The sequence below is a fragment of the Sphingomonas quercus genome, assembly GCF_018863195.1.
In the GTDB taxonomy this organism is placed as follows: domain Bacteria; phylum Pseudomonadota; class Alphaproteobacteria; order Sphingomonadales; family Sphingomonadaceae; genus Solisphingomonas; species Solisphingomonas quercus.
The window spans coordinates 1-115343 of sequence record NZ_JAHKRT010000006.1; the positions used below are offsets into that span (position 1 = coordinate 1).

A 115343-nucleotide genomic window follows, 5' to 3' on the forward strand; every position below is an offset into this window, starting at 1 on the left:
TGGGTGGTCGCAGCGGGATAAACGCCCCGCCACAGGGTCTTGGACGAACTCATTTTCCGGAAACCTCCGTTGAAAGCACAGATCGTATACGGTATATCAGACCGCGTGCAAACCGAAAATCTCGCCCAACCCAACCCAAATGCGCTCATTCCGGGCGCTGTCATAGTCGGCGGCGGGGTCGTCGGCCTGGCGATCGCCTGCCGGCTTCAATTGCGCGGCATCGCGACCATGCTGGTCGATCCAGACGACGCGCCGCGCGGCGCGTCATGGGGCAATGCCGGCCATATCGCCGTCGAGCAGGTCGAGCCGCTCGCCTCACGGGCGACGGTGCGCTCCATGCCGCGCCGGCTGTTCTGGCGCGGCGGCGCGCTTGGCCTGCCATGGCGGGACGCGGCGGCATGGCTGCCCTTCTCGCTGCGGCTGCTCGGCGCCACCCGGCCGGCGCGATTCGCCGCCGGGCGGGCCGCGCTCGCCGCGATCCTCGGCCAGGCGATGCCGGCATGGCGACGGCTGCTCGACGAGACCGGCGCGCGCGAGCTGCTGATCGAGGATGGCCATTTCGTCGTCTGGGAAAGCGCCGCGAGCGCAGCGGCAAGCAAGGCGCGCTGGCAGGCGGCGGACATCGGCACGGCGGCGATCCGCGACGCTACCGCGGACGAGCTGGCCAAGATCAACGCGCTGGTCATGCGCCCCGTGGCCGGCGCCATCCGTTTCATCGGCAGCGGCCAGATCGCCGATCTCGGCCTGCTCGCCGAGCGGCTGGCGGCGGCGTTCTCGGCCGCCGGCGGCATCCGGCGCACGGCACGGGTGGCGCGGCTGGAGCAGGCCGGCGGACGCGCCGTTGCGGTGCTGGAGGACGGCGCACGGCTGAGCGCGGATGCGCTGATCATCGCCGGCGGTGCGCGATCGGGCGCATTGATGCGGCCGCTCGGTCATGCAGTGCCGATCATCGCCGAGCGCGGCTATCATATCCAGTCGGCCGATACCGAGTGGCCAGCCGATATGCCCCCCATGGTGTTCGAGGATCGCTCGCTGATCGTCACCCGCTTCCGCTCCGGCCTGCGCGCGGCGAGCTTCGTCGAGTTCGGCCGCGCCGACAGCCCGCCCGATCCGCGCAAATGGGCGCGGCTGCGCGCCCATGTCGCCGCGCTTGGCCTCTCGTTCGGCCTGCCCGGTATCGAGTGGATGGGTGCCCGCCCGACCCTGCCCGACTATCTGCCGGCGATCGGGCGGAGCAGGCGCGCCGGGAATCTCTATTACGCCTTCGGCCACCAGCATCTCGGCCTGACGCTGGCCGCCGCCACCGCCGAGGCGGTCGCCGCGGTCGTCGGCGGCGAGGCGCCGCCATTCGACCTCGCCCCCTTCACGCTCGATCGCTTCGGAGCCTGAACCATGACCAGCGGCATAGGCGGATCGACCGCCGGGCAGGAACTCGACGCCATCACGCCCTGGGCCGACGTCGCCCCGCCGATCGGGCGAGAGGAGCGCGAGCATCGCCTGGAGAAGGCCCGCCGCCTGATGCACGACGCCGGCGCCGACGCGCTGCTGATCGGCGCCGGCGCGTCGCTGCGCTATTTCGCCGGCGTGCCATGGGGTGCGAGCGAGCGTCTGGTGGCGATGTTGCTGCCGCGAGCCGGCCGGCCGATCCTGATCGCGCCGGTGTTCGAGCGAGGGACATTGGAGGCCGATCTGCTGATCGACGCCGAGCTGCGGCTATGGGAGGAGGATGAATGTCCGTCCGCGCTGGTTGCCGCCGCGCTGCGCGAGACCGGCGCCACGACGCTGGCGATCGATCCGGCGATGGCCTTCCTGTTCGTCGCGCGGCTGCGCGCCGTGGCACCATCGCTCGATCTCGTCGAGGGCAGCGCCGTCGTCGATGCCTGCCGCATGTACAAGTCGGCGGCGGAGCTGGCGCTGCTCCAACAGGCCAAGTCGATGACCCTCGAGGTGCATCGCCGCGCCGCGCGCATCCTCCGCCGCGGTATCCGCGCCAGCGAGGTTGCGCGTTTCCTCGATCAGGCGCACCGCGCGATCGGGGCGCCGGCCGGCAACAGCTTCGTCATCGTCCAGTTCGGCCGGGCGAGCGCCTTCCCGCACGGGTTGCCCGGCGACGCCCAGCTAGACGAGGGAGATGTCGTCCTGATCGACGTGGGCTGCGTCATCCACGGCTATCATTCCGATATCACCCGCACCTACATATTCGGCGAAGCGGACGCCGAGCAGCGCCGCATATGGTCGCTGGAGCAGGAGGCGCAGGCCGCGGCCTTCGCCGCCGCGCGACCCGGCGTCCCGTGCGAGGCGGTGGACTATGCCGCGCGCGCCGTGCTTGAGAAGGCCGGTCTCGGGCCGGACTACCGCCTGCCCGGTCTGCCGCATCGCACCGGGCACGGCATCGGCCTGTCCATCCACGAACCGGCCTATCTGGTGCGCGGCGACCGCACCGCGCTGGCGCCGGGAATGTGCTTCTCCAACGAGCCGATGATCGTCATTCCCGATCGCTTCGGCGTGCGGCTGGAAGACCATTTCTACATGACCGAGGACGGCCCGCGCTGGTTCACCCAGCCGTCCCCGGCCATCGACCGGCCGTTCGGATAGGATCAGTCCAGCAAGCGCTGCAGGTCCGCATAGAGCGCATGCGGCACGCGGACGCCATCGGCGATGCTGCGCGCGCGCGCGGCGAAGCGGCGCTCCGACGGCAGGCGCGCGCCCTGGCTGGTGATGTTGTCGAACAGCGCTTCGGCGCGCGCGATGTGGCTCGCCGCCTCAGCGCCGAGGAATCCGGCGGGGTCGATGGCCAGGATCAGCTCTCCGCCGATCGGAGAGGAACCCGCGCCGGCGTCGAGCGCGATCGATTCGGCGCTGGTAAGGTCGCCGATCAGCGGCCCGGCGATCAGTTCGATCATTGCCGACAGGGCCGAGCCCTTATGGCCGCCGAACGTCAGCATCGCGCCGGCCAGCGCGGCAGCGGCGTCGGTGGTCGGCTGGCCGTCCGCGTCCAGCCCCCAGCCATATGGAATCGGCTTGCCGGCGCGGCGGTGCAGCTCGATTTCGCCCCGCGCCACGGCGCTGGTCGCGAAATCGAACACGAAACTGCCTTCCGGGCGTGGCCAGCCGAAGGCGATCGGATTGGTGCCGAACACCGGCCGCGTGCCACCGGCAGGGGCCACCCAGGCATGGCTGGGCGTACAGGCGAGCGTGACGAGGCCATGCGCCGTGACCGCCTCCACCTCGGGCCACAAAGCGGCGAAATGGACGCAATGGTTGAGGCCCATCGCGGCGATGCCGTTGCGCCGTGCCTTTTCGACCAGCACCGGCAGGCCGCGCTCGAATGCGAGCTGGGCGAAGCCGCCACCAGCATCGACGCGCACCAGCGCCGGGGCGACATCGTCGACAACCGGCACCGCATCGGCCACGACCCCGCCGGAGCGAAGGGTGTTGACGCAGACGAGCAGGCGATAGACGCCGTGGCTGGCGCACTCGTCACGCTCCCCGGCGACGATGGTCCGGGCCACCGCCTCGACATGATCGGCGGCGAGGCCATGTTTGCTCAATATGGCGCGAGACAGGCTGGCCACCTCGTCGAGGCTCAGTGCCACGCTCTCATGATCGTTCACAAACACTCCGCAACAGGTCGATTAAGGCGCTATCGTATACGTTATATACTCTGACCGCCAGCAGAACGGGTCTGCCGGGCGCAAGGATCAATTCTCGCCCTCGCCCTCGCCATCTGCCTCGGCTTCGCTGGCGCTGTTGCCCTCGCTCGCTTCATCCTTGTCGGCGGGCGGCACCGTCAAGCTCAGCGGCGGCATATGCTGACTGGTGAGCAGTCTGTTGAAGGCGGGAACGTCCTTCGCGTTCAGCGCGGCGAAATGGTCGACGCTTGCCCTGAGATCCTTCTCGATCAGCGCGACGAGGTTGACAGCCGTGTCGGTCGGCTTCTGCTCGGCGGCGCCGGCAACGTCCAGGACATTGCCGTTGAGGCCGGCATAGGTCCACATCAGGTTGAAATAGACCTTGTAGGCAGACAGGTAATATTTGTCGTCGCTGGGCGCCATGTCCTTGTTGAGCAACTCATATTCCACGGACTGGAGTCTCGCATCGAACGCCGCAGCGGCCTTGCTCAGCCGGGCGTTGCCGGCGATTTTGGGCTGCATGTCCTCGATCTGACGACGCATCCATTCGATCGAATTGATGACGTCGCTTGCCTGCCTGACGTCGTCGCGCAGGCGCAGCTGCAACTTCGTCGTCTCCGCCAGTTCGGCGACGCTGCCCGGGCTGTTCGGATCGGGCATGATCTCGATCGACGCCGTCCGGGTTTGGCTGTTTGCCGTCAGGCGCACCTGATAGAGGCCGGGCGGCACCAGCGGGCCGGATTGACGAGCGGGCAGGCCCCACTGGGTCACTGTGCGGTATTCGTGGTTGTTCTTGAAGCGCGGCTCATCCCACAAATGCGGATTCTCCGGCGGCAGGGTGCGCAGCAAGGCGGTGCTGAGTGAATCGTAGCGCAGATTCCACATGATCCGGTTGAGCCCGGCCTTGCCCGGGTGGGTCAGGGTGCGGATGATGCTGCCGTCCTGGCCGAGGATCTCGACACGGACGGGCTCGGCGGGGGACTTTTTCAGCATGAAATCGACATAGGCCGCCTGGCCGCGCGGCAGGCGATAGGTCGGCCGCGGATCGAACAGCCGCACGTCGGGCGTCGCCCTGCCGGCGGCGAGATCGGCCGACATCTGCTCCAGCGGGCTGATGTCGGGGAGGATGTAGAAGCCGCGCCCCCAGGTCGACACGACGAGATCGTGGAAGCGCGGCTGCACCACCGTCCAGGTGACGGGCGATGGCGGCAAGCCGTCCTTCAGCCGCACCCAATTGTCGCCCGCATCGAGCGAGTAATAAAGGCCGGCGCCGGTTCCCGCGAACAGCAGGCCTCTGGCATTGGGATCTTCCGCGACGTTGCGGACATAGGCGAGTTCGCCGCGCGGGAGGGTAGCGTCGATCCGCGTCCAGCTCTTTCCGAAGTCGCGGGTGCGATAGATATAGGGATCGCGATTGTCGTTGATGTGGAAATCCACCGCGACATAGGCGGTGCCGGCATCGAAGCTCGACGGTTCGATGCTGGCGATCGTGCCCCAGGCGGGCATGCCGGCGATGTTCTTCGTGACGTCCGTCCACCGGCCGCCGCCGTCCAGCGTATACCAGAGCTTGCCGTCATTGGTGCCGGCCCAGATCAGCCCCTTCTGCTTGCGGGACGGGGCGATGGCATAGACGACCTCGCCATAGAACTGGCCGAGATTGTCCCCGACCAGCCCCCCCGACGAACCGAGGCGGCGGGGATCCTGCGTCGAAAGATCCGGGCTGATGATCTTCCAGCTCTGGCCTTCGTTGCTGGTCTGGAAGATCATCTGGCAGCCATAATAGACCGTCTTGGGATCGAAGGGGTCGATGGCGAGCGGCGCCGTCCAGTGACAGCGATATTTGCTGTCGCCGGGCGCCGCGCTCAGCGTGTGCAGCCACGGCGCCACTGAGCGGGCGAGCCTCGTCCTGGCATCCCAGCGCGTTACCTCGTTGCCGTAGCAAGTGGCCCAGACCACGTCGGGATTGCCGGGCTCGGGCACGGTCCAGCCGGATTCGCAGCCGCCCATGCCATGCTCCCAGCCCGCCGCGTTGCCGAGGCCCCAGGACGTGCTGCCGAAAGGCACGCTCGGCCCGCGCATCGTGCTGTTGTCCTGCATGTTGCCGTAGAAATTATAGGGGATGCGATCATCGACGGCGACATGATAGATTTGGCCGATCGGCAGGCTCGTCTTGCGCCAGCCGTCGCCGCCGACGGTGGTGATGTCGACGCCACCATCATAGGTTATGGCGAAATGGTTCGGATCCTTGGGGTCCAGCCAGATGTCGTGATTGTCCCCGCCCCAGTTGCGCACCTCGAACGTCTTTCCGCCGTCGGTGGAAAGGTGATAATTGCTACTGGCGACATAGACCTTGTTCTCGTCCCCCGGCGACACCGCGATCTTGATGTAATAGCCGGCCCGCCCGGCCAGCGTGCGATCCCAGCTCGACACCTGCCATTTCGCGCCGCCATCGTCGGAGCGCCACACAGAACCTTGGCCCGGCGCCTGGATCAGCGCGTAGATACGCTTGGAGTTGCCTGGTGCGATCGCCACGTCGATCTTGCCGACCGGCGATTTCGGCATGCCGTGGCCGACCACGCGCTGCCAGTTCCTGCCGCCGTCGTGAGTGATGAAAACGCCGCTGCCCAGACCGCCGCTGTCCATGCCCCATGTATGCATCACCACCTGCCAGGTCCCGGCGATGAGCGTGTTGGGATCACTGGCATCCATGGATAGGCCCGAGCAGCCCGTGTCGGCATCGACGAACAGCGAGCGCGTCCAGTTGCGGCCGCCGTCCGTGGTGTGGAACACGCCGCGCTCCTGCTGCGGGCCGGTCATGCGTCCGCCCGCGCACACCCAGAGCTCGTCCGGATTGGTCGGGCTCGCGATCATCGTGGCGATGCGGCCGCTGCCCTTGAGCCCGACATGCGTCCACGTCTTGCCGGCATCGGTGGAACGATAAATGCCGTCGCCCATGACATCCATGTCGCGGATCGCCCACGCCTCGCCCGTGCCCGCCCACACGACGTCCGGATTGACCGGGGATACGGCCAGCGCACCGATGGCGGCCACCGGCTGATCGTCGAAGACAGGAACCCAGCGATTGCCGCCGTCGGTGGTCTTCCAGATGCCGCCGGATGCCGCGCCGGCATAATAGGTCGTCTTGTTACCCGGAATGCCGGCGACCGATGCGACGCGGTTGCCCTGCGCAGGGCCGGCGAAACGGAACGCGAAGACATTGGGATCGCCGCGGCCGCGCTGCGCCGTCGCATTGCTCGCAGGCAGGAGCGCAAACAGCGCAGCGATTGCCAGAATGAGCCGACCGAAGGTTCGAAAATCGACCGATCTACGGTTGGCCTTCGCCGCGTTGGTGCGATGCTTGCCCATGTCCAGTTCCCGCGTCCCTGACCCTTGGCCACGCACGAGGCTAGAATCCCCTTGGAGGCCTTGCCGTATTACGTATACGGTATATGAAATGTCGCCAAGACTCTATCTTGGGTGGCCGGGCCTGAGGGCCGGCGCGTCGAAAAGGGCCGGACTTATGAGCGCAAACCTGTCCCTGAGGCGTCCGCAGGCTCGCGCATCATGGGCCGTCCTGCCGCTGGCGATGGGGGCGCTGATTTCGTCCGCCTGCGCCCGTCCGCAAGCGGAGACGGCCGACGCGCGCCTGAAGGCGCTGTACGACGCGGAATGGAACTGGCGGCAGAAAGAGCTGGCCCGCGGCGAGGACGAAGAGGACGGCAGCCCGTCCCTGCCTCATGTCGACCCCGCCAGCCAGAAGCGGCGGGCCGATTATTGGGCGAATGCGCTCGACAAGCTGGCCGACATCCCGGTCGATCAACTTTCCCCCGAAGAAAAGATCAACGCGGCGGTCTTCCGGGCCGCGCTCGAAGGCTTCGTCTCCGAGTATAAGTTCAAGGAGTATGAAAACCCCTTCGGTTTCTGGACGTGGATGGCGCCGCGCCGCGGCTTCGGCAACGCGCAGGCCTATCGCAACTATTCCAGCCGTCTGCGCGACATGCCGCGCTTCATTGACGAGCAGATCGCCAATATGCGCGCCGGCCTTGCCCGCGGCTTCACCAATCCGCAGGTGTCGCTGGGCGAGCGTTACAAGCCGATCGAGCCCCTGGCCGCGCCGGACATCGAGGCCAACCCGCTGTTCGGCCCGTTCAAGATGATGCCGGACGGCCTCACCGCGGGCCAGCGCGAGGCGCTGCTCGCCGAGGGCAAGGCGGCCGCCGCGATCGCGGCGCCGGCCTTCGCCAGGCTCCTCGCCTTCGTCCGCGACGATTATATCCCGCACGCCCGCAAGACCACGGCCGGAGAGGCACTGCCCGATGGCAAGGCCTTCTATCTCGCCAAGGTGCGGCAATATACGACGCTGGAGCTGACCCCGGATCAGATCCACCAGATCGGCCTCAAGGAAGTCGCCCGCATCGACGCGGATATGCAGGCGACGATGAAGCAGGCCGGCTGGAAAGGCGACTTCCAGGGCTTTCTCCATTTCCTCAAGACCGATCCGCAGTTCACGGCGAAGACGCCTTACGAACTGATCGCGAAGTCCGCCTATGTCGCCAACAAGATCAACGGCGAGCTGAAATATACGGTCGGCATGCTGCCGCGCTATCGCTTCACGATCCGGCCGACCCCCGCGAACATCGCGCCCTTCGCCACCGGCGGCAATGGCGGCCTCGAAAGCTGCCTGATGAACACCTATGACCTGCCGGCCCGCCCGCTCTACACCATCCCGCCGCTGACCGCGCACGAATGCGTGCCGGGCCACAGCTTCCAGGCGGCGCTGGCGCTGGAGGGGCCTGACCGGCCGGCGATCCGCAAATCCACCTATTTCTCCGGCTATGGCGAAGGCTGGGCGCTCTACATGGAGTGGCTCGGCACCAAATGGGGAATCTACGAAACGCCCTATGACGAGTTCGGCCGCGAAACCTATGAAATGTGGCGGGCCGCACGCCTCGTCGTCGATACCGGGCTGCACCATATGGGTTGGACGCGCGATCAGGCGCTCGACTATATGAAGAGCCACACGGCGCTCTCGGACCATGAGGTGACGATCGAGGTCGATCGCTATCTCAACGATCCCGGCCAGGCGCTGGCCTACACGCTCGGCGAGATGCTCATCCGCCGCAAGCGCGCCGAGGCGGAGACGAAGCTCGGCACCGCGTTCGATCAGCGCTGGTTCCACGATGTCATCCTCGGCCTCGGCGCAGTGCCGCTGCCAACGCTGGAACAGGTGCTCGATCGCTGGATCGCCGGCGGCGGCAAGGATCCCTATGCCGGCAAGACCGGCTTCAAGCTTCCCTGACCTGGAGATCCGACGTTGAGCATCACCAAGCGCCTGCGCCTGCTCCCGCTGCTGCTTGCCGCCACCGCGGCCGCCGCCGCCTCACCCTCGCTCGCCCAGCCCGGCGGCGCCGATGCCCGGCTGCGCGCGCTCTACGAGAAGGAATGGGCGTGGCGGCAGCAGGAGCTTGCCCGCGCCACCGGCGACGACGGATTCAGCGCCAGTGGCGATCATCTGCCGCGCGTCGACGCCGCCAGCCAGGAGGCCCGGCTGGCTTATTGGCGAGCCGTCCTCGTCGAGCTCGACAAGGTCCCCGTCGACCAGCTCAGCCATGAGGAAGCGATCAACGCGGCGGTGTTCCGCACGAGTATCGAGGCGTTCGTCGCGCAGGGCAAATATCGCGCCTGGGAGATGCCGTTCACCGCGGACAGCAATTTCTGGTCCGGCCTGAGCTCGCGCGCGCCGTTCCGCACCGCCGAGCTCTACCGACGCTATCTCGGGCGGATGCGCGACGTGCCGCGCTATTTCGACGAGCAGATCGTCAACATGCGCGCCGGGCTGAAGCGCGGCTTCAGCGTGCCGCGCGCGACCCTGGAAGGGCGCGACGCCTCGATCGCCGCCTATACCGATCCGGACGTGGCGAAGAACCCTTTCTACGCCGCCTTTCGGGATATGCCGAACTCGGTCCCGCCGGCCGAACGCGAGCGGATGCAGGCCGAGGCGCGGGAGCTGATCTCGAAACAGATCATCCCGGCCTATGCCAAGTTGCTGACCTTCTTCCGCCAGGACTATCTGGCGCAGACCCGCAAGACCACCGCCGCCGAGGATATGCCGGACGGCAAGGCTTATTATCAGGCGCAGATCAAGGAATATACCACCACCGATCTCACCGCCGAGCAGATCCACCAGATCGGCCTCAAGGAAGTCGAGCGGATCGACGCTGACATGCACAAGACGATGGCAGCGGCCGGATTCAAGGGCACGATCGGCCAGTTCATCGAGTTTCTGCGCACCGATCCGCAGTTCATCGCCCGCACGCCGGACGAACTGATGGGCTATTCGGCCTATGTCTCGAAACGCGCGGACGGCAAGCTGAAAGACGAGCTCGGCCTCCTGCCGCGCTACCGCTTCGCGATCAACCCGGTCCCCGACGCGATCGCGCCCTTCTACACCGCCGGGCGCGGCGGGCTCGATGCGTGCCTGATGAACACTTACGACCTCAAGTCGCGGCCGCTCTACAATATCCCGGCACTGACGCTTCACGAATGCAACCCGGGCCACAGCCTGCAGGCGGCGCTCGCCCGCGAGGCACCGGCCCGGCCGGACTTTCGCCGCAGCACCTATTTCTCCGGCTATGGCGAAGGCTGGGGGCTGTACACCGAATGGCTCGGCATCGAGATGGGGATCTATCGCACGCCCTATGAGGAATTCGGCCGCGAAACCTACGAGATGTGGCGCGCGGTGCGCCTCGTCATCGACACCGGCATGCATCATTATGGTTGGAGCCGGCAGAAGGCGATCGATTATCTCGCCGGCCATACCGCACTTTCCCGCCACGAGGTCGAGACCGAGGTGGACCGCTACATCAGCTGGCCGGGCCAGGCGCTGGCCTACAAGCTGGGCGAGCTGACCATCCGGCGGGAGCGCGCCAAGGCCGAGCAGGCGCTCGGCCCGAAATTCGACCGGCGCTGGTTCCACGATACGCTGCTCGCGCTCGGATCGGTGCCGCTGACGGTGCTGGAACGCGAGCTCGACGCATGGATCGCCGCCGGCGGTCCCAACCCCAATGCCGACAAGGTTGACGCGAACTGATGAAAAGGGAGGCTATCACCATGCGCAAAAGCCAGCTTGTTGTTGCCGCGACGGTTCTCGCCGTCTTCGCCCCACCGCTCGCCGCGCAGCGCCAGGGCGACGCCGCCCGCGAGCAGGGCGCCGCCGATCGGGAGCAGGACAAGGCGGCGAGGCCCGCCGACCCCGATGTCGCGCTGGCCAGCGCCACCGAGGACGCGCAGCCCAGGCGCGGCAGCGTCACCGTCGCCGGCAAGCTCATCAACTACACCGTCACCCCCGGCACGCTCACCATCCGCAACGACAATGGCGAGGCGGTGGCGAGCATGTTCTACGTCGCCTATGTCGCTGATCGCCCCGCCGGCGCGGCCGAGCGCCCGGTGACCTTCACCTATAATGGCGGCCCGGGCTCATCCTCGATGTGGCTGCACATGGGCTCGATCGGCCCGGTGCATGTCGAGACGCCGGACCCCGCCGCCACCGCCCCGGCGCCGTTCCGCATCACCAGCAATCCCCACACCATGCTGGACAAGACGGACATCGTGTTCCTCGACGCGATCGGCACCGGCCTGTCGCGCCCGATCGGCAAGTCCAAAGGCCCGGAATTCTACGGCGTGGATCAGGATATCGACGCCTTCGCGCGCGGCGTTCAGCGCTATCTGACGATCAACGATCGCTGGAACAGCCCGAAATTCCTGTTCGGCGAAAGCTATGGCACGCTGCGTTCCGCCGGTCTCGCCTATGCGCTGCAACAGCGCGGGGTACAGGTGAACGGGGTGACCTTGCTCTCGTCGATCCTCAACTACGGCGTGCGCCAGCCCGGCTACGACCAGATCAACCTCACCTTTCTGCCGAGCTACGCGGCAACTGCCTGGTACCACAACAGGCTGCCGAACCGCCCGCCCGCGCTGGAGCCGTTTCTGACCGAGGTGCGGCAATGGGCGATCGGCCCCTATGCGACCGCTCTGGCCAAGGGCTCCGACCTGCCGGACGCCGAACGCAATGCCATCGCCCAGCAGATGAGCGCCTATACCGGCCTTTCCGTGAAATATCTGCTCGACGCCGATTTGCGCGTCGACCTGTCGCGGTTCCGCAAGGAGCTGCTGCGTGACCAGCGCCGCACAGTCGGGCGGCTCGATTCCCGCTTCATCGGCATAGATGTCGACGCAGCGGGCGAGGGGCCGGAATATGACACCACCGATACCTCGATCAGCGGCCCCTATATCGGCGCGCTCAACAAATATCTGTTCGGCACCCTCGGCTACAAGACCAAGCTCAGCTACCGGCCCAATTATTATAGCGGCATCAGCGGCCAATGGGACCAGCGCCATCGCGGGCCGGGCGGCCGCGCTGGCGGCGGCAACATGGCGCTGGCCGACACCGCCCTGGATCTGTCCGCCGCGATGCGGCAGAACCCGCATCTGAAAGTCCTGTCGCTGAACGGTTATTACGACATGGCGACGCCGTTCTTCGGGGCGGAATATGACCTGAAGCATATGCAGATCGATCCGACGCTACAGAAAAACGTGACCTTCCATTATTATGAGTCCGGTCACATGGTTTACATCAATCCGGCCGTGACCGCGCAATTCAAGAAGGACCTGGACGCCTTCTACGATTCCGCCGTTCATCCCTGAACCGCATCGCGCGTCTCCGCCGCCATCTCCGCACTGCGGGCGGCGGCGGCGGCGAGGGTGTCGGCGATCAGGCGGGTGAGCGCATCCTGCTCGTCGAGCACGCGCAGGCCCGCCAGCGTTACCCCGCCCGGGCTGGCGACGCGGGCCGCCATCTCCGCGGGATCGGCGTCTGCCGCGCGGAGCATCGCACCGGCGCCGGCCATCGTCTCGGCGATGAGCCGCAAGGCCTGGGCGCGGGGCAGGCCCTGCGCCTCGCCGGCCCGGGCCACCGCGTCGGCGAAGCGGAACAGGAAGGCCGGTCCGCAGCCGGACACCGACGTCGCCGCATCGCACAGCGCTTCCCGCGCCAGCCACTCGACCGGCCCGAGCGGCGCGCACAATGTTTCGGCGAGCGATACGTGGGAAGGGCTCAGCCCCTCGCCGGCCAGCGCCGTGATGCCGTGGCCGATGGCGGCCGGCAGATTGGGCACGGCGCGGACGATCGCCCCGGCCCGCGGAAACACCCGCCGCAGCGTGGCGATCTCGGCCGAGGCGAGCACGGACAGCAGCAAGGTCTGCGGCGCCGCCAGCGCCGAAATCGCGCCGGCGACCTCGGCCAGCTTTTGCGGCTTGACGGCAAGGATCAGGGCCGCGGGCACGTCCATCGCGGCCTCCGGCTCCGCCACTCGCCGCACGCCATCGGGCAGCGCCGGCAGAGAGGGATCGATCACCGTGATCCGCTCCGCCGCGATGCCCTGACGCAGCCAGCCGGACAACATCGCGCCGCCCATATTGCCACAGCCGACGAGGACGATGTTGGGATGGGACATGAGGCGGTCCTGCGTTAGGTCAATACTGCGGTGAAATTGGCGAAGTTGCCAATTGTGACTGCCGATTTCTGCGCCAGCCCTGGGTTGTTTGAACTAGGGTCCGGGCATGAGAGGCAGCATGTCCGGGGCAGTCCTGCAAGGAAAGAGGTTTGGGCGGGCGTCGTACAAGGCGGCTCGACAGCCTGGCCGCCACCAATGTCTGCGCCGGTGAGTGGCGCGGCCGCCGATCAGGCCTGTGCCGTGCCTGTCGAAGGGCCCGGGGTGACGGGGCCTCCGACTATTGACCGCCGCACTGCGCCGGCAGGCTGATCGGGGCGGCGCCCTTCACCGCCCAGGCACCACCGATATTATAGGCGCGGCCCTGCTTGAGCCCGGCCAGCGTGCGGCAGCCGATCGACGCGGCGAACGCCTCGATCGGCACGTTCCGCGTCTGGGCAACCTGGGTATAGCCCTGGCGGCGCTTGATGTTGATCGCATCAACCTTCGCCTTGAGGCCGCCGGCCGGCGGGCGCGCGAAGCCGAGATAGCCGTCCGCCTGCTCGCCGACCGAGCCGGCGTTGAGCGCGGCCTCGACCTCGTCGTCCATCTGGGCGACGGCCGGCGCGGCCATGGCGAAGGCGGCAAGGGCGGCGATCAGGAAGGGGCGGCGCATCTTCATTTGGGGAACAGGTCCGGATTGTTGGCGATGAAGTCCTCGGCGTCCTTCTTGAGGCTGACGACGACCTCCTGCTTCACATTGATGTTCAGGTTGATCTCGATCGGCTTGTCGGGCGCCTTGACCGTCACGCAAGCGGCGAGCAGCAGGCCGAGGCACGGAAAAAGCCGACTTGTCATCGCCGCGACGCTCGCACTCCGGTTCCTGATCGTCAAGCATGGGCCGTTCATCGCACAGCCTCGCTTGCCGGGGTCTGAACGGCGGGCTCGGCCTGATTGAGGAGCAGCCGCGGGTCCATATAAGCACGCGCCGAGCCCACCAGCCCGCGGAACGGCGCGCGAATGCGGATGTTGAAGCGGAACGGCAGGTTGCGGATCAGGCGGGTGACCAAGCTCTGCTCGGGCGTCGCCTCGCGGATGCCGGTGAAGCGCACCTGGCTGATCATCTCCCCGTCCAGCCGCCCGTCGAAGGCGATGTCGAGCGAGGAATAGCGGATCGCCTTCAGCGCATCGAAGGCGAGCTTGCCCATCGTGCCGATATCCGCGCTGCTCAGCTCGCCGACATAGGCGAGCGTGCCGCCACCCTTGCGCGCGGCGAGGAAGCCGCCGTCGATACGGCCGCCCTGCCGGTCGAAGATCATCGGCAGCGTGCCGTCGAAGGTGCCGGTGGCGGCGATGTTCGGGAATTCGAGCTGCTGGACGAAGGCGGCGGCGTCCAGCCCGTCGACGCGGAAGGTGAGCCGGCGCTCGGCATCCTCGGCGAAATCGAGCATGGTCGGATCGAGCCGCAGCACGCCCGCCGCGAACGGCCAGCGGGCGTCCTCGACCTGTACGCGCTCGGCGCCGAGCAGCTGGTAGTGGACGACGCCATTGGCGACGGCGACGCCGGGGTTGATCTCTGCAATGGTCGCCTCCTGATGGGGCGCGGTGACGAGGCCGAGCAGGTCGGTGAAGCGCACCTCCCCCCTGATGCCGGTGACGGGGCCGAAGGCGGCGGCGAGATCCAGCGCATCGGTGGCGAAGCTGCCGCTGCTGGTGACGCCGTCGGCGGTCCAGTCGATCCGGCCGCGGCCGGAAACGGTGCCGGCGACGTTGGCGACGACGCCGAGGGTGAGCGGGGTCAGCGCCTCGGGCTGGAGGCGCTTCGGGGCGAACGGGATGCCCGGCACGTCGATCAGGGCGTGGCCGGTGGTGGTGGCCAGCCTGTGCGCCACCGTCACCGTGGCAACGGCGGTGTGGCTGGTCGGCTCGGTAAGGGTGGCGGTGGCGTCGATGCGGCCGTCTGCGAAGCGCAGGCGCATGCCGTCACCGGCGAGGGGGTTGAAGCGCGGCGACGGCGCGGCGTCGCGGAGGCGGAATCCACCGTCGAGGTCGAGACCGCCAGCCGCGAAGCGCCAGTGCCCGGCACCGTCCGAGAGCAGCAGAGGCACCTTGGCGATGGCGCCGGCCGCGCCGGAGAAGTCGCCGCCGGCGCCGCCACCGGAGAGGCGGCCGGCGAGGTGATCGACGGCGAGGCGCGTCTCGCCCAGCGTCACGGCCAGCCCGGCCGCATCGAGCGCGTCGCCGGTGAGGCGCAGGCGGGTGGCGTCCAGCGTCATCGGCTGGCCGGCGTCGCTGCGGCCGGCGAGACGGAGCGGCCCGGACGCCATGTCGATGCGCAGCGCGCCATTGGCGGCGCGGGCGAGGATCGGCTGGCCGCAGAGCCGCGCCCGGGTGTCTGCAAAGGTGAAGCCGGCGAGCCGCAAGCGCCGGAACGCGACGGGCTGGCAACCGCGGCCGATGACAAGGGCGCCGCTCGCGCTGGCTTCGCCCGTCACCGGCAGGCGGAGGCCCTGCACGAAGCCGCCGCCGAGCGGGCCGTCGATCAGCGCGATCGCGTCGAACCGTGTGTCGCGGCCATCCCATGCGACCCGGAAGGACGGCACGGCGAAGGCGGCCTCGCCGGCGCGATAGCGGGCGACCCGGCCGGTGGCGGAGAGCGGCGCGCCGGCCGCGGTCTGGTGGAGAGCGAGGGTGAGCGACGGCAGGCCGCCGCCTTCCGCCACGACATCGCCATCGGCGCGCCACCGCTCCGGGCTCCAGTCCAGCCCGCCACGCGGCGTCGCGGTGACGCGCGCGCCGTCCGGGCCGGCGACGGTGGCCCGCTTGAGGCGCAGCGTGACGGCCTCGCCGAGGATCGCGGCGTTGAACTCGGCATCGAGCGTGGCGCCGCGGAGCAGCCGGGCGGCGGCGGCGGCGGCCTGCCGGCCGGGGGCCGCCAGCGGGGTGTCGGCGGCAAGGCTGGCGGATCGCGCCACGGCAAGGGCGGCCTCGGGAAGGGCGAAATGGGCGGCGGCAAGACTGATCCGCGCGGTCAGCGCGCCGAACGTGCCGGCGGCGGCAAGGACGCCATGCGCGCCGCCGAAGCGCGCCGGGCCGGCGGCGCCGTCGAAGCCGTCAAGAACGGCGCGCAGCGCGATGCGGTTGAGCGTGGGGCTGCTGCTGGCGTCGATGGCGGCGGTGCCCGGGCCGAGCGTGACGTGCGGGCAGACCGTGCGCGCAATCGCCACCGGCCCGGTGGCACGCGGCGCGCCGGCGGCGGTGACGAGGCGCAGGTCCGCCGCGGCGCCGCTCAGCGCGCAGCTCGCCAGCCGCAGCGCACCGGCCGTCACTCGGGCATGGCCGGCGAAGCTCCGCGCGGCATTGCCGCTGCCGTCCAGGGCGACCTCGATCGCGCCATTCGGCGTGGCCAGCGCCAGTCGCGCGTCGCGCACGGCGACGTCGAGGTCGGGCAGCAGAGTCTTGCCGGTCGTCGAGCTGGGCAGCAGCCGGTCCAGCGCGCCGAGATGCAGGCCGCCGCGATCGACGGTGGCGCGGAGCCGCACCCCTTCTGCCGCGACATGGGCGACGAACGGGCCGTCGGCGCCATAGCCGAGCCGCAGGTCGATGCGCCGCGCGATCAGGTCAGGGCGGGCGGGATCGCCGATGCGGACATCCTCCATCCGCTCCGCGAACGGCCCGATGCGGGTGATCCGGTAGGAGGCGGGCACCTCCGCCTCCCGCAGCGTGCGATCGACCAGCGCCGTGGCGATGCGCAGCCGGAGCGCCCAGCCGAGGCCCAGTGCCACGACCAGGGCGAGCGCGCCGAGCTTGAGGATGACGGCGATGGAGCGACGCATGGACGGCTGCATAGCTCAGCCTGCCGGCAGCGCTCCCATCAAATGCGTATCGTCACGCCGCGGGCGCGCGCCGGAGCGCGCCTTTCAGCCAATCGCCCCGGCGCATAGCCATCCCGATCAGGCCGAAGCCGAGCAGCATCGTCGCCCAGCTCGCCGGCTCGGGCACGGCCTGGACCCCGGTGAGATCGAATTTGGCGACCATGTCGCGATAGCCGGCCTCCTGCACCGCAGCGGTCGGGTGAACGCCGTCGAACGAGAAGAAACCGGCGCAGCCGGTGTCCTGTGCGCCGGCCGCGACACAGCTGACATCCGCGCGCAACGGCGGCAGGCCGAAGGCGGCCGGATCGGTCAGCACGCGCCGATTGAAGTCGCTGAGGCTGTAGACGAACAGGTCGGTGTCGGCATCGAGCTTCAACGTGGCGAGCGCCGCGTTCAGATAGCCATTGGCCTCGATGGTCAGCGGGTCCCCGGCCAGCGGAAAGTCGGTCATCAGGATGTTGCGCACGCCGAGATCGTTCAGCGCCTGCACGCGCGCGACATATTGCTCGGCGGCGGCGCGAAGATAGCTGCTGATATCCGGATAGGAGCCGATCGCGCCGACCTCGCCGAACACCCCCTCCGCGCCGAACACGTCGTTGCCGCCGAGATTGAGGATATAGAGGCCGTTCTCGTCGATGCCGCGCCCCGATGCGCTGAAGGCAGCGAGCTGCGCCTGCAGATCCGGGATAGTATCGCCCGTGTCGACAATGCGTGCGCCGCCGAAGGCGAAGTTCCCACCGCCCGTCAGCGAAGGCGCGGTCGGCGTTCCGAACAAATCGAGCGAAAGCAAGTCCGGATAATCATAGCCGTTGGTGAAGCGATGCTGAAAATATCCGAGTGCCGGATCGGGTCTTGTGCCGCCATTTGCGATGTAAAGATTGCCGGCGTCGACAAGACTGTCTCCAAACACCGTGATCGAAGTATAAGTTGGCGTGTCGCGATCTGCCCAGGCCGGAGTTGCCGTGAGCACGCCGAGCGCACCGATCGCGAATAGCCATTTCTTGTCCAATTGATCGCCTCCCTGTTTGCCCGGTTCGTCCGGATCGGGGGCTAAACTCTTGAGGCGCCAGTTGAGTGCCACGCGGGCGCGCGCGTTGTGCCGATCGGCCCGGCTGTGCGTTGAGCAGCCATGGCGGACACGATCGAAACGCTGCAACGGAAGATGGAGGAGGCAGCGCGCGCGCTCGACTTCGAGGAAGCGCGGCGATGCCGTGACAGGATCAACCTGATGCGCGGCGGCGCCACGCCGGCGCAGGCGGAACAGGCCGATCTTGCCGGGCTGGAGCGCCAGCAGCCGGGAGCGATGGGCCTCGGCACCAGCCAGCAGCGGATGACGCCGCCGCCCGGGTGGCGACCGCCGCCCAAGCCCGATCCGATGACCACCGGCCGGGGTCGCCCACGCAAATCATGACCGCCCCCGGCGGAACGGCGCCCCTCCCGCTGGCTTTCGCTCACCTCATGCTGAAATGGTCGGGGAGAGAGGATTCGAACGAAAACAGGGCCGCTTTGGCAATCTGCACGAAGCATTGAATTTCGCCGGTGCGGGATGCGGTTGCGCACGGCGCTTGGCGAGCACCCCAGGCGGGGCGCAAGGCGTCCACCGTGAATGGCAGGGCGGGCATGCCGCCATTGTTCACTCCTCTCTCTCCTCTGGACGTCTGGCGCCGGGCAGCCGATCGGCGCATGCTCCCTCGAGATCCGGCAGGGAGTCGCCCAAGACCTGTCTTGACCCTGCCGGGTCGCCCGTGTCTTTGGCCCGCCGCTCGCTACCTGCCTCACCGGCGCCCCGAGCGACCCATTTTTCCGTTAATTATCCTGGAGTCATGTTCCAGCAATTTGGCTGGGCGCATTGGTCTTTGTGGCACGACGGGCCTGGCCCTTCCGGAACAAGCACGTCGAGCCGCTCCCTCCGTCCTAAACATTGCTGCTGGGACGGAGGGGGCTCCTCGCGCCGCAGTCGCCGTTTCGCTGCGGGTGGCGCAGCGGCTCCTGCGGCGATCCTCCCTGCCGGTTCCGCGAGAAGGCCGGGGGCCCGGTTGCAGGCCATTCCCGCCGATGGTCGGGCATGCCCTATGATGCGTCGACAGTCGCCGACTCAACGCCCGATATTCGGGTTTCGCGGACGTCGCCGATAAGACGATCACCTATCGGATCGCAGACAGTGCTCGCGGCGTGGACGAGAGCCGGGTTGGGAGGGCAGGCCATCAGACCGTGCTGCACGCCGCGTGATCGCTCGATCCTAGTCTCTGCTCTCGCGGAGGTGCTGCAATTGGGCCTGGCGCGCTGCGCAGAGAATTCGCTTCGCTACCTCCCTCGCCTCAGCCGGCCGCAGGAACAGGGTGAGGCCTCCGGAGCCATCAATCAGAACCATTCCGTCCGTTGATTCAATGCGTTCTGGTGCCCACGCTACAGGTATCATGCGCTGCCTCCCGTTGAACCGGATATGGACAACGCATGAGGTGGCAGGGAGGGTGGATGTAATTGCTAAGAGCAGGCATTTTTCCCCGCGCGGGCGTGATCGGGGCGTGGCAATCACCGTCAGCAAGGCCTCCGATGAGACGCGACGGTGCCCCTTAACTCGGCCTTGAGCGCGGAGGAGAGGACCGGATCGGAAGGCCGAGGTTGTTAGCGCGGTTGCGAACCGCCTCGCGGGTGCGCCCTAATCGAGGCGCAATGTCTTCGACAAACAAACCTGCGTCGATAAGCTCTCGCAATTGATTATCATCATCATCGTTCCATGGCCGTCGATGAGCACGTGGTGTAATAAGAAGACGGTTCTCCATGTTCCTCCCCATGCTTACTTGTTTCGTAAGCTAAGGGTCGAATGAAGCTAAATCTGTGTGCATAACAACCGCGTTTCATGGTTAACGCCGCACCAGGCGTTAGCGGATACATGAGCGTCCCGATTTAGGACGATGCTATGCGAATAGCCCCGGCTGCACCTTCCGCGTCGGAGACACGGACCCACGCACGGCCATGAACTCGGCGGGACATGGCCGTTGCATGGCGGCTCGTGACGAGCAGGGTGATCGTGGAGCCAAGGAGCGCATGGTTCACTCCGGCTTCTCTGCCAGAGTCGTTAGCCCTGCCTGCCGCGGCGGGTCGAGCATCGTCGCGAAATGGGCTTAAGTGTCTCGGGCTCGAGAGCTGCCTTGTTGCGGGCTCGGTTGCAGATGGCGGCCGCTGATGGGGATTCGGGCCTTGCGAGCCCCCGCGCCAGCTTCTGTGGTGGCTCCGGCCCATGTCCATTCTGGGCAATAACCCGTGGAAATCAATGGTCGGGGAGAGAGGATTCGAACCTCCGGCCCCTGCCTCCCGAAGACAGTGCTCTACCAGGCTGAGCTACTCCCCGACGGAGCGCCGACCCTTGATGCCCCCTGGGAAGGGGCGGGCCGGCAGAGCCAAGTGGGGGAGCCTATAGGGGGCATGTTTCGATTCCTCAAGCGCCAACCCGCATATTCCTGTGGACAGCCGTCGGTCAGTGGAAATTCCGGCTTTTCTGGCGGAGCGCTCCGCCGCCCGGGGCAGGCAGCGGCACGCCGGGCGCGTCCATCTGGCCCACCGCGCGCAGCAGGTGGGTATAATCGACCACCTCCTCGACGACGATGTGGATGACCAGCCCCTCGCGCTGCACCAGCCCGCGAATCCCCACCATCGCCGAGGCCAGCACGGTGACGCGCTGCGCTTCGAAGCGATCCTTCCACAGAATGCCGTTGGCGATGCCGGTCTCATCCTCGATCGTCAGGAACACGACGCCCTTGCCCGATCCCGGCCGCTGGCGGACCAGGATGACGCCCGCCACCTCCACCCGCCGGCCGGCCGGAACCTGCGCGAGATCGCGGCAGCGCAGGATGCCGCGCCGAGCCAGTTCCGGGCGCAGATAGTGGAGCGGGTGGGCGCGGAGCGACAATTGCGTGGCGCGATAATCCTCGACCACCTCGCGGCCGGCCGGCATCGGCGCGAGCGCCACGGCGGGCTCGACGCTCTCGGCGCGCATCGCGCCTTCCCGGGCATCGGCCGCGGCGAACAGCGGCAGCGGCTGGGCGCCCAGCCCGCGCACCCGCCACAGCGCCTGACGCCGATCCAGCCCGAAGCAGCGGAAGGCGTCCGCCTCGGCCAGCCGCTCCAGCGCCATCGTCGACACGGCCGCCCGGCGCCACACATCCTCGATTCCGCTGAACGGGCGCAACGCCTCGATCCTCTCGGCCTGCCTTGCGTCGAGCCCGCGCACCAGCCGCAGGCCGAGGCGCACGGGCAGCCTCTCCCCCTCCCCGCCCGCGCCCTCGATTCGGCAATCCCAGCCGCTTTCGTTGATGCAGACCGCGCGGATGGCGACGCCGTGATCGCGCGCGTCGCGGACGATCTGGGCAGGCGCGTAAAAGCCCATCGGCTGGGCGTTGAGCAGCGCGCAGCAGAAGATGTCCGGGTGATGATGCTTCATCCAGCAGGAGGCATAGGCGATCTTGGCGAAGCTGGCGGCGTGGCTCTCCGGGAAGCCATAGGATCCGAAGCCCTCGATCTGGCGAAAGGTGCGCTCGGCGAAATCGCGGGCATAGCCATTGTCGATCATGCCCTGAATCATCTTCGTCTCGAGCTTGCTGACGCCGCCGGTGGCCTTGAAGGTGGCCATGGAGCGGCGCAGCTCGTCGGCCTCGGCGGCCGTGAAGCCGGCACCGATGATCGCCACCTTCATCGCCTGTTCCTGAAAGAGCGGCACGCCATAGGTCTTGCCGAGCACGTCCTTCAGCTCTTCGCTCGGATAATCCGCCTTCTCCAGCCCCTGCCGCCGCTTGAGATAGGGATGGACCATATCCCCCTGGATCGGGCCGGGGCGGACGATCGCGATCTGAATGACGAGATCGTAGAACTCCTTCGGTTTGAGCCGGGGCAGCATCGACATCTGCGCCCGGCTCTCGATCTGGAAGGTGCCGAGCGTGTCGGCCTTCTGGATCATCGCGTAGACGCCCGGATCATCATCCTGCAGCACCGGCGCGGCGAGACCGATGCGCTGCCCCTTGTGCGCCGCGAGCAGATCGAAGGCGCGCCGCATGCAGCCGAGCATGCCAAGGCCCAGCACATCCACCTTCATGAACTTGAGCAGCGCGATATCGTCCTTGTCCCATTCGATGACGCGCCGGTCGGCCATGGCGGCAGGCGCGATGGGAACGAGATCGTCGAGCCGCTCCTGCGTCAACACGAAGCCGCCGGGATGCTGGGAGAGATGGCGAGGGCAATCGCGAAGCTGGCCGGCAAGCTCCAGCGCGAGCGCGAGGCGCGGTTCGCTGGCGTCGAGACGGATGCGCGCGGCGTGCTTTTCCTCGACTCCTTCCATGGAGGTGCCCCAGATCTGGCCCGAGAGGCCGGCGATGACATCCTCCGACAGGCCGAGCGCCTTGCCGACATCGCGCATCGCGCCGCGGGTGCGATAGCGGGTGACGACGGCGGTCAGCGCCGCGCGCTCATGGCCATAGGTGTCGTAGACCCACTGGATCACCTCCTCGCGCCGCTCATGCTCGAAATCGACGTCGATGTCGGGCGGCTCGTCGCGCGCGTCGGAGATGAAGCGCTCGAAGAGGAGCTTGTGCTTGATCGGGTCGATCGAGGTGATGCCGAGCACGAAGCAGATCAGCGAATTGGCCGCCGACCCGCGCCCCTGACAGAGGATGCCCTTGCCGCGCGCGAAGCGGACGATGGCGTTGACGGTGAGGAAATAGGGCGCATAGCCATAGGCGCTGACCAGCTTCAGCTCATGCGCGATCTGTTCGCGATAGCGGGCGGGCGCGCCATCCGGCCATGTCTCGGCCATGGCGCTGGCGATGCGCGCTTCCAGCGTCGCCTGCGCGCTCATCCCCGGCGTCGATTCCTCGGGATATTGATATTGGAGATCCTCCATGCGGAAGGCGCAGCGGGCGACGACATCCCCGCTCGCGGCGAGCGCGTCCGGCCAGCGGCGGAACAGTCGGGCCATCTCGGCTGCGGATTTCATGTGCCGGTCGGCGAAGCGCTCGCGGCGGAAGCCGAGCGTGTCGATGGTGGTGTTCTCGCGGATCGCGGCCATCACCTCCTGCAGCATCCGGCGATCGGGCGTCGCATAAAGCACGTCGCCGGTGGCGAGCGGAGTGAGGCCGCCCGCCCGCGCCATGTCGTCCAGCATCTCCAGCCGGGCGATGTCGCCGGGGCGGCGGCGATAGCTGAGCGCGAGATGGGCGCGATCGCCGAACAGATCGCGGGTGCGTCCGATCAGGGACTGATCCGGCCGATCGGGGATGAGAGCGGCGACCAGCCCCCCGGCATGATCGGCGAGCATGTCCCAGTCGATGCGGCAGGGCGGCTTGCCTTCCTTGCCGTCCTCCGGCCGGCGCGCCTTGCCGAGGGTGAGCAGGCGCATCAGGCGGGACCAGCCGGCGCGATCCTCCGGCCAGACGAGCAGGGACGTGCCGCAGACGAGGTCCAGCCGGCAGCCGGGCACCAGCCGGACGCCGGTCTGCCGCGCCGCATCCCAGGCGCGGACCATGCCGGCCACCGAATTGCGATCGGTGATGCCGAGCGCGGGGATGCCGAGAAGCGCGGCGGTGGCGAACAGCTCCCTGGGATCGGAGGCGCCGCGCAGGAAGCTGAAATGCGTGGCGACCTGAAGCTCGGCGTAGCTCATCCGAACAGGCCGTGCATATGCCAGCTCATGTCGCCGGTGCGCGTGTCGACGCCGTCGCCGCGGCGGAAGATCCAGAAACGATGGCCGGCCTCGTCCTCCACCTGGAAATAATCGCGCACCGCGTCCGCCTCGGCGGCGTTGCGCCACCATTCGCCATGGACGCGCTCCGGCCCGTCGCCGCGCACGACGCGATAAGCCTGCCCCCGCCAGCGGAAGCGGCGCGGCGGATGGTCCGGCAGTTCGGCCAGCACCTGATCGACCGGCTCGGCCGGGTCGAGCAGGCGCACCGGACGCGGCCAATCGTCCGGCCAGCATGGGGGATGGGCGAGCGGACGGTGGCGGCGTTGCGCGCGCTCCGGCAGCTCGCTCTCCATCATGCCCAGCCGATAGAGGCGGCGATCGCCGAGACGGGTCGCCAGCCGATCGACGAGCGTGGCGAGCGGCGGCACTGCCGGCTCGCCGGTGAGCGCGCCGGGCAGCGCCGTGGATGCCAGCGCATCGGCGCGGGTCGCGGTGAGCGCCATCGCCTCGATGCCGAAGCCCGGCGCGATCTCCTCCAGGCGCAGCCCGAGCAGGCGGCGGATATGGGCGGCATCGCGGCTCGGCCGGGCGAGGCCGATGGCGATGCGCTGCCGGTCATGATCAATGCGCACGCATTCGAGCAGCAGCGTGCGCGCGCCGAGGCCGCGTTCGGCAAGCGCGCCGATCATCGCCTCGACCAGACGTGCCGTGGCATCGGCGATGCCCTCTGCGGTCAGCACCGGCTCGGCGAAGCGATGCATGACGCGGGGCGCCTCGGCCGGCACCAGCGGGTCGATCGGATCGGGCATGGCCCCGCGCAGCCGGTCGAGCGCGGCCAGCGTGTCCCGGCCGAAGCGGCGGGCGAGCGGCGCGCGCGGCATCGCACCCAGCGCGCCGACGCTCTCCACGCCGAGCCGGGCGAGGCCGGCCACCGTCTCCGGCGGCAGGCGCAGGGCGGCGACCGGCAGCGCGGCGGTGGCCTGCTCGGCATCGCCCGGCGGACAGAGGATCAGGCGAGCGGCGCCAAAGGCGGCGAGCGCGCGGGCGGCGGCGGCAGTATCGGCGACGGCGATATGCGCGGCGAGGCCGAGGCGGCGGCACAGGTGCAGGATGCGGCGGCATAGCCGCTCCTCCCCGCCGAACAGATGGGCGCTGCCGGTGATGTCGAGCACGATCTCCCGGTCGCCGACGGGCGCCGCCAATGGCGTCCAGTGGCGCGCCGCGTGGGTCGCGAGGCGGGCGAGGTCGGCCATCTCGCCAGGCGGATCGGCAGGGCGCACGTCGAGACCGGGCACCATGGCGCGGGCCTGGGTCATCGCCATGCCGGGCGCGAGGCCGAGGGCGCGGGCGGCGGGACAGGCGGCGGCGAGCACGATCTTCTGGCCTTCCGCGCGAACGGTGACCAGCGGCGGCAGCCCCGGCGCGGGCCGCGCCGCGTCGCCCCGCGCCGGCACGCCCTCGTCCCGTGCCCAACGCGCGCCGGGGCGCCAGCCGCCGCCGCGCGCGACGGCGTGATTGGCCTCTATCCGGAGATAAGGGCCGGCCTCAGGCGGCGGCGCGGACGGCGCCGGCGACAATGGGCGAGACGCTGTCCGCCGGTCGAGCCGGCGCAGCCGGTCCGTCGCGAAATCCGGCAGGCAGAGCGAGGCGACCCTCGGCATCTGTTCCCTCCACGATCCATGAACAGGGCTCGCCGCCGCGCTGGCGCAGCAGATCGAGCTGCCAGCGCGCCCGGCCGATGCCGGCATCGCCGACCGGATCGGCGAGCCGCGCGGACGGCATGGCGCCCACCCGCCAGCGCGTCGTCGCTGCGGAGGGCTCGGCCAGCGCATCGCGGTCGCGCGCCCGGGGGCGACGCAGCAGCAGTGCGGTGACGCCGCGCTCCTCGGCGGCGAGTTGCAGCCGGCGGGTAGCGGTCATCCCGGCGAGGCGGACCTCGCCAACCACGGCGGCGAGCCCGCCATGGCGCAGCCCCTCCTCCATCACCGCCAGCACGGCGGCATCGTCCCCTGCCTCGGCGAGCAACAGCCGTTCCGGTGCCAGGCCGGCCTGCTGGAGGCCGGGCCCGTAAAGCTCCGCCCGCCCGAACGCCCACAACACCACCGCCCCCTCCCCCATTTCGCGGGCGCGGCGCGCGGCGATGCCGGCGAGGAACAGGGTGGCGGCGGCATCATCGGCGAGCGCGGCGCCGCCGCTTGCCTCATGCAGCGCGGCGGCGGCGAGCCCCCCGCCGACCAGCCGCGCGTCGATCGCGTCAGCCCCGAACGGCAGCACGGCCCCCGCCTCGCGCCCGGAGGCGGTGATCGCTCCGATCTCGGCACGGAGGGCCGCGATGCGGCGGGACTGAGCGGCAGACACGGACATGGGATCGACAGACGACTCGGAACAGGGATTTGTTCCTTATATGTTCCGTCTGATCAGCGGAGTCGAGAGGCGTGTGTCCAGCTTCTCGGCAGACCCTTCTCGACAAGCTCGAAGCGAACGGTTTCCCGCTTCACCCGTTCAGCGCCCCGCCTTCTTGCGGCGCGTTTCCCAGCCCTTCTTGGCGGCGGCTGAGCGATCGGCGGCGCTGCGACCGGACGAGGCGGCCCCGCCCTTGCGGCCGCCCTTGCGCGACGATTCGTGATTGTCCGCCTTGCCGCGGCCGGAGCCGGACTTGTTGCCGCCACCCGACTCCTTGTTCACGGTCGCCCAGGCGCGGCGCTCCGCTTCCTTGGGCGACACGCCGCGATCTTCATAGCCTTCCTCGATATGCTCGGCCTTGCGCTTCTGCTTGTCGGTATAGGCACCCTTGTCGCCGCGCGGCATAATCCACCTCCGTCACTCTGACGGGGCTGAAACGCGCGACGACCGTCACGCGCTCCAGTGAATGTCGACCGGCGTCTCGAACTCGGCGAGCACCCGGCCGATCGGCAGGCGGGACATCGGGCCATCGGCGATGGCACGTTCCAGCACCGCCTTCTTCTCCTCGCCCGAAAAGGTGATGAGCAGCGAGCGGGCGGTGGAGAGGGTGGCGCGGGTCAGCGTCAGCCGCGCCACCGGCGCCTCCCTGGGCAGCGGATCGGGCAACACGCCGACGACGTGCCGGCCGCGGGGCGCATCCAGCGCCGACTCATAGTCCGGGCCGGGGAAGATCGAGGCGGTATGCCCGTCCGCGCCGATGCCCAGCCAGGCGAGATCGAGCGGCCAATCCAGCTCCGCCAGCCGCGCATCGGCAGCACGGGCGGCGGCATGGCGATCATCGAGGCTGACGCCCTCGGCGAGCGGCACGATCGTCGCCCCGGTAGGCCCGAGCAGCTCGCGGATCATCGCCACATTGCTGAGCGGATCGCCGGCGGCGACCAGCCGATCGTCGGTTGGAATGAACGTGACCTTCGCCCAATCGAGCTTCTGTCTGGCCAATGCCTTGAAGATCGGCTGCGGCGTCTTGCCGCCGGGCACCGCGACCAGCGCGCGGCCATGCGCCTCGATCGCCTGACCGATCAGGAAGCCGATATCGCCGGAAACGGCCTCAGCCATCTCCTTCGGCGTTTCATAATCCCACCATTCGACTTCGTCTTCAGTCATGCCAGCTTACTCCGTCACGCTCCGTCAGGGCGATGGCGGCCGATGGCCCCCAGCTGCCCGCGCCATAGCTTCTGGGCGTCATGCCCGCCGCCGTCCAGCCGGCGCGGATGCGATCGATCCACTCCCACTGCGCTTCCACCTCGTCGCGACGCACGAACAGGGTGGGGTCTCCCTCGATGAGATCGAGCAGCAGCCGCTCATAGGCGATGCGCCGCCGCGCGCCGGCAAAGGCGTTGGTCAAGGACAGGTCCAGCGGCACCTCGCGCAGGCGGATGCCCTGCCGGTCGAGCCCCGGCTCCTTGGCCATGACGAGCAGGCGGATATTCTCCTCCGGCTGGAGGCGGATGACCAGCTTGTTGGGCTGGAGATGGGCGCCGCGCCCGCCGAAGATCGAGTGCGGCACCGTGCGGAACTGGATGAAGATCTCCGACTGGCGGCTGGGCAGGCGCTTGCCGGTGCGCAGGTAGAAGGGCACGCCGTGCCAGCGCCAATTGTCGACATGCGCCTTCAAGGCGACGAAGGTCTCGATGTCGGAGGGCTTGCCGAGTTCCTCCAGATAGCCGGGCACAACCTGGCCGGCGACGGCGCCGGCGGAATATTGGCCGATCACGCTTTCCTTCTCGATGTGGTCGGCATCGATCGGGCGGAGCGAGCGCAGCACCTTCACCTTCTCGTCGCGCACCGCCGAGGCGTCGAAATGCGACGGCGGCTCCATCGCCACCAGCGCGAGCAGCTGGAGCATATGGTTCTGCACCATGTCGCGCAGCGCCCCCGAGGTGTCGTAATAGCCGGCGCGCCCTTCCAGCCCGACCGTTTCCGAGACGGTGATCTGGACATGCTCGATGCCCTTGGCGTTCCACATCGGCTCGAACAGCGCATTGCCGAAGCGCAGCGCCAGCAGGTTCTGCACCGTCTCCTTGCCGAGATAATGGTCGATGCGGAAGGTGCGCTCCTCCGGGAAGGCGGCGGCGACGACGTCGTTGATCGCGCGGCTGGAGGAGAGATCGGTGCCGAGCGGCTTTTCGAGCGCCAGCCGCACGCCTTCGCCGGCAAGCCCGGCCGCCTTCAGCCCTTCCACCGTCGGCCCGAACAGCGACGGCGCGGTGGACAGGAAGATCGACAGGCCCTTGTCGATCCGCCCCGCCAGCGCCTGCCCGAGCCGGGCGAAATCCTCGGGGCGCGAGGCGTCGACCGAAATATAGTCGAGCCGCTCGAGGAAGCTCGCCAGCGTCGATTCCTCCAGCCGGTCGGCCGGCATGAAACGGCGCAGCGCCTCGCCGGCGGTGGCGCGGAACGCCGCGGTGTCGAGCTCGGAACGCGCCGTCGCGCAGATCCGGAAATCGGCCGGCAGCAGCCGGTCCGCGTGCAGGCCGTACAGCGACGGCAGCAGCATGCGGTGGGAAAGATCGCCGGTGGCGCCGAACAGCAGCAAGGTGGACAAAGTCTGGCTCCGTACCGAGGTCGGCTGAGCCCATGCCTCGGCCCGCACGTCGCGACAAGCCTTGGCGAAGGGCCGGGACCCACTACATCAGATCGAGGCGGCCGGGGATCAAGGAGGGGATCGTGACTGACAAGCCCAATATCGACGGGGACCAGGCCGACGAGGACGAGCCGTTCGACGTCCAGGCGGCACGCCATACGGCCTATATCCACGCGGTCGCGCAGATCGCGGCCACCGGCGCCTTCCAGGCGATCCGCGCGCTGCACCGGCGCGGGATGATGGATGCCGAAGACCTCGCCCCTCTCCACGAGACGGTCTCGCTGCTCCGCGACGCGCTCTGCCCGGCACTTCTCGACGCCGACCGCGAGATGTTCGAGGCATTGATCGCCGAAATACCACGCTAGCGCTGCCTAATTCCGCAGCGTCGGCAACATGCCGCTTCGCAACACCATGCGAACAATGCGTGTCGTCACATCTTTTCATGTCGCGGTCTTCGTCGTTGTCGCCTAGGCTGTCCGCGGGAGAGCAGAGGGGATAGCGGGAATCAGCAGCGGCGCACGCCATTCGATTAAGGTGCGCTTCACGCCTTGCTGTTAACCCCCTGATCAGCACGCAAGTTCATTCGAGCACGCCTTGAACGGTAGGATACGCCCTGTTCTCGCTCCGGTAGTCGCGCCGCTGCTCACGGCCGTGCTCTATTATGCCGCCGCGATGGCAACGCTGATGCTTACCGGCGGGGTGGACGGGGTGGCGGCGCTGTGGCCGGCCAATGCCGTGCTGATCACCGCGATCATCCGCCTGCCGCGCGAGCGGCGCATCCCCTATCTGCTGCTCTGCACGCTGGCGAGCGCCGCCGCCAACCACCAGGCACAGCTGCCGGCCACCGCGGTACTCGGCTTCACCGTCGCCAACATCGCCGAGGCCGCGCTGGCCGCCACCCTGTTCGACCGGCTGTGCCCGGCGCGCCATCTCGTCACCACGCTCCGCCACCTCGGCGCCTTCTCGATCGCGGCGGTGCTGTCCGCGGCCACCAGCGCGACGGTGGCGGCGGTGGCGGCGGCCACCGCCATTCGCGATCTCTCCGGCTTCTGGGTGTCGTGGTTCACCACCGACACGCTGGGCATGTTCATGATCGTGCCGCCGGGGCTGATGATCATCGCCCTCCTGCAGCGCGACCCCCAGGTGCGGGTGCGCCGTGGCCCGATCGAGGTGACGGCGGTGCTCGCCGCGGTGCTGGCGGTGAACCTCGTCGTCTTCGCGCTGCCGCCCTACCCGCTGACCTTCCTGCCGCTGGCGGCGTTGCTGCTCGCCACCGCGCGGCTCGGGCCGCTCGGCACCACCGTGTCGCTGCTCATCACCGCGGTGGTCGGCTCGCTGCTGACGGCCGCCGGCAAGGGCCCGCTGGCGCCGATCGCCGACACCGCCGAGGCGGTGCTGCTGTTCCAATTCTATCTGGTGATCCTGTTCGCCGCATCGCTGCCGATCGCCTCGCTGCTCGCCAGCCAGCGCGAGACGATCACCGAGACGGACCGGAGCGAGCGCTTCCATCGTTCGATCATTGATCGCACCCACGCCCTGTTCTTCGAGACGGACGCCGAGGGCCGCTGGACCTTCCTCAGCCCGGCCTGGACCGAGCTGACCGGCACGCCCGTCGCCGAGGCGATCGGCGCTTCGTTCGAGGCGATCATCCATCCGGACGACCATGCGAAGGGGCTCGGCTTGATCGAGCGGCTGCGCGCCACCGACGACGGCGAGGAGGCGATCGACGTGCGCTATCGCGCGGCCGACGGCAGCTGGCGCTGGGTGGCGGTGCGCGCTACCCGCCTCGCCGACAAGGCCGGCGCCTTCACCGGACTGTTCGGCACGCTGATCGACATCGACGATCGCGTCACCGCCGAGCAGGCGCGCAGCGAGAGCGAGCGGCTCTACCGGCTGCTCGCCGACAATTCCAACGACATGATCTTCCGCGTCGGGCTCGACGGGGTGCGCACCTATGCTTCGCCGGCCTGCCGCACCGTGCTCGGCTGGGAGCCGGAGGAGCTGATCGGCCGCCAGGCGCTCGACACCATCCACCCCGACGATCGCACCGTCACCCGCGCCGCCGCGTCCAGTCTGCTCGATGGCGTCGCGGCGCCGACCGCCATCTATCGCCAGCGCCGCCGCGACGGCGCCTATGTGTGGCTGGAGGCAACCTACCGGCTGGTCCGCGATCCCGAGACCGGCGCGCCCAAGGAGTTCGTGTCCACCGTTCGCGACATTTCCCGCCGGCAGGAGGCGGAGCTGGAGGCGGTCGAGACGGCGGCCCGGCTCAATGAGAATTACCGCCTGCTGATGATGACCGAGGCGATGGCCCATGTCGGCCACTGGCGGCTCGACAATGTCACCAAGGACCTGTTCTGGTCCGACGAGGTGTTCCGCATCTATGGGGTGCCGGCCGGCAGCCCGGTGTCGCTGGACATGGCTCAGGCCGCGCTTCATCCCGACGATCGCGAGACGATGCGCGGCCTGCTCGAGGCCGGCGCCGGTTATGTGCAGGCCGCCCGCATCATCCGCCCCGATGGCGAGGAGCGCCACATCGCCACCCAGGGCCAGCCGGACATCGCGCCCGACGGCACGGTGATCGGCATGTTCGGCGTCATCCAGGACATCACCGATCAGGCCAAGGCGGAGGCCAAGCTGCGCGAGAGCGAGGCCCAGTATCGCCTGCTCGCCGAACATGCCTCCGACATCATCTTCCGGCTCGATGCCGAGGGCCGCTATCTTTACGTCTCGCCGGCGACCGAGGCGCTGACCGGCTATGCGCCCGAGGAAATGATCGGACAGCGCCCGTCCGATTATGCCCATGCCGAGGACGTGCCCAAGGTCCGCGAGACGCTGAAATCGCTGCATCTGGCGGGTGGCGGACAGTGCGTCGTCTCCTATCGCCGCCGCCGCAAGGACGGCAGCTGGCAGTGGCTGGAGGCGAGCGCGCGGCTCGCCACCTCCGTCGACGGCGCGGCCGAGATCGTCGGCATCGCCCGCGATATTTCCGACCGCAAACGCTTCGAGGCGGAGCTGCTCAACGCGCGCGAGGCGGCCGAACGCGCCGCCCACGAAGCCCGCCAGATCGCCGCCACCGACGAGCTGACCGGGCTCGCCAGTCGCCGCATGTTCATGGGCCGGCTGGTCGGCGAGGTGACCGCCGCCGCCGCGACGGCGACGCCGCTGTCGGTGGCGCTGCTCGACGTCGATCATTTCAAGCTGGTCAATGATCGCTACGGCCATGCCGTCGGCGACCGCGTGCTGCGGGCGATCGCCGCCACCGCGACACGCGCGGTCCGCGGCCATGACGTGATCGGCCGCATCGGCGGCGAGGAATTCGCCATCCTCATGCCGCGCACCACCGCCGAGGCGGCGGCCCTGGTCGGCGAGCGGCTGCGCCTCGCCGTCGAGGCGAGCGGCGAGGAGCATCCCGAGCTGCCGCGCGTCACCGTCAGCATCGGCATCGCCAGCCTGGTCGACGGCAGCGACGCAGCGTCGCTGCTGGCCGCGGCCGACTATGCCCTCTATACCGCCAAGGCCGAGGGCCGGAATCTGCTCCGCCTCGCCTCCTGAGCCGGTGAATGAAAATGGCGTAATTCAGCCGATTTTCAAAAACGCTGTGCCAAAATGGGGCATGTGCGGAACTTGGCCTTCGCAATTGCGTTTCGCCCCCCGCCCTAAAATGGTTCAAAAGGGGCAAAATTTGTCCGGGGGGGATAATGAACGCTGGAAAACCGACGATTCTGCTTGTTGAAGATGAGGCTCTGCTGCGTGAGATCGTGACCTACGAACTCGTCGAGGCGGGCTTCGACGTGATCGAAGCCGCCGATGGCGAAGCGGCGATCCGCACACTCGACAGCGGCGCCGCCATCGACCTGCTGCTCACCGACATCCGCCTGCCCGGCAGCAAGGACGGGTGGAGCGTCGCCCGCCATGCGCGCACCACCCACCCCGGCCTGCCGGTGATCTATGCCACCGGCTACAGCGCCGAGATGGTCGATCTGGTGCCGGGCGGGCAGCTGATCCGCAAGCCGTTCCTGCCGGCGATGATGGTCCGCGCCGTGGAGGACATGGGGGTCTCGCCGGGCCGGCACTGACCGACGCGCCCCCCTGCACGAGCGGATTGCCCCGCGCCTGCCGCCGTTGCATCGTGGGGCACAGTCAAAAGGGGGAAAATCGCCGTCATGACCATCCGTCGCACGCTTGTCCTCGCCGCCTCCGCCGCTGCCATCTCCGCCGCTGCCATCTCCGCTGCGCTGGCCCAGCAGCCCCCGCATGACGGCCCGGCGCTGGAGCAGGCGTTCGACGCCGCGATCAGCTCCGAGGACCAGCTCGCCTGGTTGAAGACGATGTCGTCGGCGCCGAACCATGTCGGCTCTCCCCACGACAAGGCCAATGCCGAGTTCCTGCGCGATCGCTTCAAGGAATTCGGCTGGGACGTGCGGATCGAGACGTTCAACGTGCTTTATCCGACGCCGCTCTCCACCGTCGTCGAGATGATCACCCCGCAGCGCGTCAAGCTGGGCGGGCAGGAACCGCCGATCGCCGAGGATCCGACCTCGAACATGCCGGGCATGCTGCCGCCCTATGTCACCTATCAGGGTGACGGCGACGTCACCGCCGAGCTGATCTACGTCAATCGCGGCATGCCTGAGGATTATGAGGCGCTGGCCCGCCGCGGCATCAGCGTGAAGGGCAAGATCGTCATCGCCCGCTATGGCGGCGGCTGGCGCGGCCTGAAGCCGAAGCTGGCCCAGGATCATGGGGCGATCGGCTGCATCATCTATTCCGATCCCGCCGATGACGGCTATGCCCAGAACGACGTCTATCCCAAGGGCGGCGCCCGGCCGGCGGGCAGCGTGCAGCGCGGTTCCGTGCAGGACATGGCGATCTTCCCCGGCGATCCGCTGACCCCCGGCATCGGCGCCACCGCCAACGCCAAGCGGCTGACCCGCGCCACGGCGCCGACGATCCTCAAGATCCCGGCATTGCCGATGTCCTATGGCGACGCGCAGAAGCTGCTGGCGCGGCTCGGCGGGCCGGTTGGCCCCGAGGATTGGCGCGGGGCGCTGCCGATCACCTACCATATGGGCGGCGACGGGGCGGTGAAGGTGCATCTTGCCGTCAAGTCCGACTGGTCGCTCAAGCCGATCTACAACGTCATCGCCACGCTGAAGGGCGCCAGGGAGCCGGATCGCTGGATCATCCGCGGCAATCATCATGACGGCTGGGTGTTCGGCGCTGCCGACCCGCTGTCCGGCGACGTCGCCATGCTGTCCGAGGCCAAGGCGCTCGGCCAGCTCGCCAGGCAAGGCTGGCGGCCGGATCGCACCATCGTCTACGCCAGCTGGGACGCCGAGGAGCCGGCCCTGCTCGGTTCCACCGAATGGGCCGAGGAGCATGACGCCGAACTGAAGAAGAAGGCGATCATCTACATCAACACCGACGGCAATGGCCGCGGCTTTCTGGGCGCGGCCGGCACGCACAGCTATCAGCACCTCGTCAACGAGGTGTCGCGCGAGGTCATCGACCCGGAGACCGGCGCCACCGCCTATGAGCGCAACCGCGCGCGCATCCTCGCCGGCGCCTTCGACGGCGGGCGTCGCAGCGCCCCCGAGGCGATGGCGGCTGCCGAACGCCGCGGCGACCTGCCGATCGGTCCACTCGGCTCGGGATCGGACTATTCCGGCTTCCTCCAGCATCTCGGCATCGCCGCCCTCAATATCGGCTATGGCGGCGAGGATGAGAGCGGCGGCGTCTATCACTCGATCTACGACAGCTTCCACCACATGACGACGTTCGACGATCCGGGCCTCAAATATGGCGCGGCCTTGTCCAAGACGGTCGGCCGCATCGTCATCCGCCTGGCGCAGGCGGATACGCCGCCGGCCCGCTACGCCGATTTCGCCGACACCGTGTCGCGCTATCTGGCGGAACTGGTGAAGCTGCAGAATGATCGCCAGAGCGAGGACGACAAACGCGCCAAACTGACCGCCGAAGGCGCCTTCCGCCTGGTCAGCGATCCGCTCCGCCCGGTCGGGGCGCCGACGCCACAGGCGGCGACGCCGCATATCGAGCTTGCCGCGCTCGCCAACGCCGTCGACCGGCTGAAGGCGGCGGCGACCGCCTATGACGCCGCCTATGCCGCGCGCGGCAAGACGCTGGCGCCGGCGGCGCGGGCGAAGCTGAACGACACGCTCGCCGACATCGACCAGACCATGCTCGACGACAAGGGCCTGCCCGGCCGGCCGTGGTTCAAGAACATGATCTACGCGCCGGGCCGCTTCACCGGCTATGGCGCCAAGACCCTGCCCGGCGTCCGAGAGGCGATCGAGGAGCGCCGCTTCGACGACGCCAATGAATATGCCGGACGCACCGCGCGGGCGATCACAGCCTATGCCGTACGACTGGAGCAGGCGCGCGGGATCGTCGAAGGTCGGTGAGGAATGGCCGGCCCGCCGCCGCGCAGAGAGCGGCGGCGGCGGGCCGGCATGTTCACGTCAACGCCGGTGACGCGCCACGACGTCCGCCAGCGCAATGACTTGCCCGCCAGGGGATATCAGCGGCGAAAAGACGATCTTCTTGTTATTGCCGAAATAGCTTTGGACAATCCCGCTCTCGGCATCCCGGATATCATGCATTCACGGAAGGTGGCCACCAAGTCCCTGTAAATGGCGACCCCATAAGACCATTCATAAGGCCGGGACATAAAAAGAGAGTTTAGGCCAGCCCGTTGGTCATTGTGAGTTATATGTCCGCCGATATCCTTTATCGGCCCTGAAATACCTCGTTCGTCGTGATGCCATCTACTGTGTGGACGACGATCACGAAGGACGGGCCCTGGGACGATCCCCGCTAGCGTGAGGCGATCGTGCCTGGACGTCCTTTCCGCCGCGCTTCTGGCGGGCGAGCTTACCGCAGCATCCCCCGGTCTTCCAACTGTTGCGATCAGTTCGCAACGACTGCCGGCTAACACCTTGGTGTTATCTTCCTAGATCAAGGTCGGATGAATGTGTCCCTAAAGGCGTGCAATAAACTTGCCAGTGCGCACAAAGGAATCACATTTTTGGCTTGCGACCTAAATCGGGCTACGATAGTTTTCTCCTGCGACTAGTCGTGACGAATGCCCTGCCGTAGCGTTCATTGTCATTGAGATGACGCGCCCTGCCTAAGCAGCATTGGCGCAGTTAGTGAGTATTAACCACAGGGAAAAGCACAAGGCAGCCCGGTCGCGGGCGCACTTGTCGCACCCATATGACCAGGGGGCCACATCTATGAAACCTGTCGCGCAACTCTCGCGCATGGCGCTTGCCGTGGGCATGCTGGCGAGCGGCGCTGCCGCCGTCGCCCAGCAAGGCGCCGCCGCCGAACCACAGGCCGATATCATCGTCACCGGCACGCGCACCACCGGCATGCAGGCCGCCGACAGCCCGGCGCCGATCCAGATGCTGGGAAGCGACCTGCTGGCACGCAGCGCGCAGCCCGATCTGTCGCTGACACTGGCGCAGAACCTGCCGTCGGTGCAGGCGCAGTCCTTCGGCACCGACCTGCAGCAGGTCAACCTGACGTTTCGCCTGCGCGGCCTGAGCCCGAACCACACGCTGGTGCTGCTCAACGGCAAGCGCCGCCACGGCACCGCCAACGTATCGGTGGCGGGTGGCGTCTATGGCGGCGCGGCGGCCCCCGACATCAGCTTCGTCTCGTCCGCATCGATCGATCACGTCGAGGTGCTGCAGGATGGCGCCGCTGCCCAATATGGCACGGACGCCATCGCCGGCGTCATCAACATCATCCAGAAGAAGGCCGATCACGGCGGCAGCTTCTCGATCGATGGCGGACAATATTTCGACCAGTATGACGACGGCAATTGCCCCAGCACGCCGGCAGATCGCTGTATGGCGAAAGGCGGCAAATCATGGAGCGTGGTCGGCAATATCGGCATCGCGCCTTTCGAGGGCGCCTATCTGAACCTGACCGGCGAGCGCAAGCATCGCGGCCGCAGCGTGCGCACCCATTATGATGCGCAATATTATCAGACCGGCCCGGACAACGCGACCGCGCGCAATTACCTCGCCATCTATCAGGATCTCAAGAACAACCCGACCTATCCGTTCCTGGACCAGCGCCAGGGCGATCCCGACATGGACATCACCAATGTGATGTACAATGCCGGCTATGAGTTCGGCGATTTCGAGATTTACAGCTTCGGCAGCTATGGCCACAAGAATGCCTCGACGCTGCAGGTGTTCCGCTATCCGGACAAGACCTACTGCACCGTCAACACCACCACCTGCCTGGCCGGGGTCGCGGGCGGCTATTATCTCAACGCCGCGCCCGTCACCGTCGGCGGCGTGACCTATGCGGCGGGCCCGGCGAGCGGCGCGTCGATCGTGCCCGGCACCACGCGCAAGCTGTTCGCCTCCCAGGGCTATGAGCCCCAACAGGTGACGTCGGAAACCGACTATGCCTTCACGGGCGGCTTCCGCGGCGAGATCGGCGGCACCACGTTCGACTTCGCCTCCACCTATGGCCGTGATCGCTATGACCTCAGCGTCAAGAATTCGGCCAATACCACGCTCTACAATCGCAGCGGCTTCACCCCGACCAGCATCTATATCGGCCGGTTGAAGGCGAGCCAGTGGAGCAACACCCTCGACCTGACCCACGAGCTCGATGTCGGTCTCGACAACCCGGTCACGATCGCGGCCGGCGTCGAATATCGCCACGAGACCTATGGCATCGGGGCCGGCGATCCGCTGTCCTATTATGGCTCGGGGGCAGAATCCTTCTTCGGATGGAGCCCGCGCGACGCCAGCAACAATTCGCGCAACAACTTCTCGCAATATCTCGACATCAGCATCAAGCCGACCGACAAGTGGCTGGTGGACGGCGCCGTGCGCCACGAACATTATAGCGACTTCGGCAACACCACCGTGTTCAAGCTGACCAGCCGCTATGACTTCTCCGATGCCATCGCCATTCGCGGCACGGTGTCGACCGGCTTCCGCGCGCCGACGCTCGCCGAGGAATTCTATTCGGGCATCAACGTCAGCACCAACTATCTGGCCGGCATCTTCCCGGCGAACGGCTCCGTCATCGAGGGGCTGGGCTTTCCCAACCTCAAGCCGGAAAAGTCGACCAACTTCAGCCTCGGCCTGGTGCTGCACCCGTTCGATCGCCTGTCGATCACCATCGACGCCTATATGATCAAGCTGCGCGACCGCATCACGCTGTCGCCGACCTTCTACGGCTATCGCGGCGCCTATTGCCCGCCGGGCCAGCCCGGCCAGGCGAACAATCCCGGCACCGTCGCCCAGACCAGCAATCCGAACGACGTGCGCACCCTGGCCGCCGGCCCGGGCGGCGTCGGTCGCTGCACCAACGTGGCCGCGCCCGGCACCGCCGGCGACAGCTATTATATCTACAACCAGCAGACCATCTATAACGTGATGACGGCAGCGGTCAGCGACATCCCCGCGGCCGTGCTGTACCTGAATTCCAACCCCGCCGATGGCCGCAACACGGCGGGCGGATATCTTTCGGTGCAGACCTTCGCCAACGCGCTGTCGGTGCACACCAAGGGCATCGATTTCCAGGCGAACTATTCGAGCAATTTCGGCAGCGCCCGGGTCAACTGGAACCTGTCGATGAATTACAACAAGAACAAGATCAAGAAGGTCAATCCGCTGCCGGCCGGCTTCTACACGTCGACCCTGCAGCCGAACCTGACCACGCTTTATCCCACCGATGTAGGCTTCGACAGCTATCCGGGCGAGCATGACAGCCCGCGCTTCCGGGCCACGGCCGGCGCCAACCTGACCTGGGGCAAGTTCGCCGCCGGCGTGCGCGAGAATTACTACGGTTCGACCTGGACTTCGGCGACGCAATCCAACGGCGCCATCCTCGACAACGGCAATATCGTCGGTGGCACCGGCCCCGGCCACGTCGCGCCGACAATCTACAAGCAATATATCAAGTCAGCCTTCATCACCGATATCGACATCAGCTATCAGCTGACCCAGTTCCTGCGGCTGACCGTGGGCGCGAACAATGTGTTCAACCACTATTCCAACGCGGTGAGCTGGCAGTTCAACCAGGAGCCGAAAGAACGGCTCGGCAATGGCGGCACCGCTGCCATGCCTTATCAGACCGGTTCACCCTATGGCTATAACGGCGGTTACTATTATGCCCGTGCCAGCGTGAAGTTCTGATCGCTGGGACAGGGTCGACCGGGGCGGTCCCAGCCAGCCCCGGTCGGCCTTTCCGGCCGTTCTGCAATGGAGTGCGCTTGTATACACAATGGTAGACTGTGGCAAAAATGCCATGCAGCAAAAAACCCGAAATTAGGACGTTGCGATACAATTCGTGTCGCGATAGCTTTCCCTCGCGACTAACCAAGGCAAAGTAGTTTCCGTCGGGGCCACCTTCGCTTCTGCAGCATGACTTTGCGCATGCCACGGAAGTGAAAGTAAAAAAACCAGCCCGAAGGGACAAAGCACGCGGTGGCGCACGAATGGGGCACGCTGGGGTGGCCCTATGAGCTGGGAGGCAATTCACGTGAAATCTGTCGCGTATCTTTCGCGCATGGCGCTGGCCATGGGCATGCTGGCTGCTGGCACCGTTGCCGCGGCGCAGCAGGCCGGCAATGCGGCCACGCAGACCGCTGCGGCCGAGCCGCAGGCCGACATCATCGTCACCGGCACGCGCACTACAGGCATGAGGGCTGCGGACAGCCCGGCGCCGATCCAGCTGCTCGGCAACGATCTCCTCCAGCGCACCGGCCAGCCCGACCTGGTGACCAGCCTGGCGCAGAATCTGCCCTCCGTGCAGGCGCAGGCGTTCGGCACCGACCTTCAGCAGATCAACCTGCAGATGAAGCTGCGCGGGCTCAGCCCCAACCACACGCTGATCCTCGTCAACGGCAAGCGCCGCCACGGCACCGCCAACGTGTCGGTCGCCGGCGGCCCATTCGGCGGCTCGGCCGCGCCTGACGTCAGTTTCATCCTCCCGGATTCGATCGATCACGTCGAAGTGCTGCAGGACGGCGCCGCCGCCCAGTATGGCACCGATGCCATCGCCGGCGTCATCAACTTCATCCAGAAGAAAACCGACCATGGCGGCACGATCGATCTTACCGGCGGCCAATATATGGACCAGGGCGGGAAGACCTATTCCATCTCGGGCAATATCGGCCTCGCGCCATTCGACGGCGCCTATCTGAACATCACCGCCGAGAAGAAACATAAGGGCTTCAGCTTCCGTGGCGACGCGGACGCATCGGTGTTCGGTAACAATCCGACAGCGATCCGCAACCTCGCGACCTATCCCGATCTGACCAAGATGCCCTATTATCCCTACGTGAATCGCCGCATCGGCGATCCGGAGGTCGATCAGACGTCGGTGATGTACAATGCCGGCTACCAGTTCGGCGATTTCGAGCTCTACAGCTTCGGCAGCTACGGCCATAAAAACGCTCACGCCAACGAAAATTCGCGCAATCCGAGCGTGATCTATTGCGTCGTCGGCTCGCCTAACTGCACGGTCGGCGCTGGCGACAAGACGATCGTCTCGGGCACCCAGACCCGCAAGCTGTTCTACCCGTCGGGCTTCCAGCCGCAGCAGCGCATTTCCGAGACCGATTATTCGTTCACCGGCGGTTTCAAGGGCAATGTCGGCGACACCACGTTCGACCTCGCCTCGACCTATGGTCGCGACGTCTATCACATCTATGTCGAGAATTCGGGCAACGCCTCCCTTTATCGCAACACTGGCTTCACCCCGACCAGCTTCTACATTGGCGAGCTTAAGGCCAGCCAGTGGAGCAACACGCTGGATGTGACCCACCAGTTCGACGTGGGCCTCGCCGAGCCGATCACCGTCGCAGCCGGTCTCGAATATCGACATGAGACCTACGGCCTCGGCGCCGGCGATTCCTCGTCCTATTATGGCTCGGGTGCGGAATCATTCTTCGGCTTCAGCCCGCTCAACCAGAGCAACAATTCTCGTAACAACTTCTCGCAATATCTCGACATCACCATCAAGCCGACCGACAAGTGGCTGATCGACGGCGCCGTGCGTCACGAGCATTACAGCGACTTCGGCAACACCACCGTGTTCAAGCTGACCAGCCGCTACGACTTCACTGACGCGATCGCCATTCGCGGCACGGTGTCGACCGGCTTCCGCGCGCCGACGCTGGCCGAGGAATTCTACCAGGGCATCAACGTCAGCACCAACTATGTGAACGGCATCTTCGCGCCGAACAGCGCGGCCGCGGCCGGTCTCGGCTTCGGCAATCTGCGACCGGAAAAGTCGACCAACTACAGCGTCGGCTTCGTGCTCAACCCGATGCCGCGCATGACGATCACCGTCGACGGCTATTGGATCGAGCTGCGCAATCGCATCGTGATGTCCAGCAACTTCTACGGCTTCCGCGGCTCCTACTGCCCGCAAGGCTATGCCGCGCCGGCCGGCGCGCCCCCGGCTACCTGCCAGCCGTTCAACGAGAACCTCTACAAGCTCTACAACCAGCAGGCCGTGTACAATGCCATGGCGGCGGCACTGGGCGGCGAGATCCCGCCGGCCACGCTGTTCGTCAACGGCGATCCGGCGCTCGGCCGCAATACGGACAGCGCCGCGGCGGTCTATGTCCAGACCTTCGTCAACGGCATCACCATGCGCACCCGCGGCATCGATGCGATGGCCACCTATGCCAGCGATTTCGGGCGCGCCCGCGTCGACTGGTCGCTGTCGGCGAACTATAACGCCAACAAGGTCAAGAGCATCCGCCCGCTGCCCTCGCAGCTCTATTTCTCACAGAGCACGCCCGATCTGACCGTGCTGCAGGATCGCTACGCCGTAGCCAGCCTGGAGCACAGCACGCCGCGCTTCCGCGCGACGGCGGGCGCCTACTTCACGCTGGGCAAGTTCAGCGCGAACCTGCGCGAGAGCTATTATTCGGGCATCTACACGCTCGGCATCGCGCCGAGCGGCAGCCCGGTGGCCGGCCAGGACGTCAAGACCCGGGTAAACGCCGCGTTCCTGACCGACCTGGAGCTCAGCTATCAGATCGCCAAGCCGATCCGCATCTCGCTGGGCGCGAACAACCTGTTCAACAAATATCCGACCAAGACGCCGTTCAAAGAGATCCGTCAGGCGCAGCTGAACACCGGTTCGACCAGCTATGCCGGCAGCCTGTATCCGACCGGCTCGCCCTTCGGCTACAATGGCGGCTATTACTACGCGCGTGCCAGCGTGAAATTCTGATCGCTGGACAAATGAATGACGAGCCGGGGTCGGACCGCGAGGTCCGGCCCCGGTTTGTTCATGGGGGTTGAATGCCACCCTCCCTTCGTCTGGCCGGGCTCGTCTTCGCATCCGCCCCGCCCCGCCCCGGGCTCCACGGCAAGTGGAGAAGCGGGTCGTGAAACAAAGCCCGTCGCCCGCCTGTCGACGGGTTCAGGGTGACGGTCTCAGTCGGCGGGCGATGCCAGTTACACAGCGGCGGGGCGATCAATCCTCGAGGATGCGGCTGTGGATGCGGGTGTCGCGCATCTTCAGGTAGACGATCAGCGACACCCCGATCATCGCCGTGACATACCAGTAGAAGCCCTGTTCCCATCCCGCCGACTTGAACCACAGCGCGGCATATTCGGCGGTACCCCCGAACAGGGTGTTAGCGAGCGCATAGGGCAGGGCCACGCCGAGCGCGCGGATATGGGCGGGAAACAGCTCCGCCTTCACCACCGCATTGATCGAGGTGTAACCGGTGACGATGATCAGGGCGGCCATCACCAGCAACCCCGCCGTCACCGCCGAGTGCACGCTCTCGAGCGCGGTGAAGATCGGATAGGTGCAGACCATGCCGAGCACGCCGAAGCCGATCATCAGCGGCTTGCGCCCGACCCGGTCGGACAGCGCGCCCGCCACCGGCTGGAGCAGCATGAAGCCGAACAGGGTGACGGCGTTGATCTCGGAAGCGGTCTCGCGACTGAAGCCGGCAGTGTTGACGAGGAACTTCTGCATGTAGATCGAATAGGCGTAGAAGGCGAGCGTGCCGCCTGCGGTGAGCAGCATCACCACCGCCGTCTCGCGCGGATAATGGGTGACCAGTCGCCAGAAGCCGGAGCGCGGCGCCCCTTCCGCCGCGGCATTGCGATAACTCTCCGTCTCGGCGAGGCCGCGGCGGATGTAGAAGACCGCCACCGCCAGCGCGCCACCGATTGCGAAGGGAATGCGCCAGCCCCAGGCATCCAGCGCCGCCTCCGGCAACGTCCGCTGAAGGACGAGCAGCACGCACAGAGCCACCAGCTGGCCGGCGATCAGCGTGACATATTGGAAGGAGGAATAGAAGCCGCGGCTGCGCGCGCCGGCCATTTCCGACAGATAGGTGGCGCTGGCGCCATATTCGCCGCCCACCGACAGGCCTTGCATCAGCCGCGCCAGCACCAGCAGCGCCGGCGCCACCCAGCCGATGGCGCGATAATCCGGCGTCACCGCGATCAGCAGCGAACCCGCGCACATCAATGTGACGGAGAGCGTCAGCCCCGCCTTGCGGCCGTGACGATCCGCATAGATGCCCATGATCCATGCCCCGATCGGGCGCATCACGAAGCCGACGGCGAAGATCGCGGCGGCGTTGAGAAGCTGGACGGTACGATCTTCCGACGGGAAGAAATGCGGCGCGAAATAAAGTGTGAAGGCGGAATAGGCGTACCAGTCATACCATTCGACCAGATTGCCGGTAGATCCACCGATGATGGAGCGCAGCCGCCCCCAGGTGTCGCCCGCCGCCGCCATCAATGTCTCCCCGCTTCCGTTTCTCCGGCGATCATGCTGCGCCGCGCAGACGGCAGTGGCAAGCAGGAGGAGCGCTGCACAGCGCCCGACCCGGTGGCGGACGCCGGAGACCGACGCCCGCCACCTCCCAGGGAAGCAAGCCGCCTGTTATCCCGGCCGCTGCGCCTGCTGCTGCACGGCGCGCGCACGCAGGCCCTTGACCTGATCGAGCGTGACGGCGTTGGGATAGCTGTTGCCGAAATTGGTGCGGATATAGTTGACCACTTCGACGACCTGCTCGTCGCTGAGCGCCGAGAAGGACGGCATCGCCTTCTGCCCGCGCAGCACGATCAGCACCGGGTAAAGCGGCGTCTGCAGCTTGCGGTTGCTGGCCAGCCCCGGATAGGCGCCGGCGCCCTGCGCGCCCTTGGCGTCGGCCATGTGGCAGCCCTGGCAGACATGCTCGTAAATGTCCTTGCCCGAGGCGAAATTATAGCCGCCGCGGCGCTGCGCGTTGGCGGCGGTGACGATGCCGGCGACAGCCGCCACGGTGCACACCACGCCGGTTGCAACTCGAATGGGATGTTTCATGTCTCTCAGCCCTTGGTGATGCGCTGATGCAGCCGCGTGATGGCGTCGATCGACGAAGTGACGGCGCCTTCCTGCCACGCCGGGATCATCGACACATGCTCGCCGGCGAGCACGATGCGACCGTCGATCTGGCAGATGTTCTTGTAGTGAGTGGCGCGGGCGTCCTCGCTCCACGTGCCCTGGCAGCCGAGCGTCCACGGCACGCGATGCCAGGCGACGGCGACGCCGGTCTCGAACTCGGTACGATATTGCGGATGGATGTTGGCACCCATCTGCACCGCCGCGTTGATCCGCTCCTGCGGCGTCATCGAGGTGAAGATGGAGGCGTTCGGACCAAACGTATAGGCGCCGAGCAGGACGCCCTTGCCCTTCGAGAAATAGTCGGTGTTCGGATAGGCGATGATGGCATTCATCTGATCCGTGTAGGTGATGCCGCCATAGATATCCTCGTCTTCTTCCCAGAAGCGCCGCTTCATCTGCAGGCCGACCTTGCATGATGCGCCATAGGGGATCGCGTAGATCGCCTGCTGCATGGCCGGGCTGACGTTCATCGGGATCTGGCTGAGGATGGAGGCGGGAATCGTGCACACGCACCAGTCGCCACGCGCCGTCTGCGGCGGTCCGCCCTTCACCGTATCGACATAGGTGGCGGTCACGCCGGTCTCGTCCTGCTTGATCTCGACGACCTTGGAATTGAGGCGGATGACGTTCTTGAGCAGTTCGCCGAACTTGCGGCCGATCACGCCCATGCCGCCGACCGGCTGAAACAGGGTCGGCTGCTCGGGAATGCCGTCATTGGCGGCGATCTCGCCCCACAGGCCGGACTTGAGAATGTCCGACAGCGCCACCGGCTCGCTATAGGTCGGCTCGCCGTCGAGGCCGCCGCCGGGCCAATGGTCGAAGCCGCGCCGGCTGCTGCTCGCCCTGCCCTTCACATAGCGGTAGTTCTGATCCAGCGCGCCCCAGTTGCGCAGCGCCTGGAGGAGGATTTCCCGGTCCTCCTTGGTGACGGCCTGATCGAGCTGGCTCTGCTGCAGCGACTTGGAGAGCAATTCGGCGACGGCGCCCTCGAAGTCCGCCTTCACCGTGCGATAGCGCTGCGGCTTGCCGCCGAAGGCGTTCTGCGAATGGATATAGGCCGCGTAATTGGCCTGGTTGAAGGATTCGAGCTTTACGCCCAGCATCTGGCAATAGTGGAGGATGCCCTGGTGATTATAGGGCAGGCGCCACGGGCCGGGATTGAGGTAAAGTCCCTTGTCGAACTGGACGTGCTGGGTGATGCCGCCCAGTTCCGTATAGGTGTCGCCACCATAGAGCGACCAGTTACGGCCGCCGGTACGGTTGTTATATTCGAGGATCTGGACCTTGTAGCCGGCCTTTTGCAGCTCATAGGCGGCGACCATGCCGGCGAGACCCGCGCCGAGGATCAGCACCGACGCGCCCTTCGGCGCGCCGGAGAGGGAGAAGCGCTTGTCGAAAGTCGAATTGGCGGCGAGCGCCAGCGACGACATCATCTGGTACATCGCCGCCGTGCCGGCGACCTTGCCGACGAGAGTCATCAACTCCCGGCGGCTCATTGACTGCGTTGCGTCGTCGGCGATCACACTCATATCCTTTTGCCTAATCCCAGCGGGCGTCACCGCCCGCTTCCCCCGCGCTGATCCTCGCGCCGCGTCTCAGCGCGCCGCCATCTTCGCCGCCGTGACTTCGATCTCGACCAGATAATAAGGGCCGGCGAGGCCCGCGACCTGGATCGTCGAGCGCGCGACGAGATTGGGGTTTTCCGGCGTACCGAAGAACTGGCGATAACCTTCGTTCATGCCGGCAAAGTCCATCTTGCCGTCCTGGCGCTTGGGGTCGGCGGCGACGAACACCGTCATCTTGATGATGTCGGACATCGCATAGCCGCGGCTGGCGAGGATGCCCTTGATCTTGTTGAGCGCGCTGATCGTCTGCGTCTTGGTGTCGCCGAAGCTTTCGACGCTGTCCGGCCGCTTGCTGGAATCGATCGGCGAGGCGAGCTGTCCGGACAGCATCAGCGTGTCGGCGCCGGCGGGGACGCTGACGCCTTCGAGGATGACCGCATTGCCGCCGCTGCTGTGGCGGACGATCTGGGCGGAGCCCGGCGCGGCGAGCAGCGCGGCACCGACGGCGCCGAGCACGAGCGTCTTCATATCAAGCATGTGTCTTCCCTCTTTCCAGATCGGGGCAAGTCCCCGGTTGCCGCAGCGCAGCCTGACGCATCGCGTCCACGGCGTCGAGGATCAAAGCATGTCGGGGATGCGATCGCCGCGCGGCGGCAGGGAGACCTGCCATGATGCCGCGGCGGCCGATGGCGATACTCCTGTCAGGCGATCCGGCGCCGGCCCGGCGTGCCCATCGCGCACGCCGGCAGCGACAGCGGTCGCTGCCGGCGTGCGGCGGTTCCGATCCTAATGGCTATCCGCGCGGCGCGACCGCGCGCGTCCAAATACCATGACGGCATCGACATCCTCCCCAGACCATCTTATTTTATATTTATAATTATCTATCTTTTTCAGGCACCCGGCCGGTTCGACGTGACGCCCCAGACCGGACGCCTCATTGATAGGTCGGATGCCCAAATTCAGTCTGCGCCACCGACATTGGGTTGGCAAGGCCGATTCGTCGCTTGCCGGCGGCCGCCCTCGTTGCGCGCGATGACGACGCCCGCGCTGTTGCATTTCCTACACAGGGGTCAGGCCGGCAGCGGTTCTTCCACGGGCAGATCGCGGCCGAAGCGATCGAGATCGAGGATGCCGGCGCGCCGCGCCACGATCGTCGGCACCAGCGCCTGTCCGGCGACGTTCACCGCCGTCCGGCCCATGTCGAGGATCGGGTCGATCGCCAGCAGCAGGCCGACGCCCTCCAGCGGCAGGCCGAGCGTGGACAGCGTGAGCGTCAGCATCACCACCGCGCCGGTCAGCCCGGCCGTCGCCGCCGATCCGAACACCGACACCAGCACGATCAGGGCATAGTCGGAGAGGCCGAGCGGGACATTGTAGAATTGCGCGACGAAGATCGCGGCGACGGCCGGATAGATGGCCGCACACCCGTCCATCTTGGTGGTCGAGCCCAGCGGCACGGCGAAGGCGGCATAGGCGCGGGGCACGCCGAGGCCGCGTTCCGTGACCTCCTCCGTCACCGGCAGCGTGCCCACCGAGGAGCGCGACACGAAGCCGAGCTGAATCGCCGGCCACGCCTTGGCGAAGAAGCGACGCGGGCTCAGCCCGTTGGCCACGAGGATCGTCGGGTAGACGACCAGCAGCACCAGCGCGAGGCCGACATAGACCGCGCCGGCGAAGGCGCCGAGCGCCGACAGCGCCTCCCAGCCATAGCGCACCACCGCGTCGCCGATCAGCGCCGCCGTGCCGATCGGGGTGAGCCGGATGATCCAGCGCAGGATGCGGCGGAAGATCGCCAGCGCCGATGCGTTGAAGCTGAGAAACGCCTCGCCGGCCCCGCCGACGCGCACCGCCGCGGCGCCGATGGCAATGGCGACGACGATGATCTGGAGGACGTTGAAGGAGAGCGCGGTGCTGTCGCCGCGGGTCGACGCCTCGATGCCAAGGAAATTGGCAGGTACGAGCCCTTTCAGGAAGTCGATCCATGAGCCGCTGCTGGCCGGCGCCGTCGCGGCGGCGGCGCTGACGCTGGTATGCAGGCCGGGCTGGATGATCAGGCCGAGGGCGATGCCGATCGACACCGCGATCAGCGCCGTCAGCGCGAACCACAGCAAGGTGTTCCACACCAGCTTGGCGGCGTTGGTCAGCTCGCGCAGCGCCGCGATGGAGGCGACGATGGCGGTGAACACCAGCGGCGGCACCAGCGCCTTGAGCAGCTGCACGAAGATCTGCCCGATGGTGTGCAAGGCCTCGCCGAACGGACCCCCGCCGACCGAGCGCACGGCGAGACCGAGCACGATGCCGGCGGCCATGCCGAGCAGCACCTGGGTGCCGAAGGAAGGAAAGCGGGACGAGGTCGCGGAGCTGCTCATGGCATGATCTTCCGTCCGTATAGCGTGGTCCGCAACATAGCTTTGATTTGCCGGGACGCGGACAATTTTGTGCGGACGTCGAACGGCGCAGACGGCGGCCGGGTGACCGCCGAGCCAGGTTCAGCATGACGATCGGAGGGGCAGGTCGGTCGGGCGATTGACCACCGACGCGGCTCGCGACACAGATACAGATCGTAACCGGGGAGAAATGCGTGTCCCAAGCGATCTGGAAACCGCACCGGCGGGTGCTGCTGGCGAGCCTCGTCGGCACGGCGGTCGAGTTCTATGATTTCTATGTCTATGCAACCGCAGCGAGCCTGTTCTTCGGGCCGCTCTTCTTCCCCTCTTCCGATCCTTCTGCGCAACTGCTGCTCTCCTACGCGACGCTGGGCCTCGCCTTCGTCGCGCGGCCGGTCGGGGCGGCGCTGTTCGGCCATTTCGGCGATCGCGTCGGGCGCAAGTCGACGCTGGTCGCCTCGCTGCTGCTGATGGGCGGATCGACGACGCTGATCGCGTTCCTGCCGACCTATGCGCAGGCCGGCTGGATCGCCTCGCTGCTGCTCTGCCTGCTGCGCTTCGGCCAGGGGCTCGGGCTCGGCGGCGAGTGGGGCGGCGCGGCGTTGCTCGCCGTGGAAAACGCGCCGCCGGGCTGGCGCGGCCGGTTCGGCATGGTGCCGCAATTGGGCGCCCCGGTGGGCTTCATCGCCGCCAACGGCTTCTTCCTGCTGCTCGGCCTGATCCTGCCCAATGAGGCGATGCGCGAATGGGGCTGGCGCATCCCGTTCCTTGCCTCGGCGATACTCGTCGCGGTCGGCCTGTGGGTCCGCCTGAAGCTGACCGAGACGCCCGCCTTCGCCGCCGCGCTGGCCGAGGCGCCGCCCGAGGCGGTGCCGATCGCGACCATGGCGCGCGAGCATCTCGGCGCGACCGTCGCCGGCACGCTCGGCGTGGTCGCCTGCTTCGCGCTTTACTACATCTCCACCGCCTTCGCGCTCGGCTATGGCACGACCGCGCTCGGTTATGACCGCAACGACTTCCTGCTGATCCAGCTTGGCGCGATCTTCTTCATGGCCGGCGGTATCGCGCTGGCCGGCATCGCCTCCGACCGCTTCGACCCGCGACGCACGCTGATCGGCGGCTGCGCGGCGACGATCGTCGCCGGTTTCCTGCTGGCGCCGATGCTCGGCAGCGGATCACTGCTGCTCGCCTTCCTGTTCCTGACCATCGCGCTGGTCTGCATGGGTTTCTGCTACGGGCCGCTCGGCGCATGGCTGCCCGGGCTGTTTCCGCCGCAGGTGCGCTATACCGGCGCCTCGATCGCGTTCAACGTCGGTGGCATATTGGGCGGCGCGCTGACCCCGATCTTCGCGCAGGCGATGGCCGAGCATTACGGCCTGATGCCGGTCGGCCTCTATTGTTCGGGGTGCGCGGCGGTCAGCCTCGTCACGCTCCTCGTCGCACGAGGGCGGCGAGCCAGCCAGCGCTGATTTTTCCGCGCAACATTGCTGCATTGTGTACGGCGTTTGCCTTTGTGGCACGGGTGACATAAGCACGGTCCGCCAGGGTCTTACATTGCTGCGCATAACGCGTTGTCATGGAGGCACGCATGATGGACCGTCGCACCCTGCTCGCGGGGCTTGCCGCCGCCCCGCTGATCGCCTCGCGCGCAATGGCGCAGGCGCCCGCTCCGCTGATCACCCGCCGCATTCCCGGCATCGCCGAACCGCTGCCGATCGTCGGCATCGGCACCGCCCGACGCTATGAAAATCCGGAGGGCGAGGCGGCGCTGGCGCCGCTGCGCGAGACGATCCGCCGCTTCCACCAGCTGGGCGGGCGGATCATCGACATGGCGCCCTCCTATGGCCGCGCCGAGAGCGTGGTCGGAGAACTCGTCGCCGGGCTCGGCAATCGCCGCGACCTCATCTTCTCGACCAAGGTCGGCGCCGACAGCAAGGAGGCCGGCCGCCAGCAGATCGAGCAATCCTTCAGGAACCTGCGCACCGATCGCATCGACCTGTTCTTCGTCCACAATATCCGTGACGTCGACAATCAGCTCGCCACGCTGGCCGAGCTGAAGCAGGCCGGTCGCATTCGCGCCCTCGGCATCACCACCTCATTCGACCAGCAATATCAGGCGTTCGAGGCGGTGATGCGTCGCGCCAGGCTGGACTGCATCCAGGTCGATTACGCGCTCGACAATCGCGGCTCGGCCGAGCGCATCCTGCCGCTGGCGCAGGAGCGCGGCATGGCGGTGATGGTCAACCTGCCCTTTGGGCGCGATCGGCTGTTCAACGCCACCAACGGCAAGCCGCTGCCGGACTGGGCGAAGGACATCGGCTGCACCAGCTGGGCGCAGGTCTTCCTCAAATATGTGCTGTCGCACCCGGCGGTGACATGCGTCGTGCCGGGCATGTCGCAGGCGCGCTATGTCGACGACAATCTCGGCGCGGCGCGCGGGCGCATGCCGGATGCGGCGATGCGGCGGCGCATGGAGCAGTTCATTGACGCCCTTTGAGGGCGCGGGCGAGCGGCGCACCCGCACCGGCCTCGCCCGACTGTTCGCGGCCGAAGCGGAGGAGCTGGGCGCCGTCATCGCCGGCTTCCTCCTGTTCTTCCTGCTATTCGCCGGCTATTTCATGCTGCGCCCGGTGCGCGAGACGATGGGCATCGCCGGCGGCGTCGACAACCTCCAGTGGCTGTTCCTCGGCACCTTTCTCGCCACTCTGGTGGTCGTGCCGCTTTACGGCTGGGCGAGCCGGGTGGTGCCGCGCCGACGGCTGCTGCCGGTGACCTATGGCGTGTCGGCGCTGATCCTCGTCGGGTTCGCGACAAGCATGGCGGCCAACCCGGACGACCCGTGGGTGGCGCGCGCCTTCTATATCTGGATTTCGGTGTTCAACCTGTTCGCCATCTCCATCGCGTGGAGCCTGATGGCCGATCTGTTCCGGCCCGAGCAATCCAAGCGGCTGTTCGGACAGATCGCCGCCGGCGCCAGCCTCGGCGGGCTGGCCGGCCCGATCATCAGCGGCACGCTGGTGGCGAGCGTCGGCAATGCCGGGCTGCTCGCCATCTCCGCCGTGTTGCTGCTGGCCACACTCGGTTGCGTCCGGTGGCTGCAGCGCTGGCGCGACGTGCACGGGCCGGCACAGACGCAGGAGGATGCCGGTCGGCCTATCGGCGGCGGCATCCTTTCCGGGCTGACGCTGGTGATCCGCTCACCCTTTCTGCTCGGCATCTGCCTGTTCGTGATCCTGCTCGCCACCGTCTCGACCTTCCTCTATTTCGAGCAGGCGCGGCTGGTGGAGGAAAGCTTCCCCGATCGCACCCGCCAGACGCAGGTGTTCGCCGGCATCGACACGCTGGTGCAGAGCCTGACGATCCTCATCCAGATCTTCTTCACCGGCCGGCTGGCCAGGCGGCTGGGCGTGGTGGCGCTGCTGACCGCGGTACCGCTGGCGACGATGGGCGGCTTCGCCGCGCTGGCGGTAGCGGCAACCTTCCCGGTGCTGGCGGTGGTGATGGTGCTGCGCCGGGTCGGCGAATATGCGCTGGTCCGGCCGGGGCGCGAGATGCTGTTCGTGCCGCTCGATCAGGAAACCAAGTACAAGGCCAAGAACGTCATCGACACTGTCATCTACCGCGGCGGCGACGCGGTGAGCGCCTGGGCGAAGGCCGGCATCGACGCCTTCGCCGCCAGCCCGGTGGCGGCGGCGGTCGCTGGCGTCGGCGTGGCGGGGCTCTGGGCGGCGACCGGCTATGCGCTGGGCCGGCGGCATGACCGGCAGGTGGCAGGCGGGTGAAGGCGCTCTCCGACAGATGAGGTGAGGGCCAGAAGTCCTGCCCCGCTTCGCTTCGAGCCTGTCAAAGCGAGCACGCGGGCCCGTCGAGGTGCGACCGCTGCGACAGGCTCGAAGCCAGCGGAGCCTGGACCGCGTTGGCCCTGAACAGGCATTGAGCCTGTCGAAATACGAAGCTTCGACTTCGCTCAGCCGCACCGCAGGGCGAACGGACGAGGGGGCGGGAGAGCCCCCCGCCGATCATGGATGCCGGAAGAAGCCGACCAGGCCCGACGACGCCTTGGCGTGGCCGTTGAGCTTGGCCATCAGCTCCTCGCGGGTGAGGCCGGCGGGAAGCGCGTCCGGGGCGAGATCAGTTGCGATCGCGACGAACGTATAGTGATGATAGGTGGTGTTTGGCGGCGTGCACGGCCCGGAATAATAATCGAGGCCCTGCGTGCTCTTGCCGCCGACATAGCCCCGGGGCGGCTGGGCGGCCTCGCCCTCGGCGAAGCTGGTGCGGCTCACAGGCACGCCATAGGCCACCCAATGCGCCACCTCGAGGCCGTTGCGGCCCTCCGGGTCGATCATCAGGAAGGCGAGGCTCTTCGTGCCCTCGGGCGCGCCCGACCAGGAAAGCTGCGGCGACACGTTCCGGCCGACGCAATTGGCGTTGCCGGCAGTGGCGCCGGCATGCTTGACGTCGAGCACCGCGCCGTCGCGGAAACTCGTCGAGCTCAACGTGAACACCGCCGGCTGCTGGGCGACGGCGCCGCCGGACATAGCGATGGCGGCGAGCGACAGGCTCAGGATCGAACGGCGCATCGGGCATCCTCCATGGATCGATTCGGGAGCGGGACCATGGTTCGCGCGGGGCGGCGCGTCCAGCCTCTTGCACCAGTCCGGCGACATCCGCATGCTGCGCCGATGCGCGCCCTCCTCCTCCCCCTCGCCGCCCTGCCGCTCGCCGCGGCCTCCGCCCAGCCGGCGCCCGATCCTGCGGCGTTGAAGGCCAGCATCACCGCGCTGGTCGGCTTCGGCACGCGCCACACGCTGTCCACCACCACCGATCCGAAGCGCGGCATCGGCGCGGCGCGGCGCTGGGCGGCGTCGCGGTTCGAGGCGATGGGCGCCGCGTGCGGGAAATGCCTGGCGGTGGAGACGATCGGCGCGCCGTTCACCGGCCCGCGCGCGCCCAACGGCGTGCGCGTCGAGGACGTCATCGCCATCCAGCGCGGCACCGGCGATCCGGACCGGGTGATCATCATTCAGGGCCATATCGACAGCCGCGTCAACGACGTGATGGACGTCACCACGGACGCGCCGGGCGCCAATGACGACGCCTCCGGCACCGCGCTGGTGCTGGAAGCGGCGCGGCTCCTCTCGCGCGAGAAGTTCGCGGCGACGATCGTCTATGCCGCGCTCTCGGGCGAGGAACAGGGGCTGTGGGGTGGCAAGCTGCTCGCCGACACCGCGAAGGCGCGCGGCTGGAAGGTGGCGGCCGTGCTCAACAACGACATTGTCGGCAACACGCATGGCATCGGCGGCGAGCATATCGACAATCGCGTGCGGGTGTTCAGCGAAGGGATAGGCATTGCGGGCGACCTCGCCGCGTTGCGCGCCCAGCGCGGCATCGGGGGCGAGGATGATTCCCCGTCGCGCGCGCTGGCCAAGGCGGTGCTGCGCGTGGCCGGCGCACAGCAGGGGCTGGGCCTGGAGGCGGTGGCAATGCGCAGGCCGGACCGGTTCGGGCGCGGCGGCGATCATATTCCCTTCCTCGAGGCTGGCTTTCCGGCGGTGCGCTTCACCGAAGCGACCGAGAATTATGACCGCCAGCACCAGACCGTCCGCACCGAGGGCAGTCGCCGCTATGGCGACACGATCGAATTCGTCGATTTTCCCTATCTGGCGAAGGTGACGGCGCTGAACGTGGCGGTCGCGCGCGAACTGGCGACGGCCCCGGCGGCGCCCGCCAGTGCCAGCATTGCCGGCGGCGGTTCGGACGACACCACGGTCAGCTGGGCAACGGTGCCCGGCGCGTCCGGCTATCGCATCCGCTGGCGCCGGGCCGACCAGTCGCGCTGGACGGACAGCCGCGACGTCGGCGCCGAGGCAAGCTCGCTCAAGCTGGAGCGGATCAACATCGACGATAATTTCTTCGGCGTCTCCGCGCTGTCGGCAGGCGGCGCGGAGAGCATCGTCAGCTTCGCCGGCGTGCCACCTCGGCCGGCGCCGGGAACGGTGCGCTAAATCCGTTCACCGACCGGCTCAGCAGCAGCGGAAGCCGCCCTTTCCCGCTTCGCCATATTGCGCCTTCATCCGGTTCTCGAAGAACTCGACCTCGGTCATGGGCTCGCGATCCGGATGATGGGCGCGCATATGAGTAAGATAGGCTTCGTAGGATTGCACGCCGACCATCAGCCGCGCCCCGTCGCGGACCAGCTTCAGGACATGGGCGAGCTCGGCCATCAGATGCTCGGCACGTAGGACGGATCGAGCCGGGCGGTGGCATCGGCATCCTTGAGCGCGGCGAGCGCGGTCTTGACGCCGATCAGCACCACGACCAGCGTCATCACCACGAAGAAGGCGCAAAGGGCAGCATCCACCCAGCCATTCTGCACGATCTGGCGCATCTGGTCGACCGTCTTGGCCGGGCCCATGAAACGGCCTTCGGCAATGGCGGCGCTATAGGCGCGGGCCTGAGCCACGAAGCCGAGCGCCGGATCCGGCGAGAAGATCTTCATCAGCCCCGCCGTCATCGTGCAGATCAGCAGCCACACCGCCGGCAGGCCGGTGACCCAGGCGAAGCGGGCGCGGCGGGTCTTGATCAGCGCCACCGTGGCGAAGGTCAGCGCGATGCCGGCCAGCATCTGGTTGGACAGCGCGAACAGCGGCCATAGCGTGTTGACGCCGCCCAGCGGATCGGTGGCCCCCTGGTAGAGGAAGAAGCCCCAGGCCGCGACGCACAGGGTCGTCGCCACCAGATTGGGGATCAGCGCCGATGTTCGGCGAAAGGCCGGTATCGCCCCGCCGATAAGATCCTGGAGCATGAAGCGGCCGGAGCGCGTGCCGGAATCCACGGCGGTCAGGATGAACAACGCTTCGAACAGGATGGCGAAGTGATACCAGAAGGCCATCAGATGCTCGCCGATCACCCGCGAGAAAATGTGCGCCATGCCCACCGCCAGCGTCGGAGCGCCGCCGGCGCGCGAGATGATGCTCGCCTCGCCGATCTGGTCGGCGGTATGTTTGATTTCCTGCGCGTCGGCCGGGAAGCCCATCTTGGTGACGGCGGTCGCCGCACTCTCGGCGGTGGTGCCGACGACGGCGCCCGGGCTGTTCATCGTGAAATAGATGGACGGGTTGAGCACGCAGGCGGAGATCAGCGCCATCACCGCGACGAAGGATTCCATCAGCATCGCGCCATAGCCGATGAGCCGGGCGTCACGCTCGTCGGCGATCTGCTTCGGCGTCGTGCCGGATGAGATCAGCGCATGGAAGCCCGACACCGCGCCGCAGGCGATGGTGATGAACAGGAAGGGGAAGACCGGGCCCGTCCAGACCGGCCCGGTGCCGTCGATGAACTTGGTGGTCGCCGGCATTTCCAGCATCGGGCGCGCCAGCACGAGGCCGATCGCCAGCAGCACGATCACGCCGATCTTCATGAAGGTCGAGAGATAGCCGCGCGGCGCCAGCAGCAGCCACACCGGCAGCGTCGAGGCGACGATGCCGTAGATGATCAGCACCCAGCAAACCTGCACCTCGGTGAGGGTGAACCACGGCGCCAGTGTCGGCGAGGCGGCGACATATTGGCCGCCCACCGTCGCCAGCATCATCAGCACGAAGCCGCCGATCGACACCTCGGCAATGCGCGCGGGCTGGATGAAGCGGGTGTAGAGACCCATCAGGATGGCGATCGGCACGGTGGCGGCGACCGTGAACGTGCCCCACGGGCTGTGCGCCAGCGCCTTGACCACGATCAGCGCCAGCACCGCGAGGATGATGATCATGATCGCGAAGGTGCCGATCTGGGCGGTGACGCCGGCGACCTGGCCGAACTCCTCGCGGATCATCTCGCCGAGCGAGCGCCCGCCACGGCGAGTGGACATGACGAGGATGATGAAATCCTGCACGCAGCCACCGACCACGGCGCCGATGATGATCCACAATATGCTGGGCAAGTAGCCGAGCTGAGCCGCCAGCACCGGGCCGACCAGCGGACCCGCGCCCGCGATCGCCGCGAAATGATGGCCGAACAGTACATATTTGTTGGTCGGAACGTAATCGAGGCCGTCATTCTGGGCGACGGCGGGCGTCACCCGGTTGCCGCTGAGCAGCGCCACATCCTCGGCGACGAAGCGGCTATAATAGCGATAGGCGACGAGATAGGTGCACACCGCCGCGGTCAGCATCCAGAGCGCGTTGATCTGCTCCCCCCGCGACAGGGCGACCACGCCGAGCGCCACCGCGCCCAGCGCGGCGACGAGAATCCAGATACCGTGTTTCCTCAACATCGCTCGCCCCTTCTCGCCGGCCCGCCAATCCATGTCCAGGACGAACATGCCCGCGGGTCTCCTGCAAAATGTCGGGGCGGGATCGCCGGAGATCCCGCCCCATGCGCCCCACGCCCCCTCTCCCCGGGGCGCGTCGGGCGGCTATTCCTACTTCGTGTAGCGGACCACAGCCTTCTGCTGGACCTGCGCGCCGTAGATCACGCCATTCTTGTCGGCCCAGATGCCCTCGGCGCCGCTGGTCGCGCCGCGGTCGGGATTGGGCTCGGTGTCCGGAATGAACGCCACGACCTGACCGGTGCGCGCGCTGCCGACGCGGATGCCGCGCTTCCAGCCCGGGTTATGGCCATAGCCCGAACGGCGATCGCCGGCGATGACCGGGTTGGTGCGCGATTCCGAATCCGCAACATAGAGATTGTCCTTGGCGTCGATATAGACGCCGCTCGGCCGGCCGAACTGCTTCCAGCTGTCGAGCAGCTTGCCGTCCTGATCGTAGATCTGGATGCGGTTGTTCCAGCGATCGCCGACAAACAGCCGGCCCTTGCTGTCCATCGCCAGCGTGTGCGGCACGTTGAGCTGCCCTGCGCCGCCGCCGGTCGTACCCCATTCCTTGATGTACTTGCCGTTGGCGTCATATTTCACGACGCGGCTGATCTTGTCGTTGGTGTGCCCCTCCGACACGAAGATCGTGCCGTTGGGCGCCACCAGCACGGCGTTGGGCTCGCTGAAGGTATCGTGGGTACTGGTGCCGGTCCCCGCCTTGCCGATGGTAAGCAGCACCTTGCCGTTCTGGTCCATCTTGGTGACGGTGCCGCCCTTGCCGCCGTCGACGCGCTCATCGACCACCCAGATATTGTCGCGGGCGTCGATGTAGAAGCCGTGCGGAAAGTTGAACATGCCGCCGCCGAAGGCCTTGATGAAATTACCCCTGGCGTCGAATTGCATGATCGGATCGAGCGGGCTGTCCGAGCAGCTGTTCACGCCGCAGCGGTCGGCGATCCAGATATTGCCCTTGCTATCTACCGCAACGGAGCTGGACGAGCCCATCGTGCGCCCGGCCGGCAGCTTGAAGAAGCTGGTGTCGGTCTTGTACGGGTTCGGATAGCCGTTCGGGTCGGCGGCCGGCGCCGCCATCGCCTGCATCAGCGTCGGCGAAATGATGTAGGACGCCTTGAGCAGCATCGCGCCGCGCGACACCTGATGTTCGATCGGCTGGGGCCACGGCGCGAAATTGGCAGCGGCGGCACCCGGCTTCTGCGCGACGATCTTGATCGTGGCGAGCATTTCGCTGCGCCCGCTCAAATCCGCCTGCCCGGCCGGGAAGCCGTTGAACTTCAAGATGTTGGCAATGATATCCGCATAGACTTCGCGGCTGAGCGCACCGGGCCGGTCGAACGGCATGGTGGTGCGCACGCGATCGAACAGATCGCCGACGGTCAGCCCGTTCCAGTTGGACAGGAACTCGCCGCCGGCGAGGCCCGGCGCCTCACCGGTGCCGGACAACGTCACGCCGTGGCAGGCCGAGCAATTCTCGGCATAGGCGGTGGCGCCGCGCGCGGCCTGCGCTTCACTATAGATGCCGCTCCAGGTCGTCTTTTCGCTGTCCTGGGCGCGGAGCGCGCCGCCGCCCAGGACGATAGCAGCTCCAGCCACGGCAATGGCTGTCGCCGACATGAGGGTATTCAAAAGTCTCACAATCTCTCTCCTGCCGGCGACAGCCGTCATGCGTCTCAGCGCTGGTTAGGCAGCGTATAGGCGATGTACTCGCCCGAATATGTACCGCCACTGACTGCGACGATGATGTACTGCTTGCCGTTGACCATGTAGGTCATCGGCGAACCGCTCTGCGTTGCCGGCATCCACACTGCGCCCACTTCGTGGCCGTCGTTCTTGTCATAGGCACGCAGCATGGCGCCGCGCGGGTGATCGGCCGTGGTGGTGATCTGGTTTTCACCAGCGATGACCAGCGACTTCGTCACCAGGGTGCCGATCTGGTACGTCGCCTGACCGGTGCGCGGCACGTTGATGCCCTTCAGCGCCGGGCTGTTGCGGATATAGTCCGGCGTCTCGCCATGCGCGATCTGCCACTTGATCGTGCCGGTGTTGACGTCGATCGCGCTCAAGCGGCCATAAGGCGGCTTGATGATCGGCAGGCCATCGACGACGAGGCGACCGCGAGCGCCGCCACCGCCGGCATCCGCGGCCGCGGCCGGGCGCGGCGGCGGCGGCGCGGAATCGGCGCCGGCATCTTCGCCCGGACCCTTGATCATCGTCACCGGCTGGCCGGCGACGCCGACCACCCAGTCGATGTCGGTCATGCCGGGGGGCGGCTTCTGCAGGCCGGTCGAGGAGACGCAGGCGCTGCACGAATAGACATAGGCGATGCCGGTTTCCGGATCGAACGAGCCGCCCGGCCAGTTGGTGCCGCCCGAGGCCCAGTTGCCGAGCGTGCCGAGCTGCTGCGGCGTGCTGACCACCGGGGGAGTATAGGCGCCGCCCAGCTTGTAGTTCTTCACCAGTTCCAGCGCCTTCTGCTTCATCTCGGGCGTGAAATCGATGAGGTCCTTTTCCTGGACGCCGGTGCGCTCATAGCTGATCGTCGGGATCGGCTGGGTCGGGGAATACCATTCGCCCGGGACATTGCCCTTCTCGACCTTGGTCTCCTTGATCGGGAATACCGGCTCGCCGGTGGCGCGATCGAAGACGTAGAAGAAGCCCTGCTTGCTGGGCACGCCCACCACCTTGCGCGGCTGGCCCTTCACGGTGACGTTCATCAGCAGCGGCGCCGACGAGTTGTCCAGATCCCAGATTTCGTGGTGGATGAGCTGATAATGCCACTTGCGCTGGCCGGTGTTCAGATCGACGGCGACGATTGAGTTGCCAAACAGGCCGGGGCCCGGGCGATGGCCGCCGTAAAAGTCGCTGGTCGGCGATTCCACGTTCAGATAGGCGAGGTTGAGATCCGGATCGATCGAAACCTGCGTCCACACGCCGGCATTGCCGGTGGTGTCCGCCGAGTTGTTCAGCCAGGTGTCGTAGCCGAACTCGCCCTTTTTCGGGATGGTGTGGAAGATCCACATCCGCTTGCCGGTGCGCACGTCATAACCGCGGACATAGCCCTTGGTGTTGTCATGGGTGCGCGGCGTGAAGCCCTCGCGGAACGCGGCGCCGATGATGATCGTGTTGCCGGAGATGGCCGGCGCGGAATGCAGGCCCACCTCGCCCGTCTCCAGGCCGCCCTTCAGCTCCTGGTCGAAATCGGTCTTGAGGTCGACGATGCCGTCGTTGCCGAAATCCTTGATGCGCTGGCCGGTGGCGGCGTCGAGCGCGACCAGGCGATAGCCGGTGGTGACATAGTAGATCCGCTTCTGCTTGCCGTCCGTCCAGTAGGACAGGCCACGGCCAGACAGCGCGCGCGGCGAGGCGGCGGCGCGGGCGCCCTCCTTCTCGGAATGAACCCACTGGATCTCGCCCGTCGCGCCATCGAGCGCGACGACCGCGCGGCGAGTGCCGGCGGTGGCGTAGATGATGCCGTCGACCGCGAGCGGCGTGCCCTCGAGCTTGAACTCCGGGCGCGAGCCGAGCGCGTCGGTCTTGAAGCGCCAGGCCACTTCCAGCTTGCTGAAGTTGGAGGCGTTGATCTGGTCCAGCGGCAGATAGCGGCTGCCGGCGAGATCGGCGTTGTAGGTCGGCCAGTTCACGGTCTGCGCGCCGGCCAGCGAGGAGGAAAGCATCAGCGCGACGGAGATTGCGCCGAAGACGGACTTGTTGCTGTTGCGAATCATCTTACCGCTCTTTCTGTGAGAGGCTGCGAGGTGCGGCAATCAATGCTGTGGCGGCCGGCGCATCGGAATGCGCAGGCCCCCGGACGGTGGACGCGAGGCGTCAGCCCATGGCCTTGACGCGCTCATAAGCGGCCTTCAACGAGGCCCGCTGCGCGTCGGTGAGCTGGACATAAGGCGCCCGGGCATACATTTCCGGTCCGCCCATTTCGAGGCTCAGCACATATTTCATGGTCGCATAGGTGTTGGCGCCGCCATTGGCGCCGCGCAGCACCTGCTGCTTGGCGCGAAGCTTCGCCAGCTCCGCCTTCCAGTCACCCTTGGCGCGATACGCCTTGAAGATGTTGGCGCATTCCTTGGAGAAATTATTGCCGTCGGCGAGGATCGTGCCCATGCCGTGATCAAGCGCGACCTCCAGATTGTTGCTGGTGCCGCAGCGCATGTTGAGATCCGGAAAGCCCTCGACGAAGGCGGTGAAGCCCTGGGCGTTGCCGCTGGAATCCTTGATCCCGGCGAGGTGCGGATAGTGCATCAGCGACTTCAGGAGATCGGCGGTGATCGCCACCTCACTGGTGCCGGGGATGTGATAGAGGTTGATCGGCAGGCGCACCGCGTCGAACAGCATCGAATAATAGGCGGTGAGGCCTTCGACCGGCGGCTGGTTGAAATAGAAGGGGGGGATGACGAGCAGGCCGTCGGCGCCATTGGCCTCGGCATGCTTGGCGAGATCGATCGTCTCGGCAATGTTCGGGGTGCCCGGGCCGATGATGATGTTGAGGCCCTGCTTGTCCTTGAGCACCGTCTCGGCGACCTGGCGGCGCTCGGCGACGGAGAAGGAGGGGAATTCGCCGGAGGTGCCGAGCACCACCATGCCGTCCGCGCCCTGCGACTTGTGCCACTGGGTGATGGCGCGCATCGCGCCGGGGTCGAACTTGCCGCTCTTGTCGCAGGGGGTGACGGTGGCCACCCAGTACATCGTCTTGGACGGGCTGCCGAGCCTGCGGGCCTGGGCCATCGCGCTTGTCGATCTGGCCAGCATGGCTGCCGCGGCGGCACCGCCGAGCAGGCCCATAGTGCCTCTACGAGTCGTCTCCATATTTCCTCCCCAGAGTGGTTCGCTTTGTTTTGCTCTGTTTTGCGCAATGAGTACCGCAAAAAACCGATCTTGCAATGGCCCTGATGGTGCCTTTTCCCCACGCCCGGTGCGGGACGCCCGGACGTGGGGGAAGGCTGGGGCCGTCGATCAGAAGCGGAAGCGAACGCCGGCGCGGTACGAGCGGCCGAGCTGATCATAGATCTGGCCGGCGATCGGCGTGAAATAATAGGCCGTCTGCCCCTGGGTCGGGCCGGCGGCGACGTTCGGCGGCGCCTGGTTGAGGAGGTTGTCCACGGCCGCGAAGAACTGGATCGCGGGCGTGATCTGGTAGGAGCCGCGCAGGTCGACATAGGCGACCGCCGGGATCGAATTGTCGTCCACGTCCTTCTTCGTCCAGGTGTAGACGAGCTTCGCCCCGCCGATGAACCGGGTCTGCGCGGTGAACGAAAGCGGACCGGTGTCGTAGGTGGCGCTGGCGGTGAAACGAGCGCGCGGCACGCCGGTCACCGGATTGTCGGGCCCGATGGCACCGGCATAGTTGACGACCTGGCCGAGCTGGTTCTGCCGCAACGTGAAAATGTAGTTGCCGAGCACGCGCAGCTGCAGGTCACCCGAGAGGAACGGCAGGGTATAATCGGTCTGGAAGTCGAGGCCTTCCGTCTTCAGGCTGGCGAGGTTCTGCGGGAACAGCCGGATGTCGCTGAGCAGCGGCCCGTTCGGCCCGGGCGCGCCATTATAGATGAGCTGCGGGCAGAACTGCGTCTCTCCGGCAAGGCAGCGATTCTGCACTTCTGTCGAGCCGATGCTGTTGATCGCGCCCTTGAGCGTGATCTGATAATAGTCGACCGAGATGTTGAACCGCCGCAGGAAGGTGGGCGACAATACGATGCCCGCCGAATAGGTGCGCGCGACTTCCGGCTTCAGGTTCGGATTGCCGGACTGGACGGTGTAGTTGGGCGGCGTCACGCTCCCGTTCGGATTGGCACGCAGGTCGGGCACATTGGCCAGCGTCGACAGGCCGGTGCTGAACAGTTCGTTGAGGTTCGGCGCGCGGATGTCGCGAGAGACCGTGCCGCGCAGACGGATGCTGTCATTGACCTGGCTGGTAAGCCCGATCTTCCACGTCTTGACCACGCCGCTGGTGCTGTAATCGGTGATGCGGCCGGCGCTGTTGAGGCTGAGCGACTTGACGAAGCTGTCCTCGATGAGCGGCACGTCGACTTCGACGAACGCCTCCTTCACATGATATTTGCCGTAGAAGGTCGGGAAGTTGGCGACCGAATAAAGGCGTGCCACCGCCCCCGGATCGGCATTCACGACGCCCTTTTCATCGCGATATTCGGCGCCGAACGCGACGGCGACGTTGCCCGCCGGCAGGCCGAACGGCAAGGTGCCCTGGGCCGAGGCGGCGACGACATTCTCGGTCAGGTTCTGGATCTGGTAATTCTGCCCCTCCTTGACGTTGACGTAGCGGATCGCCGCCTGCGAGGCGACGCCGGTGCCGAAGATGTTGAGCGGCACGCAGCCCGCCGCGGCGGGATTGCCCTGAAGCGTGGCGCGGCAGACGATGTTGCCGGTGGCCGGATCGCGAACGGCATCGGCCGCGAACGCATAATTGGCGGTGATGACGTTGGACAGCGTGCGCTGCACCACCTTCACTTCACCGCGCTGGTAATAGGCATTCCACGACCAGCCGCCGCCGAGATCGCCCTCGAGCGTGAACACGCCGCGCTTCAGCGTGCGCTTGGTGGTGGCGACCGGCACGCCGACGACATCATGGATGAAATTATCGTAGGACAGTGTGTCTTCGGTGAGGTTGTTGAGGTTGGTGGTGCCGACGCGAATGGTCGCGAGGTTAAGCGCCTGCATCTGCTGGCGCACAGCATCCGGCAGGAAGGCGTTGTCGGCGCGCACGTTCACCGCGTTGGTCCCCGTGCGGATCGAGGGCACCGAATTGTTCTTCGAATAGGTAGTGCCATAGTTGAGCTGCACCGAGGCTTTCAGCCAGTCAGTGAACTCATAGCTGGCATAGCCGAACAGCGAAGATGTGCGGTAGCGGATGGCGAGATTGTTGAGCGACGCCTGCAGCGTCTCGGCGTCGGACGCGACCTGACCGGACACGATGCCCGGAGTGAACGGGGCCAGCGCGCCGCTCTGGCCGGTGAACTGGCGGCTGTTCAGGGCATTGGTGTTGCAGGTGACGCCGGTGACGCAAGTCCCGCCGACGATCAGGCCGCCGGTCGTGGCGCCGGCGAGATTGACATTGTCCGCGTGGATCAGGCGCGGCTGGCCGTTGGTCGCGGTATAGGCCGGATTGACGACGAGCTGACGATAGCGGTTCCATTTACGCTGGTTGGCGAAGACATTTTCGGGGGCGTTGAAGTAATTGCCGGCGATGATGACGCGCCCACGGCCTTCGTTGAAGCCGGTGCCGGCCGCGAAGGACAGGCGATAATTGTCGCGATCGAACTTATATGTCGAGCCGCCCTCGACGGACGCCCGAATGCCGTCGAACTTCTTGTTGATGACGAGGTTGACGACGCCGGCAACCGCGTCCGAGCCCCAGGCGGCAGACGCGCCGGCGGTCACCACGTCGATGCGCTGCACCAGCATCGTGGGCACGGTGCCGAGGTCGATCTGACCGGTGACGTTGGACTGGACGACCCTCTGGCCGTCGAACAGCACCAGCGTGCGCGTCACGCCGAGATTGCGCAGGTTGACGGTGTCGAGGCCGGTGATGCCGGCGACGATATTGCCGGCGCCGGCAGTGTTGTTCGGCGACGATGAATTGCCGACGGCGGGCAGCTCACGCACGGAATCGCCGATGTTCGGCCGCGCATCGCGCTGGAGGACGGCTTCGTTGACGACAGTGACCGGCGTCGGCTGGCTATAGCCGGCGATCGCGATGCGCGAGCCGGTCACGACGATCTCGCCGGCCGCAGCGGGCTCCGCCGGCGCAGCGTCGCTGGCGACGGGCGCGGCAGTCGCCGCGGCCTGATCTTGCGCCATCGCGGCGCTGGCAAAGAATGCTGCGCTGATCGCCACCAGCGACGACGCAGCAAAGAGACGCGTTCTGACCATGAATCCTCCCTCGGATCTCGATTTTCTGGATTTGCAGCAAATGGACACGGCGGCGCGGAACGCGCCTGCCCGTGGCCGAAACTCGGCTGTGTCCCCTCTCCTTCGACCGATCTTGCCGGTCATCCCGCGACACTCTGTCGGTGCCGATTTTTGTTTTGTGCTGACTCTTCGAGCCTCGCGCCCTGACTTTACGGAGCGCTCCCGGCCTTGGGCATCATACCCTTTGGCGTCGATCTACGACCTTGGTATTATGCCGATCCACCATATGCCGGAGAATCTGGCGGAGCGGTTGAAATTTTATTTCACGAACCGGTCAGGAAGATTGCTTTTTGTGCACTCGGCACCGCAATCTGGTTGCAAGAAAAGCAATGGCGGGGAGTTATATCGTAGATCGATGTACGTCGTAATTTGTACATCTGACCTATTTGAACTCGATCCCCACTATTATTGAGTTTCCTGCGGGCGATATTCGAGCTGATCTCAGGCGGGGGCGCCGATCTTGTCAGCAATTCGTACCAACTCGGCGAGTGACGTTGCGCCCATTTTGCGCATGACTTGCGCCCGGTGGATCTTGACGGTGACATCACTGATGCCGATTGCCGCGGCGATCTGCTTGTTGATCTTGCCGGCGACGACATGGTGCAGGATTTCGCGCTCGCGGCCGGTAAGCGAGCGATAGTTGGCGAGATCGCGCACAAGCCGCGAGGCGTCGTCGCGCTGGACGCGATCCTGGCGCAATGCCGCCTGCACCGTCTCCAGCAATTCCTGCTCACGGAACGGCTTGAGCAGGAAATCCACCGCGCCCGTCTTCAGCGCCTGTGCGCACATCGGCACATCGCCATGGCCGGTGACGAAGATCACCGGGATATGATCGCCGGCGGCATTCAGCCGGCGCTGCAACTCCAGCCCGCTGATCTCGGGCAGGCGCACGTCGAGCACCAGGCAGCCGGGATCGGCGGCATTGCGTCGCGCCAGAAATTCCTCCGCCGACTGGAATGCCTCGACGGGATGGCCGACCGAGGCGAGCAGCGCGCGCACCGCCTGCCGCACGGAGGGATCGTCGTCGACGACGAAAACCGTGGAAGCCTTATGCGCCGGACGCCGGGACGGGGAGTGCGACATGGAACAGGGTTTCTCTCGATTGAGCAGCGACGGCGATCTCGCCGCCATGGTCCTGGACGATCGTCCGGCAGAGGAAGAGGCCGAGGCCGAGGCCGTCGGGCCGGCCGCTGATGCCGGCCTCGAAGATCCGCGACGCCACTGCGGGATCGAGCCCGGGGCCGTTGTCGCAGACGCCAACGACCAGCCGGCCGTCCCGCGCCTCCGCGCTGATCGTCAACCGGCGCGGGCGGTCGAGCACGCCGGACAGCGCCTGGACGGCGTTGGTAACCAGATTGAGGAACAGCTGGCGCAGGCGCAGGCGATCGCCGGTAACGGGCGGAAGGCCGGCGGCCACGCGATTGTCGACCAGGATCGCGGCGCCCCGCAGCTCCCCGTCCAGAATGCCGAGCGCCTCGACGACGACATCGGCGATGTCGACCGTCTCGAGCCGGGCGGCGAGCCCGGCCGCCGAGGCGCGGAAATTGGCGATGATCCCCCGCGCCCGATCGGCGTCGGATACGATATGCTGCAGGCTCTCGCGGAGCGCGGCGACTTCGCAGCCGCCGCCGCCCAGGTGGCGCAGCGCCGCCAGCCCATTAAGCGCGACCGCGGTCAGCGGCTGGCTCAGCTCATGTGCGATCGCGCCGGCCAGGGCATTGAGCGCGAGCGCACGATTCGCCCGCTCCAGCTCCGCCTTGGTCGCGGCCAGTTCGGCCTCAATCCGTATGCGCGTATCGCGCCGCCGGTTGGACATGCCCAGGTCTCCCCTAACCCGCACATCGTTTTTTTATGACGTCGTTTTTTTGTCTGTTGGTCCCAGTGTAACCGAAATGCCGGTTTCCGCAATCCGCGGCCCGAAAAGCAAAAAGGGCGTCGGGGGAGACCTTCCCCGACGCCCCTTCCGTGGTGCTGCCAGCCCTGCCCGGCCGGCAGCCGCTCAGTCGCGGCCGGCGGTCGCCATGGGCGTCCCGTTCGCGGCGAGGGTCGTCGTCTCACACCGCGGCATCGTCGCGGCATGGCCATAGGTGTTGATCTTGCCGGCCGGCACGAACACCCTGCCGCGGCAATCGCCGCGCGCGGCGCTGGCCTGCATCGCCGGCATCTTGCCAGCCGGCACCTGCGCGAGGCGGACCTCTCCGGCAATGGCGCCGGACCCGGCGAAAAGCAGCGCGATGACGGTCAGACGGATCATGATTTGTCTCCTGACGCCGGTAGCCGGCGATCATCCGTCAAGCTAGGCGGTGGAGATTGCTATGCTCGCGCTCGTCTGTGACGAAGAATGTCGGCGCCCCGATACGCTTGCGGAACAGTTGCAGCGGCTTGCCTATCCATGACAAAGTCTTGCCGGTCGGCTGGCAAATCAATGTCGCCGGCGAGGATTCGCCCCGATTTGATTGACCGCCATGCCCACCATGCCTACCTCCGGGGGCAACAATATAAAGAGGCTCGAGCGCAGACATGACCGCACCGAACATCCTGCTCGTCGAGGATGATCCGCCGCTGCGCGTGCTCACCACCCGCGCACTTCAGGAAAATGGCTATGAGGTGCGCCCCGCAGGCACCGCGCCGGAGATGTGGCTGGCCTTCGATGCCGGCCCCGTCGACCTCGTGCTGCTCGACATCATGCTGCCCGGCAAGAGCGGCATCGAACTGTGCCGCGAGATCCGCCAGCGCAGCGACGTGCCGATCATCTTCATCAGCGCCAAGGCCGGCGAGACCGATCGCGTCATCGGGCTGGAGCTGGGCGCCGACGATTATCTGGCCAAGCCGTTCAGCACGCGCGAGCTGGTGGCGCGGGTGCGCGCCGTGCTGCGCCGCGGGCGGATGGAGCGTCGTCATGGCGAACAGGGCTCGGGCATCGCCCGCTTCGACGGCTGGACGGTTGATTTCCGCCGGCGGGAGCTGACCTCGCCGACCGGCGCGCAGGTGACGCTGACCGGCGCCGAGTTCGATCTGCTCGCTGCCTTCGTCGATCATCCCCAGCGCGTCATTGCGCGCGAGCGGCTGATCGAGCTGTCGCGCACCCGCCTCGGCGATGCATCCGATCGCAGCATCGACGTGCTGGTCAGCCGGCTTAGGCGCAAGCTCACCAATGCCGGCCACAGCGCGCCGATCATCACGGTGCGCGCGGTCGGCTATATGCTGAACGTCGAGGTATCGCGCGATTGACGCTGCTGCGGCGCGCGCCCCTCGGACTGCTCGGCCGGATCTTCGCGATCCTGTTGCTGACGAGCGTCATCGAATTCGGCGTCAACACCTTCCTTTACGAACGCGCCAGCGAGTTCTCGGTGCGCGAGGACGAGGCGCGGCGGCTGGCCGAGCATCTCGTGATCGCGGAGAAGCTGCTCGCCGAAGCGCCAGCGCATGAACGGCCGGCGCTGGCCGCGCAACTCACCACCGGCCGCTATGTCGTCAATTGGGGCCTGATGGCGCCCGCCTCGCCGCCGGTCACGCTCGCCCTCGACGAGATGCGGCGGCAGGTGCTCGCCTGGGAGCCGGCGCTTGCCAGGACCGACCTCCGGCTGCGCCTCGATGCGCCGGGCAAGGGCGGCGTGGTCGTCGGCGCCCTCAAGCTGCCGGATCAATCCTGGCTGCGCTTCTCTACCGTCGAGGAGCTGCGCACTTGGGATCTGGCGCTGGGGCGCATCGTGCTGGCGCTGGTCCCGGCGGCGGCGATGATCCTGCTCGGCGGCCTGCTGCTCAGGCGCACGCTGCAACCGCTCCGCGCCCTGACCCGCGCCGCCGACCGCATCGGCCGCGGCACCGCGGACCCGGTGCCGGAAGGCGGCACCAACGATGTGCGCCGGCTGGTGCGCGCGTTCAACGCCATGCAGACCCGCATCCACCGATTGATCGCCGAGCGCACCGAAGCGCTGGCCGCAGTCGGCCATGACCTGAAGACGCCGCTCGCCCGCCTGAAGCTGCGCGCCGAGGCGGTGCGTGATGATGGGGCTGGCGAGGCGCTGCATGCCGATATCGACGAGATGCAGGCGATGCTCTCCTCGCTGCTCGATTATCTCGGCGGCGAGGAAGATCCGGAGCCGGCGGTGAAGGCCGACCTCGCCGTGCTTGCCACGACTTTGGTGGATGACGCGCAGGATCGCGGCTTCCCGGCGAGCTATGTCGGGCCGGAGCATTGCGAGATGCGCTATCGCCCGATCGGGATGAAGCGGGCGCTCGGCAATCTCGTCGAGAATGCGCTCCATTATGCCGGCGGCGTCGAGCTGTCGCTTCATGAACGGGGCGGTTCGGTAATTTTATGTGTCGAGGATCGCGGGCCCGGCATCCCGGAGGCGCATATCACCGAAGTGCTGCGGCCGTTCGCGCGCCTTGATCCGGCGCGTTCACGCAATACAACCGGGCTTGGCCTCGGGCTCGCCATTGTCAGCCGCGCTGTCGAGCGGGAAGGCGGACGTTTCGATTTGTTGCCACGCGATGGCGGCGGGCTTACGGCGCGCATCATATTGGCGCGCCGCTGAAACACTTTTTTACAGCCTGAGCGCTACACAGACAAACGCGATCCCTATTCTTGGTATTCGAAGTTCTCCCATCCGAGAGGACTTGTAACCAGTTTAAGGAGTATCGCCGTGAACGAGCTGATCGGCCGCGTTTTCAGCTTTGAGAAGCATGTCTTCCCCAAGAGCAGTGCGCTCTATGCGAAGCTGGCAAGCGACGGGCAGAGCCCCAAGGCGCTGATGATCTCCTGCGCCGATTCCCGCGTCGTACCCGAGCAGATCATGCAGGCCGAACCTGGCGATCTGTTCGTGTGCCGCAACGCCGGCAACATCGTGCCGCCCTTCGCGACGATGAATGGCGGCGTCTCCTCCACCGTCGAATATGCCGTGATGGCCCTTGGCGTGCGCGACATCATCGTCTGCGGCCATTCGGACTGCGGCGCGATGAAGGCGCTCGGCAAGACGGATGTGCTGTCGACCATGCCCAATGTCGCGGCATGGCTCCGCCATTCCGAGGCCGCCCACCAGGTCGTCTCGGCCGGCTATCCGGAAATGGCGGACCATGATCGCGTCCGCGCCGTCTCGCTCGAGAATGTCGTGGTGCAGCTCGCCCATCTGCGCACCCATCCGTCGGTGGCGGCTGGCATCGCGCGCGGCGAGATCGCGCTGCACGGCTGGTTCGTCGACATCCATGCCGGGCAGGTGCTCGGCCTCGACGGCGCGACCGGCCGCTTCATGCCGGTGCGCGAGGACAAGCCGCTGCCGGTGGCGCTCGCCGCCGGCCGCCGGTTCGCGTCCGACCTGCCCGTCCTGGAGGCGGCGGAATGACCAGTCTGGCGTCCATCATGCCGAAGTCGCTGTCGCGCGACTTTCCGGCGTCGATCGTCGTCTTCCTGGTGGCGATGCCCTTGTGCATGGGCATCGCCGTCGCCTCCGGCGTGCCGCCCGAAAAGGGGCTGGTCACCGGCATCATCGGCGGCATCATCGTCGGCCTGCTGGCCGGATCGCCGCTGCAGGTGAGCGGCCCGGCGGCCGGCCTCGCCGTGATCGTGTTCGAGATGGTGCGCGACCAGGGGCTGTCCGCGCTCGGCCCGGTGCTGCTGGTGGCGGGCGCGATCCAGTTCGTGGCGGGCGTGATGCGCCTGGGCGGGTGGTTCCGCGCGATCTCCCCGGCGGTGGTGCACGGCATGCTCGCCGGCATCGGTCTGCTGATCGTCGTCGGCCAGTTCCACGTCCTGTTCGATGCCAAGCCCCTGCCCAACGGGCTCGCCAATGTCGCGGCGATGCCGGAGCGGCTGCTCGGCCTCGATGCGAATCACCCGGCGGTGCCGGCGGTGATGGTCGGCCTCATCACCATGGCAATGATGATTGGCTGGGAAAAACTGCGCCCGGCCTCGATGCGGCTGGTGCCCGGCGCGCTGATGGGCGTGCTCGCCGGCACGCTGACCGCCTTCTTCATGGGCCTCGACGTCGCCCGCGTCGCCGTGCCGGATTCGATCGCGGCGTCGTTCGTGCCTTCTCCCGAGACGCTGTCTCGCCTCGGCGAGCCGGCGCTGCTGATCTCGGCGCTCGCCATCGCCTTCATCGCCAGTGCCGAAACCCTGCTGTCGGCCGCCGCGGTCGACCGCATGCATGACGGCGTGCGCGCCAATTACGACAAGGAGCTGCGCGCGCAGGGCATCGGCAATGCGCTGTGCGGTGTGTTCGGCGCGCTGCCGATGACCGGGGTCATCGTGCGCTCCTCGGCCAACGTCCAGGCGGGCGCGGTGACGCGCTGGTCGGCGATCCTGCATGGAATCTGGATCCTCGGCTTCGTTGCGCTGCTGCCGTGGCTGCTCAACGAAATCCCGATGGCGGCGCTGGCCGGCATCCTGGTCATCACCGGCTGGCGGCTCGTCTCGATCCAGCATGTCCGCCACCTGTTCGGTCGCTATGGCGCGCTGCCGGCGATGATCTGGGCGGCGACGCTGATCATGGTCGTCGCCGAGGATCTGCTCACCGGCGTCCTCGTCGGGCTGGCACTGTCGCTGATCGAGTTGATCCCGCATGCCCGCCGACTCGGTCTGCGCGTGCAGCAGGAGGACGAGGCCGACGGCCAGCGCATCGCGCTCGACGGCGCGGCGACCTTCGTGACCCTGCCGAAACTGTCCGCCGCGCTCGAGGCCGCGCCGCGCGACAAGCCGGTGCAGCTCGATCTCAGCCGCACCACCACCGTCGATCACACCTGCGCCGAGATGCTGAACGAATGGCTCCAGCGCCGCCGGCAATCCGGCCAGACCACCAAGCTCGTGGGCGCCAGCATGCGCGTCCAGAGGCTGGTGGCGGCGTAACCCACCATCCCCCGCCGCCACCAGCAATTTTTCGTCACGATCCGGTCATGACCGGACATAGCCCGGACAGCACGCAGATATAAAGCGTGCCGTCCGGGCCACGTTTTTCCGGCCCCGCTGCATTGCAGCAAAATGCCCCTTCCCCCGCCCTGCGCCGACGCCTCTACTGAGTGCATCCAAAGCGACCAATGACCCGGGCGGCGACGCCAAGAGGTCCGGCGCCGAGGATGCAGGAGGAACTGTCCCAAACATAAAAAGGGGAAGTTCCATGCGCATGATTCTCGGCCTCGCCACCTCGCTCGGCCTCGTCGCCACCGCCCAGCCGGCCGTCGCCCAGACGGATGCGCCCAAGCCGTTCACGGTCAGCGGCAGCGTCGGCCTCGTTTCCGACTATCGCTTTCGCGGCGTCTCCCAGTCCGACAAGGAGATGGCCGTGCAGGGCGGCGTGACAATCACCCACGAAAGCGGCCTGTATGGCGGCTTCTGGGGTTCCAACCTGTCGGGCTGGGGCACCTTCGGCGGCGCCAATATGGAGCTGGACCTGGTCGCCGGCTACAAGCTGCCGGTCGGGTCCGGCGCCTCGCTGGACGTCGGGCTGACCTGGTACATGTATCCGGGCGGCTATTCGAACACCGATTTCGCCGAGCCCTATGTCAAGCTGAGCGGCACGGTCGGCCCGGTCAACCTGCTCGGCGGCGTCGCCTATGCGCCGAAGCAGCAGGCGCTCGGAAACTGGTCCAACACCCCGCAAAGCCGCGCCGGGGACAAGGAGGACAATCTCTACGTCTGGGGCGATGCCAGCGCCGCGATCCCCGCCACCCCGGTCACCGTCAAGGCGCATCTCGGCTGGTCGGACGGCAATCCCGGCCTCGGCCCCAACGGCACCTCGGTGGCGCCGACCGGCAAATATCTCGACTGGCTGATCGGCGCCGACCTGACTATCGCGCCGCTGACCTTCGGCGTCGCCTATACCGATACCAATATCAGCAAGTCGGAGGCGGCCTATTTGCAGCCGAACTTCTCGTCGACGAAGAACGGCTCGACCATCGCCGGCTCGCGCGTGCTGTTCTCGGTGACGGCGGCGTTCTGATCTGCGCCGGGCCGTCCCGTTCGCCACGGACGGGGCGGCCCCGATGGCCGAAATGGCACATGCCGGAACGTGAAATCGCTCCTCTCACGTCATTCATGGATTATGCAGACGAGACTTGTTAAGCACCGCCCGACGACCAGAGGATCCGGCATCCGTGCCGGTCAGAGAGAGGAAGACAGGGCTAATGACGGTCACGGTTCGTGCTGCGAAGTTCATGATTCTGGCCGGCGCGGGCGCGGCCCTCATGCCGCTGACCCCCGCCGCCGCGGCCCCGCTGCCGCGCCCGGCGCAGTTCGCGATGTGCGGCGTCTGCCACAAGACGGGTGCGGGCGAGCCGTCCGGAATCGGTCCCAACCTCTGGCAGGTCGGCGGCCGCAAGGCGGGCACGCTCGCCGGCTTCAATTATTCGCCGGCGATGAAGGCGTCCAACCTCACCTGGAACAAGGACACGCTGTCCAAGTACATCGCTGCCCCGGCGCAGACCGTGCCCGGCAACAAGATGGCCTATGCCGGCCAGAAGGATCCGAAGGCGCTGGCCGCCATCGTCGATTACCTGCTCTCGCTGAAGTGATCAGCGCGACGGGGCGCCCGGACAGGCGCCCCGTCAGACCTTCACCGCTTCATGCGCAACACGGCGCGGGCGCGCTCGAGATGCGGGCGATCCAGCATCGCGCCGTCGAGACCGATCGTGCCCAGCCCCGGCGACGCCGCGAATGCTGTCACGATCCGCTCGGCCGCTTCCAGCTCCGCCAGGCTCGGTGAAAAGGCGCGGTTGATCACCGCGACCTGATCGGGATGGATCGCCAGCATGCCGCGAAACCCTGCGCGCCGCGCCGCCACTGCCACTTTCTCCAGCCCGGCAAGATCGCGGAAATCGCCATGGATCGTTTCGATCGGCGTCACCCCCGCCGCCGCCGCGCCGGCCAGCGCCAGGGACCGGAACAGCTGATAGGGAAAGGCATAATCCCCGTCCGCCCCGCGATTGGTGGTGGCGCCGAGTGCGGTGGCGCTGTCCTCCGCGCCCCAGGTCAGCGCCGCAAGGCGCGGCGTGCCGGCATAATCGCCAAGCCCGAACAGCGCGGGCGCCGTCTCGGTGGCGACGACCATGGTGCGGATCGTGCCGGGCACGATGCCGGCCGCGGCCTCCAGCGCCGTGAGGTAATGATGCAGCCGTTCGGCATCGGCGCGCATCGCCTTGGGCAGCATGATGCCGTCCGGCCGCCCCGGCACGATCGCGGCGAGATCGGCGAGCGCATGCGGCCCGTCGAGCGGATTGATCCGCACCCACATCGCCGGCCGCCGCGCCTCGGCGCCCAGCCGTTCGGCGACCAGCGCGCGCGCCGTCGCCTTGTTCGGCTCGGCGACCGCATCCTCGAGGTCCATGAGGATGAGGTCCGCCTCGCCGGCGCAGGCCTTGTCGAGCTTGCGCGGCGCATCCCCCGGCGCGAACAGCAGCGAGCGTGCGGCCAGAATCTCCGCCATGTCTATCCTTCTCCCTTTTCCGCCCCCGCATAACCGCAGCTCTCCGGCCGGCCAAGCGGCGGAACGGCGCGCGCCCTCGCGGGTTCGCCGGAAGCTGGGTCGAACAGGAGGACAGGATGACCGAAACGCTTTCCCCCGCGCTCCCTGAGGATATCGAACGCCTGACGGAGCGGGTGCTGAAGACGGCGCACGACGCCGGCCTGACGCTGGCCACGGCGGAAAGCTGCACCGGCGGGCTGATCGCTTCGCTGCTCACCGATGTCGAGGGGGCGAGCCATGTCTTCGAGCGCGGCTTCGTCGTCTATAGCGAGGAAGCGAAGTGCGAGCTGCTCGGCCTCGCCCCGGGCATGATCGAGCAATGCGGCGTCGTCAGCCGCGATGTCGCGATCGCCATGGCCGAGGGCGCCATTGCCGGCTCGCACGCCGACGTCGCGCTGTCCGTCACCGGCTTCGCCGGGCCGGGCGCCGAAGGGGACGAGCCGGGCCTCGTCCACTTCGCCTGCGCCCGGCGGGGCGGGGAGACTCTTCATCGCGAGGCGCATTTCGGCGATATCGGTCGCGGTGCCGTGCGTCTTGCCTGTATGCGCACCGGACTGGACATGATGCTGAGGGCGATGGCGTGACCGACAGTATGTTCTTCTCGATCCACCGCCAGGGGATGGCGCGCGTCGCCGCCGCCATGCCGAGGGGCAGCGCGGGCGACGTCGCCGCCAATGTCGCCGAGGCGATCGCGCTGATCGAGGAGGCGGATCGCCGCGGCGTCGACGCGCTGGTGTTCCCGGAACTTGCCCTCTCCTCCTATGCGATCGACGACCTGCACTTGCAGGACGCGCTGCTCGACGCGGTCGAGGCGGGGGTCGCGCGGATCCTGCTGGCGACACGCGAGCTGGCGCCGGTGGCGGTGATCGGCGCGCCCGTCCGCCGCAACGGCCGCCTCTATAATTGCGCGCTGGTGGTGGCGCGCGGGCAGCTGCTCGGCGTGGTGCCGAAAAGCTACCTGCCCAATTACCGGGAATATTATGAGAAGCGCTGGTTCGCATCCGGCGCGGGGCTTGCCGGACTGGAGGTGATGCTGGCCGGGCAGAGCGCCCCGTTCGGCACCGACCTGATCTTCGCCGCGGCCGACCTCGCGGACTTCGTCCTGCACGTGGAGATTTGCGAGGATTATTGGGCGCCGCTGCCGCCGTCGACGATGGGCGCGCTGGCGGGGGCGACGGTGTTGTGCAACCTGTCCGCCTCCAACATCGTCATCGGCAAGGCGCGCGAGCGCGCGTTGCTTGCCGCATCGCAGTCCGCCCGTGCGATCGCGGCCTATGTCTATTCCGCCAGCGGCCCCGGCGAGAGCACCACCGATCTCGCCTGGGACGGGCAAGGCATGGTGTTCGAGCTCGGCGAGCTGCTCGGCGAATCGACCCGCTTCGGCCGCGATCCGGAGCTGCTCGTCGTCGATGTCGACCTCCAGCGGCTGCGGCTGGAGCGGATGCGCATGGGCACGTTCAACGATTGCGCCGCCGCCGCCGGCCATCCGGAGACGCGCTTCCGCCGCATCGGCTTCCTGCATCGCCCGCACGGGGATGATCGCGGGCTGGAGCGTGGCCTGCGCCGCTTCCCGTTCGTGCCCAACGACCCGGTGCGGCTGAACGAGGATTGCTACGAGGCGTTCAACATCCAGGTCGAGGGCCTCGCCAGACGCTTCACCGCGACGCCGGGCGATCATCTCGTCATCGGCGTGTCGGGAGGGCTTGATTCGACCCACGCGCTGATCGTCGCCGCCAAGATGTGCGACCGGCTCGGCCTGCCGCGCTCGGCGATCCTCGGTTATACCATGCCCGGCTTCGCCACCGGCGAGGCGACGAGGTCCAACGCCTGGGCGCTGATGCGCGCGCTGGGCGTTACCGGCGCCGAGATCGACATCCGCCCGGCCGCCCGCCAGATGCTCGCCGACATGGATCATCCGTTCGCGCGCGGCGAGCCGGTCTACGACGTCACCTTCGAGAATGTGCAGGCGGGGCTGCGCACCGACTATCTGTTCCGCCTCGCCAACCGGCATGACGGCTTCGTCATCGGCACCGGCGACCTGTCCGAGCTGGCGCTGGGCTGGTGCACCTACGGTGTCGGCGACCAGATGAGCCATTATGCCGTGAACAGCGGCGTGCCGAAGACGCTGATCCAGTATCTGATCCGCTGGTGCGTGGAGACCGGCCAGTTCGACGAGGAGACGAATCGCCTGCTCACCGACATCCTCGGCACCGAAATCTCGCCCGAGCTGGTGCCGGCCGACGAGAGCGGCGCGATGCAGAGCACGCAAAGCCGCATCGGCCCCTATGAGCTGCATGACTTCTTCCTCCATTACGTGGTCCGCCACGGCCTGCCGCCGGAGAAGATTGCCTTCCTCGCCTGGCACGCCTGGAAGGATGCGGGCGCCGGCGAATGGCCGGCCGGCTTCCCCGAGGCGGCGCGCAACGCCTATGACCTCGCCACCATCCGGCACTGGCTGGAGATTTTCCTGCGCCGCTTCTTCCTGACCAGCCAGTTCAAGCGCTCCGCCATTCCCAACGGCCCCAAGGTGTCCGCCGGAGGCAGCCTCTCCCCGCGCGGCGACTGGCGGGCGCCTTCGGACGGCAGCGCCGATCCGTGGCTGGCGGCGCTTGCCGCTGTTCCGGAGCGGGAGCCTTGAGGGCAAGGCCGATCGGCTTTATCGGCCTCTCATGACCGACGAGACAGATCGCTACACCTATGCCCGCGCGGGCGTATCCATCGCGGCCGGCAATGCGCTGGTGAAGGCGATCGCGCCGCTGGCGCGCGCCACCCGCCGCCCGGGGGCCGACGCCGATCTCGGCGGCTTCGGCGCCTTCTTCGATCCGCGCGCGGCCGGCTATCACGATCCGCTGCTGGTCGCCGCGACCGACGGCGTGGGCACCAAGCTGCGCCTTGCCATCGAGCATGACGCGCACGACACGGTCGGCATCGACCTCGTCGCGATGTGCGTCAACGACCTCGTCGTGCAGGGCGCCGAGCCGCTGTTCTTCCTCGACTATTTCGCGACCGGCAAGCTCGACAACGGCGTCGCCGAGCGGGTGGTGGCGGGCATCGCCGAGGGCTGCCGCATCGCCGGCGCGGCGCTGATCGGCGGCGAGACGGCCGAGATGCCGGGCATGTACGCTGCCGGCGACTATGACCTCGCCGGCTTCACCGTCGGCGCCGTCGAGCGCGACCAGGTGCTCACCGCCGACAAGGTGGCCGACGGGGACCTGATCCTCGGCCTCGCCTCCTCGGGCGTCCATTCCAACGGCTATTCGCTCGTCCGGCGGCTGGCCGCGGACAAGGGGTGGAAGCTGGATCGCCCCGCCTTGTTCGATCAGGAAATGCTGCTGAAGGACGCGCTGCTCGCCCCCACGCGCATCTATGTGAAGAGCCTGCTGCCGCTGGTCCGCTCGGGCCGCGTCCATGCCCTCGCCCATATCACCGGCGGCGGCCTGCTCGAGAATATCCCGCGCGTGCTGCCCGAGGGCCTGCACGCCCATGTCGACGCCAATGGCTGGCCCCAGCCGCGGCTGATGGCCTTCCTGCAGGCGCAGGGCAATATCGAGCCGGAGGAAATGGCGCGCACCTTCAACTGCGGCATCGGCATGGCGGTGGTGGTTGCGCCGGACGCAGCGGCGGCGGTGACGGAAGCGCTGGAGGAGGCAGGCGAGACGGTGTTCCGCATCGGCCGCATCGCCGCCGGCGCGAAAGGCTGCACGGTCGCCGGATCGGCCGACTGCTGGAGCGCACGACAGGCCTGGTCCGCAACGCACAATGGCTGAGGCCGGCGCGGAGAAGGCGAAGGTTGCCGTCCTGATCTCGGGGCGCGGCTCCAACATGGTCGCGCTGGCAGACGCGGCGAAGGCGCCGGACTGCCCCTATGAGATCGTGCTGGTCGGATCGAACGACCCCGCCGCCCCTGGCCTCGCCGCGGCGGCGCGGCGCGGCATCCCGACGTGGAGCCTCAGCCACAAGGGGCTGAAGCGCGCGGAATTCGACATGGCGGTCGATGCCGCGTTGCGCGCGGCAGGCGCGCAATGGGTGGCCCTGGCCGGCTATATGCGGCTGTTGTCGCCAGACTTCGTGGCGCGCTGGGAAGGACGGATGCTCAACATTCATCCCTCCCTGCTGCCCAGATATAAGGGCCTCGACACCCATGCCCGGGTGCTGGCGGCGGGCGATCCGGTCCACGGCGTCTCCGTCCACCTCGTCACCGCCGAACTGGACGGTGGGCCGGTGCTGGCGCGGCGTGAAATCCAGGTGCTGCCCGGCGACACGCCGGAGACGCTTGCCAGCCGCGCGCTGGTCGAGGAGCATATTCTCTATCCGCAGGTTCTCGCCGAGATGGTGCGTCGATGAAGATACGCTTGCTTAGCCTGGGCGAGACGGTGGCGGTGGCCGCCGTGGTGATTTCCGGCCTCGGCCTCTACAATAGCTGGAACAAGGCCGACACGCCGGCGCCGGCCTCCGTCACCGGCGGCGAGGCGAAGAAGCCGTCGGCGCTGACGCTGCGCGCCGAGGCGCAGGCCGACGGGGCGCGGCTGGCGCTGTCGCCGGTGTCGACCGCGCAGGTGGTGCAATCGCAGACCATCGCCTTCCCCGCCCCGCTCGACATCGCGCCGGTGGAGACGACCGGGGATCCCCGCATCGAGGCAAGCTGGGTGGATGCGGCGCTTCGCAAGGTGGGCGAAGCCGAGAAGGTCGGCGCGGGCGATCTGCGCGTGCCGGTGCTGATCACCACCCGCTATATCGAGGACGACGCAGAGCAGACGGACCGCTCCGTTTACCAGCTCGGCTATGTGCTCAGCGAGGGCGGCCTGTTCGGCGGCCGCCATGTGCGCCTGCGCGGCCTGTCGCTGTCCGCGCGCGGCGCCAGGGACGGGCAGAAGCGGATCGACGCCCTGTGGACGGCGGCGCACAAGGCTGCGCAGTCGCCGTCACCCTGAACGGCAGGCATCCGCATCCACGCCATCATGCTGAACCTGGTTCAGCATCCACTTTTTCGCGACTCAGGCGCATCTCGCCGGATGAACCAGGTTCAGGGTGACGAGAAGAGTGAGAGGGGGGCGGGCTTCCCCTGCCCCCCTCCGATCGATCAGCCGACAATCTCTTCCGGCTTGAAGAAATAGGCGATCTCGATCGCCGCATTCTCGGCGCTGTCCGAGCCGTGGACCGAATTCGCTTCGATCGATTCGGCGTGGGTCTTGCGGATGGTGCCCTCCTCGGCGTTGGCCGGGTTGGTGGCGCCCATCACTTCGCGGTTCTTCGCCACCGCATTCTCGCCCTCGAGCACCTGCACGACGACCGGGCCGGAGATCATGAACGAGACGAGATCGTTGAAAAAGGGCCGCTCCTTGTGGACGGCGTAGAAGCCCTCCGCCTGCTCGCGGGTCATGTGGATACGCCGCGACGCGACGACGCGCAGGCCGGCATCCTCCAGCATCTTGGTGACGGCGCCGGTCAGGTTGCGACGCGTCGCGTCGGGCTTGATGATCGAGAAAGTACGTTCGGTCGCCATAGCCGAGCCGGCTCCATTTGCTGTGGGTTGGGAATTGCCGCGCGCTCTAGTCGGGCGCGCCATCCGAGGCAAGGGCCCTACGCCGCCTGCGTCCAGCGGCCGGCCTCGTCCTGTTTCCAGTAGCGCCGCTCGACACCGTCCCGGGACGCCAGCCCCTTCCACGCGGCGCGGGCGGCCGCGACATTGCTCTCATCGAAGAAATGGAAGGCGCGGTCGAAGCCCAGCGCTTCCTCGCGCCACACCCCGTCCGCCAGCGCGATGGCGCGCGCCCCATTGGCCGGCTCCGGCCGCGCGGAAAGGAGCACGGGCTGATCCGCCTCCCCGTCGGCGCCGGCGCGGCCATGGGGGAGGAAGCTTTCGGGCGCGTAGCTCCACAGCCGCTCGTCGAGCCGGGCGAGCAGCGCATCGTCGCCGGCCACCACCAGCAGCCGCCCGCCGCCATCCACCACCCGCTCCGCGATGCGCGGCAGCACGCGATCGAGTGGCGCTGCGAGGTGGTAGAAATCGACCTGCATCAGCCCGCCTCCGCCAAGGCGACGGGACCGATCACCCCTCGAAATTATCGGCGATGAAACGATCGAGCAGGCGCACGCCATAGCCGGTGGCGCCCTTGTCCCACACCGCGCCGGGCTTGCCCGACCACACCATGCCGGCGATGTCGAGGTGCGCCCAGCGCACGCCTTCCTCGACGAAGCGCAGGATGAACTGCGCCGCGGTGATCGAGCCGCCCTCGCGCGGGCCAACATTCTTCATGTCGGCGATCGGGCTGTCGATCAGCTTGTCATAAGGATCGCCGAGCGGCATCCGCCACAGCTTCTCGCCCACCGCCTTGCCGGCGGCGGTGAGCTGCTCGGCCAGCAAATCGTCGTTGGTGAACAGGCCGCCATGTTCGTTGCCGAGGCTGATGATCATCGCCCCGGTCAGCGTGGCGAGGTCGACGATCGTCTTCGGCTTGTAGGTGCGCTGGACCCAGGTGATGGCATCGCACAGCACCAGCCGCCCCTCCGCGTCGGTGTTGATCACCTCCACCGTCTGGCCGGACATGGTGGTGACGACGTCGCCCGGCCGCTGCGCCGTGCCCGAGGGCATGTTTTCGACCAGGCCGCACACGCCGATAACGTGCGCCTTCGCCTTGCGGCCGGCGATCGCCATCATCGCGCCGGTCACGGCACCGGCGCCGCCCATGTCCCACTTCATGTCCTCCATGCCGGCGGCGGGCTTGATCGAGATGCCGCCGGTGTCGAAGGTGACCCCCTTGCCGACCAGCGCCACCGGATCGGCGGTACCGCCGGTGCCGTCCCACTTCATCACCAGCAGCCGGGCCTCGCGCGCCGAGCCCTGCGATACGCCGAGCAGCGCGCCCATGCCGGCCTCGCGCATCGCCGCCTCGTCCAGCACGCTGATCTCGACGCCGAGATCGGCGAGCGCGCGGGCGCGCTCCACGAAGCTCTCCGGATAGATGATGTTGGCGGGCTCCGTGACGAGAGTGCGGGTGAACGCCACGCCGGCCGCTACCTTCTCAAGCTGCTCCCACAGCGCCGCCGCCCCGTCGCCGGCGCCGACGATGACGATCTCGGCGAGCGTCGGCTTCTGCTTGGGCTTCAGCCTCGTGCGGTAGACGTCGTAGCGCCAGCTGCGCAGCACCGCGCCATAAGCGAGGCGCGCACCGGCCTCGGCGCGATTGCCGGTAAGGCGCGACACGTCGATCACCAGCGTCGTCTCGCCCGAGGTCTGGAGACGGGCGGCCAGCGCCGCGCCGGTCTTCTCCAGCGCCGCGGCATCAGCCATGGTGCCGACGCCGGCGAGCAGCACGCGGCGCACCGCTGCGCCATCGGCCGACCAGGTCTCGACGAGGCTGGCGGGCTCGCCGACGAAGCGTTCGCCCGTCGCCGCCTGCCTGAGGACGTCCGCGCCGGGGAGGTCGGCCAGCGCCTCGTCGAGCGCCGCGCCGGAAACGGGCAGGGCCAGGGCATGGGCGCCATCGGGACGGCGATCGGCGAAGCGGACGTTCATTGACGGCATCTCCGGGGAAGTCTTCGGACGTAGATGCTCTATGGGAGTTGCCGCGAACCGGCACAAGCCATGGGCCTGACGGATTACCGCGCCGGCATGCGACGACGGCCGCCATCAAACAAACACCAAGATTGCCGCCGCCCGGCGGGTCGGCTAGGCGCGTCGGTTCAGGGTAGGCGAGGCGACACGCGCGCGTGAGAAAAAGGCTCTTATGGTTCGGCCTGCTGCCGCTCGCGCCGGCCGCTGCGCAGGGGCCGTCGACGTCGCTGCAGACCCCCGCCGTGGCCGAGGCGCCGCCGCCCGTCGCCGCGCCTGGCGCCGACGAGGCGCCGCTCGCCGAGGACGAGATCGGCTTCAGTTCGCGCGAACTCAATTATGACGACAACGCCGATGTGGTGACCGCCAGCGGCGACGTGCGGATGATCCGCAACGGCTATCATCTGCGCGCCGACAAGGTGGTCTGGGATCGCAAGTCCGGCCAGGTCAGCGCCGAGGGCAGCGTCGTCACCACCGATCCGCAAGGCGACCACGCCTATGGCGACCGCGTCGAACTGGACGACGCGCTCAAGAACGGCGTGGTCGAGAACATGCTGCTGGTGCTGGAAGATGGCGGCCGGCTGGCGGCGGCGCGCGGCACCCGGCAGGACGGCATCACCACGCTGGACCACGCCGCCTATTCGCCCTGCGCGGTGACCGACAGCGACGGCTGCCCCAAAGTGCCGCTGTGGAAGATCACCGCGGTAAAGGTAATCCACAATCCGGATCGCAAGCGCATCTATTATCGCGGCGCGCGGCTGCACCTGCTCGGCCTGCAGGTCCCGCTGCTGCCCAATTTCTCGCATCCGGACGGCTCGGCCTCGGGCGGCACCGGGCTGCTCGTGCCGAATTTCAGCTACAGCCGGGTGAACGGGGCGGAATTCGCCCTGCCCTATTATTTCGCGCTGGCGCCGAATCGCGACCTCACCCTCACCCCGCACGTCTACAGCAACGTCGCGCCGGCGATCGAAGCCCAGTATCGCGCCCTGTCCTCGCTCGGCGTGTTCCAGGTGCAGGGCATGATCACCTATTCCGACCGGCAGGCGGCGCTGGTCGGCGCCAGCGGCCCGTCGGACAATGAGGTGCGCGGCTATATCGACGCCAATGGCCGCTATCAGCTCGATCCGTGGTGGACGGTGTCCGGCTCGCTGCGCCTCGCCACCGACAAGACGTTCCTGCGCCGCTACGACATTTCGCGCGACGACCGCCTGCGCTCGACCGTCAACGTCGAGCGGATCGACAGCAATTCATACCTGTCGATCGCCGGCTGGTATTTCCAGGGCCTGCGCTCGACCGACAAGGCCGGCACCATGCCGTTCGCGCTGCCGGCGATCGACTATCGGCTGCGGCTGGACGATCCCATCGTCGGCGGCAAGGTGGAGCTGGAGGCGAACAGCCTCGCCATCGTCCGCACCGACGGCCAGGACACGCAGCGCGCCTTCGCCAGCGCCCGCTGGGACCTGCGGCAGATCACGGCGTGGGGACAGGAGCTGACGCTGACCGGCTATGCCCGCGCCGACATCTATCATACCGACGATGCGCTGGCCTCGGTGCCGACCTATGGCGGGCTCAATGGCTGGCATGGGCGCGGCATCGCCGCGGTGGCGGCGGACCTGCGCTGGCCGTTCGTCGGCGCGCTGTTCGGCGGCACCCAGCGCATCACGCCGCGCGTGCAGATCGTCGCCTCCCCGCCGACCCGCAACCTCGCCATGCCGAACGAGGACGCGCGCGCCATCGACCTCGACGATTCCAACCTTTTCGCGCTCAATCGCTTCCCCGGCTATGATCGCTGGGAGGACGGGGCGCGTATCACCTATGGCGGCGAATATGCGCTGGACCTGCCGAATTTCTCGGCCCGCGCGATCATCGGCCAGAGCTATCGCCTGTCCGACAAGCCCTCGATCTTCCCGCAGGGCACCGGCCTGTCGGATCGATTCTCGGACATCGTCGGGCGCGTCACGCTGAAATATGGCCGCTGGGTGAGCTACACCCAGCGCTTCCGGCTGGACAAGGACTCGCTCGGCATCCGCCGCAACGAGGCGGACGTGACGGTGGGCAGCGACGCCACCTATTTCACCGCCGGCTATCTGCGCCTCAACCGCGACATCTCGACCCTGGGCGAGGACCTGCGCGATCGCGCCGAGGTGCGGCTGGGCGCGCGCATCGCGCTGCTCAAGCGCTGGTCGGTGTTCGGCTCGACGGTGATCGACCTCACCAGCAAGGAAGAGGATCCGCTGTCGATCGCCGACGGATACCAGCCGATCCGCCACCGGCTCGGCTTCGCCTATGAGGATGATTGCTTCTCGTTCGGGCTGACCTGGCGGCGCGACTATGCCCAGACCGGCGACGCGCGCCGCGGCAACACCTTCCTGTTGCGCTTCTCGCTGAAGAATATCGGCCGCTAGGCTCCGATCACCGCCGCACGTCGCGCCCGCCTGCCCGGAACGCCGCCAGCTCGCGCGGGCCGGTGAAGCTGACGTCGCCCGGCGTGCCATGCTTGAGCACGGCGAGCGCGAGACCCGTCTCGGCAGCCGCTTCCAGCCCCTCGCCGAGCGCGTGCAGCACGCCCGCCGCAAAGGCGTCGCCAGTGCCGATGCGGTCAACGATGCCGGCGATCTCCACCTCGTCGGTCTGGAAGGAACCGTCGCGGGCGTCGATACGCGCGGACAGGCGATGCAGTTCGGCATCCTCGGCGTGTCGCGCCGTCGACGCGATATAGCGCAGCCGCGGGAAGGCCGCGAACGCCGCCTCCGCCGCCTCGCGCCGCCGCTCCGGCCCGTCGCCGGAGAACTCGCCGCCGAGCAGCAGCGCGATGTCGCGGTGATTGCCGAACAGGATCGTCGTCTCGCTGACCAGCGCGTGCAGCACCTTGCGCGGCTCCCCGCCCCAGCGTTCCCACAGGCGCGCGCGGTAATTGCCGTCGAATGACACCGGCACGCCGGCCTCGCCCGCCGCGCGCGCCGCCGCCAGCGCCAGCGCGGCGCTGTTCGGCCCCAGCGCGGGGGTGATGCCGGACATGTGCAGCCCGCGCGCATTGGCGAGCAGCGTCGGCCAGTCGAAATCCTCCGGACCGGCAGCGGCGAACACGCTGTTCTCGCGATCATAGATCACCGCCGCCGCACGCGGACCGGCGCCCGGCGCCAGATAATAGGTGCCGAGCCGCCCGGGCACGGCCTGCACCGACGAGGCATCGACACCACCGCGGCGGAGATGATCGATCACGGCATCGCCGATCGCGTCGTCCGGCACCCGGCTGACGACCTTGGCGGGCGTGCCGATGCGCGACAGCGCGACGGCGACATTCGCCTCGGCGCCGCCAAAACAGGCGTCCAGCGTCGGATATTGGAACAGCGCGCTGCGTCCCGGCGCGGAGAGCCGCAACAGCAGCTCGCCAAAGCAAAGCATCGGTCCGGTCGCATCGGGCATTCGCAGTCTCCATCGTCACGCGCACACGTGCATCGCCATGCACGAGGACGGAGCGATGTCCAGCCGGGAGGCGCCGGAATGCGGCGAACGATCAGCGGCCCGCGTGCGCCGGCCGTACCGCCGAGCGGACCGCGACGCCGATCAGGAAGGCCAGGGATGCCGCGACCAGGCCGAGCAGGGCCGAGTCTACTGCCAGACTGACCGCGCGCCCGATCCACAGCAGCGCAACGCCCGCGGCGAGCAGCGGCAGCGGCAGCGGCAGGCGAACCCGCCGGGCAACGGCCGCAACGCCCGGGACGCGGGTCGGCGCGGGAGCGATCGCGTCGCGCGCGGCGACCGGCGCATCGTTCGGCACCTGATCGAAAGCGATGAAGGCCATGATCCGTCTCCTGTCAGCGCGTCACCGACACTCAATGGCCGCCAACGCCCGTCCAAAACAGCCGAATAAGATCGTGCATATTGTTCGATGGATTCGAAAAGCGGTCAGTCGAAGCGATAGCCCGAGATCGCCGTCTTCAGCACCAGATCGTGATAGATCGGGCGCCCTGGCCCGTCCGCGGCCCCGGCCGCGACCATCAGCGGAATGAGATGGTCCTCGCGCGGATGGGAGAAGCGGCCGGCCGGCGCGTCTGCCCAACCGGCCAGCGCTGCGGCGCGCGCTTCGCCGGGAAGCGCGATGGTCGCCGTCAGCCATGAATCGAAGTCGATAGAGGGCGCGGTCGACTCCGCCCGGCCATAGCCACGCATATTGTGGAAGCTCATGCCCGAGCCGATGATCAGCACACCTTCGTCGCGCAACGGCGCCAGCGCGCGGCCGGCAGCGGCATGCAAGACCGGGTCGAGGCCGCGATCCACCGACATCTCGACCACCGGCACCGCCGCTTCCGGAAAGGCAACCTTGAGCGGCACGAACGCGCCATGATCGAGGCCGCGCCCCGCCTCGGCAGCGGCGGCGAGCCCGGCGCCGCGCAGCAGCTGCGCGGCGCGATCGGCGAGGCCCGGCGAACCCGGCACGTCATAGCGCAGCTGATAGGTCTCCGGCGGGAAGCCGTGATAATCGTAGATCAGCGGCGGCTGGGGATCGCTCGTGAAGGCGAACCCCTGCGTCTCCCAATGGCCGGAGACGAGCAGGATCGCCCGTGGCGGCTCCGGCAGGGTAGCGGGCAGCGCGCGCAGGAAATCACCCATCGACGTCCAATGGCCGGCGGGATCGTCCATGAAGAAGCAGGGGCCGCCGCCATGCGGGATGAACAGGGCCGGCTGCCTCATTTCGCCGCCTCCGCGATCAGCGCATAGGAACGGCGGCGCGCCTCGTGATCGAAAATGTCGGAGACGATCATCAGCTCGTCGGCACCCGTCTCCGCGACCAGCGCGGCGATGCCGGCGCGCACCGTCCCGGGCGAGCCGACGATCGAGCGGGCGAGGAAACCCTGCGCCTGCGCAGCTTCCTGCGCCGTCCAGTAGCTGTCGATATCGTCGATCGGCGGCTTGCTGAGCCCGCGCGCGCCGCGAAACAGGTCCGCCACGGACATCTGCTGGGTGGTGGCGAGGCGCCGCGCCTCGGCGTCGGTGTCGGCAGCAATGATGTTGACGCCGATCATCGCATGCGGCCGGCCGAGATGCTCCGATGGCTGGAAATAATCGCGATAGACCTGCAACGCGGAGATCAGCGCCTGCGGCGCGAAATGCGAGGCGAAGGCGTAGGGCAGGCCGAACTGGGCGGCGAGCTGCGCGCCGAACAGGCTGGAGCCGAGGATCCACAGCGGCACTTCGGTGCCAGCCCCCGGCACGGCGACGATGCGCTGATGCTCGCGCACCGGACCGAGCAGCGCCTGCAGCTCGCGCACGTCGTTGGGAAAATTCTCCGCCGTCATCGGATCGCGGCGCAGCGCGCGGAGCGTCAGCTGGTCGGTGCCCGGCGCGCGGCCCAGCCCGAGATCGATGCGGCCGGGAAACAGGGTCGCCAGCGTGCCGAACTGCTCGGCGATGACCAGAGGGGAATGATTGGGCAGCATGATCCCGCCCGCCCCGACCCGGATCGAGCGCGTCCCCGCCGCGATGTGCCCGATCACAACCGAGGTCGCGGCGGACGCGATGCCCGGCATGTTGTGATGCTCGGCCACCCAGAAACGGGTATAGCCCAGCGTCTCGGCATGGGCGGCGAGATCGCGCGCGGCATCGAGCGCGGCGCGGATGTCGCTCCCCTGGCGGACGCGGACGAGGTCGAGGATCGAAATGGCGGTCATGGCATATCCCGAGGGCGTGTGCCGATGATTTATGTAACGTCCGGTCTAATACAATTGCGGACATGATTTCTGTGGCGGGTTCGGCCATGAAGTGACCGCCCACGCTTGACAGCCACCGCGCGTCGGAAGATGTATGCATCTTCACGCGCAGTGTATGCACAAGACGGCCGATCGGGCCGCGGGCGGGAGAATGGGATGCGATCACGCCTGACAAGGGGCCCCTGCCCGCCAACGCCCACCCTTCACCGGCCCGTGCCGCTGCGCGCCCAGGCCTCCTGACCCTTCTTTTATCCAGGATTTCCCATGCAGGCTTTGCTCCCCGTCGATCACAACGACGCCGTGCTCCTCGGTCGTATCGAGACCGCCGACGGCCCGACGCCCGTCCTGCTCCGCGATGGCGCCATCGAGGACATGTCGGCGATCGCGCCGACCGTCGCCGATCTGCTCAACGGGCTGGCCCCCGGTTCGATGCCGCCCAGCGGCAAGACGATCGGGTCGATCGACGCCCTTGCCTTCAGGGGCGACTGGGAGGGCGGCATGACGCCACGCCTTCTCTCGCCGGTCGACCTGCAATGCATCAAGGCATCGGGCGTGACCTTTGCCGTCTCCGCGATCGAGCGCGTCATCGAGGAGCGCGCGCGCGGTGATTTGATCGAGGCGGACCGCATCCGCGCCGACATCGCCCAGCGCATCGGCACGGACATCCGCACCGTGCGCCCCGGCTCCGACGAGGCATCCCGCCTCAAGACCCTGCTCATCGCCGATGGCCTCTGGTCCCAGTATCTGGAGGTCGCGATCGGCCCGGATGCGGAGATCTTCACCAAGGCGCCGGTGCTGTCGACGGTCGGCGCGGGCGCCGACATCGGGGTGCGCGCCGATTCCGAATGGAACAACCCCGAGCCGGAGGTGGTGATCGTCTGCGATGCGGCCGGCCAGGCGCGCGGCGCAACGCTCGGCAACGACGTCAACCTGCGCGACATCGAGGGGCGCTCGGCATTGCTGCTCGGCAAGGCGAAGGACAATAACGCTTCCTGCTCGATCGGCCCGTTCATCCGCCTGTTCGACGATCGCTACACGCTGGACGATCTGCGCAGCGCCGTCGTCACGCTGGAGATCGAGGGCGCGGACGGCTTCCGTCTGGACGGCTCGTCGAGCATGGCGATGATCAGCCGCGATCCGCTGGATCTGGTCGGCCAGACGATCGGCAAGAATCACCAGTTTCCGGACGGCTTCGTGCTGTTCCTCGGCACGATGTTCGCGCCGACCGACGATCGCGGCACCGCCGGGCGCGGCTTCACCCACCAGCGCGGCGACATCGTCCGCATCGCCACGCCCCGGCTCGGCACGCTCGTCAACCGGGTCGTCACCTGCGAGGAGGCCGCGCCGTGGACCTTCGGCGTCAGCGCGCTGATGCGCAACCTCGCCCGGCGCGGGCTGCTGCCGGCATGATCGAGCATAAGGAGAAGGATCGCATGGCCCATCATCGCAACACCTGGCGGGTGCGCACGCGCGCGCTCGCCTGCGCCGCCCTGATCGGCGCCGGCCTGCTCGGCGCGTGCAGCAAGGAGGCGCCGGGCGGCGCCGCTGCTGCCGGCGACACGCTGCTGCTCAGCAACTTCACGCTGATCGACGGCACCGGCGCCGCCGCCAAGCCGGGCCAGGCGATGCTGGTCGAGGATGGTCGCATCAAATGGGTCGGGCCGGTGGCCGAGGCGCCGCATCCGGACGGGGTGCAGCCGGTCGACCTCGCCGGCAAGTTCGTCATGCCCGGCCTGATCGACCTCCACGTGCATCTCGGCACCGTGCAGGACCTGACGCAGAAAGCCGACTTCTTCACCGCCGACAGCGTCAGGAAGGACCTGCGCACCTACGCCTCCTATGGGGTGACAACGGTGCAGTCGATGGGCACGGACGGGGACGCGATCTTCGGAGTGCGCGACGCCGAGCGCGCCGGACGCCCGGACATGGCCCGCGTCTATACCGCCGGCCAGGGCATCGTCTTCAAGGGCGGCTATGGCGGCGTGCCGGGCATCAACCACCCCGTCGCCACGCCGGCCGAGGCCAAGGCCGAGGTCGATGCCCAGGTCGCCAAAAATGTCGACTTTATCAAGCTGTGGGTCGATGACGAGCTGCACTCGATGCCGAAGATGCCGGCTGAGATCAGCAAGGCGGTCATCGACGAGGCGCATGCCAAGGGCAAGCGCGCGCTCGCCCATGTCTTCTACCTCGACGACGCCAAGAGGCTGGTCGAGCAGGGTATCGACGGCTTCGTCCACAGCGTTCGCGACAAGCCGATCGACGACGCGCTGATCGCGGCGATGAAGGCCAAGGGCACCTGGCAGGTGGCGCCGACGCTCAGCCGCGAGGCGGCCGTCCACGCCTTCGGCGCGCCAAACCCGATCACCAAGGACCCGTTCTTCCGCCAGTCCGTCTCGCCGGCCTCGGTGACCGGGCTCGAGAGCCCCGAACGGGAAAAGACGGTGTCGTCAAACCCGAACTGGAAGTTCCTCCCCGAGTTCGACGAGCGTGCCAAGGCCAATTTCGCCACCGAGGTGAAGGCCGGCATCCCTTATGGCTTCGGCACCGACGCAGGCCCCCCGGGCCGCGTGCCCGGCTATTCCGAGCATTGGGAATTGTGGGAGATGGTCAAGGCCGGCCTCACCCCGCTGCAGGCGATCACCGCCGCCACCGGGAACGCGGCCAAGTGGCTCAACGCCGACACCGGCACGCTGCAACCCGGCAAATGGGCCGACCTCGTCGTGCTCAACGCCGATCCGCTCGCCGACATCCACAACAGCAAGACAATCGACACCGTCTATATCGCGGGCAACAAGGTGCCCTCGGTCAAGCCATGAGCGATGCCGGGGTGAGGGAGGCGGCACGGCCGACGCGGGTCCGCCACGCCGTATTGTGGCTGACCGTCGCGGCGTACATGATCACCTATATGGATCGCGTCGTGATCTCGACCACGGCGCCGATGATCCAGAAGGAGTTCGGCCTGTCGGTGATCACGATGGGCTGGGTGTTCAGCGTGTTCCAGATCGGCTACGCGATGTTCCAGATCCCGGGCGGCTGGCTGGGCGACAAGTTCGGCCCCCGCCGGACGCTGACCGCGATCGTGGTGTGGTGGTCGACGTTCACGGCGCTGACCACGGCGACGTGGTCGGCGGGCTCGCTGATCGTCTGCCGCTTCCTGTTCGGCTGCGGCGAGGCCGGCGCCTTCCCCAATGCGACCCGCTCGCTGTCGCGCTGGATGCTGCCCTCCGAGCGTGGCTTCGCGCAAGGCATCACCCATGCGGGCGCGCGGCTCGGCGGCGCGATCACCCCGCTGATCGTCGTGTCGCTGATGTTGCATCTCGGCTGGCGCGGCCCGTTCCTGATCTTCGCGGTGCTCGGCCTCGTCTGGGCGGCGGTGTGGTTCTGGTATTTCCGCGACGACCCGCGCCAGCACAAGGGCGCCAACGAGGCCGAGCGGGCGCTGATCGCCAACGCGCTCGGCGCGCAGGCCGCCGACGTCGGCGAGCGGCCGGCGGTGCCGTGGCGGAAGATCCTCAGCAGTCCGCAGCTCTGGCTGATCTGCTGCATGTATTTCTGCTACGCCTACAGCATCAACATCTTCCTCACCTGGTTTCCCAAATATCTCAACGAGGTACGAAGCTTCGACCTCGCCGCCATGGGCCTGTTCGCCAGCGTGCCGCTGATGGCGGGGGTGGTCGGCGACATTGCCGGCGGCTGGATTTCCGATCGGCTGATCCACCGAAGCGGCAATGTCACGATGGGCCGCCGCGTGGTGGCGATCCTCGGCTTCGTCGTCGCCGCCATTGCCATCCCGGTGGCGGTGCTCACCAAGGCGCCGCTCGAAAGTGTGGCGTGGTTCGCGCTGGCGGTGTTCGGGCTGGAGCTGACGGTGGGCGTGTCCTGGGCGCTGACGCTCGACGTCGGCGGCGTGTTCGCCGGCTCGGTGTCGTCAGTGATGAACACCTTCGGCAATATCGGCGGCGCGCTCGCCGCCGTGATCACCGGCTACATCCTCCACTGGAGCGGCTGGGATGCGGCGATGTACGTGCTCGCCATCCTCTCGGCAGTCGCGGCGCTGCTGTTCCTGAAGATCGACGCGTCCCGCCTGATCTACGCGCGGGAAGGGTGAGACCCTAAAGCACCACGTCCCGGCCGACCGAGCGCACATCGGTCTGGCCGGACAGGGCCATGGCGATGTGCAGCTCGTGGCGGAGCAGGTCGAGCATGCGGGTCACGCCCGCCTGCTTCTGCGCGGCGAGGGCGAACGCCCAGGCGCGGCCGAGCAGCACGCCGCGCGCACCCAGCGCCAGCGCGCGCAATATGTCGATGCCCGAGCGCACGCCGCTGTCGAGCAGCACTTCGGCGCGGCCGTCGACCGCCTCCACCACCGCCGGCAGGGCGGCGATCGACGAAGGCGCGCCGTCAAGCTGGCGGCCGCCATGATTGGAGACGATGATGCCGTCCACGCCCTCGTCGCAGGCGGCGGCGGCATCCTCGGCGTCGAGTATGCCCTTGACGACGATCCGGCCCCGCCAGTGCCGGCGCAGCCACGCCATGTCCTTCCAGGTGATCGAGGCGTCGAAATTGCGCGCCACCCAGGCGGTGAACTGGGCGAGGCCCGCGCCTTCGGGCATGCGCGGCGCGAAATTGCCGAGCGTGTGCGGCCGGCCCATCACGCCGACGTCCCACGCCCAGTCGGGATGACGCATGATCTCGAAGCCCCGCTTCAGCCGCGCCGGCAGGCCCTGCGTGCCGGTGAGGCTGGAGCGTATGTCGCGACGGCGCGGGCTGTGGGTGATGAGATCGACGGTGAGCACCAGCGTGTCGACGCCGAGCGCGGCGGTGCGCGCGAGCAGGTCTTCCATATAGTCACGGTCGCGGATCACGTAGAGCTGCAGGGCGACCGGCCGGGTGACGCTCCTGGTCACCTCCTCGATCGAGCAGCAGGACGAGGACGAAAGGATGAACGGCACCCCCGCCGCCTCGGCCGCGCGGGCCGCCTGGACTTCGCCGCGGCGCGCATAGAGGCCCGCAAGCCCGATCGGGGCCAGCGCCACCGGCATCGACACCTCCTGCCCCATCAGCGTCGTGGCGAGATTGATGCTGGAGACGTCGCGCATGATGCGCTGGCGCAGCTTGAGGCGCTGGAAATCGGCCTCGTTGCTGCGCAGCGTCGTCTCGGTATAGGACCCGCCGTCGATATAATCGAACAGGAAGAGCGGAAGACGACGCCGCGCCAGTTCCCGGAAATCCTCGATGCTCGCGGGGATCATGCTCGCTCCTTTACTTCCCGGTCCAGAGGGGTGTCTGTTTGCCGAGGAAGGCGGCGACGCCGATCCTGAAGTCGTGGCTGTCATAGACCTGGTGGATGAGGTCGGTGATGTCGGGCTGGCCGGCGGCGGCGATGCGGCGCATCGCCTCCTTGGAAGCGCGCAGCGTCACCGGCGCGTTGCCGAGCAGCCGCTCGACCAGCGCGTCCGCAGCGGCATCGAGCGCGTCCGCCGGCACCAGCGCGTTGAGCAGCCCGAGTGCGTCGAGCTCGGCGGCGGGGATCATCTCGGCGGCGAGCAGCATGCGCTTGGCCATGGCGATTCCGGCATGCTGGACGAGCCGCGCATAGCCGCGCGCCGACAGGCAGTTGCCGACGGTGCGCGCCAGCGGCGAACCGAACCGCGCGCCCTCCGCCGCCACCCGGAAGTCGCAGGCGAACGACAGCGCCAGCCCGCCGCCCACCGCCCAGCCGTCGACGATGGCAACGGTCGGCTGCGGCAGCGCCTCGACGGCGGCGAGATAGCCGTCCATCTCCGCCTCATAGGCGACCCCGTCATCGCCGCCGGTGAAGCTGCGGAACCCGGCGATGTCGGTGCCCGACACGAACGCCTTGCCGCCGGCACCGCGCAGCGTCACCACCCGGATCTCCGGATCGGCGGCGATCTGCGCGCACGCCTCGCCCAGGCCGCGCCACATCTCCCAGGTCAGCGCATTATAGGCCTGCGGACGATCGAACAGGATGCGCGCGACAGGCCCGTGCCGGGTGACGCTGGTCCGTCCCTCGCTCATCCGATCAGCCCCCGCTCGGCCAGCTCCCGGCGCAGCTCCGCGCCGTGCTCGTCGAGCAAGGGCGGCGGATAGCGCACCGCCTGCGGCGTCGCCGACAGCTTCACCGGAAAGCCCAGGGCCTTGAAGCTGCCTTCCACCGGATGAGCGATCTCCTGCACCATCTCGCGCGCCCGCGTATGCTCGCTCGCCAGAGACTGCTCATAATCATAGATCGGCCCCGCCGGCACGCCGGCGGCAAGCAGCGCGCTCACCCATTGATCGACGCTGCGCGTCGCGAAGGTCGGCCGCAGCAGCTCAATCAGCGTGCGGGCATTGGCGACGCGCACGCTGTTGTCGGAAAAGCGCGGATCGTCGTTCAGCTCCTCGCGTCCAATCACCGCCAGCAGCGACAGCCACAGCTTCTGGTTGGCGGCGGCGAACACGAAATAGCCGTCCTCAGCCTTCACTGCCTGATAGGGCGCCGACATGCGGTTGGCGGTGCCCAGTGGCTTCGGGCTCTTGCCGGTGCCCCACAGTTCGGCCGTCTCCCAGATCGACAGGCCCAGCGCCGCCTCGAACAAGGACGCCGAGACGAACTGGCCCTCGCCGGTCTGCGCGCGGCCGATCAGCGCCGAGAGGATGCCATAGGTCGCAAACAAGGCCGCGCCGAGATCGCCGACCGGCGTGCCGTTCTTGACCGGCTCGGCATCGGGCAGGCCGGTGGCGCTCATCAATCCCGACATCGCCTGGGCGATGAGGTCATAGCCCGGCCGCATCGCCCATGGCCCACCCGGCCCGAAGCCCGAGATGCTGGCATAGATCAGACCCGGGTTCATCGCCTTCAGCGTCTCATAGCCGATGCCCAGCCGATCGGCGACGCCAGGCCGGCCATTCTCCACCACGACGTCGGCCGTCCTCGCCAGCCCGTAGAACACGGCGCGATCCGCCTCCGACTTCAGATCCAGCGCGATGCTGCGCTTGTTGCGATTGAGCGCCAAGAAGCCGGGACTGTCGTCGCCCTTCAGCCGGAAACCCATCGAGCGGCGCGAACTGTCGCCCACCGCCGGCGGCTCCACCTTGATCACGTCCGCGCCCATGTCGCCCAGCAACATGCAGCAGAACGGGCCTGCCATCACCTGCGACACGTCCAGCACACGAATCCCCGCCAACGGCTGACGACGACCCCGCCCTTCCTCCACCATTGAAATATCCACCTCTGCATCAAGCATGCCGACTGGGCCCGCGGCAACGCCACGACAACGGCATCTCACCTATGCATACATCGCACCATACGTGCATACAAGAAGCGGCGGGGCCGCCCCTGCGCTATTTCCCGGAGCGGCCCGGCTCGGGCGGCTCACCGGAGGCGGCGCCGTCATAGGCGGCCATGCGCTTGCGCGCCCGGGCTTGCTTGGTTTCGTGCCGGATGCTGGCGGCACCATTGTCGAAATGCTCTTCCATCAGCCGGCTCAGCGCTGCGGCGTCGCGGCGCAGCAGGGCAGCGTGGATCTGCTTATGCTCTTCGAAGGCGTCGGCCCAGCGATCATGATCCAGGGTGCTGACGTGGCGCGCGCGCTCCGCGCGCGGCAGCAACAGGCGCCAGGCGAGCAGCAAGGAGGGATTGGCAGAAGATTCCACGATCAATTCGTGGATCAGCCGATTGGCCTCAAGATAGCGCGGGCGATCGCGCGTCTCGAAATAGCGCTCCATATCCTCCTGCAGTTCGGAGAGGATTTCGAGCTGCTCCGGCGTCATGCGCTTGCACGCGAGCCGGGCGGCCAGCGATTCCAGCGCGCCGAGCACGGTGAACACCTCGGCGGCCGCCTCCTCGTCGAGATGGGCGACCTGCACGGTACGATTGGGCAGCAGGCTGACCAGCCCTTCGCCGGCCAGGGTGCGGAATGCCTCGCGCACCGGGGTGCGCGACATGCCGAACTGTTCGCTGAACGCCACTTCGCGAAGCGGCTCCCCGGGGGGCAGATCGCCGGCAAGGATCATCCTGCGCAGCAGGCGCACGGCCTCTTGATGGCGATCCCCCTTGCGCGCAGGCTTGGCCGCTTCTTCTGGCGGCGGCGCATTCTTGCCCGTTCTATTCATGGATGGACGCTAGCCAGTCGCCCGCGCGGGAGCAAGCGGGAGGATAGTCGTAGATCCCCCGGCGGGCCGTCACGCGCCCGGCCTGTCCGGCACGATTTTCGTCTGCCCGAGCAGGCTGGCATCGCGGGGCAGTTCCGTCGATCCGGCGGGGAAACCGTTCTTCGACAGAATATAGGCTTCGACATCGGCGACCGCGGCGGAACCGAGGCTGCCGGGATTGTCCTGCGGCATCGTCGTCTTGATGCGGGTGAACAGGTCGCCGGCACTCTGCCCGCTCCAGTTGGAGAGGAAACCGCCGCCGGCCAGTGGCGGCGCCACGTCCGCCCCGGCGAGATTGTCGCCATGGCAGCTGGCGCAATGGGCGGTGTATTGCGCCTCGCCGCGCTTCGCCTGCGCCTCGCTATAGGCGCCGTCCCACACGGTGGCCGGGGCAGCCAGGGCGAGCGCGGGGATGGCGGCGAGCGCAAGGCCGGCGAGCCAGGTTCGGCGACGGGGTGGCAAGTTCATACGCACATCCTCTGCAACTGTTACGCGAGACAAACCCATGTACCGGCGATCACCGTCTCAGGCGCCGGGCAGGCGAAAGGCGATCAGCTCGCCGCTGTAATTGCCGCCGCCGATCGCGGCGACGATATATTGCTGGCCATTCAGCATGTAGGTCATCGGCACGCCGGAGATGCTCGCCGGCATGTAGACCGCGCCCTTCTGCTCGCCGGTGGCCTTGTCGTAGGCGCAGAGCATCGCGCCGCGCCGCCCGTCCGGCAGGGTGAACAGGCCCGGCTCGCCGCAAATGACCAGCGTCCTGGTGGTGAGGGTGCCGGCGAAGCCGGCGCGCCCGGTCTTGGGGATCGTCATCCCCTTGAGCCTGGGATGGTTGCGCACCTCATCCGGCGTTTCGCCATGCGGCACCTGCCAGAGATGATCGCCGGTCTTGAGGTCGATGGCGGTGATGCGGCCATAGGGCGGCTTCAGCAGGGGCAAGCCCTCCACGGTGAGCCGCCCGTAGGTGTGATCCCCGCGTTTGGGCGCGTTGGGCATGCCGCGGACGTTGATCCATTCGAAGTCCGACAGTTTCGGATTGTCGTTCTTCAGCTCCGTCATCACGTCGGCCTGCGTCTTCGAATAGATGTAGACGACGCCGGTCTCCGGATCGGCCGAGCCGCCCGGCCAGTTGGCGCCGCCGGTCAGGCTCGGCGCGGTCAGCGTCCCCCAGCTGCCGTCGGGATCGAACACCGAGGCGGGGGTGAACAGCGGCCCGGTCCGGTAATTGCTGATCACCTCCAGCGCCTTGGCATGCAGCTCCGGCGTGAAATCGATCAGCGAGTCCGCGCTGATGCCCTGCATGTCATAGGCGGCAGGCCGGCTCGGCACGGGCTGGGTCGGCGCATACCATTCGCCTGGTACGTCGCCCTTGGGCACCCTGGTCTCCCGGATCGGCCACACCGGCTTGCCGGTGACCCGATCGAGCACATAGAGATAGGATTGCTTGGTCGGCTGGGCGAGCAGCTTGACGACGCCCTTCCCCTTCACCGGCACGTCGAGCAGGATCGGCGCGCAAGGCACGTCATAATCCCAGATGCCGTGATGGACGAGCTGGTAGTGCCATTTGCGCTCGCCGCTATCGAGGTCGACGGCGACGATGCTCTCGCCGAACAGGCCGTCGCCACGGCGATACTGCCCGCCGACATCCCCGGTCGGCAGCTCGACCCCGAGATAGGCGAGGTTCAGATCGACATCGACCGAAATCTGGCACCAGACGCCGGCATTGCCGATCTCGTCGGTGCCGTCGAGCCAGGTGTCGTAGCCGAATTCGCCCTTGCGCGGGATGGTGTGGAAGATCCACTTGCGCGCGCCGGTCCGCACGTCGAAGGCGCGGACATAGCCGCGCACATTGTCGCGCGTCTTCGGCACATTGCCGGCGGTATGGGCAGCGCCGACGATGACGACGTTCTTGGCCACCGCCGGCGCCGCGTGCAGGCCGACATCGGCGTGGACGGGATCAATATCCTGATCGAAGTCCTTCTTGAGATCGACAATGCCATTGTCGCCGAAACCGGGAATGCGCTGGCCGGTGGCCGGGTCCAGCGCGACCAGCTGATAGCCGATCGTCACGTAGAGCAACCGCTCTTCCTTGCCGTCCGTCCAGTAGGACAGGCCGCGGCCGGAGAGCTTGCGCGGCGCATTTCGCGCGCGCTCGCCCTCATCCTCGCGGTGGATCCACAATATCTCGCCGGTGGCGCCATCAACGGCGATGACGGAGCGGCGCGTTCCCGCCGTCGCATAAAGCACGCCGTTGATCATCAGCGGCGTGCATTCGAACTGATATTCCGGCCGGGCGCCGAACAGATCGGTCTTCACCCGCCAGGCGATCTCGAGATCGTTGAAATTCTCCGCGTTGATCTGGTCGAGCGGCGAATAGCGGTGATTGGCGAGATTGTTGCCATAGCTCGGCCAGTCGGTATCGCCCGGCGCGCGCTGACGCGGCGTGATCTGGGCGAGGGCAGGCGTGCGCGCGAAAAGCCATGCCATCAACGGCAACGCCATCGCCGTCCGCCGCGTCAGCTTCGCCATTCCCACCCCTTCTCAATGTCCTGCTCTGGTCGCACCACGCTGACGGCTGGGAGGGCGTTCGCCAAGTACGACCAAAGGCGCAGTCCCGCCGAGCAGCTGCCCGTAGCGCTACCGATCGCCGGTTCAGCGGCGGGACCGGGCCGTGGGCTTGCCGTCATCGACCCCCAGGGCATGAATCTGCGCATCGTGGGTGACCACGAACACCTTGCCGAGGGCGACCACCGGCTCGGAGAAATGTACCCAGCCCGACAGCGTCTTGCCGCTTGAATAGAGCTGCTTTCCGGTCTCCGCATCATAGGCGTAGAGCGTCAGATTGCCGATCGGCGTGGCGCGGAAGTTCGCCGCCTCGGGCGTGGTGTTGACGAGGCGCGGACCGCCCTGGACCCGGTAATTCTGCAGCGCCTGGCCACCGGTGGACAGGGCATAGACGACACCGTTGGCGACCACCGGCGGATCCGGCATGATCATGTCGCCCGACTTCCACAGCGGCACCGCCGAGACGGTGCCGTTCGCCTCGACCACCTCGAACGCCAGCACGCTGCCATTAGGCGTATCACCGGCGCTGATCTTGAATTCCGGGGCCGTCCTGGCGAGCGGGCCCCACATCGGCAGATAGAGGAAGCGCCGGCCGGCGGCGTTGGCGTAGGTGGTGATCGCACCCCACACGCCGGAGCTCGGATCGGTGCCGACCGCCCCTTCATTGCCGAGCACCGGCGACTGGAACAGGGGCTTCTGGTGACTGGCGAGCGCGCCGCCGCCCATGTCGTCGGCATTGAGCAGGCGGAGCACCGATTCCTTCTGCGCCACCGCGACCAGCGTCTTGCCGCCGAACGGGAAGACTACCGGGCTTGCCGAGCCGCCGAGATCATGGCCGCTCAGATAGCGGTGATTTTCCGGCGTGAAGGAATCGAGCACGCGCGCCGCCTTGTGCGACAGGCGCACGATCGTGTCGCTCCAGTTGCCGGCGGCCGGATCATAGGGTCCATCCGAGGTTTCGAAGATGACGCTGTCATTGGGTCCGCGCGCAAGGCCGCCGCGGCCCCACGGCGCAGCGGGACGTCCGCTGCTCAGGTAGAAGCGGGTCAACTCGGGACGCGCGAGATCAGTGACGTCGACAGCCGTCACCGATGAGGGATCGGTCGGGCGGTTGGCGGGATCAAACGGCGTCTTGAGATCGCGCGCCGCATACATGGCCGATTTGGGATCGGTGATCTCGCCGCACGCCCGGCCGCTCGTCGCATAGACGACGTCGCTGATCAGGTTGAGGCTCCAGGCGCGCGCAAACGGGGCCACCATCTCGGTTGCCGCCAGCCGCTCGGCGCCATCGGCGAGGTTGACGCCGCGCAGCTTGCCGTCCGAGGCGAGGAAGAACACCACGCCGCGCGCCTTGTCGATGGTCGGCGTGGCATTGGCGGTGTTGGGACAGAGCCACGTCGCCTGCTTGGTCGGCTTGACGGCGTTGGGGAAGGATTTCTGCCAGAGCATCGCGCCGGTGTCGGCATCGACGGCGAACAGCTTGTCGTCCGCGCTGAGCACCACGAGGATGTTCTTGACGCCCTGCGCGGTCTGCACCCCCGCGGCGATGACCGGCGCGGTCAGCGTCGACAGCGCGACGTCGGTCACCTCGGCGGGCAGCTTCGCTGTCCATTGCAGCTTGAGCTTGCCGACATTGCCGGTACCGAGGGCGGTCTCGCCCCGGTTCCAGCCGGTGCGTTCCTGATCATAGCCCCAGGTCGGCCAATCGTTGGCCGGCGCCTGCGCAGCCAGCATCGCCGGCGCCAGCAACGCGATGGCAGCGACGCCGAGACGAAAAGCGTGGGGCATGGAGATCGCTATCCTTCCTTTGATTGCGTCTGCTTCAGTCCGGAAAAGCACCTGGTCCGCAAGATGGCTGCAAGCACCGCGGGAAGGGGCGGACGCCACCCCTTCCCCGGCCGTCCTATAGCTTGATCGACAGATTGAGGGTGACGGTGCGGCCGTAAGGGTTGTTGATCAGCGAGTAATAGCCGCTCGCGCCGTTATAGTAAGGCGGGTCCTTGTCGAACAGATTGCGGGAAGCAACCGCGATCCTGGCCCCGTTCAGCACGCCGGGCAGATCATAGCTGATGTTCAGATCGAAGGTGGTCTGGCTCTTCACCTTGTCGCCGCCGCCGCTCGGATTGCCGTTCTCGTCGCGGGTGAGCGGGGTGACGGTGCTGCTCGACCAGTTGCGATAGCTGCCGGTGTAATTGGCGAAGGCGCGGATCGCGAGGGTGCCATCGGACCAGCCGAGATAGCCGCGAAGCTTGGTGCGGTTCGACGGGAAGGTGCCGTTAATGCCGGCGGTGCCGAGGATGTCATAGAACGGCCCGTCGCCGAACGACTGCCGGTAGCGGGTGAATTGCGTGCCCGAAATCCCCGCCGAGAATGTTCCGGCGCTTTCGGTGCGCAGATCATAATCGATATTATAATCGATGCCCGCCACCCGCAGGTTCAGCCAGTTGGAGTTGATCGTCCGGAAGATATAGTTGGTGCAGGCCGCTTGGCTGTTGGTCTGCGGGATACCCTGCGTCACCGCCGCGATATCTGCCTGGGTCGCGCAGCCCGGGTAGAAGCTGAGCAGGAACTGGGCTGACGCGGTGTTGATCACATTCTGGAGCTGCGGCCCGGTCGTGCCGCCATCGAACTTGGTGCTCCAATAGGTGATGCCGGCGTGGAGGCCCGGCACCAGCTGCGGGCCAAGATCGACGCCCAGCGACCAGCCGCTGCCCTCCTGCGGGCCGGCATTCTGATCGCCGCTCGTCACCTGGATGCCCTGCAGCGTGGCGATGTTGCAGAGCGCCTGCCCCGCGCAGCTCGGGATGATCTGCGCCACCGCCGGATAGGCCGACACCGGGATATTGACGTTGTTGGTCTGCGTCGACCAGCCGGCCGTTCCGAAGGAACCATATTGGTCGCCGAAGATGGTCAGCGGCGGCGACACGAAGGACGTCGAGTAATTGCCGCGCAGGCGCAGGCCCTCGATCGGATCAAGATTGAACGCGAACTTGGGATTGGTCGTGCCGCCGAATTCGCTGTAGTGATCGTAGCGCACCGACGCGGACAGATCGAGCTTGCTGATGAAGCTCACCCCCATTTCGGGCGAGATCACCGGCACGTTCAACTCGGCGAAGCCCGAATAGACCTTGCGGCTGAAATCATATTTCAGCTGCTGCGAACCTTGCCGCGCCGGACCCGAATTGTTGGCGCGTGACACGAACTGGCTGAGCTGGGTGTTGTACATCTCGCCGCCGACCGCGAGCTTCACGGCACCGGCGGGAAGCTCGAACAGCGAGCCGGTCACACTGGCGCGCACCTGCTGATAGCCGGTGGTGTTGCGCAGCAGGTTGGTGTTGTCCATCAGCGCGTCGCGCACCGCCTGCGAGGTGCGGTTGCTGCTCGCCGGATTCCACACGTCCAGCGCATTGGCGGTGGTCAGCGGCAATTGGGTGATGATGGTGGTGGTGCCGGGGATGGAGATGGCGGTCAGCGAACCGCCGCCGTTGGTGGTACCGTTCAGCCCCAGCAGCGCGACGCTGGAATTGATCGCGCCGGTGGTGAAGGTGCTGCTCTCGTCGCGACCGGCGCTGGCCAGGAAATCGAGATGCCAGTCCGAGGTGAAATCATAGCCGAGGGTGAAGTTGGCATACATGCTGTCGCTGTTGTTATGCCCCTTGGCCGGCCCGAACAGCGAGGTCGCGTCCCAGCGCACCGTCTGGCTGGCGCCGGGTCCCGTATAGAAAGGATTGGCCTGCTGGCCGCCGGAGAAGACGGTGGCCTGGATCGTGCCCGCGCCGTTGCGGCTGACCCCACGCCGGCGGGAATAAAGCAGGTCCACCCCCATTTCGAGGGCGCTGGTCGGCGTGAAGCTGATCCGCGCCATCACATTCTGGCGGGTCTCCTTGCCGAGGAGGTCGGTGACGTCCCAGTTGGTGCAGGTGAGCGCCGTGGAATTGATCGACGCCGGATCGCAGAACGAGGTCAGGAAATTGCCGCCCGTCCGTCCGTTGCCGAGCGAGACATTACGGTGATCGGGATAGGTGAAGTCCCGATCCTTGTTGCGCAGATTGTCCTGATAGATATAGCCGGCGCCGACCACCGCGGAGAAAGTGTCGCCGGTGGTGCCCATCAGCAAACCCGCAGAATAACCCGTGGTGCCATCGCGCAGCGTGGTCGACACGTCGGCGCGGATACCATCGAATTTCCGGCGGGTGATGAAGTTGATCACGCCAGCCACCGCGTCCGATCCGTAGACCGAGGACGCGCCTTCGGCGAGGACCTCGACGCGCTGGATCATGATGTCCGGGACGATGTTCGGATCGAGGAAGGTGTGGTTGGTGCCGCCGGTCGGCCCGCGATGGCCGTCGATCAGCACCAGCGTCGAGTTGGAGGCGCTGGCGCCGAGCTGGTGGATGCTCGGCTGATAAAAGGCCGAGGTCGTCCCCTGGCCGGTGACGCCGCTGAGCGAGGGCACGGAATCGAGCGCGCCGGTGACGGTCTGCTCGCCGGTCGCCGCCAGCGTCTCGGCCGTGACGGACACCAGGTTCGAGCCGACCGGCGCGACGCCGCGGATACTGGTGCCGGTGACGACGATCTCGTCGGTGGGCTGGCTCGCCGGCACGGGCGCGGGCGGCGGCGCGTTCTGCGCCAGCGCGGCGGACGCCGTGATGGCCGCTGTGCCCAAGGCGATGGCGGATACGCCACGGGCCACGTGGCGCAAGACTATGCTCATCTCTCTCTCCCCGATTTTATTGGGCGGCGTTCTTTGTGCGCCTGAGCTTTGATTGCATCGACTCGGGGATCATGTCAACAGTGCATGCAAGATGTGATGTCATGCATGCACAACTGGAAGCTCATTGTCATGTTTTAGCCGTATCGGTTCGCTGGGCAGCCGTATCAGGACCGTTCTGGCGGATTTGCCCGCGGCCGCGACGTTGGTCGTAATTGCATGCAAGAATCGGGGCCTTATGCTGGGCGGGTCCGCCGGCGGGCCGACGCGCCGGCACACAGGAGGGAAAAAGCGATGAGAGGCTTGTTGTATTTCGGTGCGGCGATGGTCGCGGTGTCGACGGCGGTGGCGGCCGGCGCCCAGTTCCTGCCGAAGGACGATCCGATGCCGGTCACCGAGCAGCGTATGCCGGCGCAGTTCTGGTCGGCCAAGCCAAGCACGCCGACGCCCTATGAGGCGCCGAACAAGGTGCATTGGAAGCTGTCGGAAATACTCGCCTCGCATCGCGGGCAGAGCGACTGGGTGCAGCCCATCATCCGCAATCGCGAGCAGGATGCCGACTATATCTCGCTCGGCGTCGGCAAGAAGACCAAGCCGCGTTTCTACGCCGACGATCGCGTGGTGTTCATCGTCCAGGACGGTGCGATCCGCGTGACGATCGACGGCGCCGAGCCGTTCACGGCGACCAAGGGCTTCATGGTCAATGTGCCGTTCCGCCACATCTATTCGCTGGAAACGGTGGGCGACAAGCCGTCGCTGCGCTTCGAGGTGCGCCAGGCCGGCTCGCCGCCGCTGTTCCCGGCGACCGAGACGCCCGATCCCTACCCCGGCCGCACCTATGTCAAGGTGACGGGCAATCCCGGGCCGAACAAGGATCGCGATACCAATCCGCTCTATATCGACTTCCTGAAAGACGTCGCGGTCGGAGAAAAGCCTTATAACGGCAAGTTCGTGTGGGACGATCACTTCACCTCGAACATATTGCGCGGCAAGGCCCAGACGATCCCGCCGGCCACCAACAAGGGCCATTTCCACGTCGACTGGATGGAGTTCTGGTTCATCATGGAAGGCAAGGTCGGTTATCAGATCGAGGGCTTCCCCTACTTCGTCGCCGATCAGGGTGACGTCGTCGCCGCCGCCAAGGGCCGCTGGCATCGGCCGAGCAATGATCCGGGCGCGCCGATGTCGACGCGCATTCCGTTCAACCCGCGCCCGCCGATCCTTCATAATTTCGAAGCGCCGGCCAACTGATCGTAACCACGACAAAGGCCGCCCGGCATCACCGCCGGGCGGCCTTTTTCCTACCGGCCGCGGCTGGAGCCGAACGCACCCGGCCGTGACTCGAAGACCAGTGGCGGCTCCGCGGCCCGGGTCAGCGTCTTGCCGTCGAACGCATAGCTGGTGATGTCGCGCTCCACCGCGCACTCGACGAGGATCGTCCGTCCGTCGGCGCTGAACGTGGCGCCCTGGCAATTATGGCTGGTATCCGCCTCCGCCACCGGCACCAGGGTGCCGCCGCCGGTGCGGAACAGCTTGAGCTTGCCGAGCACGGTGGAGAAATTCTCCGCCGTGCGCACGAACGCCGAGCCATTGCCGACGACGACCGCCAGATAGCGCCCGTCCGGGGACAGGACGACATGCTCCGGTGTGGCGCCGACGTCGACCGCGCCGATCATCCGCCCGGCCTTGAGATCGACGATCGAAACCGCGCCGGTCTTCGGCGTGTTCAGCGGGGTGCCGCCGAAATTGCTGTTGTAGAGATAGCGCCCATCCGCCGAGATGATCGCCCCGTCCGGATTGACCCCGACCGCGATGTCGCCGTCGCGAGTGACGCTGTTGCCCTTGATAGCGAGGCGGGTGAGCTTGCCGTCCCCGAAGCGCACGGCATAAGCGCTGCGCCCGTCAGGCGTCATGACGACGTCGCGCGGCTCGGCCTTGGCCTCCAGCTTGACGGTGCCGACCTGCTCCAGCGTCGTGCCGCCGCGCACGGCGAGCACTGCGATGCTGTCGTCATTGGCGCACGCGACCAGTGCCAGATCGCCCCGGCGGTTGAGCCACACGCCCATCGCGCCGGGCGCGACCGCGAGACGCTGAAGCACCCGCGGATGAGCCGGATCAGCGAGCGAGATCAGCGACACGACGCCGTCGGGCTGGGTCTTGTTGTCCGGGCCGAGCTTCTGGGGATTGGCGACCAGCGCGAACTTGCCGTCGCGCGACACCGCGATCGATACCGGTGGACCATTCAGCGTTGCCGGCGTCTCGACCATGCCGAGCACGCGCGGCGGGCGGGTGCCGATGTCGAGTACCGCCACCGCATCGGCGGTGGGGCCGGTCTGCGTGTCGCCGGCGCGCACCTGCTTGCCGTCGAGCGCCACCAGCACCGTCTCCGCGCCAGCCGGGATGGCGAGGCCGAGCGCGACGGCCGCGGCGAGCGCGGCCCTGGTCATGGAAAGCTGTGCCATGGATCCTCACCCCTGTCGGTCAGCGGGACTTCTTCATCACCGTCACGCGCCCGACACTGGTGTCGCCGGCGTAGAGATTGCTGTCCTTGTCGAACACCCAGTAGCTCGCCTCGATGAACTCACCGGTGCCGATGCCCATGCCGTTGCCGATCGCGCCGAGGACGCGGCCGGACCGATCCATCTTCAGGAACTGGCCGTCCTGGCCGCTGGCCATCCACGGATTGCCCTCGGGATCGAACTGGATGGCGCAGACCAGGTTGCGCGTCAGGATGTTGCGCAGGAACTTGCCGTCCGCCGAATAGACGACGATGCGATATTGCTCGCGATCACCGATCCACACGTCGCCGTTGGTCGGATCGATGGCGAGACCGTGCGCGGACTCGAACTTTCCGTTATTGACGTTGTTGCCATACCATTGGCGGATGAACTTGCCGCTCTTGTCGAGCTGGATGATGCGGGCGGCGCCCGACTGGTTGGCCGGATCGTCGGTCTGGGTGTCGTTCGGGCTTTCGTTGCCATGGCCCTCGGCGATATAGATGTCGCCGTTGCGGCCGAAGGCGAGCATCACCGGCTCCCACAGCAGCCGCTGGCCCTTGGCCTCATCCCAGTCCCCGCGATGGCCGGCGGTGCCGATGGTCATCAGCAGCTTGCCGTCGGGGCTCACCTTCTTGGCGGTGGCGAGACCGGTGTCGAGGATCCAGACATTGTCTTCGGCATCGATGGCCATGCCGTGCGCCTTGTTGGCGTGGCCGATGACGTCGTCGCCAATGGTCAGGATCAGCTTGTTGTTGCGATCATATTTGAACAGCTGGGCCATGCCGAGCGGCTTGCGCTGGAACACCCACAAATTACCCTTGGAATCGAGCGCCACCGAGGGGACGCCGCCAATGCCCTCGGGCAAGTTGACCGGATAGCTATACTGATAGCCGAGCGTCGCCTGCCACTGCACGCGCTGCATCTGGTTGCGCTGAGGCGCGCCGGGCATGCGGTTGCCGCAGACCGGCGACTGGCGGCAGCCCGGCGGGTTCGGCATCAGCAGCTGCGGCGGGGACGTCGGGCGGGGCAGCACCGTCACCTTGCCACCCGGGGCGACGGCGGTGTTGCCGGTCGGATCGGGAAAGGAGCCCTTGAGGAACCAGGCGGGCTGGCCGTTCTCGGCCGGGCCGCTGGTCGGCGGCACGGACTGGGCCTGCGCTGTGGCAGCCGCCAGCAGGCCGCCCGTCGCCGCCAGAAGAACGGCCCGATATCCGCGCATGATCATAAATCTCTCCCTATCAGTCTCGACCTCGGCGCTCTGCGGCACCTTCTCGCCCGGAGGCGGACAGGAATTGTGTACACATGAATCTTTGTGCATACAACACATGCAAAATCAGCATGTCGGGAATGCCCCCGGCCCTGCCCGCAGCTCTGCCACACGGCGGGCCTGCGCGAAAGGAAAGGCCGGCCACGCTGCTGGGCGTGGCCGGCCTTCCGGATCGTCAGTGAGGGGGAGGCGGCTCAGGCCGCGCCGAAGCTCTTGACCAGCGAGCCCGCGACCAGCGCCCAGCCATCCACCAGCACGAAGAAGATGATCTTCATCGGCAGGGCGATGCTGGCCGGCGGCACCATCATCATGCCCATCGCCATCATGATCGCCGCCACCGCCATGTCGATGACGAGAAACGGCAGCAGCAGCAGGAAGCCGATCTCGAAGGCGCGGCGAAGCTCGGAGATCATGAACGCCGGCATCAGCGTGGTCAGCGGGATCTGGGCGCGCGGCACCGGCGGCTTGTTGGCAAGCTCCACGAACAGGCGGACGTCATCCTCGCGGACGTGCTTGAGCATGAACTGCTTGAACGGCTCCGACGTGCGCTCGAACGCCTGGGTCTCGTTGATCTGACCGGCATTATAGGGGCTGATGCCGTTCTTCCACGCCGCGTCCAGCGTCGGGCCCATCACGAAGAAGGAGAGGAACAGGGCGAGGCTGATGATCACCGGGTTAGGCGGCACGCCCGGCGCGCCGAGGCCGTTGCGCAGCAGCGACAGCGCCACGACGATGCGCGTGAAGGAGGTGACGGTCATCAGGATGCCGGGCGCAAGGCTCAGCACCGTCAGCATCATCACCAGCTGGATGGCACGGCCCGACACCGAGCCCTCGCCGAGGTTGGCGGACACGGTCTGCGCCAGCGCCGGCTCGGGAATGGCGAGCAGCGCCAGCGGCACCGCCGCGGCAAGAACGAGAAGGAGTGGCTTACGCATTCGGGAATCCAGCCTTGCGGGCGACGGGGGGTCTGGTGGAGGTGCCGGGTGCCGCATCCAGCAGCAGCAGGCCCTCGGGCGCGATCATGACGAGATGCTCGGTATCGTCGCGGCGGATCAGCGCCACCGATCGACGCGCGTCGATCGAGATGCGCTCGACCACGGCGAGGCGGCGCTCTCCATTATGGCCGACGACCATGCCGCCCGGCAGCTTGATATTATAACGACGGACCAGCCACAGCGCGCCGACGAGGAGCCCAAGAACGACGCCGAGCGCGCCGAACGTGCGGAGCAATGCGAGGAAATCCATCGGTCAGGGCACCCGCTGCACGACTTCGGTGATCTCAAGCGACATCAGCTCGCCGTCGACGAGGATCTTGCCATGCGCCACCAGCTGGTTGTTCACATAGACCAGCGTCGGATCGTTATGATCGCAATCGAACGGGATCATCGCGCCGCGGCTCATCTTGAGCAGCTGACGGACGGGGATATTCGTAGAACCGAGCACGATCGAAAGGTCGATCGGAATGCCATCCAGCACGGACATGCGCGTCTCCTTATGCTGGGTATTGTAGGAATAATTTTCCCCCAACCGCCGTTGGTAGGCAAAAAATGCCTATAAGAAATCTGTCGGCATCATGCTGGCAGGAGGCGTTGAGTGGACCTGAAGAATTCCGTGGATGTTTCGGCGTCCGGCCTTCGTGCGCAGGCCCTGCGCATGCGGGTGATCGCGGAAAATCTCGCCAATTCGGACTCCGTCGCGCGCGATCCCGGCGGCGATCCCTATCGCCGGCGCGTCGCCACCTTCAAGAGCGAGGTGGATCGCGCGACCGGCGCCACGCAGGTGAAGGTGCAATCCATCACCCCCGATAAATCCAGTTTCAGCCGCGTCTACCAGCCCGGCAACCCGGCGGCCGACGGACAGGGCTATGTCCTGCGGCCGAACGTGAACCCGCTCATCGAAAGCGCCGACATGAAAGCGGCGCAGCGCTCCTACGAGGCGAACCTCAACGCCATCGAGGCAGCGCGCAACCTCACCCAACGGACCATCGATCTCATCAAATAAGGGATGACTGCCATGTCGATCGGAGCCTTCGACGCGACGGCCGCTTATTCGCGCGCCATGAACACCATGCCGAGCTTCGGCCTCGGCGCCGACGATGCCCCCGCCGCCGCCAGCGGCGCGCAGGCGGCGGCCGGCGGCGGCTTTGCCGGCATGATCGAATCCATGGTCGGCCAGACCGCCCAGAGCCTGCACACCGCCGAAGCGGAAGGCGCCAAGCAGGTCGCCGGCAAGGGCGACCTGATCAATGTCGTGACCGCGGTCGGCGCGGCCGAGCATGCGCTCGATACGGTGGTGGCGGTGCGCGACAAGATCGTCAGCGCCTACACCGAAATCATGCACATGCAGATCTGAAGCCAATGGACGCGCTTCAGGCGATCGATCTGGCGAAGGCGGCGCTGTTCCTGGTGCTGACCATCGCTGGTCCGATGCTGGTCACCTCGTTCATCGTCGGCGTCTCGATCAGCCTGTTCCAGGCGCTGACCCAGATCAACGAGATGACCCTCACCTTCGTGCCCAAGCTGGTCTCGATGGGCCTGGTCCTGCTGCTGTGCCTGCCGATGATCGGCCAGGCGCTGGCCGGGTTCATGGCGCGCATCTCCAGCCTCATCATCACCGGCTGATCAAGATGGCATCGCTGCCGATCGACCTCTCCGTATTCCTGATCGTATTCGTGCGGGTCGGCGCGGTGGCGATGCTGTTGCCGGTGTTCTCGGAATCGACGATCCCGGCCCAGCTTCGCCTGCTGCTCGCACTCGGCCTGAGCATGGGGCTGTACGGCATGCTGTCCGAGCATGTCCTGCCCGCCGTCGCCGACGATCGCGCGCTGCCCGGCCTCGTCATCTCGGAAATGCTGATCGGACTGGCGATGGGCGGCATCATCAATCTGCTGTTCAAGGCGGTGACCATCGCCGGCGGCATCATCAGCCTGCAGGTCGGCCTGTCCTCAGTGCTGGTGCCCGATCCGGATGCCGGCGGCCAGTCGACGCTGGTCGCGCGCTTCATCACCGTCGCCGCAACGATCGTGTGCATGTCGCTCGGCGTGCATCATCTGTGGATCGCCTCGATCGTCAAATCCTACGCGGTGTTCCCGGTGGGTGGCCTGCCCCCGGCGCAGGATTTCGCGCGGCTGGCGATCGACACCATCGGCCAGTCGATGCGCCTCGCGATCGGGCTGGCCGCGCCGCTCATCGCCTATGGCATCCTGTTCAACGTCGCGCTCGGGCTCGCCGCACGCATGGCGCCGACGATCCAGATCTTCTTCATCTCCCAGCCGCTCAACATCGTGCTGGGCCTGTCGATCCTGATCAGCACGATGGGGGCGGTGCTGATGGTGTTCGCCAATGCGATGGGCGCCTTCATGCAGACCAACTGGGGCGGCTGATCCATGGCGGACAAGGACCAGAAGACCGAGGATCCTACCTCCAAACGCCTCAGTGACGCGCGCAAGAAGGGCGACGTCATCACCGCGACGGAGTTTCGCCACGCGGTGATGCTGGTCGCGGTGCTGGTGCTGATGGGCAGCATCGGCACCTGGACGCTGGCCCGGCTGGGCACGATGTTCGTGCGCCTGTGGGGCAATGCCGAGGACTATCGTCTGGAGCCGACCGGCGCGCAGAATTTCGCGTTCGGCATCGCCGAGCATTTCGCGCTGGCGATGATGCCCGCGGCCGGCGTCGTCGTCGTGTTCGCGCTGCTCACCAGCCTGTCGCAGGGCAAGCCGACCTTCGCGGTGGCGCGGCTCAAGCCGAAATTCTCGAAATTGTCGCCGATGAACGGGCTCGGCCGCATGTTCAGCACGCGGTCGCTCGTCGACTTCGTCAAGACGGTGGCCAAATGCGCGGCGGTGATCATCGTCGCGACGATGGTGCTGCGCCCGAAGCTGGTGGCATTCGACCAGCTCGTCGGCTCCGAGCCGCAGGCCGTCGTCCACACCATCAACGCGCTCGTCTATTCGCTGATCAAGGCGGTGGCGATGATGGTGGCGGTGATCGCGTTCGCCGACTTCTTCTACCAGCGCCGCGCCTGGTTCGCGAAGATGCGGATGTCGAAGCAGGAGATCAAGGACGAGTATCGCCAGCAGGAAGGCGATCCCAAGGTCAAGGGGCGCATCCGCTCGATCCAGCGCCAGCGCTCGCGCCAGCGCATGATGGCCGCGGTGCCCACCGCCAGCGTCGTCATCACCAACCCGACCCACTATGCCGTGGCGCTCAAATATGAGCATGGCGAGATGGCGGCGCCGGTGGTGGTGGCCAAGGGCGCCGACGAGGTGGCGCTGCGCATCCGCGCCGTCGCCACCGAGAACAAGGTGCCGATCGTCGAGAGCCCGCCGCTGGCGCGCGCACTGTTCGCGTCCGCGGACATCGATCGGCCGATCCCCGTCGAACATTACGCCGCCGTCGCCGAGGTCATCGGCTACGTCATGCGGCTGGCCAGGAGCAAGGTCGCATGACCATTGAAAATCTCCCCCGCCGGACCGGCAGGCACGTCGTCCATCCTATAAGGAAAGTGATGCCGATCCCTTCGAAATACCGGGCACCTGCCCTTGCCGCGATCATGGCGCTTGGCCTCGGCCTCGGCGCCGCGCCTGCGCACGCCGGGCCGACGACGCGCATCAAGGACATTGTCGACATCGAGAATGTCCGGCCAAACCAGCTCGTCGGCTACGGCCTCGTCGTCGGCCTGCAAGGCACGGGCGACCGCATTCGCAACGCGCCCTTCACCGAAGAGACGATGCTGGCGATGCTCGAGCGCATGGGCGTCAACGTGCGCAGCGCCAACCAGATGCGCACCCAGAACGTCGCCGCCGTCACCGTCACCGCGACGCTGCCGCCATTCTCGCGCGCCGGCTCGAAGATCGACGTGCAGGTGTCCGCGCTCGGCGACGCCACCAGCCTGCAGGGCGGCATCCTCGTCGCCTCGTCGCTGCGTGGCATGGACGGCGAGATCTACGCCGTGGCGCAAGGGCCCGTCGCGGTCTCCGGCTTCCGCGCGCAGGGCCAGGCAGCCAGCGTCTCGCGCGGGGTGACCACCTCGGCGCGGATCGCCGACGGCGCGCTGGTCGAGCGCGAGGTGCCGTTCGCGCTGCGCTCGGCCACCAGCCTCAAGCTGGCGCTGAAGAACCCCGACTTCACCACTGCTTTCCAGATCGCCAAGGTGATCAACTCCAAGGCGCCCGGCGTCGCCACGGTGCTCGACCCGTCCACCGTCGAACTGAAGCCGAGTGCCGGCTCGCCGGTCGATCTCGTCGCCCAGATCGAGAATCTGCCGGTCACCGTCGACCAGCCGGCGCGTATCGTCATCAACGAGGCCTCGGGCACGGTGGTGATGGGCGCGGACGTGCGCATCAGCCCCGTGGCCATCGCCCAGGGCGGGCTGACGATCAGCGTCACCGAGACGCCGGTCGCCTCCCAGCCCGAGCCCTTCTCGAACGGGCAGACGCAGGTGTTGCCACGCACCCAGGTGGATGTCGACGATGGCTCCGGCCGCTCGCTCGGGGTGCTCAGCACCGGCGCCACGCTGCAATCGCTGGTCTCCGGCCTCAACGCCCTCGGCGTCTCGCCGCGCGACCTGATCACCATCCTCCAGGCGCTGCGCAGCGCCGGCGCCCTGCAGGCCGAAATCGAGGTGCAGTGATGGCGGACATGGAGATGCCGTCGCTGCCCCCGCCCTCCGGCCCGACCCTGCCTCGCGCCGGCACGGGCCCGGGCAAGGACATGGCCAAGACGGCGCGGGACTTCGAATCCGTGTTCATCGGCCAGATGACCAAGCTGATGATGGAATCGGCCAAGCCCGCGGAGGGATTCTCCGGCGGCAATGGCGAGGAGATTTTCCGCGGCGTGCTTGCCGAGGAACTGGGCAAGGAAATCGCCAAGCGCGGCGGCATCGGCCTCGCGCCGGCCGTGCTCAACCAAATGATCCAGATGCAAGGGGGCGCTTCGCGTGACCGATAACCTCGTCGACATCATCTCTTCGTTGACGCTGATCATGACCGAGGAGACCGACCGGCTGAAGATGCACGATCGCGCCCGCGATCTCGTCGAGCTGACCTCGGCCAAGGTGCGGCTGACCGGCCTGCTCGAGACCGAGATCGCCCGGCTGAACCGGGAGCAGCCCGGCTGGTCGAAGGCGATGGAGGAGGATCAGCGCGCCCGGCTGACCGCCGTCGTCTCCGCGCTGGGCACCGCCTCCACCGAGAATGCGGCGGTGATCGAGCGCCACCTGGAGCTGTCCAACGAGCTGATGAAGGTGATCGCCAAGGAGGCGCGCCGCCAGTTCAAGAAGCGCGCCGACACCTATAGCGACGTCGGCACGCTCTCCCCGATCGACCTTTCCCCGCCGATCTCGGTCAACTCGCAATTTTAAAAAAATCCTCCCCGGGCATAGCCCGGGGAGGAATTTTTGATCAGAACTTCTTGCGGAAGTTCAGGCCGAAGGTGCGCGGCTGCGAGGCCTGGACGAAGACGAGGTTGATGTTGTCGCCCCCGGTCGTCGGCCCGTTGGCCTTGCTGATGATGCCGGTCTCGTCGAACAGGTTGGTGACATAGGCATAGATGCCCCAGCCGCCGTCCGTGCTCTGGAAGCCGGCGCGCAGGCCGGTCATCGTCATCGCCCGGATGCGCTGCAGCGCCGGCACGATGTTGGCGTTGGTGCTCGCCGAGTAGATCGAGCGCTGGACGCGCGGGAACTGGCTCCAGTTGCTGCCCTGATAGCTGACGTCGGCGATGGTCGTGAACTCCATTCCGTCGCTGACTGGGAAGGTATATTCGGCCGAGCCCTGCGCCGTGATCTTCGGCACGTTCGGGATGTAATCGCCCTTCAGGCCGCGATAGGTGACGGCGGCACCGGCCGGCGGCACCTGATCCTCGGTCAGCTTGCCGATCGTGTACGAGCCGGAGCCCCTCAGCACCAGGCCCGGCATCGGCCGCAGCGTCGCCTCGACCTCGACGCCGCGGATGCGGGCCTTGCCGGCATTGGTGACGAAGCTGAACGCGTTCTGGAACGAGCCGCTGATCTGCATATTGCTCCAGTCGATCTGGAACACGTCCGCATTCAGCACCAGCAGGCGATCGAACAGGGTCGACTTCACGCCGACTTCATAGTTCCACAGGCTGTCCGAGTCATAGGTGCGCTGGTAGCTCGGATCCGTGGTCGGCGCCTGATTGACGCCGCCCGGGCGGAAGCCCTGGCTGGCCGACGCATAGACCATCACGGTCGGCGTCACCTTGTAGTTGACGTTGAAGTTGAGGAGCGTGCCGTTCTGGTTGAAACGGTCCGTGGTCGGCGTCGGGTTGGCGAGGCTGCCGGCGATGAAATTGCCGACCGGAACCGCGCTCGTCGTCCGCTTCTTATATTCGAAGTAGCGGACGCCGCCGGTCACGTTCAGCCCATCCAGCACCTCGTAGGTCGCCTCGCCGAAGCCGGCGATCTGCGACAGCCGGTCGTCGACATAGCGATCGAGATACGGCCCCGGATTCTGCATCGTCTCCGGCGTGATGTAACCCGCGGCATTGGTCGAGTAGAGCAGGCTGCGGGTGAAATTGTCGCGCACCGAGTGGTAGAAGCCCAGCGTCCACTTGAAGCGGCCATCGCCATTGGCGAGGCGGACTTCCTGGGTGTTGGTCTTGGTCGACTGGGGCTGGTAGGTGGCGTTGGTCGGCCAGGCGTCGACATAGTTCTGCTTGAACGAAGCGAGCTGCGCGGGCGAGCACTGGCCCGTCACCGGCCACGCCGGATTGGTGGTGTCGGCGAGACCTGCCCAACGCGAGCAGGCGGCGCTGTTCGGGGCCGTCACCGAGGCGCGGTTGTGGAAATAGGGCGTGTAGTCGAAGCTGAACGCCAGATCGCGCTTCGAGTAGGAGCCGATGGCGGTCAGCGTCGCGAAGCCGAAATCCCAGTTGGCCGTGCCGCTATAGAGCTGCAGGCGGTCGCTCTGCGGCATCGCGATCAGGCGATCCTGATCATATTTCGGGCCGCCATTGACCCAGCGCGACAGGTCCCAGGTGGCGCGGGCGCCGGTCCGCTTCTGGTAGACGGCGAGGCCGTCCAGCGTCAGGTCGTCGGTCGGCTTCCAGCGGATCAGCGCGCGGCCGCCATAGGACTCATTGTCGTTGACGTCCTTCTTGCCGAGCGTGCTGTTGTCGACCCAGCCACCCAGCTCCTCGACGAAGCCGACGACGCGCACGGCGAGCTTGCCGTCGACCAGCGGCACGTTCAGCGCGGCCTGGGTGTTGAAGCCGGGCTCGCCATGCTGGATGCTGGTGACGTCGGCAGCGACCTCGCCACCCCAGTCGGACAGGTTCGGCTTGTTGAAGATCAGGCGCACGGTGCCGGCCATGGCGCTGGCACCATAGAGCGTGCCCTGCGGACCGCGCAGCACTTCGACGCGCTCGACGTCGAACAGGCGCACGGCCGGGGTGGTCGCGCCGGAATCGTTGCTGACGCCGCCCGAGCCGATCAGCGGCGTGTCGTCATAATAGAGGCCGACGGTGGGCTCGCCCGGCGCCTGGATATTGCGGATGGTGACGCGGCTGCCGCCGTCCGAGTTCGGCCGCACGACGAGGTTCGGCGCGACGCGGGCGAGGCCCTCGGAGGTGGTGATGCCCTGATTGGTGAGGGTCGCGGCGCTGACCGCGGAAATGGCGATCGGCGTTTCCTGCACGCTGGTGGCGCGGCGCAGCGCCGTCACGACGATCTCGCTGTCGTCGACTACCGCCGTCGCGCGAGGCATGTCCTGGGCAAGCAACGGCGCGGCGAGGCCAGAGGCGGCCGAGCAGAACAGAGCGAGGCGCACGCCGAAACGTCGGCGAGACCCGGTAACAACATTCTTCATTACACTTCCCTTTTCCCAGCTTTTCACCAAGATCTAGATATAGTCGATATTTTTCTATGCTTTTTCTTGGCGAGAGAGGCGCACCAACCTGTTATGCTCCGTCAGCGCGCTAGATCATCAAATGCGTTCCAACCCTGATTAAATTTTGCTTGGTGCATGCAGATTATTCTGTCTATGCCCGCGCAATCGCACCGCCAGCCGCCAGCTCCTTGGTCTTTTTGAACCGCC

The 115343-nt window shown here is 67.3% G+C and carries 88 protein-coding genes, 1 tRNA gene and 3 pseudogenes; 40 read left to right on the forward strand and 52 right to left on the reverse strand.

Translation table 11 applies throughout. The features are described from left to right. The first annotated feature begins 105 nt into the window (after positions 1-105). Together KOF26_RS11675 and KOF26_RS11680 are read left to right on the forward strand one after the other, a co-directional pair. Positions 106-1389 (forward strand): NAD(P)/FAD-dependent oxidoreductase, encoded by a 1284-nt coding sequence (locus KOF26_RS11675; protein WP_216324959.1) that lies wholly within the window; start codon positions 106-108, stop codon positions 1387-1389. A gap of 3 nt (positions 1390-1392) precedes the next feature. Further along, positions 1393-2595, forward strand: a complete 1203-nt coding sequence (locus KOF26_RS11680; protein WP_216324961.1) for a M24 family metallopeptidase — start codon at positions 1393-1395, stop codon at positions 2593-2595. Positions 2596-2597: 2 nt separating this feature from the next. On the opposite strand, the gene KOF26_RS11685 is transcribed toward KOF26_RS11680, so the two are convergent. Further along, complete coding sequence (locus KOF26_RS11685; protein ID WP_216324963.1) at positions 2598-3614, reverse strand: Ldh family oxidoreductase; 1017 nt, start codon at positions 3612-3614, stop codon at positions 2598-2600. A gap of 87 nt (positions 3615-3701) precedes the next feature. Further along, positions 3702-6998: a WD40/YVTN/BNR-like repeat-containing protein gene (locus KOF26_RS11690; protein WP_216324965.1), complete on the reverse strand. Its 3297-nt coding sequence runs from the start codon at positions 6996-6998 to the stop codon at positions 3702-3704. A gap of 220 nt (positions 6999-7218) precedes the next feature. Between KOF26_RS11690 and KOF26_RS11695 the strand changes: the two genes are divergently transcribed. Genes KOF26_RS11695 through KOF26_RS11705 form a run of 3 tightly spaced genes read left to right on the forward strand, consistent with a single transcriptional unit; the run spans position 7219 to position 12335 of the window. Continuing rightward, positions 7219-8931: a DUF885 domain-containing protein gene (locus KOF26_RS11695; protein ID WP_253201378.1), complete on the forward strand. Its 1713-nt coding sequence runs from the start codon at positions 7219-7221 to the stop codon at positions 8929-8931. A 15-nt stretch (positions 8932-8946) separates the two neighbouring features. Beyond that, on the forward strand, positions 8947-10722 hold the full coding sequence (locus KOF26_RS11700; protein ID WP_216324969.1) for a DUF885 domain-containing protein: 1776 nt from the start codon (positions 8947-8949) through the stop codon (positions 10720-10722). A 20-nt stretch (positions 10723-10742) separates the two neighbouring features. Next, positions 10743-12335, forward strand: a complete 1593-nt coding sequence (locus tag KOF26_RS11705; RefSeq protein WP_216324971.1) for a S10 family peptidase — start codon at positions 10743-10745, stop codon at positions 12333-12335. Here KOF26_RS11705 and proC read toward each other — a convergent pair. The 6 genes and pseudogenes from proC to KOF26_RS17170 all read right to left on the reverse strand — a co-directional run. Then, positions 12326-13144 (reverse strand): pyrroline-5-carboxylate reductase, encoded by an 819-nt coding sequence (proC, locus tag KOF26_RS11710; RefSeq protein WP_216324973.1) that lies wholly within the window; start codon positions 13142-13144, stop codon positions 12326-12328. The genes KOF26_RS11705 and proC overlap by 10 nt on opposite strands. 277 nt (positions 13145-13421) lie before the next feature. Continuing rightward, the gene (locus KOF26_RS11715) at positions 13422-13802 is read right to left on the reverse strand and encodes a DUF1318 domain-containing protein (RefSeq protein WP_363182237.1); all 381 of its coding nucleotides are present in this window, start codon (positions 13800-13802) and stop codon (positions 13422-13424) included. Further along, positions 13799-13978 (reverse strand): YnbE family lipoprotein, encoded by a 180-nt coding sequence (locus KOF26_RS11720; protein ID WP_216324975.1) that lies wholly within the window; start codon positions 13976-13978, stop codon positions 13799-13801. The genes KOF26_RS11715 and KOF26_RS11720 overlap by 4 nt, the downstream gene beginning before the upstream one ends. 47 nt (positions 13979-14025) lie before the next feature. Beyond that, a complete protein-coding gene (locus KOF26_RS11725; RefSeq protein ID WP_216324978.1) occupies positions 14026-16956 on the reverse strand; it encodes an intermembrane phospholipid transport YdbH family protein in 2931 nt (976 codons plus the stop codon). Between the two features lie 52 nt (positions 16957-17008). Then, positions 17009-17134 (reverse strand): annotated as a pseudogene (locus KOF26_RS17495) (PEPxxWA-CTERM sorting domain-containing protein); the annotation flags it as partial. Positions 17135-17185: 51 nt separating this feature from the next. Then, positions 17186-18076: pseudogene (locus KOF26_RS17170) on the reverse strand (SGNH/GDSL hydrolase family protein); the annotation flags it as partial. 48 nt (positions 18077-18124) lie between these two features. On the opposite strand from KOF26_RS17170, the gene KOF26_RS11735 reads away from it, so the two are divergent. Next, a complete protein-coding gene (locus tag KOF26_RS11735) occupies positions 18125-18406 on the forward strand; it encodes a UvrB/UvrC motif-containing protein (protein ID WP_216324981.1) in 282 nt (93 codons plus the stop codon). Between the two features lie 1864 nt (positions 18407-20270). Here the strand turns inward: KOF26_RS11735 and KOF26_RS11740 are convergent. From KOF26_RS11740 to zwf, 7 genes are all read right to left on the reverse strand, one after another. Then, a tRNA-Pro gene (locus KOF26_RS11740) sits at positions 20271-20347 on the reverse strand. 126 nt (positions 20348-20473) lie between these two features. After that, a complete protein-coding gene (locus KOF26_RS11745) occupies positions 20474-23647 on the reverse strand; it encodes an error-prone DNA polymerase (protein ID WP_216324984.1) in 3174 nt (1057 codons plus the stop codon). Next, positions 23644-25329, reverse strand: a complete 1686-nt coding sequence (locus KOF26_RS11750; RefSeq protein ID WP_216324986.1) for a Y-family DNA polymerase — start codon at positions 25327-25329, stop codon at positions 23644-23646. The genes KOF26_RS11745 and KOF26_RS11750 overlap by 4 nt, the downstream gene beginning before the upstream one ends. Then, positions 25214-26032, reverse strand: coding sequence for an ImuA family protein (locus KOF26_RS11755; protein ID WP_253201380.1), 819 nt, complete (start codon positions 26030-26032; stop codon positions 25214-25216). The genes KOF26_RS11750 and KOF26_RS11755 overlap by 116 nt, the downstream gene beginning before the upstream one ends. 138 nt (positions 26033-26170) lie before the next feature. Continuing rightward, positions 26171-26476, reverse strand: coding sequence for a plasmid stabilization protein (locus KOF26_RS11760; protein ID WP_216324988.1), 306 nt, complete (start codon positions 26474-26476; stop codon positions 26171-26173). 45 nt (positions 26477-26521) lie between these two features. Next, positions 26522-27235 (reverse strand): 6-phosphogluconolactonase, encoded by a 714-nt coding sequence (pgl, locus tag KOF26_RS11765; protein ID WP_216324990.1) that lies wholly within the window; start codon positions 27233-27235, stop codon positions 26522-26524. Then, entirely contained in the window at positions 27228-28676 is a 1449-nt protein-coding gene (zwf, locus tag KOF26_RS11770; RefSeq protein ID WP_216324992.1) for a glucose-6-phosphate dehydrogenase, read from the reverse strand. Before zwf ends, pgl begins: the two co-directional genes overlap by 8 nt. Before the next feature lie 122 nt (positions 28677-28798). On the opposite strand from zwf, the gene KOF26_RS11775 reads away from it, so the two are divergent. The 6 genes from KOF26_RS11775 (at position 28799) to KOF26_RS11800 (ending at position 41963) form a co-directional block, all read left to right on the forward strand. Continuing rightward, positions 28799-29080 carry a hypothetical protein gene (locus KOF26_RS11775; RefSeq protein ID WP_216324994.1) on the forward strand — a complete coding sequence of 94 codons (282 nt, stop codon included), beginning with the start codon at positions 28799-28801 and terminating at the stop codon, positions 29078-29080. Between the two features lie 229 nt (positions 29081-29309). Continuing rightward, positions 29310-32270 (forward strand): PAS domain S-box protein, encoded by a 2961-nt coding sequence (locus KOF26_RS11780; protein ID WP_216324996.1) that lies wholly within the window; start codon positions 29310-29312, stop codon positions 32268-32270. Between the two features lie 146 nt (positions 32271-32416). After that, entirely contained in the window at positions 32417-32794 is a 378-nt protein-coding gene (locus KOF26_RS11785; RefSeq protein WP_253201381.1) for a response regulator, read from the forward strand. Between the two features lie 87 nt (positions 32795-32881). Continuing rightward, positions 32882-35140 carry a transferrin receptor-like dimerization domain-containing protein gene (locus KOF26_RS11790; protein WP_216325002.1) on the forward strand — a complete coding sequence of 753 codons (2259 nt, stop codon included), beginning with the start codon at positions 32882-32884 and terminating at the stop codon, positions 35138-35140. An 831-nt stretch (positions 35141-35971) separates the two neighbouring features. Continuing rightward, the gene (locus KOF26_RS11795; protein WP_216325005.1) at positions 35972-38908 is read left to right on the forward strand and encodes a TonB-dependent receptor plug domain-containing protein; all 2937 of its coding nucleotides are present in this window, start codon (positions 35972-35974) and stop codon (positions 38906-38908) included. 346 nt (positions 38909-39254) lie between these two features. Beyond that, positions 39255-41963: a TonB-dependent receptor plug domain-containing protein gene (locus KOF26_RS11800; RefSeq protein ID WP_363182238.1), complete on the forward strand. Its 2709-nt coding sequence runs from the start codon at positions 39255-39257 to the stop codon at positions 41961-41963. Between the two features lie 246 nt (positions 41964-42209). Here KOF26_RS11800 and KOF26_RS11805 read toward each other — a convergent pair whose 3' ends face one another. The 5 genes from KOF26_RS11805 to KOF26_RS11825 form a co-directional block, all read right to left on the reverse strand. After that, entirely contained in the window at positions 42210-43496 is a 1287-nt protein-coding gene (locus tag KOF26_RS11805) for an MFS transporter (RefSeq protein ID WP_216325008.1), read from the reverse strand. Between the two features lie 147 nt (positions 43497-43643). Beyond that, positions 43644-44066 (reverse strand): c-type cytochrome, encoded by a 423-nt coding sequence (locus tag KOF26_RS11810; RefSeq protein ID WP_216325011.1) that lies wholly within the window; start codon positions 44064-44066, stop codon positions 43644-43646. 5 nt (positions 44067-44071) lie between these two features. Continuing rightward, positions 44072-45643, reverse strand: a complete 1572-nt coding sequence (locus tag KOF26_RS11815; RefSeq protein WP_253201382.1) for a flavin monoamine oxidase family protein — start codon at positions 45641-45643, stop codon at positions 44072-44074. Positions 45644-45742: 99 nt separating this feature from the next. Continuing rightward, a complete protein-coding gene (locus KOF26_RS11820) occupies positions 45743-46249 on the reverse strand; it encodes a RidA family protein (RefSeq protein ID WP_253201383.1) in 507 nt (168 codons plus the stop codon). 533 nt (positions 46250-46782) lie between these two features. Then, positions 46783-48081 carry a dicarboxylate/amino acid:cation symporter gene (locus KOF26_RS11825; RefSeq protein WP_216325017.1) on the reverse strand — a complete coding sequence of 433 codons (1299 nt, stop codon included), beginning with the start codon at positions 48079-48081 and terminating at the stop codon, positions 46783-46785. Between the two features lie 212 nt (positions 48082-48293). Between KOF26_RS11825 and KOF26_RS11830 the strand changes: the two genes are divergently transcribed. From KOF26_RS11830 to KOF26_RS11840, 3 genes are all read left to right on the forward strand, one after another. Then, a complete protein-coding gene (locus KOF26_RS11830) occupies positions 48294-49568 on the forward strand; it encodes an MFS transporter (protein ID WP_363182239.1) in 1275 nt (424 codons plus the stop codon). Positions 49569-49687: 119 nt separating this feature from the next. Beyond that, positions 49688-50596 (forward strand): aldo/keto reductase, encoded by a 909-nt coding sequence (locus tag KOF26_RS11835; protein ID WP_216325020.1) that lies wholly within the window; start codon positions 49688-49690, stop codon positions 50594-50596. After that, positions 50583-51881, forward strand: coding sequence for an NTP/NDP exchange transporter (locus KOF26_RS11840; protein WP_216325023.1), 1299 nt, complete (start codon positions 50583-50585; stop codon positions 51879-51881). Before KOF26_RS11835 ends, KOF26_RS11840 begins: the two co-directional genes overlap by 14 nt. A 237-nt stretch (positions 51882-52118) precedes the next feature. On the opposite strand, the gene KOF26_RS11845 is transcribed toward KOF26_RS11840, so the two are convergent. Then, the gene (locus KOF26_RS11845; RefSeq protein ID WP_216325026.1) at positions 52119-52682 is read right to left on the reverse strand and encodes a YbhB/YbcL family Raf kinase inhibitor-like protein; all 564 of its coding nucleotides are present in this window, start codon (positions 52680-52682) and stop codon (positions 52119-52121) included. 102 nt (positions 52683-52784) lie between these two features. Between KOF26_RS11845 and KOF26_RS11850 the strand changes: the two genes are divergently transcribed. Next, positions 52785-54107, forward strand: coding sequence for a M28 family peptidase (locus KOF26_RS11850; protein ID WP_216325029.1), 1323 nt, complete (start codon positions 52785-52787; stop codon positions 54105-54107). Between the two features lie 18 nt (positions 54108-54125). Here KOF26_RS11850 and KOF26_RS11855 read toward each other — a convergent pair whose 3' ends face one another. The 9 genes from KOF26_RS11855 to KOF26_RS11895 all read right to left on the reverse strand — a co-directional run bounded on the left by KOF26_RS11855 (position 54126) and on the right by KOF26_RS11895 (position 66620). Beyond that, the gene (locus KOF26_RS11855; RefSeq protein ID WP_216325032.1) at positions 54126-54326 is read right to left on the reverse strand and encodes a YbdD/YjiX family protein; all 201 of its coding nucleotides are present in this window, start codon (positions 54324-54326) and stop codon (positions 54126-54128) included. Then, on the reverse strand, positions 54326-56371 hold the full coding sequence (locus tag KOF26_RS11860; protein WP_253201384.1) for a carbon starvation CstA family protein: 2046 nt from the start codon (positions 56369-56371) through the stop codon (positions 54326-54328). The genes KOF26_RS11855 and KOF26_RS11860 overlap by 1 nt, the downstream gene beginning before the upstream one ends. A gap of 147 nt (positions 56372-56518) precedes the next feature. Continuing rightward, positions 56519-58021, reverse strand: a complete 1503-nt coding sequence (locus tag KOF26_RS17420; RefSeq protein WP_363182240.1) for a c-type cytochrome — start codon at positions 58019-58021, stop codon at positions 56519-56521. Positions 58022-58098: 77 nt separating this feature from the next. After that, positions 58099-60153 carry an outer membrane protein assembly factor BamB family protein gene (locus KOF26_RS11870; RefSeq protein ID WP_216325035.1) on the reverse strand — a complete coding sequence of 685 codons (2055 nt, stop codon included), beginning with the start codon at positions 60151-60153 and terminating at the stop codon, positions 58099-58101. Positions 60154-60253: 100 nt separating this feature from the next. Beyond that, positions 60254-61246, reverse strand: a complete 993-nt coding sequence (locus KOF26_RS11875) for a dihydrodipicolinate synthase family protein (protein WP_216325038.1) — start codon at positions 61244-61246, stop codon at positions 60254-60256. Between the two features lie 147 nt (positions 61247-61393). After that, positions 61394-64327 (reverse strand): TonB-dependent receptor domain-containing protein, encoded by a 2934-nt coding sequence (locus KOF26_RS11880; RefSeq protein ID WP_216325040.1) that lies wholly within the window; start codon positions 64325-64327, stop codon positions 61394-61396. A 480-nt stretch (positions 64328-64807) separates the two neighbouring features. Beyond that, positions 64808-65449 (reverse strand): response regulator transcription factor, encoded by a 642-nt coding sequence (locus tag KOF26_RS11885; protein ID WP_216325042.1) that lies wholly within the window; start codon positions 65447-65449, stop codon positions 64808-64810. Further along, complete coding sequence (locus tag KOF26_RS11890; RefSeq protein ID WP_216325044.1) at positions 65415-66182, reverse strand: sensor histidine kinase; 768 nt, start codon at positions 66180-66182, stop codon at positions 65415-65417. The genes KOF26_RS11885 and KOF26_RS11890 overlap by 35 nt, the downstream gene beginning before the upstream one ends. A gap of 183 nt (positions 66183-66365) precedes the next feature. Then, positions 66366-66620 (reverse strand): hypothetical protein, encoded by a 255-nt coding sequence (locus tag KOF26_RS11895; RefSeq protein WP_216325046.1) that lies wholly within the window; start codon positions 66618-66620, stop codon positions 66366-66368. Between the two features lie 266 nt (positions 66621-66886). Here KOF26_RS11895 and KOF26_RS11900 point away from each other — a divergent pair, with 266 nt between their 5' ends. From KOF26_RS11900 to KOF26_RS11925, 6 genes are all read left to right on the forward strand, one after another. After that, on the forward strand, positions 66887-67597 hold the full coding sequence (locus KOF26_RS11900) for a response regulator transcription factor (protein WP_216325048.1): 711 nt from the start codon (positions 66887-66889) through the stop codon (positions 67595-67597). Further along, complete coding sequence (locus KOF26_RS11905) at positions 67594-68907, forward strand: ATP-binding protein (RefSeq protein WP_253201385.1); 1314 nt, start codon at positions 67594-67596, stop codon at positions 68905-68907. The genes KOF26_RS11900 and KOF26_RS11905 overlap by 4 nt, the downstream gene beginning before the upstream one ends. 108 nt (positions 68908-69015) lie before the next feature. After that, positions 69016-69711, forward strand: a complete 696-nt coding sequence (locus tag KOF26_RS11910; protein WP_216325050.1) for a carbonic anhydrase — start codon at positions 69016-69018, stop codon at positions 69709-69711. Continuing rightward, positions 69708-71213 (forward strand): SulP family inorganic anion transporter, encoded by a 1506-nt coding sequence (locus KOF26_RS11915; RefSeq protein ID WP_216325053.1) that lies wholly within the window; start codon positions 69708-69710, stop codon positions 71211-71213. Before KOF26_RS11910 ends, KOF26_RS11915 begins: the two co-directional genes overlap by 4 nt. A 268-nt stretch (positions 71214-71481) precedes the next feature. Further along, positions 71482-72303, forward strand: a complete 822-nt coding sequence (locus KOF26_RS11920) for a TorF family putative porin (RefSeq protein ID WP_435876854.1) — start codon at positions 71482-71484, stop codon at positions 72301-72303. Positions 72304-72487: 184 nt separating this feature from the next. After that, entirely contained in the window at positions 72488-72874 is a 387-nt protein-coding gene (locus KOF26_RS11925; protein WP_253201386.1) for a c-type cytochrome, read from the forward strand. 41 nt (positions 72875-72915) lie between these two features. Here the strand turns inward: KOF26_RS11925 and KOF26_RS11930 are convergent, their stop codons facing one another. After that, entirely contained in the window at positions 72916-73785 is an 870-nt protein-coding gene (locus KOF26_RS11930; RefSeq protein WP_216325056.1) for an HpcH/HpaI aldolase/citrate lyase family protein, read from the reverse strand. 116 nt (positions 73786-73901) lie between these two features. Here KOF26_RS11930 and KOF26_RS11935 point away from each other — a divergent pair, with 116 nt between their 5' ends. The 5 genes and pseudogenes from KOF26_RS11935 to KOF26_RS11955 all read left to right on the forward strand — a co-directional run bounded on the left by KOF26_RS11935 (position 73902) and on the right by KOF26_RS11955 (position 78755). Next, positions 73902-74408 carry a CinA family protein gene (locus KOF26_RS11935; RefSeq protein ID WP_216325059.1) on the forward strand — a complete coding sequence of 169 codons (507 nt, stop codon included), beginning with the start codon at positions 73902-73904 and terminating at the stop codon, positions 74406-74408. An 8-nt stretch (positions 74409-74416) separates the two neighbouring features. Then, positions 74417-76462: an NAD(+) synthase gene (locus KOF26_RS11940; protein WP_216325604.1), complete on the forward strand. Its 2046-nt coding sequence runs from the start codon at positions 74417-74419 to the stop codon at positions 76460-76462. A gap of 31 nt (positions 76463-76493) precedes the next feature. Next, entirely contained in the window at positions 76494-77591 is a 1098-nt protein-coding gene (purM, locus tag KOF26_RS11945) for a phosphoribosylformylglycinamidine cyclo-ligase (RefSeq protein WP_216325062.1), read from the forward strand. Continuing rightward, positions 77584-78165, forward strand: a pseudogene (gene purN / locus KOF26_RS11950) (phosphoribosylglycinamide formyltransferase); the annotation flags it as partial. The gene purM and the pseudogene purN, both read left to right, overlap by 8 nt. Continuing rightward, complete coding sequence (locus tag KOF26_RS11955) at positions 78165-78755, forward strand: hypothetical protein (protein ID WP_216325068.1); 591 nt, start codon at positions 78165-78167, stop codon at positions 78753-78755. The pseudogene purN and the gene KOF26_RS11955, both read left to right, overlap by 1 nt. A gap of 149 nt (positions 78756-78904) precedes the next feature. On the opposite strand, the gene ndk is transcribed toward KOF26_RS11955, so the two are convergent. The 3 genes from ndk to KOF26_RS11970 all read right to left on the reverse strand — a co-directional run bounded on the left by ndk (position 78905) and on the right by KOF26_RS11970 (position 81340). Further along, entirely contained in the window at positions 78905-79327 is a 423-nt protein-coding gene (gene ndk, locus KOF26_RS11960; protein WP_216325072.1) for a nucleoside-diphosphate kinase, read from the reverse strand. A gap of 77 nt (positions 79328-79404) precedes the next feature. Beyond that, a complete protein-coding gene (locus tag KOF26_RS11965) occupies positions 79405-79842 on the reverse strand; it encodes a DNA polymerase III subunit chi (protein ID WP_216325075.1) in 438 nt (145 codons plus the stop codon). A gap of 31 nt (positions 79843-79873) precedes the next feature. Further along, positions 79874-81340, reverse strand: coding sequence for a leucyl aminopeptidase (locus tag KOF26_RS11970; RefSeq protein ID WP_216325076.1), 1467 nt, complete (start codon positions 81338-81340; stop codon positions 79874-79876). Between the two features lie 194 nt (positions 81341-81534). Here KOF26_RS11970 and KOF26_RS11975 point away from each other — a divergent pair, with 194 nt between their 5' ends. Beyond that, positions 81535-83781 carry an LPS-assembly protein LptD gene (locus tag KOF26_RS11975; protein ID WP_216325078.1) on the forward strand — a complete coding sequence of 749 codons (2247 nt, stop codon included), beginning with the start codon at positions 81535-81537 and terminating at the stop codon, positions 83779-83781. Positions 83782-83788: 7 nt separating this feature from the next. On the opposite strand, the gene KOF26_RS11980 is transcribed toward KOF26_RS11975, so the two are convergent. The 4 genes from KOF26_RS11980 to KOF26_RS11995 form a co-directional block, all read right to left on the reverse strand. After that, on the reverse strand, positions 83789-84802 hold the full coding sequence (locus KOF26_RS11980) for a sugar kinase (protein ID WP_216325080.1): 1014 nt from the start codon (positions 84800-84802) through the stop codon (positions 83789-83791). Between the two features lie 91 nt (positions 84803-84893). Then, positions 84894-85181 (reverse strand): hypothetical protein, encoded by a 288-nt coding sequence (locus KOF26_RS11985; protein WP_216325082.1) that lies wholly within the window; start codon positions 85179-85181, stop codon positions 84894-84896. 104 nt (positions 85182-85285) lie between these two features. Then, positions 85286-86071, reverse strand: a complete 786-nt coding sequence (locus KOF26_RS11990; RefSeq protein WP_216325084.1) for a DODA-type extradiol aromatic ring-opening family dioxygenase — start codon at positions 86069-86071, stop codon at positions 85286-85288. Further along, positions 86068-87048, reverse strand: coding sequence for an LLM class flavin-dependent oxidoreductase (locus KOF26_RS11995; protein WP_216325086.1), 981 nt, complete (start codon positions 87046-87048; stop codon positions 86068-86070). Before KOF26_RS11995 ends, KOF26_RS11990 begins: the two co-directional genes overlap by 4 nt. A gap of 303 nt (positions 87049-87351) precedes the next feature. Between KOF26_RS11995 and KOF26_RS12000 the strand changes: the two genes are divergently transcribed. Genes KOF26_RS12000 through KOF26_RS12010 form a run of 3 tightly spaced genes read left to right on the forward strand, consistent with a single transcriptional unit; the run spans position 87352 to position 91195 of the window. Next, complete coding sequence (locus KOF26_RS12000) at positions 87352-88497, forward strand: fumarylacetoacetate hydrolase family protein (RefSeq protein WP_216325088.1); 1146 nt, start codon at positions 87352-87354, stop codon at positions 88495-88497. Further along, positions 88494-89903, forward strand: a complete 1410-nt coding sequence (locus tag KOF26_RS12005; RefSeq protein ID WP_216325090.1) for an amidohydrolase family protein — start codon at positions 88494-88496, stop codon at positions 89901-89903. Before KOF26_RS12000 ends, KOF26_RS12005 begins: the two co-directional genes overlap by 4 nt. Next, the gene (locus tag KOF26_RS12010; protein ID WP_216325093.1) at positions 89900-91195 is read left to right on the forward strand and encodes an MFS transporter; all 1296 of its coding nucleotides are present in this window, start codon (positions 89900-89902) and stop codon (positions 91193-91195) included. The genes KOF26_RS12005 and KOF26_RS12010 overlap by 4 nt, the downstream gene beginning before the upstream one ends. Before the next feature lie 4 nt (positions 91196-91199). On the opposite strand, the gene KOF26_RS12015 is transcribed toward KOF26_RS12010, so the two are convergent. From KOF26_RS12015 to KOF26_RS12050, 8 genes are all read right to left on the reverse strand, one after another. Continuing rightward, entirely contained in the window at positions 91200-92339 is a 1140-nt protein-coding gene (locus KOF26_RS12015) for an L-lactate dehydrogenase (protein WP_216325096.1), read from the reverse strand. A 10-nt stretch (positions 92340-92349) separates the two neighbouring features. Then, positions 92350-93126: an enoyl-CoA hydratase gene (locus KOF26_RS12020; RefSeq protein WP_216325100.1), complete on the reverse strand. Its 777-nt coding sequence runs from the start codon at positions 93124-93126 to the stop codon at positions 92350-92352. Then, the gene (locus KOF26_RS12025; protein WP_253201387.1) at positions 93123-94334 is read right to left on the reverse strand and encodes a CaiB/BaiF CoA transferase family protein; all 1212 of its coding nucleotides are present in this window, start codon (positions 94332-94334) and stop codon (positions 93123-93125) included. Before KOF26_RS12025 ends, KOF26_RS12020 begins: the two co-directional genes overlap by 4 nt. Positions 94335-94431: 97 nt before the next feature. Next, positions 94432-95202 (reverse strand): GntR family transcriptional regulator, encoded by a 771-nt coding sequence (locus KOF26_RS12030; RefSeq protein WP_216325102.1) that lies wholly within the window; start codon positions 95200-95202, stop codon positions 94432-94434. Positions 95203-95271: 69 nt separating this feature from the next. Then, a complete protein-coding gene (locus KOF26_RS12035; protein ID WP_216325104.1) occupies positions 95272-95709 on the reverse strand; it encodes a c-type cytochrome in 438 nt (145 codons plus the stop codon). 57 nt (positions 95710-95766) lie between these two features. After that, complete coding sequence (locus KOF26_RS12040; RefSeq protein ID WP_216325107.1) at positions 95767-97773, reverse strand: outer membrane protein assembly factor BamB family protein; 2007 nt, start codon at positions 97771-97773, stop codon at positions 95767-95769. 123 nt (positions 97774-97896) lie between these two features. Beyond that, positions 97897-99597 carry an outer membrane protein assembly factor BamB family protein gene (locus tag KOF26_RS12045; protein ID WP_216325109.1) on the reverse strand — a complete coding sequence of 567 codons (1701 nt, stop codon included), beginning with the start codon at positions 99595-99597 and terminating at the stop codon, positions 97897-97899. Between the two features lie 115 nt (positions 99598-99712). Beyond that, entirely contained in the window at positions 99713-102475 is a 2763-nt protein-coding gene (locus tag KOF26_RS12050; RefSeq protein WP_216325110.1) for a TonB-dependent receptor domain-containing protein, read from the reverse strand. A gap of 339 nt (positions 102476-102814) precedes the next feature. Here KOF26_RS12050 and KOF26_RS12055 point away from each other — a divergent pair, with 339 nt between their 5' ends. Further along, on the forward strand, positions 102815-103771 hold the full coding sequence (locus KOF26_RS12055; RefSeq protein ID WP_216325111.1) for a cupin domain-containing protein: 957 nt from the start codon (positions 102815-102817) through the stop codon (positions 103769-103771). A gap of 50 nt (positions 103772-103821) precedes the next feature. On the opposite strand, the gene KOF26_RS12060 is transcribed toward KOF26_RS12055, so the two are convergent. The 5 genes from KOF26_RS12060 to KOF26_RS12080 all read right to left on the reverse strand — a co-directional run bounded on the left by KOF26_RS12060 (position 103822) and on the right by KOF26_RS12080 (position 107767). Then, complete coding sequence (locus tag KOF26_RS12060; protein WP_216325112.1) at positions 103822-104982, reverse strand: beta-propeller fold lactonase family protein; 1161 nt, start codon at positions 104980-104982, stop codon at positions 103822-103824. A gap of 19 nt (positions 104983-105001) precedes the next feature. Further along, positions 105002-106243 (reverse strand): NHL repeat-containing protein, encoded by a 1242-nt coding sequence (locus KOF26_RS12065; protein WP_216325113.1) that lies wholly within the window; start codon positions 106241-106243, stop codon positions 105002-105004. Positions 106244-106479: 236 nt separating this feature from the next. Next, positions 106480-107220 carry a flagellar type III secretion system pore protein FliP gene (fliP, locus tag KOF26_RS12070; RefSeq protein ID WP_216325114.1) on the reverse strand — a complete coding sequence of 247 codons (741 nt, stop codon included), beginning with the start codon at positions 107218-107220 and terminating at the stop codon, positions 106480-106482. Further along, positions 107213-107530, reverse strand: a complete 318-nt coding sequence (locus KOF26_RS12075; protein ID WP_216325115.1) for a flagellar biosynthetic protein FliO — start codon at positions 107528-107530, stop codon at positions 107213-107215. Before KOF26_RS12075 ends, fliP begins: the two co-directional genes overlap by 8 nt. 3 nt (positions 107531-107533) lie before the next feature. Next, positions 107534-107767, reverse strand: a complete 234-nt coding sequence (locus KOF26_RS12080; protein ID WP_216325116.1) for a FliM/FliN family flagellar motor switch protein — start codon at positions 107765-107767, stop codon at positions 107534-107536. 111 nt (positions 107768-107878) lie between these two features. Here KOF26_RS12080 and flgC point away from each other — a divergent pair, with 111 nt between their 5' ends. The 8 genes from flgC to KOF26_RS12120 are packed head-to-tail and all read left to right on the forward strand — an operon-like array spanning position 107879 to position 112648. Next, complete coding sequence (flgC, locus tag KOF26_RS12085) at positions 107879-108286, forward strand: flagellar basal body rod protein FlgC (RefSeq protein WP_216325120.1); 408 nt, start codon at positions 107879-107881, stop codon at positions 108284-108286. A 12-nt stretch (positions 108287-108298) separates the two neighbouring features. Further along, positions 108299-108637, forward strand: a complete 339-nt coding sequence (gene fliE, locus KOF26_RS12090) for a flagellar hook-basal body complex protein FliE (RefSeq protein WP_216325123.1) — start codon at positions 108299-108301, stop codon at positions 108635-108637. A gap of 5 nt (positions 108638-108642) precedes the next feature. Then, positions 108643-108906: a flagellar biosynthetic protein FliQ gene (locus tag KOF26_RS12095; RefSeq protein ID WP_216325126.1), complete on the forward strand. Its 264-nt coding sequence runs from the start codon at positions 108643-108645 to the stop codon at positions 108904-108906. Between the two features lie 5 nt (positions 108907-108911). Next, positions 108912-109667 (forward strand): flagellar biosynthetic protein FliR, encoded by a 756-nt coding sequence (fliR, locus tag KOF26_RS12100; protein WP_216325129.1) that lies wholly within the window; start codon positions 108912-108914, stop codon positions 109665-109667. A gap of 3 nt (positions 109668-109670) precedes the next feature. Continuing rightward, the gene (flhB, locus tag KOF26_RS12105; RefSeq protein ID WP_216325132.1) at positions 109671-110735 is read left to right on the forward strand and encodes a flagellar biosynthesis protein FlhB; all 1065 of its coding nucleotides are present in this window, start codon (positions 109671-109673) and stop codon (positions 110733-110735) included. Positions 110736-110794: 59 nt separating this feature from the next. Continuing rightward, a complete protein-coding gene (locus KOF26_RS12110; protein WP_216325135.1) occupies positions 110795-111919 on the forward strand; it encodes a flagellar basal body P-ring protein FlgI in 1125 nt (374 codons plus the stop codon). Continuing rightward, the gene (locus KOF26_RS12115) at positions 111919-112236 is read left to right on the forward strand and encodes a rod-binding protein (protein WP_216325137.1); all 318 of its coding nucleotides are present in this window, start codon (positions 111919-111921) and stop codon (positions 112234-112236) included. Before KOF26_RS12110 ends, KOF26_RS12115 begins: the two co-directional genes overlap by 1 nt. Then, positions 112226-112648, forward strand: coding sequence for a flagellar biosynthesis protein FlgN (locus tag KOF26_RS12120; protein WP_216325139.1), 423 nt, complete (start codon positions 112226-112228; stop codon positions 112646-112648). The genes KOF26_RS12115 and KOF26_RS12120 overlap by 11 nt, the downstream gene beginning before the upstream one ends. Before the next feature lie 40 nt (positions 112649-112688). Here the strand turns inward: KOF26_RS12120 and KOF26_RS12125 are convergent, their stop codons facing one another. Beyond that, the gene (locus KOF26_RS12125) at positions 112689-115115 is read right to left on the reverse strand and encodes a TonB-dependent receptor (protein WP_216325142.1); all 2427 of its coding nucleotides are present in this window, start codon (positions 115113-115115) and stop codon (positions 112689-112691) included. Positions 115116-115343: the final 228 nt, after the last annotated feature.

Bases quoted from the DNA above. Each gene is read 5' to 3' on its own strand.
- KOF26_RS12025 (WP_253201387.1), bottom strand. From the start codon at position 94,334: ATGCTTGATGCAGAGGTGGATATTTCAATGGTGGAGGAAGGGCGGGGT.
- KOF26_RS11760 (WP_216324988.1), bottom strand. From the start codon at position 26,476: ATGCCGCGCGGCGACAAGGGTGCCTATACCGACAAGCAGAAGCGCAAG.
- KOF26_RS11855 (WP_216325032.1), bottom strand. From the start codon at position 54,326: ATGGCCGAGCTCGCCCATGTCCTGAAGCTGGTCCGCGACGGGGCGCGG.
- KOF26_RS11995 (WP_216325086.1), bottom strand. From the start codon at position 87,048: ATGACCGCCATTTCGATCCTCGACCTCGTCCGCGTCCGCCAGGGGAGC.
- KOF26_RS11810 (WP_216325011.1), bottom strand. From the start codon at position 44,066: ATGAAACATCCCATTCGAGTTGCAACCGGCGTGGTGTGCACCGTGGCG.
- KOF26_RS11690 (WP_216324965.1), bottom strand. From the start codon at position 6,998: ATGGGCAAGCATCGCACCAACGCGGCGAAGGCCAACCGTAGATCGGTC.
- KOF26_RS11860 (WP_253201384.1), bottom strand. From the start codon at position 56,371: ATGTTGAGGAAACACGGTATCTGGATTCTCGTCGCCGCGCTGGGCGCG.
- KOF26_RS12010 (WP_216325093.1), top strand. From the start codon at position 89,900: ATGAGCGATGCCGGGGTGAGGGAGGCGGCACGGCCGACGCGGGTCCGC.
- KOF26_RS11915 (WP_216325053.1), top strand. From the start codon at position 69,708: ATGACCAGTCTGGCGTCCATCATGCCGAAGTCGCTGTCGCGCGACTTT.
- flhB (WP_216325132.1), top strand. From the start codon at position 109,671: ATGGCGGACAAGGACCAGAAGACCGAGGATCCTACCTCCAAACGCCTC.
- KOF26_RS12000 (WP_216325088.1), top strand. From the start codon at position 87,352: ATGCAGGCTTTGCTCCCCGTCGATCACAACGACGCCGTGCTCCTCGGT.
- KOF26_RS11930 (WP_216325056.1), bottom strand. From the start codon at position 73,785: ATGGCGGAGATTCTGGCCGCACGCTCGCTGCTGTTCGCGCCGGGGGAT.
- fliR (WP_216325129.1), top strand. From the start codon at position 108,912: ATGGCATCGCTGCCGATCGACCTCTCCGTATTCCTGATCGTATTCGTG.
- KOF26_RS11695 (WP_253201378.1), top strand. From the start codon at position 7,219: ATGGGGGCGCTGATTTCGTCCGCCTGCGCCCGTCCGCAAGCGGAGACG.
- KOF26_RS12055 (WP_216325111.1), top strand. From the start codon at position 102,815: ATGAGAGGCTTGTTGTATTTCGGTGCGGCGATGGTCGCGGTGTCGACG.
- KOF26_RS11745 (WP_216324984.1), bottom strand. From the start codon at position 23,647: ATGAGCTACGCCGAGCTTCAGGTCGCCACGCATTTCAGCTTCCTGCGC.
- KOF26_RS12075 (WP_216325115.1), bottom strand. From the start codon at position 107,530: ATGGATTTCCTCGCATTGCTCCGCACGTTCGGCGCGCTCGGCGTCGTT.
- KOF26_RS11835 (WP_216325020.1), top strand. From the start codon at position 49,688: ATGATGGACCGTCGCACCCTGCTCGCGGGGCTTGCCGCCGCCCCGCTG.
- KOF26_RS12080 (WP_216325116.1), bottom strand. From the start codon at position 107,767: ATGTCCGTGCTGGATGGCATTCCGATCGACCTTTCGATCGTGCTCGGT.
- KOF26_RS11895 (WP_216325046.1), bottom strand. From the start codon at position 66,620: ATGATCCGTCTGACCGTCATCGCGCTGCTTTTCGCCGGGTCCGGCGCC.
- KOF26_RS11815 (WP_253201382.1), bottom strand. From the start codon at position 45,643: ATGAGCCGCCGGGAGTTGATGACTCTCGTCGGCAAGGTCGCCGGCACG.
- KOF26_RS11940 (WP_216325604.1), top strand. From the start codon at position 74,417: ATGTTCTTCTCGATCCACCGCCAGGGGATGGCGCGCGTCGCCGCCGCC.
- KOF26_RS12015 (WP_216325096.1), bottom strand. From the start codon at position 92,339: ATGATCCCCGCGAGCATCGAGGATTTCCGGGAACTGGCGCGGCGTCGT.
- KOF26_RS11715 (WP_363182237.1), bottom strand. From the start codon at position 13,802: ATGAAGATGCGCCGCCCCTTCCTGATCGCCGCCCTTGCCGCCTTCGCC.
- KOF26_RS11885 (WP_216325042.1), bottom strand. From the start codon at position 65,449: ATGTCGCACTCCCCGTCCCGGCGTCCGGCGCATAAGGCTTCCACGGTT.
- KOF26_RS11790 (WP_216325002.1), top strand. From the start codon at position 32,882: ATGACCATCCGTCGCACGCTTGTCCTCGCCGCCTCCGCCGCTGCCATC.
- KOF26_RS11850 (WP_216325029.1), top strand. From the start codon at position 52,785: ATGCGCGCCCTCCTCCTCCCCCTCGCCGCCCTGCCGCTCGCCGCGGCC.
- KOF26_RS12095 (WP_216325126.1), top strand. From the start codon at position 108,643: ATGGACGCGCTTCAGGCGATCGATCTGGCGAAGGCGGCGCTGTTCCTG.
- KOF26_RS11965 (WP_216325075.1), bottom strand. From the start codon at position 79,842: ATGCAGGTCGATTTCTACCACCTCGCAGCGCCACTCGATCGCGTGCTG.
- KOF26_RS11970 (WP_216325076.1), bottom strand. From the start codon at position 81,340: ATGAACGTCCGCTTCGCCGATCGCCGTCCCGATGGCGCCCATGCCCTG.
- KOF26_RS12020 (WP_216325100.1), bottom strand. From the start codon at position 93,126: ATGAGCGAGGGACGGACCAGCGTCACCCGGCACGGGCCTGTCGCGCGC.
- KOF26_RS11985 (WP_216325082.1), bottom strand. From the start codon at position 85,181: ATGGCCTTCATCGCTTTCGATCAGGTGCCGAACGATGCGCCGGTCGCC.
- KOF26_RS11955 (WP_216325068.1), top strand. From the start codon at position 78,165: ATGAAGATACGCTTGCTTAGCCTGGGCGAGACGGTGGCGGTGGCCGCC.
- KOF26_RS11935 (WP_216325059.1), top strand. From the start codon at position 73,902: ATGACCGAAACGCTTTCCCCCGCGCTCCCTGAGGATATCGAACGCCTG.
- KOF26_RS11870 (WP_216325035.1), bottom strand. From the start codon at position 60,153: ATGATTCGCAACAGCAACAAGTCCGTCTTCGGCGCAATCTCCGTCGCG.
- KOF26_RS11735 (WP_216324981.1), top strand. From the start codon at position 18,125: ATGGCGGACACGATCGAAACGCTGCAACGGAAGATGGAGGAGGCAGCG.
- KOF26_RS11920 (WP_435876854.1), top strand. From the start codon at position 71,482: ATGCGCATGATTCTCGGCCTCGCCACCTCGCTCGGCCTCGTCGCCACC.
- KOF26_RS12110 (WP_216325135.1), top strand. From the start codon at position 110,795: ATGCCGATCCCTTCGAAATACCGGGCACCTGCCCTTGCCGCGATCATG.
- ndk (WP_216325072.1), bottom strand. From the start codon at position 79,327: ATGGCGACCGAACGTACTTTCTCGATCATCAAGCCCGACGCGACGCGT.
- KOF26_RS11705 (WP_216324971.1), top strand. From the start codon at position 10,743: ATGCGCAAAAGCCAGCTTGTTGTTGCCGCGACGGTTCTCGCCGTCTTC.
- KOF26_RS11890 (WP_216325044.1), bottom strand. From the start codon at position 66,182: ATGTCCAACCGGCGGCGCGATACGCGCATACGGATTGAGGCCGAACTG.
- fliP (WP_216325114.1), bottom strand. From the start codon at position 107,220: ATGCGTAAGCCACTCCTTCTCGTTCTTGCCGCGGCGGTGCCGCTGGCG.
- proC (WP_216324973.1), bottom strand. From the start codon at position 13,144: ATGTCCCATCCCAACATCGTCCTCGTCGGCTGTGGCAATATGGGCGGC.
- KOF26_RS11720 (WP_216324975.1), bottom strand. From the start codon at position 13,978: ATGACAAGTCGGCTTTTTCCGTGCCTCGGCCTGCTGCTCGCCGCTTGC.
- purM (WP_216325062.1), top strand. From the start codon at position 76,494: ATGACCGACGAGACAGATCGCTACACCTATGCCCGCGCGGGCGTATCC.
- KOF26_RS12125 (WP_216325142.1), bottom strand. From the start codon at position 115,115: ATGAAGAATGTTGTTACCGGGTCTCGCCGACGTTTCGGCGTGCGCCTC.
- KOF26_RS12065 (WP_216325113.1), bottom strand. From the start codon at position 106,243: ATGATCATGCGCGGATATCGGGCCGTTCTTCTGGCGGCGACGGGCGGC.
- KOF26_RS11680 (WP_216324961.1), top strand. From the start codon at position 1,393: ATGACCAGCGGCATAGGCGGATCGACCGCCGGGCAGGAACTCGACGCC.
- KOF26_RS12040 (WP_216325107.1), bottom strand. From the start codon at position 97,773: ATGGCGAAGCTGACGCGGCGGACGGCGATGGCGTTGCCGTTGATGGCA.
- KOF26_RS11795 (WP_216325005.1), top strand. From the start codon at position 35,972: ATGAAACCTGTCGCGCAACTCTCGCGCATGGCGCTTGCCGTGGGCATG.
- KOF26_RS11900 (WP_216325048.1), top strand. From the start codon at position 66,887: ATGACCGCACCGAACATCCTGCTCGTCGAGGATGATCCGCCGCTGCGC.
- pgl (WP_216324990.1), bottom strand. From the start codon at position 27,235: ATGACTGAAGACGAAGTCGAATGGTGGGATTATGAAACGCCGAAGGAG.
- KOF26_RS11980 (WP_216325080.1), bottom strand. From the start codon at position 84,802: ATGCCCGATGCGACCGGACCGATGCTTTGCTTTGGCGAGCTGCTGTTG.
- KOF26_RS11785 (WP_253201381.1), top strand. From the start codon at position 32,417: ATGAACGCTGGAAAACCGACGATTCTGCTTGTTGAAGATGAGGCTCTG.
- KOF26_RS11725 (WP_216324978.1), bottom strand. From the start codon at position 16,956: ATGCGTCGCTCCATCGCCGTCATCCTCAAGCTCGGCGCGCTCGCCCTG.
- KOF26_RS12005 (WP_216325090.1), top strand. From the start codon at position 88,494: ATGATCGAGCATAAGGAGAAGGATCGCATGGCCCATCATCGCAACACC.
- KOF26_RS11925 (WP_253201386.1), top strand. From the start codon at position 72,488: ATGACGGTCACGGTTCGTGCTGCGAAGTTCATGATTCTGGCCGGCGCG.
- KOF26_RS11875 (WP_216325038.1), bottom strand. From the start codon at position 61,246: ATGGAGACGACTCGTAGAGGCACTATGGGCCTGCTCGGCGGTGCCGCC.
- KOF26_RS11845 (WP_216325026.1), bottom strand. From the start codon at position 52,682: ATGCGCCGTTCGATCCTGAGCCTGTCGCTCGCCGCCATCGCTATGTCC.
- KOF26_RS12060 (WP_216325112.1), bottom strand. From the start codon at position 104,982: ATGGCACAGCTTTCCATGACCAGGGCCGCGCTCGCCGCGGCCGTCGCG.
- KOF26_RS11990 (WP_216325084.1), bottom strand. From the start codon at position 86,071: ATGAGGCAGCCGGCCCTGTTCATCCCGCATGGCGGCGGCCCCTGCTTC.
- KOF26_RS12045 (WP_216325109.1), bottom strand. From the start codon at position 99,597: ATGCCCCACGCTTTTCGTCTCGGCGTCGCTGCCATCGCGTTGCTGGCG.
- KOF26_RS11805 (WP_216325008.1), bottom strand. From the start codon at position 43,496: ATGGCGGCGGCGGGCGACACCTGGGGGCGGCTGCGCTCCATCATCGGT.
- KOF26_RS11825 (WP_216325017.1), bottom strand. From the start codon at position 48,081: ATGAGCAGCTCCGCGACCTCGTCCCGCTTTCCTTCCTTCGGCACCCAG.
- KOF26_RS12030 (WP_216325102.1), bottom strand. From the start codon at position 95,202: ATGAATAGAACGGGCAAGAATGCGCCGCCGCCAGAAGAAGCGGCCAAG.
- KOF26_RS12035 (WP_216325104.1), bottom strand. From the start codon at position 95,709: ATGAACTTGCCACCCCGTCGCCGAACCTGGCTCGCCGGCCTTGCGCTC.
- KOF26_RS11820 (WP_253201383.1), bottom strand. From the start codon at position 46,249: ATGCTTGATATGAAGACGCTCGTGCTCGGCGCCGTCGGTGCCGCGCTG.
- KOF26_RS11750 (WP_216324986.1), bottom strand. From the start codon at position 25,329: ATGCCGAGGGTCGCCTCGCTCTGCCTGCCGGATTTCGCGACGGACCGG.
- KOF26_RS12115 (WP_216325137.1), top strand. From the start codon at position 111,919: ATGGCGGACATGGAGATGCCGTCGCTGCCCCCGCCCTCCGGCCCGACC.
- KOF26_RS11755 (WP_253201380.1), bottom strand. From the start codon at position 26,032: ATGTCCGTGTCTGCCGCTCAGTCCCGCCGCATCGCGGCCCTCCGTGCC.
- KOF26_RS11880 (WP_216325040.1), bottom strand. From the start codon at position 64,327: ATGGTCAGAACGCGTCTCTTTGCTGCGTCGTCGCTGGTGGCGATCAGC.
- fliE (WP_216325123.1), top strand. From the start codon at position 108,299: ATGTCGATCGGAGCCTTCGACGCGACGGCCGCTTATTCGCGCGCCATG.